This is a genomic window from Shewanella sp. SR1 (assembly GCF_020447145.1).
Classification (GTDB): domain Bacteria; phylum Pseudomonadota; class Gammaproteobacteria; order Enterobacterales; family Shewanellaceae; genus Shewanella; species Shewanella baltica.
On record NZ_JAJAEF010000006.1, the window covers coordinates 1 to 115,343 of the forward strand.

At 43.2% G+C, this 115,343-nt stretch carries 107 protein-coding genes, 1 tRNA gene and 1 riboswitch; of the genes, 21 read left to right on the forward strand and 87 right to left on the reverse strand.

The features are described 5' to 3' along the window. Nucleotides 1-163 precede the first annotated feature (163 nt). The 3 genes from KV201_RS06950 to KV201_RS06960 all read right to left on the reverse strand — a co-directional run bounded on the left by KV201_RS06950 (nt 164) and on the right by KV201_RS06960 (nt 3,780). Nucleotides 164-1,732: a Na+/H+ antiporter NhaC family protein gene (locus tag KV201_RS06950; protein ID WP_011847247.1), complete on the reverse strand. Its 1,569-nt coding sequence runs from the start codon at nt 1,730-1,732 to the stop codon at nt 164-166. A gap of 79 nt (nt 1,733-1,811) precedes the next feature. Beyond that, nucleotides 1,812-2,008: riboswitch (Lysine riboswitch) on the reverse strand. 95 nt (nt 2,009-2,103) lie between these two features. Continuing rightward, the gene (locus KV201_RS06955) at nt 2,104-3,030 is read right to left on the reverse strand and encodes an electron transfer flavoprotein subunit alpha/FixB family protein (RefSeq protein WP_012089654.1); all 927 of its coding nucleotides are present in this window, start codon (nt 3,028-3,030) and stop codon (nt 2,104-2,106) included. Beyond that, nucleotides 3,031-3,780 (reverse strand): electron transfer flavoprotein subunit beta/FixA family protein, encoded by a 750-nt coding sequence (locus KV201_RS06960; protein ID WP_006082338.1) that lies wholly within the window; start codon nt 3,778-3,780, stop codon nt 3,031-3,033. Nucleotides 3,781-4,090: 310 nt separating this feature from the next. On the opposite strand from KV201_RS06960, the gene KV201_RS06965 reads away from it, so the two are divergent. From KV201_RS06965 to KV201_RS06995, 7 genes are all read left to right on the forward strand, one after another. Further along, on the forward strand, nt 4,091-4,483 hold the full coding sequence (locus KV201_RS06965; RefSeq protein ID WP_006082339.1) for an H-NS family nucleoid-associated regulatory protein: 393 nt from the start codon (nt 4,091-4,093) through the stop codon (nt 4,481-4,483). Between the two features lie 215 nt (nt 4,484-4,698). Beyond that, entirely contained in the window at nt 4,699-7,788 is a 3,090-nt protein-coding gene (locus KV201_RS06970; RefSeq protein WP_226058899.1) for an amidohydrolase family protein, read from the forward strand. Next, entirely contained in the window at nt 7,788-9,134 is a 1,347-nt protein-coding gene (locus KV201_RS06975) for an amidohydrolase family protein (RefSeq protein WP_226058900.1), read from the forward strand. The genes KV201_RS06970 and KV201_RS06975 overlap by 1 nt, the downstream gene beginning before the upstream one ends. Nucleotides 9,135-9,212: 78 nt before the next feature. Further along, nucleotides 9,213-9,593, forward strand: coding sequence for an Rcs stress response system protein RcsF (gene rcsF / locus KV201_RS06980; RefSeq protein ID WP_006082342.1), 381 nt, complete (start codon nt 9,213-9,215; stop codon nt 9,591-9,593). A gap of 168 nt (nt 9,594-9,761) precedes the next feature. Further along, the gene (gene tsaA / locus KV201_RS06985; protein ID WP_006085548.1) at nt 9,762-10,496 is read left to right on the forward strand and encodes a tRNA (N6-threonylcarbamoyladenosine(37)-N6)-methyltransferase TrmO; all 735 of its coding nucleotides are present in this window, start codon (nt 9,762-9,764) and stop codon (nt 10,494-10,496) included. After that, nucleotides 10,497-11,141: a DapH/DapD/GlmU-related protein gene (locus KV201_RS06990; protein WP_226058901.1), complete on the forward strand. Its 645-nt coding sequence runs from the start codon at nt 10,497-10,499 to the stop codon at nt 11,139-11,141. A gap of 166 nt (nt 11,142-11,307) precedes the next feature. Continuing rightward, entirely contained in the window at nt 11,308-13,023 is a 1,716-nt protein-coding gene (locus tag KV201_RS06995; protein ID WP_226058902.1) for a proline--tRNA ligase, read from the forward strand. A 148-nt stretch (nt 13,024-13,171) separates the two neighbouring features. Here the strand turns inward: KV201_RS06995 and KV201_RS07000 are convergent, their stop codons facing one another. After that, on the reverse strand, nt 13,172-14,059 hold the full coding sequence (locus KV201_RS07000; RefSeq protein WP_319000209.1) for a helix-turn-helix transcriptional regulator: 888 nt from the start codon (nt 14,057-14,059) through the stop codon (nt 13,172-13,174). Between the two features lie 187 nt (nt 14,060-14,246). Here KV201_RS07000 and panB point away from each other — a divergent pair, with 187 nt between their 5' ends. Together panB and KV201_RS07010 are read left to right on the forward strand one after the other, a co-directional pair. Beyond that, nucleotides 14,247-15,089, forward strand: coding sequence for a 3-methyl-2-oxobutanoate hydroxymethyltransferase (panB, locus tag KV201_RS07005; protein WP_071939636.1), 843 nt, complete (start codon nt 14,247-14,249; stop codon nt 15,087-15,089). A gap of 136 nt (nt 15,090-15,225) precedes the next feature. Continuing rightward, on the forward strand, nt 15,226-16,365 hold the full coding sequence (locus tag KV201_RS07010; RefSeq protein WP_226058904.1) for a patatin-like phospholipase family protein: 1,140 nt from the start codon (nt 15,226-15,228) through the stop codon (nt 16,363-16,365). Between the two features lie 84 nt (nt 16,366-16,449). On the opposite strand, the gene KV201_RS07015 is transcribed toward KV201_RS07010, so the two are convergent. The 5 genes from KV201_RS07015 to KV201_RS07035 form a co-directional block, all read right to left on the reverse strand. Beyond that, nucleotides 16,450-17,544, reverse strand: coding sequence for an NADH:flavin oxidoreductase/NADH oxidase (locus tag KV201_RS07015; RefSeq protein WP_226058905.1), 1,095 nt, complete (start codon nt 17,542-17,544; stop codon nt 16,450-16,452). 33 nt (nt 17,545-17,577) lie between these two features. Further along, nucleotides 17,578-18,117, reverse strand: a complete 540-nt coding sequence (rfbC, locus tag KV201_RS07020; RefSeq protein ID WP_226058906.1) for a dTDP-4-dehydrorhamnose 3,5-epimerase — start codon at nt 18,115-18,117, stop codon at nt 17,578-17,580. Beyond that, nucleotides 18,107-18,994: a glucose-1-phosphate thymidylyltransferase RfbA gene (rfbA, locus tag KV201_RS07025; protein WP_226058907.1), complete on the reverse strand. Its 888-nt coding sequence runs from the start codon at nt 18,992-18,994 to the stop codon at nt 18,107-18,109. Before rfbA (KV201_RS07025) ends, rfbC (KV201_RS07020) begins: the two co-directional genes overlap by 11 nt. A 238-nt stretch (nt 18,995-19,232) precedes the next feature. Next, nucleotides 19,233-20,594: a GAF domain-containing sensor histidine kinase gene (locus tag KV201_RS07030; RefSeq protein ID WP_226058908.1), complete on the reverse strand. Its 1,362-nt coding sequence runs from the start codon at nt 20,592-20,594 to the stop codon at nt 19,233-19,235. Next, complete coding sequence (locus KV201_RS07035; protein WP_006085562.1) at nt 20,591-22,132, reverse strand: DUF3369 domain-containing protein; 1,542 nt, start codon at nt 22,130-22,132, stop codon at nt 20,591-20,593. Before KV201_RS07035 ends, KV201_RS07030 begins: the two co-directional genes overlap by 4 nt. 259 nt (nt 22,133-22,391) lie before the next feature. Between KV201_RS07035 and KV201_RS07040 the strand changes: the two genes are divergently transcribed. Together KV201_RS07040 and KV201_RS07045 are read left to right on the forward strand one after the other, a co-directional pair. Continuing rightward, nucleotides 22,392-22,841: a copper resistance protein NlpE gene (locus KV201_RS07040; RefSeq protein ID WP_226058909.1), complete on the forward strand. Its 450-nt coding sequence runs from the start codon at nt 22,392-22,394 to the stop codon at nt 22,839-22,841. A 165-nt stretch (nt 22,842-23,006) separates the two neighbouring features. Further along, nucleotides 23,007-23,720 carry a HutD family protein gene (locus KV201_RS07045; protein WP_226058910.1) on the forward strand — a complete coding sequence of 238 codons (714 nt, stop codon included), beginning with the start codon at nt 23,007-23,009 and terminating at the stop codon, nt 23,718-23,720. 198 nt (nt 23,721-23,918) lie between these two features. On the opposite strand, the gene rfbB (KV201_RS07050) is transcribed toward KV201_RS07045, so the two are convergent. From rfbB (KV201_RS07050) to rfaH, 22 genes are all read right to left on the reverse strand, one after another. Then, nucleotides 23,919-24,941: a dTDP-glucose 4,6-dehydratase gene (gene rfbB / locus KV201_RS07050; protein WP_226058911.1), complete on the reverse strand. Its 1,023-nt coding sequence runs from the start codon at nt 24,939-24,941 to the stop codon at nt 23,919-23,921. Nucleotides 24,942-25,072: 131 nt separating this feature from the next. Then, nucleotides 25,073-26,425, reverse strand: a complete 1,353-nt coding sequence (glmM, locus tag KV201_RS07055) for a phosphoglucosamine mutase (RefSeq protein WP_226058912.1) — start codon at nt 26,423-26,425, stop codon at nt 25,073-25,075. A gap of 83 nt (nt 26,426-26,508) precedes the next feature. Further along, nucleotides 26,509-27,549 (reverse strand): UDP-N-acetylglucosamine--undecaprenyl-phosphate N-acetylglucosaminephosphotransferase, encoded by a 1,041-nt coding sequence (gene wecA / locus KV201_RS07060; RefSeq protein WP_226058913.1) that lies wholly within the window; start codon nt 27,547-27,549, stop codon nt 26,509-26,511. 140 nt (nt 27,550-27,689) lie between these two features. Continuing rightward, nucleotides 27,690-28,763 carry a UDP-N-acetylglucosamine--undecaprenyl-phosphate N-acetylglucosaminephosphotransferase gene (wecA, locus tag KV201_RS07065; RefSeq protein ID WP_226058914.1) on the reverse strand — a complete coding sequence of 358 codons (1,074 nt, stop codon included), beginning with the start codon at nt 28,761-28,763 and terminating at the stop codon, nt 27,690-27,692. A gap of 181 nt (nt 28,764-28,944) precedes the next feature. Further along, nucleotides 28,945-29,709 (reverse strand): hypothetical protein, encoded by a 765-nt coding sequence (locus tag KV201_RS07070; protein WP_226058915.1) that lies wholly within the window; start codon nt 29,707-29,709, stop codon nt 28,945-28,947. Continuing rightward, nucleotides 29,696-30,448 carry a hypothetical protein gene (locus tag KV201_RS07075; RefSeq protein WP_226058916.1) on the reverse strand — a complete coding sequence of 251 codons (753 nt, stop codon included), beginning with the start codon at nt 30,446-30,448 and terminating at the stop codon, nt 29,696-29,698. Before KV201_RS07075 ends, KV201_RS07070 begins: the two co-directional genes overlap by 14 nt. Before the next feature lie 392 nt (nt 30,449-30,840). Continuing rightward, complete coding sequence (locus KV201_RS07080; RefSeq protein WP_226058917.1) at nt 30,841-31,692, reverse strand: glycosyltransferase family 2 protein; 852 nt, start codon at nt 31,690-31,692, stop codon at nt 30,841-30,843. After that, nucleotides 31,685-32,779 (reverse strand): hypothetical protein, encoded by a 1,095-nt coding sequence (locus tag KV201_RS07085; protein ID WP_226058918.1) that lies wholly within the window; start codon nt 32,777-32,779, stop codon nt 31,685-31,687. The genes KV201_RS07080 and KV201_RS07085 overlap by 8 nt, the downstream gene beginning before the upstream one ends. 512 nt (nt 32,780-33,291) lie before the next feature. Continuing rightward, on the reverse strand, nt 33,292-34,134 hold the full coding sequence (locus KV201_RS07090; RefSeq protein WP_226058919.1) for a glycosyltransferase family 2 protein: 843 nt from the start codon (nt 34,132-34,134) through the stop codon (nt 33,292-33,294). Between the two features lie 409 nt (nt 34,135-34,543). After that, nucleotides 34,544-35,230, reverse strand: a complete 687-nt coding sequence (locus tag KV201_RS22600) for a CatB-related O-acetyltransferase (protein ID WP_226058920.1) — start codon at nt 35,228-35,230, stop codon at nt 34,544-34,546. A gap of 36 nt (nt 35,231-35,266) precedes the next feature. Continuing rightward, a complete protein-coding gene (locus tag KV201_RS07100) occupies nt 35,267-36,508 on the reverse strand; it encodes a glycosyltransferase (protein WP_226058921.1) in 1,242 nt (413 codons plus the stop codon). Nucleotide 36,509: 1 nt separating this feature from the next. Continuing rightward, the gene (gene glf, locus KV201_RS07105) at nt 36,510-37,607 is read right to left on the reverse strand and encodes a UDP-galactopyranose mutase (protein ID WP_226058922.1); all 1,098 of its coding nucleotides are present in this window, start codon (nt 37,605-37,607) and stop codon (nt 36,510-36,512) included. Continuing rightward, nucleotides 37,597-38,856, reverse strand: coding sequence for a flippase (locus KV201_RS07110; RefSeq protein WP_226058923.1), 1,260 nt, complete (start codon nt 38,854-38,856; stop codon nt 37,597-37,599). Before KV201_RS07110 ends, glf begins: the two co-directional genes overlap by 11 nt. A 2-nt stretch (nt 38,857-38,858) precedes the next feature. Continuing rightward, the gene (gene rfbC / locus KV201_RS07115; protein ID WP_226058924.1) at nt 38,859-39,410 is read right to left on the reverse strand and encodes a dTDP-4-dehydrorhamnose 3,5-epimerase; all 552 of its coding nucleotides are present in this window, start codon (nt 39,408-39,410) and stop codon (nt 38,859-38,861) included. Nucleotides 39,411-39,524: 114 nt separating this feature from the next. Next, entirely contained in the window at nt 39,525-40,400 is an 876-nt protein-coding gene (rfbD, locus tag KV201_RS07120) for a dTDP-4-dehydrorhamnose reductase (protein WP_226058925.1), read from the reverse strand. 87 nt (nt 40,401-40,487) lie between these two features. Continuing rightward, on the reverse strand, nt 40,488-41,348 hold the full coding sequence (gene rfbA / locus KV201_RS07125; RefSeq protein WP_226058926.1) for a glucose-1-phosphate thymidylyltransferase RfbA: 861 nt from the start codon (nt 41,346-41,348) through the stop codon (nt 40,488-40,490). A 75-nt stretch (nt 41,349-41,423) separates the two neighbouring features. Then, nucleotides 41,424-42,527: a dTDP-glucose 4,6-dehydratase gene (gene rfbB, locus KV201_RS07130; RefSeq protein WP_226058927.1), complete on the reverse strand. Its 1,104-nt coding sequence runs from the start codon at nt 42,525-42,527 to the stop codon at nt 41,424-41,426. Then, a complete protein-coding gene (gene wecB, locus KV201_RS07135; protein ID WP_226058928.1) occupies nt 42,524-43,648 on the reverse strand; it encodes a non-hydrolyzing UDP-N-acetylglucosamine 2-epimerase in 1,125 nt (374 codons plus the stop codon). The genes rfbB (KV201_RS07130) and wecB overlap by 4 nt, the downstream gene beginning before the upstream one ends. Before the next feature lie 181 nt (nt 43,649-43,829). Then, complete coding sequence (locus KV201_RS07140; RefSeq protein ID WP_226058929.1) at nt 43,830-45,086, reverse strand: hypothetical protein; 1,257 nt, start codon at nt 45,084-45,086, stop codon at nt 43,830-43,832. Nucleotides 45,087-45,557: 471 nt separating this feature from the next. Next, nucleotides 45,558-46,526: a Wzz/FepE/Etk N-terminal domain-containing protein gene (locus KV201_RS07145; RefSeq protein ID WP_226058930.1), complete on the reverse strand. Its 969-nt coding sequence runs from the start codon at nt 46,524-46,526 to the stop codon at nt 45,558-45,560. 203 nt (nt 46,527-46,729) lie between these two features. Next, nucleotides 46,730-49,498, reverse strand: a complete 2,769-nt coding sequence (locus tag KV201_RS07150) for an SLBB domain-containing protein (protein WP_226058931.1) — start codon at nt 49,496-49,498, stop codon at nt 46,730-46,732. A gap of 797 nt (nt 49,499-50,295) precedes the next feature. Continuing rightward, complete coding sequence (gene rfaH / locus KV201_RS07155; RefSeq protein ID WP_226058932.1) at nt 50,296-50,802, reverse strand: transcription/translation regulatory transformer protein RfaH; 507 nt, start codon at nt 50,800-50,802, stop codon at nt 50,296-50,298. Nucleotides 50,803-51,276: 474 nt separating this feature from the next. Here rfaH and KV201_RS07160 point away from each other — a divergent pair, with 474 nt between their 5' ends. After that, nucleotides 51,277-52,782, forward strand: coding sequence for a peptide MFS transporter (locus KV201_RS07160; protein WP_012587236.1), 1,506 nt, complete (start codon nt 51,277-51,279; stop codon nt 52,780-52,782). 109 nt (nt 52,783-52,891) lie between these two features. On the opposite strand, the gene KV201_RS07165 is transcribed toward KV201_RS07160, so the two are convergent. Continuing rightward, the gene (locus KV201_RS07165) at nt 52,892-53,995 is read right to left on the reverse strand and encodes a response regulator (protein WP_012089690.1); all 1,104 of its coding nucleotides are present in this window, start codon (nt 53,993-53,995) and stop codon (nt 52,892-52,894) included. Between the two features lie 121 nt (nt 53,996-54,116). Continuing rightward, the gene (locus KV201_RS07170; RefSeq protein WP_226058933.1) at nt 54,117-54,902 is read right to left on the reverse strand and encodes a VacJ family lipoprotein; all 786 of its coding nucleotides are present in this window, start codon (nt 54,900-54,902) and stop codon (nt 54,117-54,119) included. A gap of 219 nt (nt 54,903-55,121) precedes the next feature. Between KV201_RS07170 and KV201_RS07175 the strand changes: the two genes are divergently transcribed. After that, a complete protein-coding gene (locus KV201_RS07175) occupies nt 55,122-57,053 on the forward strand; it encodes a hypothetical protein (RefSeq protein WP_226058934.1) in 1,932 nt (643 codons plus the stop codon). 57 nt (nt 57,054-57,110) lie between these two features. Then, nucleotides 57,111-57,419 (forward strand): EscU/YscU/HrcU family type III secretion system export apparatus switch protein, encoded by a 309-nt coding sequence (locus tag KV201_RS07180; RefSeq protein WP_006082378.1) that lies wholly within the window; start codon nt 57,111-57,113, stop codon nt 57,417-57,419. Between the two features lie 68 nt (nt 57,420-57,487). Here KV201_RS07180 and KV201_RS07185 read toward each other — a convergent pair whose 3' ends face one another. The 50 genes from KV201_RS07185 to KV201_RS07430 all read right to left on the reverse strand — a co-directional run bounded on the left by KV201_RS07185 (nt 57,488) and on the right by KV201_RS07430 (nt 107,473). Beyond that, complete coding sequence (locus KV201_RS07185; protein WP_006082379.1) at nt 57,488-57,886, reverse strand: DUF2802 domain-containing protein; 399 nt, start codon at nt 57,884-57,886, stop codon at nt 57,488-57,490. Between the two features lie 228 nt (nt 57,887-58,114). Further along, entirely contained in the window at nt 58,115-58,609 is a 495-nt protein-coding gene (locus KV201_RS07190; RefSeq protein ID WP_006082380.1) for a chemotaxis protein CheW, read from the reverse strand. A 7-nt stretch (nt 58,610-58,616) separates the two neighbouring features. After that, nucleotides 58,617-59,627, reverse strand: coding sequence for a chemotaxis protein CheW (locus KV201_RS07195; RefSeq protein WP_226058935.1), 1,011 nt, complete (start codon nt 59,625-59,627; stop codon nt 58,617-58,619). Continuing rightward, a complete protein-coding gene (locus KV201_RS07200; protein ID WP_006082382.1) occupies nt 59,611-60,402 on the reverse strand; it encodes a ParA family protein in 792 nt (263 codons plus the stop codon). Before KV201_RS07200 ends, KV201_RS07195 begins: the two co-directional genes overlap by 17 nt. Nucleotides 60,403-60,470: 68 nt before the next feature. Continuing rightward, complete coding sequence (locus KV201_RS07205; protein ID WP_226058936.1) at nt 60,471-60,995, reverse strand: membrane anchored protein in chemotaxis locus; 525 nt, start codon at nt 60,993-60,995, stop codon at nt 60,471-60,473. A gap of 13 nt (nt 60,996-61,008) precedes the next feature. Beyond that, on the reverse strand, nt 61,009-62,136 hold the full coding sequence (locus tag KV201_RS07210) for a chemotaxis response regulator protein-glutamate methylesterase (protein WP_006082384.1): 1,128 nt from the start codon (nt 62,134-62,136) through the stop codon (nt 61,009-61,011). Between the two features lie 20 nt (nt 62,137-62,156). Continuing rightward, nucleotides 62,157-64,400: a chemotaxis protein CheA gene (locus KV201_RS07215; RefSeq protein ID WP_226058937.1), complete on the reverse strand. Its 2,244-nt coding sequence runs from the start codon at nt 64,398-64,400 to the stop codon at nt 62,157-62,159. A gap of 15 nt (nt 64,401-64,415) precedes the next feature. Beyond that, nucleotides 64,416-65,153: a protein phosphatase CheZ gene (locus KV201_RS07220; protein ID WP_071939670.1), complete on the reverse strand. Its 738-nt coding sequence runs from the start codon at nt 65,151-65,153 to the stop codon at nt 64,416-64,418. A gap of 13 nt (nt 65,154-65,166) precedes the next feature. Beyond that, nucleotides 65,167-65,550, reverse strand: coding sequence for a chemotaxis response regulator CheY (gene cheY, locus KV201_RS07225; protein WP_007649667.1), 384 nt, complete (start codon nt 65,548-65,550; stop codon nt 65,167-65,169). 47 nt (nt 65,551-65,597) lie between these two features. Next, nucleotides 65,598-66,311 carry an RNA polymerase sigma factor FliA gene (locus tag KV201_RS07230; protein ID WP_006082388.1) on the reverse strand — a complete coding sequence of 238 codons (714 nt, stop codon included), beginning with the start codon at nt 66,309-66,311 and terminating at the stop codon, nt 65,598-65,600. Beyond that, a complete protein-coding gene (locus tag KV201_RS07235; protein WP_006082389.1) occupies nt 66,304-67,185 on the reverse strand; it encodes a MinD/ParA family protein in 882 nt (293 codons plus the stop codon). The genes KV201_RS07230 and KV201_RS07235 overlap by 8 nt, the downstream gene beginning before the upstream one ends. A gap of 4 nt (nt 67,186-67,189) precedes the next feature. Beyond that, nucleotides 67,190-68,572 (reverse strand): flagellar biosynthesis protein FlhF, encoded by a 1,383-nt coding sequence (flhF, locus tag KV201_RS07240; RefSeq protein ID WP_126491522.1) that lies wholly within the window; start codon nt 68,570-68,572, stop codon nt 67,190-67,192. A gap of 11 nt (nt 68,573-68,583) precedes the next feature. Next, the gene (gene flhA, locus KV201_RS07245; protein ID WP_226058938.1) at nt 68,584-70,683 is read right to left on the reverse strand and encodes a flagellar biosynthesis protein FlhA; all 2,100 of its coding nucleotides are present in this window, start codon (nt 70,681-70,683) and stop codon (nt 68,584-68,586) included. A gap of 108 nt (nt 70,684-70,791) precedes the next feature. After that, a complete protein-coding gene (flhB, locus tag KV201_RS07250; protein WP_226058939.1) occupies nt 70,792-71,922 on the reverse strand; it encodes a flagellar biosynthesis protein FlhB in 1,131 nt (376 codons plus the stop codon). An 18-nt stretch (nt 71,923-71,940) separates the two neighbouring features. Then, nucleotides 71,941-72,738, reverse strand: coding sequence for a flagellar biosynthetic protein FliR (gene fliR, locus KV201_RS07255; protein WP_107404156.1), 798 nt, complete (start codon nt 72,736-72,738; stop codon nt 71,941-71,943). A 4-nt stretch (nt 72,739-72,742) separates the two neighbouring features. Next, nucleotides 72,743-73,012 (reverse strand): flagellar biosynthesis protein FliQ, encoded by a 270-nt coding sequence (gene fliQ / locus KV201_RS07260; RefSeq protein ID WP_107404155.1) that lies wholly within the window; start codon nt 73,010-73,012, stop codon nt 72,743-72,745. Nucleotides 73,013-73,030: 18 nt separating this feature from the next. Next, on the reverse strand, nt 73,031-73,777 hold the full coding sequence (gene fliP, locus KV201_RS07265; protein ID WP_226058940.1) for a flagellar type III secretion system pore protein FliP: 747 nt from the start codon (nt 73,775-73,777) through the stop codon (nt 73,031-73,033). Further along, nucleotides 73,774-74,199 (reverse strand): flagellar biosynthetic protein FliO, encoded by a 426-nt coding sequence (gene fliO / locus KV201_RS07270; protein WP_011847300.1) that lies wholly within the window; start codon nt 74,197-74,199, stop codon nt 73,774-73,776. The genes fliP and fliO overlap by 4 nt, the downstream gene beginning before the upstream one ends. Nucleotides 74,200-74,229: 30 nt before the next feature. Continuing rightward, nucleotides 74,230-74,610: a flagellar motor switch protein FliN gene (gene fliN, locus KV201_RS07275; protein WP_006082397.1), complete on the reverse strand. Its 381-nt coding sequence runs from the start codon at nt 74,608-74,610 to the stop codon at nt 74,230-74,232. An 11-nt stretch (nt 74,611-74,621) separates the two neighbouring features. After that, complete coding sequence (gene fliM / locus KV201_RS07280) at nt 74,622-75,650, reverse strand: flagellar motor switch protein FliM (protein ID WP_006082398.1); 1,029 nt, start codon at nt 75,648-75,650, stop codon at nt 74,622-74,624. Nucleotides 75,651-75,689: 39 nt separating this feature from the next. After that, nucleotides 75,690-76,217: a flagellar basal body-associated protein FliL gene (gene fliL / locus KV201_RS07285; protein ID WP_011847301.1), complete on the reverse strand. Its 528-nt coding sequence runs from the start codon at nt 76,215-76,217 to the stop codon at nt 75,690-75,692. 87 nt (nt 76,218-76,304) lie between these two features. Further along, complete coding sequence (locus KV201_RS07290; protein WP_226058941.1) at nt 76,305-77,855, reverse strand: flagellar hook-length control protein FliK; 1,551 nt, start codon at nt 77,853-77,855, stop codon at nt 76,305-76,307. A 259-nt stretch (nt 77,856-78,114) separates the two neighbouring features. Then, complete coding sequence (gene fliJ / locus KV201_RS07295; protein WP_006082402.1) at nt 78,115-78,561, reverse strand: flagellar export protein FliJ; 447 nt, start codon at nt 78,559-78,561, stop codon at nt 78,115-78,117. A 29-nt stretch (nt 78,562-78,590) separates the two neighbouring features. After that, a complete protein-coding gene (gene fliI, locus KV201_RS07300; protein ID WP_012089703.1) occupies nt 78,591-79,928 on the reverse strand; it encodes a flagellar protein export ATPase FliI in 1,338 nt (445 codons plus the stop codon). Further along, nucleotides 79,897-80,913, reverse strand: coding sequence for a flagellar assembly protein FliH (gene fliH, locus KV201_RS07305; RefSeq protein WP_115336099.1), 1,017 nt, complete (start codon nt 80,911-80,913; stop codon nt 79,897-79,899). Before fliH ends, fliI begins: the two co-directional genes overlap by 32 nt. Continuing rightward, nucleotides 80,900-81,952 (reverse strand): flagellar motor switch protein FliG, encoded by a 1,053-nt coding sequence (fliG, locus tag KV201_RS07310; RefSeq protein WP_226058942.1) that lies wholly within the window; start codon nt 81,950-81,952, stop codon nt 80,900-80,902. Before fliG ends, fliH begins: the two co-directional genes overlap by 14 nt. Beyond that, nucleotides 81,945-83,627, reverse strand: coding sequence for a flagellar basal-body MS-ring/collar protein FliF (gene fliF, locus KV201_RS07315; RefSeq protein WP_006085615.1), 1,683 nt, complete (start codon nt 83,625-83,627; stop codon nt 81,945-81,947). Before fliF ends, fliG begins: the two co-directional genes overlap by 8 nt. Before the next feature lie 45 nt (nt 83,628-83,672). Further along, entirely contained in the window at nt 83,673-84,008 is a 336-nt protein-coding gene (gene fliE, locus KV201_RS07320; protein ID WP_011847306.1) for a flagellar hook-basal body complex protein FliE, read from the reverse strand. Between the two features lie 229 nt (nt 84,009-84,237). Then, nucleotides 84,238-85,581: a sigma-54 dependent transcriptional regulator gene (locus KV201_RS07325; protein WP_226058943.1), complete on the reverse strand. Its 1,344-nt coding sequence runs from the start codon at nt 85,579-85,581 to the stop codon at nt 84,238-84,240. Continuing rightward, a complete protein-coding gene (locus KV201_RS07330) occupies nt 85,574-86,656 on the reverse strand; it encodes a PAS domain-containing sensor histidine kinase (protein WP_220777217.1) in 1,083 nt (360 codons plus the stop codon). The genes KV201_RS07325 and KV201_RS07330 overlap by 8 nt, the downstream gene beginning before the upstream one ends. A 109-nt stretch (nt 86,657-86,765) precedes the next feature. After that, complete coding sequence (locus tag KV201_RS07335) at nt 86,766-88,199, reverse strand: sigma-54 dependent transcriptional regulator (RefSeq protein WP_006082410.1); 1,434 nt, start codon at nt 88,197-88,199, stop codon at nt 86,766-86,768. A gap of 296 nt (nt 88,200-88,495) precedes the next feature. After that, complete coding sequence (fliS, locus tag KV201_RS07340) at nt 88,496-88,900, reverse strand: flagellar export chaperone FliS (RefSeq protein WP_106651079.1); 405 nt, start codon at nt 88,898-88,900, stop codon at nt 88,496-88,498. Nucleotides 88,901-88,906: 6 nt separating this feature from the next. After that, nucleotides 88,907-89,239, reverse strand: coding sequence for a hypothetical protein (locus tag KV201_RS07345; RefSeq protein WP_226058944.1), 333 nt, complete (start codon nt 89,237-89,239; stop codon nt 88,907-88,909). A 55-nt stretch (nt 89,240-89,294) separates the two neighbouring features. Then, nucleotides 89,295-90,662: a flagellar filament capping protein FliD gene (gene fliD / locus KV201_RS07350; RefSeq protein ID WP_226058945.1), complete on the reverse strand. Its 1,368-nt coding sequence runs from the start codon at nt 90,660-90,662 to the stop codon at nt 89,295-89,297. 75 nt (nt 90,663-90,737) lie between these two features. Continuing rightward, a complete protein-coding gene (locus KV201_RS07355) occupies nt 90,738-91,133 on the reverse strand; it encodes a flagellar protein FlaG (protein WP_226058946.1) in 396 nt (131 codons plus the stop codon). A gap of 139 nt (nt 91,134-91,272) precedes the next feature. Further along, nucleotides 91,273-92,706, reverse strand: a complete 1,434-nt coding sequence (locus KV201_RS07360; protein ID WP_226058947.1) for a flagellin — start codon at nt 92,704-92,706, stop codon at nt 91,273-91,275. Between the two features lie 207 nt (nt 92,707-92,913). Next, nucleotides 92,914-94,350, reverse strand: coding sequence for a flagellin (locus KV201_RS07365; RefSeq protein ID WP_226058948.1), 1,437 nt, complete (start codon nt 94,348-94,350; stop codon nt 92,914-92,916). A 192-nt stretch (nt 94,351-94,542) separates the two neighbouring features. Beyond that, on the reverse strand, nt 94,543-95,751 hold the full coding sequence (flgL, locus tag KV201_RS07370) for a flagellar hook-associated protein FlgL (protein ID WP_226058949.1): 1,209 nt from the start codon (nt 95,749-95,751) through the stop codon (nt 94,543-94,545). Between the two features lie 11 nt (nt 95,752-95,762). Next, on the reverse strand, nt 95,763-97,682 hold the full coding sequence (flgK, locus tag KV201_RS07375) for a flagellar hook-associated protein FlgK (RefSeq protein ID WP_220777184.1): 1,920 nt from the start codon (nt 97,680-97,682) through the stop codon (nt 95,763-95,765). A gap of 40 nt (nt 97,683-97,722) precedes the next feature. Further along, the gene (gene flgJ, locus KV201_RS07380; RefSeq protein ID WP_006082419.1) at nt 97,723-98,865 is read right to left on the reverse strand and encodes a flagellar assembly peptidoglycan hydrolase FlgJ; all 1,143 of its coding nucleotides are present in this window, start codon (nt 98,863-98,865) and stop codon (nt 97,723-97,725) included. Between the two features lie 17 nt (nt 98,866-98,882). After that, nucleotides 98,883-99,974 carry a flagellar basal body P-ring protein FlgI gene (locus KV201_RS07385; RefSeq protein WP_006082420.1) on the reverse strand — a complete coding sequence of 364 codons (1,092 nt, stop codon included), beginning with the start codon at nt 99,972-99,974 and terminating at the stop codon, nt 98,883-98,885. Nucleotides 99,975-99,985: 11 nt separating this feature from the next. Beyond that, nucleotides 99,986-100,660, reverse strand: coding sequence for a flagellar basal body L-ring protein FlgH (gene flgH / locus KV201_RS07390; protein ID WP_012089711.1), 675 nt, complete (start codon nt 100,658-100,660; stop codon nt 99,986-99,988). An 11-nt stretch (nt 100,661-100,671) separates the two neighbouring features. Next, nucleotides 100,672-101,460 carry a flagellar basal-body rod protein FlgG gene (flgG, locus tag KV201_RS07395; RefSeq protein ID WP_006085642.1) on the reverse strand — a complete coding sequence of 263 codons (789 nt, stop codon included), beginning with the start codon at nt 101,458-101,460 and terminating at the stop codon, nt 100,672-100,674. Between the two features lie 10 nt (nt 101,461-101,470). Next, on the reverse strand, nt 101,471-102,214 hold the full coding sequence (gene flgF / locus KV201_RS07400) for a flagellar basal-body rod protein FlgF (RefSeq protein ID WP_006085643.1): 744 nt from the start codon (nt 102,212-102,214) through the stop codon (nt 101,471-101,473). Between the two features lie 172 nt (nt 102,215-102,386). Then, a complete protein-coding gene (flgE, locus tag KV201_RS07405; protein WP_226058950.1) occupies nt 102,387-103,769 on the reverse strand; it encodes a flagellar hook protein FlgE in 1,383 nt (460 codons plus the stop codon). An 82-nt stretch (nt 103,770-103,851) separates the two neighbouring features. Further along, nucleotides 103,852-104,622, reverse strand: a complete 771-nt coding sequence (gene flgD / locus KV201_RS07410; protein ID WP_220777182.1) for a flagellar hook assembly protein FlgD — start codon at nt 104,620-104,622, stop codon at nt 103,852-103,854. A 24-nt stretch (nt 104,623-104,646) separates the two neighbouring features. Further along, nucleotides 104,647-105,063, reverse strand: a complete 417-nt coding sequence (gene flgC, locus KV201_RS07415) for a flagellar basal body rod protein FlgC (protein WP_006085646.1) — start codon at nt 105,061-105,063, stop codon at nt 104,647-104,649. A gap of 2 nt (nt 105,064-105,065) precedes the next feature. Next, the gene (gene flgB / locus KV201_RS07420) at nt 105,066-105,470 is read right to left on the reverse strand and encodes a flagellar basal body rod protein FlgB (RefSeq protein ID WP_011847319.1); all 405 of its coding nucleotides are present in this window, start codon (nt 105,468-105,470) and stop codon (nt 105,066-105,068) included. Between the two features lie 143 nt (nt 105,471-105,613). Beyond that, nucleotides 105,614-106,453: a protein-glutamate O-methyltransferase CheR gene (locus KV201_RS07425; protein WP_006082430.1), complete on the reverse strand. Its 840-nt coding sequence runs from the start codon at nt 106,451-106,453 to the stop codon at nt 105,614-105,616. A 99-nt stretch (nt 106,454-106,552) separates the two neighbouring features. Continuing rightward, entirely contained in the window at nt 106,553-107,473 is a 921-nt protein-coding gene (locus KV201_RS07430; protein WP_006082431.1) for a chemotaxis protein CheV, read from the reverse strand. A 205-nt stretch (nt 107,474-107,678) separates the two neighbouring features. On the opposite strand from KV201_RS07430, the gene flgA reads away from it, so the two are divergent. The 3 genes from flgA (at nt 107,679) to KV201_RS07445 (ending at nt 109,213) form a co-directional block, all read left to right on the forward strand. After that, complete coding sequence (flgA, locus tag KV201_RS07435; RefSeq protein WP_226058951.1) at nt 107,679-108,386, forward strand: flagellar basal body P-ring formation chaperone FlgA; 708 nt, start codon at nt 107,679-107,681, stop codon at nt 108,384-108,386. A 75-nt stretch (nt 108,387-108,461) separates the two neighbouring features. Continuing rightward, the gene (gene flgM / locus KV201_RS07440) at nt 108,462-108,785 is read left to right on the forward strand and encodes a flagellar biosynthesis anti-sigma factor FlgM (RefSeq protein ID WP_006082433.1); all 324 of its coding nucleotides are present in this window, start codon (nt 108,462-108,464) and stop codon (nt 108,783-108,785) included. Nucleotides 108,786-108,787: 2 nt separating this feature from the next. After that, entirely contained in the window at nt 108,788-109,213 is a 426-nt protein-coding gene (locus KV201_RS07445; RefSeq protein ID WP_011847321.1) for a flagella synthesis protein FlgN, read from the forward strand. A 142-nt stretch (nt 109,214-109,355) separates the two neighbouring features. Here KV201_RS07445 and KV201_RS07450 read toward each other — a convergent pair whose 3' ends face one another. Further along, nucleotides 109,356-109,805 (reverse strand): LPP20 family lipoprotein, encoded by a 450-nt coding sequence (locus KV201_RS07450; RefSeq protein WP_006085649.1) that lies wholly within the window; start codon nt 109,803-109,805, stop codon nt 109,356-109,358. After that, nucleotides 109,802-110,434: a FlgO family outer membrane protein gene (locus KV201_RS07455; protein WP_006085650.1), complete on the reverse strand. Its 633-nt coding sequence runs from the start codon at nt 110,432-110,434 to the stop codon at nt 109,802-109,804. The genes KV201_RS07450 and KV201_RS07455 overlap by 4 nt, the downstream gene beginning before the upstream one ends. Before the next feature lie 279 nt (nt 110,435-110,713). Between KV201_RS07455 and KV201_RS07460 the strand changes: the two genes are divergently transcribed. The 4 genes from KV201_RS07460 to KV201_RS07475 all read left to right on the forward strand — a co-directional run bounded on the left by KV201_RS07460 (nt 110,714) and on the right by KV201_RS07475 (nt 113,580). Then, nucleotides 110,714-111,880, forward strand: a complete 1,167-nt coding sequence (locus tag KV201_RS07460; protein ID WP_226058952.1) for a flagellar assembly protein FlgT — start codon at nt 110,714-110,716, stop codon at nt 111,878-111,880. Between the two features lie 55 nt (nt 111,881-111,935). Beyond that, nucleotides 111,936-112,011: transfer RNA gene (locus tag KV201_RS07465), tRNA-Arg, on the forward strand. A 241-nt stretch (nt 112,012-112,252) separates the two neighbouring features. Continuing rightward, the gene (locus tag KV201_RS07470) at nt 112,253-112,732 is read left to right on the forward strand and encodes a DUF2947 domain-containing protein (RefSeq protein WP_226058953.1); all 480 of its coding nucleotides are present in this window, start codon (nt 112,253-112,255) and stop codon (nt 112,730-112,732) included. Nucleotides 112,733-113,019: 287 nt separating this feature from the next. Further along, nucleotides 113,020-113,580 (forward strand): chalcone isomerase family protein, encoded by a 561-nt coding sequence (locus tag KV201_RS07475; RefSeq protein WP_226058954.1) that lies wholly within the window; start codon nt 113,020-113,022, stop codon nt 113,578-113,580. A 12-nt stretch (nt 113,581-113,592) separates the two neighbouring features. Here the strand turns inward: KV201_RS07475 and KV201_RS07480 are convergent, their stop codons facing one another. Both KV201_RS07480 and KV201_RS07485 read right to left on the reverse strand, forming a co-directional pair. Continuing rightward, nucleotides 113,593-114,537 (reverse strand): DUF6268 family outer membrane beta-barrel protein, encoded by a 945-nt coding sequence (locus KV201_RS07480; protein WP_226058955.1) that lies wholly within the window; start codon nt 114,535-114,537, stop codon nt 113,593-113,595. 123 nt (nt 114,538-114,660) lie between these two features. Beyond that, nucleotides 114,661-115,287: a TetR/AcrR family transcriptional regulator gene (locus KV201_RS07485; RefSeq protein ID WP_006082464.1), complete on the reverse strand. Its 627-nt coding sequence runs from the start codon at nt 115,285-115,287 to the stop codon at nt 114,661-114,663. Nucleotides 115,288-115,343 lie beyond the last annotated feature (56 nt).

Here is a 115,343-nt window from a genome sequence, read left to right on the forward strand (position 1 = left end):
AGTTGGATGGTAAACGGGAAAGGGCTTATCCAAGAGTCCTTAAAATGAGCAAAAACAAGTTTCCGGTTAGACCAAATAAAAATGCCGTTCACTCTTAAGTGAACGGCATTAAGCATAATGCTGGCTGATTTATTTGTAGCAGTGGAAAGGCTTCAATTAAGGTTTAGCTAATTGCGCCTTTAGATTTGATTTTTAGCACTATGATGCTAACCACAAACACCACACTACAGGCCACTAAACCAGCCACAACTGACTCAGTAAATCCAAGTACGACATAACCCGTTAAGCTAATAAACGCCGCAATTAATGCATACGGTAGCTGAGTGACGACATGGTCGATATGGTGACAACTCGCGCCCGTAGACGACAAAATCGTAGTATCGGAAATCGGTGAACAGTGATCGCCAAATACCGCGCCCGCCAGCACAGAAGCAAGCATAGGTAGCATCATGCCAGTGTGACTTCCCATCGCCATATCCGCAGCAATCGGCAACATGATACCGAACGTGCCCCAGCTAGTACCGGTTGAGAACGCAGTAATACCCGCTAACACAAACATTAGGGCAGGCAAAAAGGCGAACGGAATATTGCCCGTCGCGAGACTTGCCATAAACTTGCCGGTTTCGAGTTGGCCAATCACGCCTGCGATAGTCCAAGCAAATAACAGGATATAAATCGCTGGCAGCATAGAGCGAGCGCCCTGCACTATGCCTTTGACTATCATTGATTTCTCAACGCCTTGGACTAAATTCAATATCAGCGAAATCGCTAAACCGATTAATGCACCAAAGAAAAGGGATGAACTGACATCGGTTTTCTCAAATGCTGAAATAATATTAAATTCAATCCCTTCAGCGGCAAGTACTTGAGCGCCACTGTTGACCATAAAATACAGGGTCGCAAATACCAATACAGTAATAGGCAAGAATAACCCTAAGATCTTACCGGTTTCGGCCTCAGGTAAATCCGCATTGGCTCCAGGCGGTAATCCTTTTGACTCATCGTATAAATTACCACGTTGGGCATTGAGTTCATGCTCGCGCATTGGCCCAACATCTAATCCCATAAAGACAACGAAAAGTAATAATAACAAGGAGAAAATTGCATAGAAGTTCATTGGGATCATTTGAATAAAAATACTCAAATGGCCCGTATCAGCAAAACCATGGGCCGTTAATATTCCACCAATAAGTGCAATAATATACGCGCCCCAACTTGATACTGGAGAAATAACGCACACAGGTGCCGCAGTAGAATCTAATAAATAAGCTAACTTAGCGCGGGAAATATAATAACGGTCGGTAACAGGTCTAGCGACCGAACCTACGACTAAGCTATTGAAATAGTCGTCAATAAAAACCACACACCCTAAAAACATGGTTAATAATTTAGCGTCACGTTTATTACGTATATGTAAACGAGCCCAATCGGCAAAAGCCCGCGCGCTGCCACTTACGGTAATTAACGCTGTGATCATTCCCAGTACAATTAAGAAACCGAGAATATATAAGTTCCACGAATTAAGGCCTTCGCCCGTCCAAAAAAGTCCTTTAACGCCATTAAATACAAATTCACCCGTCGCTACAGGTGAAAATTGATTGAGCAATAAAGCACCAATTAAAATACCTAACCCCAAAGAAAGCAGTACACGGCGAGTTAAGATCGCCAACACAATAGCCACCGCAGGCGGCAGCAAGGAAAGCGCCGAATCGGCATAATTCATAACAGTCATTGATTATTATCTTCGTTAAATACGAATGGAGGGCGACTGAACTGGTGGGGAAAGGCAATAGATACCCAAGGTCACCTGTCCTATCAGTAGCGCTCCATAGTAACTATTTCCAATATCCATATCGGAAAATACTATGGCAGTGTTGCACCTATTAGGTACAACCCCAGCAGTTGATCGTGATAAATCGAACCACTTCGGCACCAAATCCTTTCGCAATCGATCAACGGAATCACCCTACTGATCACTACTAATATTTGGCGCGCCTCTACTTCTAAGAACGCCCGTACCCGAGCGTGAGGCACATAAAAACATAAGCGGCTTAGCAGATGCTACCGCAAAGCCACTTAATGTGACCTAGATCACAGTTTAAATCAACCGAGACTTGTGATCAGCTCAGGAACCGCCTCAAATAAGTCCGCAACTAAGCCATAATCGGCAACTTGGAAAATTGGCGCTTCAGGATCTTTGTTAATAGCAACGATTACTTTCGCGTCTTTCATGCCCGCTAAATGTTGAATCGCGCCAGAAATTCCCACAGCAATATATAAGTTAGGCGCAACGATTTTACCGGTTTGACCCACTTGTAAATCGTTAGGCACGAAGCCAGCATCAACTGCCGCGCGTGATGCGCCAACCGCAGCACCGAGCTTGTCAGCAAGCTGCTCTAACATGCCGAAGTTTTCACCACTGCCCATACCACGGCCGCCAGAAACAATAATGCCAGCATTACCTAACTCTGGACGGGCTGATACCGTCAAAGATTGAGAAACAAACTGAGTTCTCGCTTCAAACACTTTATCGAGTGTCGTCACAGCCGCGCTGTTACCTTCTGGCGCAGCATCAAACGCACTGGCGCGTACTGTCATCACTTTGATGGCATCATGGCTTTGCACTGTCGCTAAGGCGTTACCCGCATACACAGGGCGCACAAAAGTGTCCGCACTGACGACGGTAATGACTTCAGAGATTTGCGCAACATCTAATAATGCTGCCACACGCGGAAGCGTGTCCTTACCTAAGCTCGAAGCAGAAGCCAGAATGTGGCCATAGTTTGGCGCTAAGTCCACCAGCAATTTGGCAAAATTTTCCGCTAAATGCGCTTCATACACGCTGGCATCGGCAACGAGCACTTGGCTAACGCCTTGTAGTGCTTGCGCAGCTTGGACAACCGCGCCACATTGGTGACCCGCAACCAGTACATGCACTTCATCGCCAATGGCGCGGGCGGCAGTGACGATTTTTGCCGTATCGAGTTTCAGTGCGGCATTATCATGTTCAGCTAATACTAAAATGGCCATTTAGATCACCTTCGCTTCATTTTTTAACTTTTCAACTAGCTCAGCAACCGACGCTACCATGATGCCTGCTTTACGCTCTGCTGGCGGAGTGACCTTCACAACCGTTTGGTGACTCTTTAACGTCACGCCCAAGTCAGCCACTGTAAAGACTTCTAATGGCTTACGCTTGGCTTTCATAATGTTAGGCAGTGAAGCATAACGAGGTTCGTTCAAACGTAGATCGGCAGTCACGACTGCAGGTAGCGGCATAAGTAAGGTTTGCATACCACCGTCAACTTCGCGAGCGACTTGCACAGATTGACCTTCCAATTTGATTTCAGAAGCAAAGGTCGCCTGTGGCATATCCATCAGCGCCGCGAACATTTGACCAGTTTGGTTGTTATCGCCATCGATAGATTGCTTACCAAAAATCACCAGTTCGGCTTGTTCTTTGTCTTGTACCGCTTTGAGCAATTTGGCGATAGATACTGGCACCAGTTCTTCTTCAGTATCGATATGAATCGCACGGTCTGCGCCTAATGCGAGCGCGGTACGTAATTGTTCTTGCACGGCTTTATTACCAATACTGACAACAACCACTTCAGTAGCGCTACCCGCTTCTTTTAAACGAACCGCTTCTTCTACTGCGATTTCACAAAAAGGGTTCAACGCCATTTTTAGGTTTGCAGTGTCAACACTTGTATTGTCAGCTTTGACCCTGACCTTCACATTGGCATCAACAACGCGCTTAACGGGCACCAATACTTTCATAGGGTTTCCTTCCTACACTTTCATGTACATGGACAAAACATTGGTTAATACCAATGCAGGATAGAGCAACTTTACGTCCTGTTAACGTTAACGTCAACCAAAGTCAAACGCCTGTTTGCATTTTTTAATCCGCGCAACGGCTACTTTTTTGGACACTTATTTGAGTAAATAAGAAAAGTTCAAAATATAAATAATATTTAATTTACTTAAAACGCATAATTTTATTTGATTCGAGCTATATTAGTTTCTATCATTTAGGTGTTGTTCACCATTATCCTGTATTAAAAATTAGAGTGGGACGAAAATAGATATGAGCGAATTTTTAGAGATATTAACTCACGGCCGTCGTTTTAAAGCAGCAGTTAAAGAACTTAGCGTTGAAGAGTTACGTGATTTAGCCGACAAATTAGATAAAATTTTAGTAGAACGCGAGTCTATGGCTGAGGAAGAAGAACAAGCCATGGCAGCTCGTAATGCTAAGATTGAAGAAATCCGTCAACAAATGGAAGCCGTTGGTTTATCAATTGATGACTTAGGTGGCGTAGCTGTTAAAGCAACCGCGAAAAAACGCGCTCCTCGTCCAGCTAAATACCAAATCGAAGTTGACGGTGAAATGGTTCAATGGACTGGCCAAGGCCGTATGCCAACCGTATTTAAGAACGAGATCAATAAAGGTCGTTCTATGGAAGATTTCTTAATCTAATCCAATTCGGTGTGGCGGTTCGAGTAACCAACACACATTTGCATAAAAGCTCGCATTCATTGCGGGCTTTTTTATATCCATTATTGGCTGCAATCTAAAACGACAAGCGTAAATCCCACGCCTCATTCCCGCTCAAATTGCGTTACAATTCAACCTTAGTATTTACATCTGCTTTCAGTTACTCTTTATTCACCCTCATTCGATTGAATAAAATAATGCAGATAAACAATAAGATAATTATAAGCTGCAGCATAATCGCTAGCTTAGTCTCACAGACCACATATGCCCAAATCAAGACAGGGACAACCTCCAATAAACTCACGGCTTTTACCCATGCTGAATTAATGATTGAGCCGGGTAAGCGTTTAAGCGATGCCACTTTATTGGTTGAAAATAATCGAATTAAAGCCATTATTGAGCACGGTGACATTCCCGCTGGCGCATTTAAAGTCGATTTGAGTGGTTATACTATTTACCCTGGATTTATCGATCCTTTCACCGATTATGGGATTGAGTTCGAATATCCAAAACTTGGGCTCACTCGCCCTGTCTATGATATTAAACGTATCGGCGGCAATGCAGACAATGGCGCAATTCATTCTGAAAAAGAATGGTTTAATTACGTTTATCCCAATAAAGAACGCGCGAAAGAGTGGATCAATAATGGCTTTACGAGTGTGCAAAGTAGCAAACTCGACGGAATCTTCCGAGGGACGGGTGTTAGCCTGTCATTAGCAGACAAAACCGCCAACGAAGTGATTTATCGTGCCCGCAGTCAACCTTTTATGGCATTCGATAAAGGCTCATCTGAACAAGATTATCCGTCATCATTAATGGGCAGTATTGCACTTATTAGACAAACCTTTGCCGACGCCAATTGGTATAACCAAAATAAAAACAAACAAGGCAATGGCGCAATAAACAATCAAGTCGAATTTAATATCGCCTTTGAACGCTTAGATAATTTAACCGATAAGCAAATTATCTTTGAAACCAAAAACCTCAACGATCAATTGCGTGCAGCCCATTTGCTCAAAGAACATAAACTGTCAGCCAATCTACTCGGTAATGGTCAAGAATACTCGCGCATCAATGAGTTAAAGGCGCTGAACTACCCGTTAATCTTGCCTTTAAACTATCCGCAAGCACCTGATGTCGGGACAGATGATACCGATCGCGAAGTGTCACTGGCGGATTTAAGACAGTGGGAACGTGCGCCAACCAATCCAGCAGAAGTTGCAAAAGCAGGTATTCCCTTCGCGCTAACGCAGTTTGGTATTAAGACCGATGCTTTTTGGCCGCGACTGCGCCAAGCCATTACTCAAGGTTTAACTGAAGAGCAAGCCTTAGCCGCACTGACCACCCAAGCCGCCGAGATGACAGGCACCGCCGATTTTACCGGCAAACTCGCACCCGGTTACATGGCAGACTTTGTAGTCACTAAGGGCAATATTTTTAAAGAGGGCCAGATCTACAGTGTTTGGTTGCAAGGTCAGGAGCAAAGTCTTCGCTCACTGCCCCAAGCACGATTACTGGGCGATTATCAATTAAGCCTCAATAACCTCACGCTGGATTTATCGCTGCAAGATGTGAGTAAAGGTGATAAACCCAAAATCCAAGGCAGCTTAAGCAGTGGCGAACAAAGCATCGCGCTCACTCAACTTAAGTTAGATGACGACGGTCGATTAAGCTTTACTGCCGATTTGAGCGCCGCAGGCATCAATGGCCTTAGCCGCTTTACCCTGTGGATGGCCGATGACGGTATTCAGGGCCGCATGGTCGATGCCAAGAGTCGCACCACAAATGTTGCCGGTATTGCGATAGCGCAAACTGCAGCGGTTAATAGTGCCACTCAAGAAGACAATCAAACGCCCAAGGATAAAGCCAACACAAGTCTAGTGAGTCACCTCACCTACCCTAACGTCGCTTACGGACTGAGAGAAGCCCCTAATGTTGAGAAGCTGCACATCAAGAATGCCACCCTGTGGACATCGGATAAACAAGGTATTCTCGAACATGCTGATCTCTTGATGGCCAATGGCCGCATCGAAAAAATTGGCCAACAATTAAGTACGCCATCAGGTTATCAAGTCCTCGATGCAACAGGTAAACACCTCACCGCTGGCATAGTCGATGAACACTCGCATATCGCCATTAATGGCGGTACTAACGAAGGAACAGACGCAGTTACCTCTGAAGTACGCATTGGTGATGTGATTAATCCCGACGATATTTCAATCTATCGCGCCTTAGCAGGCGGTGTCACCAGCGCACAAATACTCCACGGCAGCGCCAATCCTATCGGCGGCCAATCGCAACTGATCAAAATGAAATGGGGCGAAACGGCAGAGCAACTTAAATTTGCTAACGCGCCCGCCAGTATCAAGTTCGCGCTAGGTGAAAACGTTAAGCAGAGCAACTGGGGAGAGAAATTTGTACAACGTTTCCCACAAACCCGCATGGGAGTCAAAGCGTTATTTGAAGAAACCTTCGATGCCGCCATCGCCTATGAGAATGCGTTAAAAGCCTATGATGACCTGCGCTCCAGCGATAAGAAAAAAACCGTCGCACCGCGCCCAAGTTATCGCCTGCAGGCGGTGGCCGAAGTATTAAATCAGCAACGTGATGTGCACATTCATTCTTACGTGCAGTCAGAAATTCTGATGTTTATCCGCCTAGCCGAGGCCTATCACTTTAAAGTGCAAACCTTTACCCATGTGCTCGAAGGTTACAAAGTGGCGAGTGAACTGGCCGCCCATGGCGCTGGCGCCTCGACCTTTGCCGATTGGTGGGCCTATAAGTTTGAGGTGTACGACGCGATTCCGCAAAACGCTTGCCTGATGCAAAAAAAAGGCGTGACCACCAGCATAAACTCAGACGACTATGAAATGCAGCGCAGACTCAACCAAGAAGCAGCTAAATCTATGATGTATTGCAATATGTCGAAGGAAGATGCTTGGAACATGGTCACTATCAATCCAGCCAAACAATTAAGAGTCGATGAATTTGTGGGTTCACTCACCCCGGGAAAAATGGCCGATGTCGTGCTGTGGAACGCAGAGCCACTGTCGATTTACGCCAAAGTGACGCAGGCATGGGTTGAAGGAAAACGCTACTTTGACCGCGACCAAGACCAAGTCGCCCAGCTCGCCGTAGTCAACGAGCGCGCCGCACTTATCCAAAAAATTCTCAGCAGTGATGATCAAGCCAAAGCGGGTGAAAAAGTCACGCCACTTAACGAGCCACAGTGGCACTGCGACACCCACTATCAGGCATGGGGCCACACTCATGAGGGAGCCAAATAATGCAACATTCATCTAAACCCGTTTTGTTTGCGGCGCTACTGGGCGCGATTTGCACCACGCTGGCCCCAGCGATGGCCAGCGATATCGTGCCAACACCTAAACAAAGTCGCAGCGTACTGATTAAAAACGCCACTGTGCACACAGTCAGTCAAGGCGTGCTCAGCAACACTGATGTCTTGATTGAAAATGGCAAGATCACGGCCGTTGGGCCTCAACTCACCAGCCAAACCAACAGTGCAACCGCAGAAACCAGTGACACTCAAGTCGTCGATGCCAGCGGTAAACACTTGTATCCGGGCTTAATCGCCCTAGACACCAGCTTAGGTTTGGTCGAAATTGAAATGAGCCGCCCCACGGTTGATAACGCCGAGGTGGGTTATATCAACCCGCAGATCAGCACAGCGACGGCTTACAATCCAGATTCTGAGCTCATCCCGACCATACGTTTCAACGGCATTACCCACGCACAAATCGTCCCGAGCGGCGATGGTATTGCTGGGCAATCGGTACTGGTGAATCTTGATGCGTGGACGATTGAGGATGCGCTGACCCCCAGTGCTGGGCAGTTCCATGTCTACTGGCCGCAAATCAAACGCATGCCTGAAGATGAAAAAGAGAAAGCCAAGGCTATCGAGAAAAATCAGCAGGCGATCGACCAGCTCAATATCGCCTTTGAGGATGGCTATCGCTATTTCTTAAGTGATAAAGCCAAGGGCAAAGATAACAACAAGGATGAAGATCCACAGTCCGCGACCAACAACCTTCGCTGGCAGGCCATGTTGCCGCTATACCAAGGTAAAGCGACACTGTTTGCCCATGCCGACAGTGTTGGCCAAATTGAGCAAGTGATTGCCCTGACGAAAAAATACCAATTCAAATTGGTGATTGTCGGCGGATACGATGCATGGCGCTTGGCCTCAAGCCTGAGGGAAGTTAAGGCTGGGGTCATTTATCCTCATACTTTGAGTCTGCCTAAGCGTAAAGATGAACCAGTAGATTTGCCCTTTAAAATCCCCTCCTTGCTCGCTAATGCAGGAATTCCCTTTGCCCTTGGGTTCTCATCGGACTGGAACAGCCGTAACTTACCCTATGCAGCAGGTTATAGCGCCGCCTATGGTTTAACGCCTGAGCAAGCGCTTAAGTCCATCACCTTAGATGCAGCAAAACTGTTAGGTGTCGAGGATTTAGGGGCCATTGCCGTGGGATACCAAGGCAGTGTTGTACTGTCCGATGGGGACATTCTCGACCCTATGACCAATAAGATAGAGGCTATCTGGATTGAAGGACGGCAGATAGATCTGAATAATCGCCATCAGCAGCTTTATCAAAAGTACCTTAAGCGGTAGAATTTACTCAGATAATAATATCGCATCGGCGCAGCCTACCAAGGCTGCGCAGTTTTCCCCTCAATCTCAGGTCAAACCATGAAAATTATCCTCTCAAGTGCATTAGTGCTACTGCTCAGTGCCTGTGCAAGCGACTACAGTTTTAACAGTAATTTGGACGGTGAGGCGATCAATGACTATTTCAAGGCATCCGATGTCACCCTTTATGAAGGCGATACCTTGCCAAAAGGTCATTACGAATTAAAAGGTTTGGTCCAAGGGGAATCCTGTCAGGCCGATGTCAACAGCGTACCTGCGTCATTAGCCGATGCCAGAACCGAAGCCCGCCGTAATGCCGCAGATAAAGGCGCTAACGGCATTATCATCAAACAATGTGTGATGTTAGATGAAGCCGCCCAAGGTTGTATCAGCCGCGCCCTGTGCGTCGGCCAAGCAGTCAAAACGGCTACTGCAGAGTAAGCCCCACGCGAGCAAGCGTAAAGTTCGCGATTCGATGATCTGAGATTGCCCGTATCAACCGCTTAATGGCTAACGCTGCATAATTAGCGCTCAAAGATTGGCCTTATGATGAGCTTAGAATGATGAGTTTAGGCGGTTGTTATATTTATCTTTTTAGGTAATTTTTGCATGACATTTACCAACCAAATTGTCGCAGTAGCGACATGCCGCACGCCGTATAAACAAAAGTTTGGCATTCCAAGACAACCCGGACTCGTTGAGGCTCGCGGCTATGTTGAACTAGAGCCCCATGTAAATCATATCGATGCGGTGCGTGGCATAGAACAATATTCCCATCTCTGGTTGCTATTTTGCTTCCATGAGAATCTTGCCCAAGGTTGGAAAACCACAGTACGGCCACCGCGATTGGGCGGCAATGAAAAACTCGGCGTGTTCGCCACTCGCTCCACTTTTCGCCCTAATGGCATAGGTCAATCTGTGGTGAAACTGCACGGCGTAGTACAACGCAAGGGCAAAGTGTGCCTCGAAATTTCCGGTATGGATCTGGTCGATGGCACGCCGATTATCGATATTAAGCCTTACATTCCATTCTCGGATTCGATTACCGATGCTGTGGGCGGCATTGCTCAAGACGCCCCTAAACTGATTTCAGTGGTGTATTCCGATAATGCCAAGGCACAAATTGAGCGTTATGCCCAGCAGGAAACCTACACAGATTTAGCCGTACTTATCCGCGGAGTCTTGGGGCAAGATCCGCGCCCCGCCTACAAAAAAGCCAAAGACGATCCTAAGTTATATCAAGTCGCCCTCTATGATTTAGATGTGTTCTGGCAAATGGCGGCCGATGATAATGACCAAGAATACATCTTGGTATTAGAACTCAAACCGGGGAAATGTGGCTAAATGTCTGCGCCAACGCCTAGATCAGAGCCGGCATCTTTGCCTGATTACCAAAGCCAGCATAAAAAGCGTCTCTCTTGGATGCCGTGGCTGTATTTTTCTTTAAAAGAGAAACATTTAGTCTGGGCAAAACCTTGGCAGGATGAGATCCAAGCAACGCTTTGCGCCCTCGAAACGGTCAACATCGGCGAGCACTGTTTTATTGCCCCCGACGCGCAGTTATTCGCCGAACCCAATCGTGATATCCGCATGGGTAATCGCTGCATGATCGCCGCCGACTGTTTTTTACACGGGCCCATCACGCTAGGGGATGAAGTGGCGATTAATCATGGTTGCTCCTTCGATGGCGGCAGGGTCGGTATTCAGATTGGTAACCAGACCCGCATCGCCAATAATGTCACCCTTTACGCCTTCAACCATGGCATGGCGCCAGATACGCCCATCTATCAACAAGCTGCCAACTCCAAAGGTATTGTTATAGGTAAAGATGTGTGGATTGGCGCTCAGGCCGGCATAGTCGATGGTGTGACCATTGGCGATCACGCTGTGGTGGGTATGGGTAGCATAGTGACGAAAGATGTGCCCGACTGGGCGATAGTGGCTGGCAACCCTGCCAAAGTGATTGGCGATAGGCGTGATAAAAGCTAAATCGGCTGGTACAAATCGCCGATAAAATCGCTTTCCTTTGCCTCAGTAATCTTCTCAAAAATGCTATTTGTCTCCCAGCTAGTTGAATTTAACCTAAATACGTAGGTGACATCATCAAAGCAGGTGATAAAATGGCGACCATTCAACTCAAATTTGGACATCGGTAATGCGCGTCAGCAAGTACCTGCTATCAACACAGAAAGAAACTCCTGCCAACGCAGAAGTCATTAGTCATCAATTAATGTTACGTGCGGGCATGATCCGTCGAAATGCGTCGGGCCTTTATAGCTATCTCCCCACGGGCTTACGCGTACTGCGTAAAGTCGAAGCCATTGTTCGCGAAGAAATGAACAAAGCCGGTGCAATTGAAATTCTGATGCCTATGGTGCAACCGGCAGACTTGTGGGTAGAAACAGGTCGTTGGGAAAAGTTTGGTCCCGAGCTGCTGCGCTTTAAAGATCGTCACAATCGCGACTTCGTACTGGGCCCAACCCACGAAGAAGTGATCACCGATCTCATTCGTAAAGAAGTCAGCTCATACAAGCAATTACCGCTGAACCTTTACCAAATCCAAACCAAATTCCGTGACGAAGTTCGCCCACGTTTTGGCATGATGCGCTCACGCGAATTCTTGATGAAAGACGCCTACTCTTTCCACCTTGACGTCGATACTATGAATGAAACCTATGAGGCCATGTACAACGCCTATAGCAACATTCTGACGCGCATGGGCTTAGCCTTCCGTCCAGTATTAGCTGACACAGGTTCTATCGGTGGCAGCATGTCACACGAGTTCCACGTTCTGGCGCAAAGCGGTGAAGATTTAATTGCTTACTCAACGGGCAGCGATTACGCGGCTAACATTGAGAAAGCCGAATCACCAGTACCCACTGAGCCTCGCGGCGCAGCCACTGAAGAATTGCGTTTAGTCGATACCCCAAATGCGAAGACCATTGCTGAATTGGTTGAGCAGTTTGATCTGGATATCACTAAAACCGTCAAAACCTTGATCGTCGTCGGCGCATCAGAAGCGACGCCGTTAGTGGCACTGATTGTTCGCGGTGACCATGAACTCAATGAAGTCAAAGCCGACAAGTTAGACTTAGTGGCATCACCAGTAGAAATGGCATCAGAAGCGCTGATCCGTGACGCCATTGGCGCAGGTCCTGGTTCACTTGGCCCTATCGGTCTTAACATCCCTATCGTTATCGACCACAGCGTTAGCGTGATGAGCGATTTTGCTGCTGGTGCGAATGTGGATGACAAACATTATTTTGGTATCAACTGGGAACGCGATCTGCCAACAGCACAAGTTGCCGACATCCGTAACGTAGTCGAAGGCGAGCCAACACCAGATGGTTCAGGCACTTATGCTATGGCACGCGGTATTGAAGTGGGACATATTTTCCAACTGGGTACTAACTACTCTAAATCGATGAACGCTACTGTACTTGACGAAAACGGCAAGTCACAGGTGCTATTGATGGGTTGTTACGGCGTCGGCGTAAGCCGTATTGTGGCCGCAGCCATCGAGCAAAACTTCGATGACCGTGGCATCATTTGGCCAGAGGCGATTGCGCCATTTAGCGTGGGCATTCTGCCAATGAACATGCACAAGTCGCACCGCGTAACCGATATCGCCGAGCAGTTATACAAAGACTTAAACGAAGCGGGTATTGACGTATTACTGGACGATCGTAAAGAGCGTCCAGGCGTTATGTTTGCCGATATGGAACTGATTGGTATCCCACACACAGTGGTGATTGGCGATCGCAATATCGATGCTGGCGTATTTGAATACAAAAACCGCCGCACTGGTGAAAAGCAAGATATTCCATTTGATCAACTGCTCGACTTCCTAAAAAACGCAGTGAAAGGCTAAGCCTCCACGCGCAATATAGAAAAGCTTAACGATCAAAAACGAAACGCACTTAAGGCCAGCTTAAGTGCTTTTTTTATTGGCTTTTTATTGACCTTCTTCGATCACATTGACTCGCGACAATACTTTTTATCTGTGGCTGTTTATCTTTTTATTTTTGGCACTGTACTTTTGGCAAGGTACTTTGCGCTAACAGGTACTGACTCGGAGCGACGCCCATCAACTGCCTAAACATATATCCAAAGGCTGAACCCGAGGCATAACCTAAAGATAACGCTGTAGTGAGCACAGATTCACCTCGACTGAGCATTTGAATCGCCACCTGCAATCTAAGCCTTTGCAGCCATTGGCTATAACTCAGCCCTGTTTGCTGTTTAAATAATCTCGCTAACGTGCGAGCCGAGGCGCCGACCTCCCGCTGCCAATCCACCAAAGTACGTTGCTCGCTCGGATCCGCAAGCAAAGCCTCGGTAATGCGCAGTAATTTTTTATCCTTAGGATAAGGTAAATCTAAGGCGACCTTAGGTGCGAGCACCATAAAGTCACGGATCACCATCAAGAGCCGTATAGCGCTATCCTTAAAATCGGGCTCAATCAGCCCAGCCTCACTCCTCATCAAGGCATTAGCCTCTTGCAGTAGCAACTGCAAAACAGGCTTCACATTCAGACAAGTACAGCTGGGTGGAAAACCGCCTATCTGGGTGTCATCCAAATACAGACTGCTCAATTGCACCTGACTTAGCGCGATAACCTCATGATCGACAAAGGGAGGCACCCACACCGCTTGTTCAGGCGGCACTATGTAACGCCCCGCAGGCGTAATCACACTCAACACACCTTGGCTGGCATAAATGACCTGTCCCCAAGAATGACGATGGCGCTGCACATGTTCAAACGGCTTGAGTGTTCGCTTAAGCAACATGATGGATGCGCTTAGCCCTGCGGCGGCTAAACGTGATGGCGCCACCTGAGTGTGCTGAGTGATGTGCTGCTGGGATAAAGGAGTGTCAGTGACTTGATTCAAGGTGTTATCGCCCAAGGTGATTTTTATATCGAAGCTTCTTTTCGTATTATCGAGCCTCTTCCGTATATAAAGCGCCTCTTCGTATAAAGCACTTTTATGTATAGAAGTGTCTTTTTATCTAGACATTAAGTCAATCTATCGAGCTAACACCAAAGCGGCAAGCGCTAACATGCCCTCTCAGATTTAACAAATTGGAGATGACATGAGCATCCACATGAATAAAAATCGGGTTACGCCCGTCACCTTACAGAAAATGAAAGGTAAAACGCCAATAGTCGCCCTCACCGCCTATGAAAAACCGATGGCGGAACTTATCGATCCCCATGTGGATATGATTATCGTCGGCGACTCCGTCGGTATGGTGGTTTATGGGCAAGACTCTACACTCGGAGTTACCTTAGAAATGATGATTAATCATGGTCTTGCTGTCACTCGCGGCGCAGCACATGCCTGCGTGATTATCGATATGCCCTTTGGGAGTTATCAAGAATCGCCTCAGCAAGCCTTTAGACATGCCAGCCAAGTATTGATTCGCACAGGCGCGCAAGCGGTAAAACTCGAAGGGGGCGCAGAGATGCTCGACACCACTCGCTTTTTAACCCAGCGAGGGATCCCTGTGATGCCACATATAGGATTAATGCCACAACACGTCAATCAATTGGGTGGATTTAAAACCCAAGCAAGGGATGCAACAGCAATCGAAGCCCTCGTTCGTTTAGCAAAAGACTTTGAGCAGGCTGGCGCTTTTAGCATACTGATTGAAGGCACATCCGAACTCGCGGCGCGCACAGTAACAGCAGAAGTCTCAATCCCCGTAATCGGCATTGGCGCCTCACCCGCCTGCGATGGTCAAGTGCTCGTAACTGAGGACATTTTAGGCTTATTTTCTGACTACACGCCTAAATTTGCCAAACGCTATATCGACCTAAGCTCCTTAATCACTCACGCCTGCGCCGAATACGCCAGAGAAGTGAGAAGCGCTGAATTTCCAACAACAGAGCATTGTTTTGGCCTCAGCCAAACTATCAAGATTACAGCGGATTAATTGCCTAAAGCGAAATATTGCAGCAATCGAATAAACTATAAATCGAAATTTGCAACTAATTGAGTCTACCGACTTGCTTTTTATAGGGGGGCGTTGCTTTAATAAAACTATTAAAACAATAAATTGAGTCTGAAGATTGCCTACATCAACTGCATTAGTCTTAGGTGGCGGCGGCGCAAGAGCCGCCTATCAAGTCGGCGTGCTAAAAGCACTGGTTCAGCTTTATCCGCGTAATCATGGCATTCCCTTTAAAATCATTTGTGGCACCTCGGCAGGTGCCATTAATGGCACTTCCATTGCCACCCATGCTTCCTGTTTTCATCTTGGCGTCAAAAAGCTCGAATGGGTATGGCGCCATTTTGAGACTCGCAAAGTGTATCGCGCATCCATCACTGGCGTGCTTGGCCACCTTGGTAAAATGGCTCTCAAAGGCATGCAGGACGATAAGGTTAATACCGACGCCGGCAGTCTGCTCGATAACGATCCACTCCGAAAACTGCTCAATGAATTAATCGATTTTAAACGTATCGACCGTAATATTCGCAGCGGCGCACTCACCGCACTCAGCGTCGATGCCTCTTGCTACAACAACTCACGCTCAGTAAGTTTTTTCCAAGCATCACGGGATATCGAAAACTGGACCCGCGCTAGACGCAGCGGCGAACGTATGATGCTCAACACTGAGCACCTACTCGCCAGTTCGGCTATTCCTATGGTGTTCCCCTCGATTAAACTCAACCAAGCCTATTATGGCGATGGCTCGGTCCACCAGCTGGCTCCGCTCTCAAGCCCTATCCATTTAGGCGCTGAAAAACTCTTAGTCATTAACTTAGAGAGTCCACACAAACACTTCCCAATGGAACTGGAATATCACCCGAAAACGGCATCCATAGCGGGCCACCTGCTCGATACGATCTTTTCCGACACTTTAAACAGCGACCTTGAGCGACTTGAAAGGATCAATAACACCTTAAGCCTCATTCCCGAGTCAAGCCGTAACAAACTCGCCTTACATCCTATTAAAACCTTAGTCATCAAACCCAGCGAAGACCTCAGCAAAATTGCCGCCCGCTTCTACGATGACATGCCATGGGCAGTAAAAACCTTACTCGGTTTTATTGGTATAGATAGACAATCAGATTCTAGTATCGTGTCCTACCTATTATTTGAAAAAACCTACACCAGCGCGTTGATCGACCTAGGCTACAAAGATGCCATGGAGCAAATCGACGAACTTAAAGCCTTTTTTGGTTTAGACCAAAATCCATCATCTTAAGGACATAACTGAAATTCCCAATGGGTATTTGGTACCTTAACATTCTAAAATCATGCTAAGTCACCCTAAGTAATACCCGGCGCTCTACTCTATTGGTGACTTGATCCCATGGGGCGATGAGCGTAAATACTGTGGCGGCGCTTTAACAGTTGCACCTAATGTTGCAGCGGCATGCCAAGGCCAATGGGGGTCATAGAGCATAGTGCGAGCAAGCGCGATAGCATCGGCCTGCCCTTGTGCCAAAATCGTTTCCGCTTTATTAGCGTCTGTAATTAATCCCACGGCAATCACAGGTGTGTTTACCTCACCTTTAATGGCTTCGGCAAAAGGCACTTGAAAGTGCTCAGCGACAGGAATTTGTTGCAGCGGACTTAACCCACCAGTACTCACATGAATAAAATCGCAACATCTGCTCTCTAATGCTTTTGCCAACACTAGGCTTTGGGCTAAATCCCAACCACCCTCGACCCAATCGGTTGCCGAAATTCGCACACCGAGTGCCATTTTAGGCGATATCACAGCCTTAATGGCGTCAAACACGGCCAACAACAAGCTCAGTCGATTCTCTAAACTGCCACCATATTTATCGGTACGTTGATTCGATAACGGAGATAAAAATTGGTGTAACAAATAACCGTGGGCAGCATGAATTTCAATCGCATCAAGCCCTAATCGTTCGGCTCTTTGCGCCGAACTGACAAATGCCAAGATAAGCTCATCAATTTCATCAAAGGTCATCGCACTCGGTAATGCAGTGCCTTCATTAAAGGCCTGCGCGGAAGGCGCTATCGTCTGCCAACCGTTATGTTCGTCGGGTGCAATAGCGCCGCCACCTTCCCAAGGTTTTCGAGTTGATGCTTTACGCCCCGCATGGGCAAGCTGTATCGCCATCGGCATATTTGAGTATTTACGGATAGACTTGAGGGTTTTATCTAAGGCGGCTTCCGTTTTGTCATCCCATAGGCCTAAATCTGCATAGGAAATTCGGCCATTGGGCAGAACGGCGGTAGCCTCTAAAATGAGCATTCCCGCGCCCGATAACGCCATGCTCCCTAAATGAATCGTATGCCAATCGGTTGCTTGGCCGTTTTCAGCCGAATACTGACACATGGGCGCGATAATAATGCGGTTCGCTAACTCAAGTTGACCTAAGGTTAAAGGCGAAAATAATAAACTCATTGTCATTCCTTTTAATACAAACCGTGATTGGCTTTATGATGGTGAACTGGCGATGCTATCTCGCGTGGATAAAATCGGTGCAGTAATTAATGGCCAATCAATGGCAAACTCAGCACTGTTCCAAGCGACAACGCTTTCATCTTCAGGATCATAGTATTGGGTACATTGATAAATAACCTCAGCATAATCACTGAGAACATAAAAACCGTGAGCAAAGCCCGGTGGGATCCACATTTGCAGATGATTCTCTGCAGATAGCACTCGCCCAACCCATTTCCCATAGGTGGCCGAGTCGGGCCTTATATCGACGGCCACATCAAAAATGCTCCCTGCACAGACCCGCACTAACTTACCCTGCGGTTTACGCCGTTGAAAATGCAAGCCTCGCAGGACATTACGTTGCGAACGGCTGTGATTCTCCTGCACGAACACACATGACTCGAATCCCCGCTGTGCAAAGCAGGCATCAAAATAGGATTGCCTAAACGTCTCCATAAAGAAACCGCGTTCATCCCCAAAGACTTGCGGTTCAAACACTAGCACTTCGGCTAACTCAGTTGTGCTACATTTCATCAAAAACCTGCTTATCGAGTAAGCCGAGCAAATACTCACCATAACCACTTTTGAGTAAAGGCTGAGCTAATTCAACTAATTGCTGCGCATTGATCCAACCGCTGCGAAATGCAGTCTCTTCTGGGCAATTGATCTTTAGACCTTGTCGTTTCTCAATGGCAGCAACAAATTGTGTCGCCTCGGCCATCGCATCCGGCGTGCCAGTATCTAACCAAGCTGTCCCCCGCCCTAGAATATCGACGCGCAATTCTCCCAAGGCTAAGTAACGAGTGATAACATCGACAATCTCTAACTCGCCCCTTGCCGAAGGTAAAACCGTTTTTGCAAATGCGGCCGCGCGGCCGTCAAAAAAGTACAACCCAGGCATAGCGTAACGAGAGCGTGGATGATGAGGTTTTTCTTCAATAGAAAGCACCTTACCTGCACCATCAAACTCAACGACACCGTAAGCGTTAGGATTCGCCACATGGTAACCAAAAACGGTCGCCCCAGCTTGGGCTTGCCAAGCATATTGCAAATTTGCCGCTAAGTGCTGACCATAGAATAGATTATCCCCAAGAATAAGCGCACAGGCCTCACCCGCTAGAAATGGCTCAGCAATGATGAGCGCTTGCGCCAATCCCTTCGGAGAGGCTTGCTCGGCATATTGCAGCTTAAGTCCCCAATGACTGCCATCGCCGAGTAATCCATGGAATAGCGGCAAATCGTGGGGAGTGCAAATAATCAAGATATCCCGAATATCAGCCTGCATCAGGGTGACAAGTGGATAATAAATCATAGGTTTATCGTAAATGGGCAGTAATTGCTTACAAACAACCTGCGTCATAGGATAAAGACGCGAGCCAGTACCGCCCGCCAGTAAAATGCCTTTTCTCATTGAAATATTTAAGATTGATAAGCTAGGTGAAGTGTCCAGATTGTAGCATATAAAAGACGACGAGCCGGAAGAACGGATGACAGGAGATGAGTCAGTCGATTAACAAAAATAATGGCGCAATAGCCGTTTGTATTCCAAGCACTAAAAGCCATTTAGCTTCTATTAAGATGAATGAATCCTCTGTTCCATAAAGATAAGCGCATTTGCTGAACCTAGCGATCACCAACCTACACCCTTGCTACTGCTCGGGGATAAATATCTCAATACGTAACCCCTGATTCGGCGCTGAGAAGAGAGAAACATTACCATTGAGCTTTTGAGTGACCAGATTATAAATAATCGACATCCCCAAACCTGTGCCACCACTTTGGCGCGCAGTGGTGAAAAATGGCTCGAATGCTTTGGCTTTCACTTCATCGGACATGCCGATGCCATTGTCTTGATAAGTCATCTTGATCTGTGCACCCTCCTTTTCAACCATAATGACAATTTGTTTATCTCCGACAAAATCATCAGGGAAAGCGTGGCGAAAACTGTTAGCGACTAAATTGGTAAAAATCTGAGCGATGGCGCCGGGGTAGGAATCAATGAAAATATTGTCATCGAGTTCGACTCTTAAAGTGATGTTTTTCTTACGCATTAAGGGCTTTAATGAACTAAATATTTGGAAAATATAATTCTTTAAATTAAAGCGCTCACGTTCCAATATCGATTGATCTGCGGCAGTGCGTTTAAAGTTATGAACAAGTTCTGCGGCGCGGGAAAGATTACGTTCAATTAAACATAAACCGTCCTGCATTGTATTGATAAAACTGACAAACTTATCTTCATCGAGGTCGTTTTGCTCGAATGACCCTTTTAGTAGCGATAACTCATCCAAACAATGGGTCACGGATGTTACCGCGATACCCAGTGGCGTATTCACCTCGTGAGCAACACCGGCAACTAAGCTACCTAAGGCGGCCATTTTTTCATTTTCAATTAAGTGCTTTTGGGTCGATTTTAAGGTCGATAGTGCCGTCTCAAGTTCTGTTGTTCGCAGTTCAACTTGATGCTCCAAATCGGTATTGATGAGTTTGAGCTGTTGTTGGTATTCGAGGATCTCTTTGGCACTCATGGCTCGACCAAAGAGATCGGCCAGTGCCGAAGCAAACGCCTTTTCATCCCGCGTCCATTCCCTCGCCTCACCTTGATGCTCAGAACAAATAATCCCCACCATTTTGCCGTGGTGACGAATGGGACTATCCAGCATAGAGGTGATCTGATTCGGTTTCAGGTAAGTGTCGACAAACTCTTTGGTGGCAGGATCCGTTTGCGCCTTGTTAGCGACAATGGTGCGCTCATTGTCGAGTAAGCTGAAATAATGGGGAAACTGCGCGCGAGTGAGCACTAACGCTTCTTGCGGCTGTTGGTGGTCGAGTAAATAATAACAAGCAATAGTCTGATTATCCTGACCAAACAACCAAATGCCCGCCCGCGTGATCTGTAATCCCTTACAGATTGAACTCACAATAAGTTGTGATGCTTGAATGAGATCGCCCTCATCAATAACCTGAGACTTACTGACATCAAATAGGATTCGATCAAGCATTCGGGTCATAGCGGTTCGTCCGGAATATGGATATGTAGGGAGGCAAACGCATCTAACAGTTTTAAACTCGCTTCACACAATACGGGGTCAAACTGCTTACCCGATTGCGCCAAAATATACTCTCGTACCGCATCGACTGACCACGCCTCTTTATAACTGCGCTTGGAAAGCAACGCATCAATCACATCGACAATCGCCATGAGTCGGCCTTCAATGGGGATTTCTTCCTTAGCAATTCCACGGGGATAACCTTGCCCATCCCAACGCTCATGGTGGGTATAAGCAATTCGGGCACCCATTTTGGCAATAATACGATTTGATCCCGCGAGCAAATTATAGCCTTTCTCAGCATGGGTTTGCATGATCGCCCATTCCTCGGCATCAAGCTTGCCCGGCTTATGCAAAATACTCTCAGGGATACCTATTTTACCCACATCGTGCAGCGGCGCAGCATATCGAATCGTTTCGATAAAGTCCGCGTGCATGCCGATGGCAATCGCGAGCATTTCAGTCATGCGCGCAACCCGACGTACATGGGCTCCGGTCTCTTTACTGCGCTGCTCAATGGCATCGCCTATGATTAAAATCAGCTCCCTTTGCGTCTGCTGCACATTTTCACGGCCCGACAAATTCTCAAAGGTTAAGCTCACATTCGCCGCAAATAGCTCAAGAATACTGACTTGAAAATCCGTTAATTTAGTGTTGTGCTGCAAGTATAAAATACTGGTGACATGACCACTTAGCTCATAGAACCCAACGTAAATATTGTCACGAACGAGCGAGGTTTTTAGCGCGATAGCCTCGATAATATACTCACGTACATCCCCAGGTAGCGTCTCAACGCTGCCACCTTCACAGTAACTGATCATCTCACCCGTGGCGGCCAGAAGATTCATTTGGGTATCGAGGTAAAGGTCTTGATGATAGCTGGTGAGATAAAGGGCTGAGCTTTCAAGATTGAGTAACTGCAAAGTCTGTTCGAGCACCGCACTGCCAAAATTATGTAATGTATGACTTTTAAGTACCGAGGTGGAGGCAGCAATAACTTTCTCCATCCCCTTCTGGCTTTGCTCGATGATTTTAATATCGCGATAGGAACGCAGTGAAGTGTAGACACAAGACTTAAGCCGAGCCGCGGTAAGCTCTGTTTTGGCCTTGTAATCATTGATATCAAAGTCCCGAATCACTTGATCTTCAGGCGCCTGTCCCGGCTGGCCTGTGCGTAAAATGATGCGGGTGCTGTGATTATTTAATTCAGTACGGATTTTTTGAACTAGCTCTAATCCGGCATGGTCGGTTTCCATGACCACATCAATAAAAGCCAATGCAATATCCGTTTCGGTTTGAAGTAATGCTAAACCTTCAGCGGCGCTGTAACAGGAATAGAACTGTAATACCCGATTATCTAAGGTCAGATTTTTTAGAGCAAATCGAGTCACCTCATGGATCCCAGGCTCATCATCAATAATGGCAACTTTCCAAATGCCTTGTTTAGGCTTATGGGATTTATCCTCGATAACATCAGCACTTTTCTTAAATAACGCCACAGAACCACCGTCTACGATGAATAGTTAAGCTTTAGTATAGATTCAATCTCGAAAGTGACTAGTTTCAAAGGATAAATTATCATCTTATTGGTCACAGACTTTAGGCTAATAACTAACACTCACGCCACTTAGAACAAACACAAGTACAACTTAAGCTATTGTTATAAAATAGAAATAGCCAAAGTTAGGCTAAGCCAGCCTTGACGGGTATGATGAGTGCACTTAACCCGTAACACCCCGAAATTCTATTGGAGCCACTATGAACAAATCACTATGTTGCATCGCACTTCTGGCCTTATTTACCACGGCTTGCTCTGAAGCCCCAAAAGAAGACACCGCAGTCGATACAACCCAAGTACAAACAGACGCCGCTAAAACGGTCCCTGTTGGTGATACTAGCCAAAATTCACTCGATTGGGCAGGCAGCTATGAAGGTGTGTTGCCTTGCGCCAGTTGCGAAGGTATTCAAACCCTAATCACATTACAATCTGATAATAGCTTTGTTCAAGAAACGGTTTATTTGGGTAAAGATGAGAAGATTTTAAAACTGATGGGTAAAGCGGCGTGGGATGAGAAAGGCCAAAAAATCACTTTGGAAGATGGCACACAGTATCTGGTCGGTGAAAATCAGCTGATCATGTTAAATACTGAAGGCCAAAGAATTACCGGCGATCTGGCCGCTAATTATGTATTGAAAAAGAAACAGTAACAGAGTGTTTGTTTGAAGAGAGGAATATAGCTATTCGATTCTAAAATCGTGCAGTAACCCTCTAAAGATCAAATGTACTCTGCTCAATCACGGAACGAATAGAAGGCTCAAGGATGAGCAAGCAAATAATTACTGAATCACAGGGTAAAATACAGAGACAAAGGAATGACTTTAGATAAACAAGCGCAACTGATCCGCTATCAAGATTGCCCATCAACGCCATGGAAAAATGGCGGTGGGAGCACAAAACAGCTACTTATTTCGCCCGCCAATGCCGATCTTACTGAATTCGATTATCGGCTCAGCATAGCAAGCATTAGCAGTAACGGACCCTTTTCATTATTTAATGGCATAGACAGACAACTGGTTATCCTAGAAGGTGATGGTGTTGAACTCAGCATCGATAGCCACGAAGGGGAAATACAGATAAATGATCTTGGAGCAGAAGAAAAGATACAGGGAAACACAGATACAACTGAGTATAAACGACTCACGCCCATAAACAGTCCCTTCCGCTTTGCAGGTGAAACCTCAATAACAAGCCAACTATTAGGCAGTAATGTTATTGATTTCAATGTGATGACCAAACGCGGTGCATTTAAAGCACATACTCAAAGGCTTAACTTTGATAGCATATTTATAGAAGAACATGCTGCAATTACACACAACAATAAAAGTGAACACCACAAGACTGAAGCTGACGCAACTATCATCCAACTACTCTGCTGCTTAGATACAATGACATGGGAGCACAATGGCAAGTTCATCAAGATCATGCCCTATGACATGCTTATTATTAGACTAGGCGAAGATATAAAGTTAGTAACGACAATGCCAAGTCGATTACTTAGAGTCACTATTACGGCCTGTAAACCATAAAAGCTATCCTTGCTTCTCAGATTGATCATATTTAGGAACAGTTAAATTTAGCTATAAACATAGTTGTAGAAATTGCCTCGATAATTAACTAAACAAAATGTCTTAGCTTCTACTGCACTGAATAAGTAGCTTCAAATAATATGTAACCTCAAATTTCCCCATGCTCGCTAGCGGTACAAATCTGCAATATTAATCAATTTACGATTTATGATACCGAGCCACTATCCACTCGACCGTTTTACTAAGGCCTGAATCAAAGGATTCTAATTGTTGCCAACCAAGCTCTCGCTGGATCTTGCTAGCATCAATAGCATACCGAACGTCATGCCCTGCTCTGTCAGTAACATGTTCTATCAAACTGCGAAAACCAACACCATCAGCCGCAAGTGCTTGTGCATGAGTGGGTACTAACTCCTCAAGTAAATCGCATATTTGATGTACGACTTCAAGATTACTCCGCTCATTAGTACCACCAATATTATAAGTCTCCCCCACCTTACCCTGGGTCACCACGAGAAACAACGCCCGTACATGGTCATCAACATACAACCAATCACGAACTTGTTGACCATTGCCATATACAGGTAACTGCTTGCCAGCTAATGCATTCAACACCATTAACGGGATCAATTTCTCAGGATATTGAAAAGGCCCATAATTGTTAGAGCAGTTAGTGATGACTATCGGTAAACCATAGGTGCGATGCCAAGCTCTAACAAGATGGTCCGCCGATGCCTTGCTCGCCGAATAAGGAGAGCTGGGAGCATAAGCTGTCGTCTCAGAAAAGAGCCCCGTATCACCAAGTGAACCGTAGACCTCATCGGTAGAAATATGATGGAATCGAAACACTTTTTGCTTGTCGTCAGTCAAGCCTTGAAAGTAACAACGACTAGCCTCAAGCAGTATATAAGTGCCAAAAATATTGGTTTGAATAAATTCGGCAGGACCATTAATTGAGCGATCAACATGGCTTTCGGCCGCCAAATGCATCACCACATCTGGCAGATAATCCTGAAATACTTGATCTAATTTCGCTCTATCGCAGATATCAGCCTGAGTAAAATGATAGCGATCACTATCGGCAATAGATGCTAAGGACTCGAGATCACTGGCATAGGTCAACTTATCGAAATTGATCACAACACACGTCGTTTGCTCAATCAGCATCCGGACCAAAGCAGAACCGATAAAGCCTGCACCATCGGTAACGAGCACTCGCATATCGCCTACCCCAAAAATAAAAAGCATTAAAATAAAAAAGCCAGAAAGTATACAACTTTCTGGCTTGAAAAAATCAGCATAATAATATTCGAAAGGACATTTAGCGCCGTTAGGCTTCACAGAGTCCTGAGTTAAGCTGCTCGAACCACATCTGCAATATATTCTGCTTGAGTCTGCGTCATTATAGTATCAGTCGATTCGACCATTACCCGAATAAGCGGCTCTGTACCCGATTTGCGCAGCAACACACGCCCTTGGTCACCTAAAATCCCTTCGGCTTTAATCACAGCTTGCTGAACGCTACTTGTCGCTAAAATGCTATCAGCATCAGCTGTGGCTAAACGTACATTTATCAACACTTGCGGAAGTTTAGTCATGCCAGCTTTAATCTCAGACAAACTTTTTTGAGACTCTAATACAGCTTTAAGTACCTGTAAGGATGCAACAATACCATCACCCGTTGAAGCATGCTGCAAACTCAATATATGACCTGACCCCTCACCGCCGAGTTGCCAACCAGTTGCTTTAAGCTGTTCAACCACATAACGGTCGCCCACCTTTGCACGCACAAAGGGAATATCCATTTGCTTAAGCGCCAGCTCTAAACCTAGATTTGACATTAAGGTACCAACCACGCCACCCGTCATTTCACCTTTGCTGTAGGCAGCCTGGGCAAGAATAAATAAAATCTCATCACCATCAACCACATGTCCATTGTGATCGACAAATATGACACGGTCAGCATCACCATCAAGCGCAATACCTAAATCAGCTTCATGTACCATAACCGCAGTTTGCAAACTGTCTAAATACGTCGCCCCACAGTGATCATTAATATTCACGCCGTTAGGTTTATCATTGATACTAATCACTTCAGCACCAAGTTCACGGTAAACATTGGGCGCGATATGGTATGCGGCGCCATGGGCGCTATCGACGACAATCTTCAATCCCGCTAAAGACAAATGATTTGGAAAAGTGCCTTTGCAGAACTCAATATAACGACCGGCAGCATCATCAATACGGCGCACTTTGCCCAGCTTTTCAGAAGAAACACACTGCATTGCATTCTGGTTAAGCGCCTTGTCTAACAAGGCTTCGATTTCAAGTTCTTGGGCATCATTTAACTTAGTGCCGGTATTAGAAAAAAACTTAATACCATTATCATAAAATGGATTGTGCGATGCGCTGATCACTACGCCTGCGTCAGCACGAAATGTAGAGGCTAAATACGCCACCGCGGGTGTCGGCATAGGGCCAATAAGCGCAACATTCACGCCCGCAGCAGAAAACCCTGCTTCCATTGCCGACTCAAGCATATAACCACTACTACGGGTATCTTTACCGATAAGTACTTCTTTCGTTCCGCTAGACGCCAGCACAGTACCCGCAGCCCAACCTAACTTCATCGCAAAATCAGGCGTAATTGGAAACTCACCGACCTTACCACGCACACCGTCAGTACCAAAATACTTCCTAGACATGAAAAATCCTTTAACGAATGATAAAAAGCAAAATGCCAATTCAAATGAATTGGCATTTAAAAACAAACTATTTATAAAAGCTATTATCTACGAAACCAAGTCAACAGTTGCCATACATTAGATAAGGCCCAATTATACGCAGCAAAAATAGCTAAAAAAGCAATAAACATAATCGATTCAGGAATATGCGCTATATCAGCGGCGACACCTATAACAGCAAGCAATAATGATGCTAGAGAGATACGGATCAATGTCTGCTTACGATTGTAGCCAGCACGTTCGAATATATGATGCAAATGGTCTCTATCTGGCTTGAATGGCGACATACCTTTTTTTACACGTCTATACATAATTGCAGTCATATCCATGAGTGGAATGGCAATTAAATATAACGCTGTTACAGGGCTAAACACACTCCTATCAGGTTGAGTACCAACAACAAGCATCCAGACAACAGTCAAACCAATGAGCATACTTCCGGCGTCACCCATGAAGATTTTTTCGAAAGAAGGAAATGGCCATTTCAAATTAAAAAGTAAGTAACCAACAATCGCGCCAATAAACAGCAGAGGTAACATAAACCAGCTGTTACCAGCCCAATAAAACAAAAAAGCTAAAGATGAAAAGGTCACTAAACTCAGCATACCCGCCAAACCATCAATACCATCAACCATGTTAAAAGCATTGATTGCACCAATGACTGCTAAAACTGTAACGACAATGCCTACATAGCCTAATTTAAATTCAAAAAAATGCAGAATGTGGCCAAATGATGTTAAATACAGTCCTGCACCAAAGATCAATATGGATGCAGTAATCACCTGAGCAGCAATTCTCACCCGAACAGAAAGATCATATCTATCGTCAAGGACACCGAGAAAAAGGATTAAAGCTGCTGAAATCAGATATAGGTTAAAAACTTGACTCTGCTCAATCACAATACTAGAAACAAGTAACACACTACAGTAGATAGAAATGCCACCTATCAAGGGGATAGCCCCTACATGTAACTTACGCTCATTCGGTAAATCAACTAAACCGACACGTTGAGCAATTGGGTTAAACACTTTAATCGCAACACAGGTTAAGCAAAACACAGTAACAAGCGGTATGAGGCATTCCATAATCTCTTCCTTAAGCCAAATACATCATAAAAATGACTTTAAAAACATTTTTTTACAAAAAATGACACGCGATTATAGCAGTAATATATGAAACAGATAAGCCGTAAGAAATAGAAAAATTTATTGTTCGAGTTAAGTCATTAAATGGACTTAGTAAATTTAAAGTCTCTACGCAAAAATGTAGTGATGCGCCATATACTATTCAAAAAGATAAAATACAAACTAAAAGTGACTAAGAACGCAAAAAACATAATATTTTCATTTACTTTAGCAAGCTCAGACCAAATACCGATTGCAGCCATAACGGCTGCTGCAGTACAAATAACTAATAAAGACATGTTGGAGGATAAACCCAAACGTTGACAAATATGATGTAAATGCTCTCGGTCTGGCTTAAACGGCGATTGTCCTTTGCGAATACGGCGGATCATAATGCACACCATATCCATAAGAGGTAAAGCAATTAACCAAAGTGCGGTAACAGGCCGGATAGCAATAGTTTGCTCACCTTGACTTGCCACAATCAGTAACCAAATGACGGTAAATCCTATAAAAATACTGCCCGCATCACCCATAAACACTTTATAGCGTTTACCAAACGGAAACCCTAAATTTAACATGATGTATGGCAGCATAGCGGTCACAAGCAGTGCACAAAAAGTAGCAAAACTATACATACCATTAAAATAAAACAGAATGCCTAAGCCACCAAAAGTCACAGATGCTAATCCACCCAATAAACCATCAATACCATCGACCATATTAAAAGCGTTGATTGCACCAATCACTCCAACCACAGTTAACACATAACTAGCAACTTCAGGGATACGTATCGCATCGCTACCCATTAAATAGCCAAGGTTATGCAAACTACGCTCACCGAGCACAATCATCAGCATCGAAACCGCAGCTTGGACAACAAGGCGAAACTTAAAGCTAATATCATAGCGGTCATCAACCGCACCGACAATCACGAGGATAAAAGCACATCCGGCATACAATTGCGGAGCCAGCAATAATTCAGAATTCAGGAACAAAGCCAAAATCATGGTACAAAAGACCGAAATTCCTCCCACTAACGGAATCTGACCCGTATGATGCTTTCGCTCATTGGGCTTATCCACTAAACCAATACGTTGGGCTATTTTGCGAAAGACAAATAAACTGATAAACGAAACGAAAAACACAAATAAAAAAGCGGTGTTTGTTGACATAAAACAACTCTAGAAGTTATTACTGAAATTGATAACAAGCAATTAGAACATATAGGTAATCAAACTAAAATGTAAACTACAGCAGCAATTAAAACAAGGTTAATTACGCATAAATTAAAAAACAGGCATTGAAATATAGATATGAAAGAATTAAGCGATAACGCATTTAAGCATGGACAAACTAATCTGGTTTATTTATAGGCGAGCAAAATAAAATATTTTTTATTTTATAGTAACGCCAAACTAAATTCGAGTAAATTGCCTTTGACAAATATTTACCTTTAGAATCACCGCCCAAATGATGAACCAAAGTAACTTCTTCATCATAAAGAACCACGTACCTATTACAAAGTAATCTATGATAAAAGTCCACATCTTCACAATAAAGCGGATATGCTTCATTAAATCCACCAACACTTAAGAAATCTACCTTCCTTAGAATAATTGCTGCAGCAAAAAACCAATCTTTATTGCGAGGATAACTAAAGCCATCATGATTTAACTTAAACATCAATAAACGCTTTAGCTGACCTATTATATTGGGCCACTCATTATAATGAACTTGATCCGAAAAATCAGAATTTAATAATTTTGGATAAACTATAGCCTGAAGATCTAAACTAATATATTTATCAAAAACGGAACTATTAAAAAACTCAACATCAGGATTTATTATGAATATTTTTTCATATTTTGCATTGGCAACCGCTAAATTATTGTTTTCACTAAAAGATTTTAACTTATGATTCCTAATCAAATTAATAGTTAAAAAATCATTTTCACATAAAAAATCGAAATCAGAAAGAACAAACTCATTTTTATTATCGACTATTATTAACTCACATGTATTCAACCAATACTTGTCGATACTTATGACTAATTTTTTTATATCCTCAAAGTGACCATGAGAAACTGTTATAAAACTAAAAAAATTATACTTTTCCATTTTTCCCCTTAGTTAATATCCCTAGCATTAAAAACAGAAGTAAATTGATAAATGTAGAAAAACCTATAGGAATAATTAAGCAGGCAACAAGATACCCGACAAAAATAATAAAAACATTTTTATTCAAACTATAGACATACGAACTAAACACAATTAAAAATAACAAATATTGTACTGTTCCAAGTTCTATCATATTTGCGAGCAAAGATCCCTCTGAATAGTGATAATATTTTAAATTAAAATCATAACCAGCCCAACCAGATGCACCTAGACCTAAGCCAAAAGGGTATTCAAACAAATACATTATAGTTTCGAATGCATTTGAATGATGTGTCGAAGATGAACCATCACTGATAAAATATTTATCGACAAAAGAAAAATTGAAAGACAAAAGAAAAACTGCTAAAAATAAAAATAAAAACACTAACAAAGACTTTTTGCATAGCTTATTCAAACTTTTCATGTCAGATAAATAAAACATAAAAAATGTTAAAACAGTAACAATCCACATAGTTCTTGATAAAGTTAAAATCATCATTAAGAAAGAAACTGCAATATAAAAATTTATTACTTTAGTTCTCGAACTCTCAATATAAGAAAAATAAAATAAAAGATAAAATGATAACGCTCCAAACTCTAAAGGTGAAATAAAAAAGGAAATATTCCTTACAAAAATCCCAAATGAATAAAAATAACCATACTCACTTATTTCTAAATAATTCATGGTTTCTTTTATCATTTGACTTTCAAAAAAAATGAATGAACAAGTACCAATTAAAGATATCCAAAAAACAATAACCATCAACTTTGAATACTGTTTTAAATTAAAAAATAAATACCCAGAAATAAAAAACAAGAGAAATTTCAAATAATACAAAAATTGCTTAATCGAAATTAATAAATTATCATTGACGAAAAAACCTATAACTAAAAAAACACACAAATAAGAAAACAAAAAAAACAAACAATAAAAAACCGTGTTATTTAATCTAGCATTACAAATCAAAGTAAAAAAAACACAAAGAAGAAGAAAAATAAAGCTAAAATCTAACGTCTTAAAACCTATCATTAAATAGATAGGAAAGAACAAGAAAAAGGAAATAACAACATAATAAGGTATAGATTTCATATTCAGAATATAGCCTTAAATATAATACGACCTACCTTAATAGAAAATACGCAAAAATAAATAGAGGCAAATTGTAAACAGTTAAAAGGCATTATAGACTTGAGCATTTTCCAAATCAAAAAAGGTTTGTATACATGCTTTTTAAAGTTTGAAACATGAAAAAAAACACTTTTATCATTAATACCGACTGAGTTATTGGCATGCTGCCTATAGAGTACCAATGGTGTTTTAACGTAATTAATGGTGCCAAAAACTAAAGCATTAATAACGATCCACCAATCGTGCATTATTATTTTCTCAGGCATTAAGCCTATCAGATCAACTAACGGTTTATTGATAATTAGAGAACAGCCCGGTATTATGTTATCGACAGATAAAAATTTAGCATTTGAATATTGCTCATTTACAACAGATACTTTTGTAATAAATGAAGAATCTATTTCTTTTAAGTCACCATCAACAACAATTAAGTCTGAAAATAATAAAATTGGATAATTTGAATTGGGCCCCGCAGCATTAATGAGACTAGTTAATTTATTTTCTAACCAGATATCATCCTGATCGCAAAATGCTAAAAAATCATATTCCAAGTTATAGTCAAGCAACTCATTATACGCTAATCTGAAACTCTCAGATGCAGAGCCCGATGATTTGTAACGTTTAATCACATTAAATTTATTTGGATTTTTATCCTGGTATTCTCTACATATTTCAAAAGTTCGATCTTTAGATAGATCATCAAAGATATAACAAAACCAATTAGTGTGAGTTTGATTTAAAAGCGAATCCAATTGCTCACTAATGTATTCTGCACCATTGTATGTAGCTAAAATTATTATTACTTTGTTACACATTATCTAATAGCTCGTTAAGAGCGCCCCCTCTGGAAGACCAAGTTGAACCGACCAAAAAGTCATGCGCTGAATCAAAGTCGTATAAAGTAAGCCTACTGCAAATTAAATCATTTAATATACCATTGAAGCTGTGTTGATCAGTGTAAAAATGAACAAATTCTGAAAAGCGTGATATTTCATTATAATAACAACAAATTATTGGTTTATTGAATGAGATATACTCATAAAGTTTAACAGGGTCAACAGACTCAATTAATTTATTTACAATGAACGGCATAATTAAAGCATCACTTGACAACGCTACACTTTTTATCTGATCGTGCTCTAAGATACCTTTATATATAATATTACCTGAAAAGTGTGAGCTATTTACTTCTTTTGGTCCATATACATGAAACTCAACTTTATCAGATGCTTGAGATAACATTGAAAAATCAAACCAATCAGCAATAGTACCTATATAAGATACTATAAGTTTAGGCTTTGGCTTAGATTTAAGGTTATTCATTTTCACTTTTGCAGATAAATGATTTGATACGAAGCTATCTTTAACGCCATTTCGGATTATGGTGATATTTTTTTGAGTGTATTTACTTAGTTTTTTCTCTAAAGAATGACTTGATGCAAGAATATGAACATTTTCCGCTTCACATAATTTTTTTTCATAAAAATCATATAAAGAAGCTCGAGAATCATTTTTTCCAAAGAAAGAAGAATGATCATCCATACAATCATATATAACTTTGTTTATCAAATCCTTTATAAGAGGATAGAATTCTGGATGGGTAATATAAATAAAATCATAATTCTCTTTTTGGATCAATTTTTTGATAAAAATTTTTTGATAAAAATTATTTATTACAAATAAGATTTTATACCTATTCTTTAATGGGATTTTTTTTAACTTTTTAATATTCATAGATAAAGCTACTTCAGTAGCTTTGTAATTTTTTTGTAGATTATGCTTACGAAAAGAAGGTTGATAAAACACATCAACATGATGCTTTTTAGCTAGTTCTTCAGCTAGAAACTGTGGCCTTTGTTTTATCCATAACCAATCGATATGGCACAAATATAGTATTTTCATTATTGCATCATCTCATAAAAGGTACTAAAAAAATTTTCCCAAGATTTCACTTTTTCATTTTGCAATTGTTCTTCTGAAAAACTTTCTTCAATTACAAATTCATCCAGGCAAAAGATCTAAAAAGTAAATAGTTTTATAGTAATAGCTAATTGCTGTTTTAGGAGTTAAGTTAGCTGAGTCATACATTACTGATTGTTTTAATGGCTGTTACAGGCAAGCATTACTTATAAATATATAGTCTGGCATGATGTCAAAAATCGAGAATTTGAACAGGAATTCTCAGTATTGAGGTTGCACAGCATCTTGAGTGAAACAAACAGCAGCAGCTAAATCATGGACTAAGGATCCTCTTAGAAGGCATCTGTTCAAGCACTAGATAATGCAATAACCCTTATTACTAGCCAATAAACTTAATAAACTCCATTAATTAACGATGCGTCAGTCATAGCTTGTAGAAAACACAGCTAATATTTTTCATCTTTATACTGAATTCTATCCTAAATGACAGTAAGCTAGCGATTAAATTTCAAACCATCTATAAAACCTTTAAAAACATTTATCAAAGGTTGAACTAATCTTGACTTTAACGAAATTTTTAAACCTAAAATGAACATTTTAAAAAGATAAATAATAATATCATACTTTTTGAAGCGTTTCGGAAACTTAAATTTCAACAAGAAAGAGTTTCTTGACAAATAATATAGCGCGTTTATTGTTCTTGATAAACTGTTAGTCTCCCTTAAAATTGATATAGAAGGAAGTGAATATAACTCATAACCTGCATCTTTAATTCTAAAGGATAAATCAACTTCCTCCCAATATAAGAAATATCTTTCATCAAAAAGCCCTATTTTATCTAAAACCTCTCTGGAAATAAGAAATAAAGATCCTGCAACATAGTCAGTTTTACAAAAATCTGATTCTAGATCACACTTCCACTTTTGGCTAAATCCTGACATCATTATATAACGATATAAAACAGTCCCATTTTCATTATGTGCAGCGGTCATTGCAGCGCCAAACTTTTCCAATCCTCTAGCACCAAGCAAACTATGAATAACTTTTGCTGAAAGTGAAACATCTGGATTAGCGATGATAACATCTCCATCTAAATTGTTTTTTTTCAAATACTCATAACCAGCATTGTTGCCACCAGCGTAACCTAAATTACAACCATTATTGACCACATGTAATTCATGATAATTACAAATACATATCATGTCTATTGCTTGCAAGCTTCTACTGTCATTGTTAATGACGATAATACGGAGAACTTCTTTAATCTCGTTAATTTCTTGCAATCTTTTTTTTATACTATTAAAACTTTGCCAGTTCAATAGAAATATATTAACCATTTAAAATGCCTTTTTAACCGCTAACCCAGACAAAGTTAGTTTTGAAAAAAAATATGCATGAAATTATAGCTAACAAACTAGCAAAATCACCTGCAACAAATCCAAATACTGGACTCTAATAGCCAAAATTTCAAAAAAGAAATAACAGGGTCAGGTCTTTCATTTTGACTAAGCCATTTAGGTCTATACGCAAGCGCTGATTACTAACTCGCGGCAACAATACGACTCAACAATGAGTAATATACAAAAGTAATAAGCTCAGGATTAATTATCTCAGCAAACACACGGTTGTATTGCCGCATGCCTGGGTTTAAATTAGCAACAGGGGTTAGGGATTAGCCAACAAAAATACCCCAAAGTTGTTAAGTAAAAAATTATCTTTCAAATGAGACATTCAAAATATGACCAATTAATTTAAATTACAATTATTTTTTAGAAATTGTTCCAAGGACTTGAACTGCGCCTGTTGCATTTCTATTTTAGAAATATCCCAATTCCACCACTGTATACTTTCCAATGCTTTAATTTCAGCATCACTGAACCTGAACTTAATATGCTTACTAGGTATACCACCAACAATACTATATGATTTAACATCTTTAGTCACAACAGCACCAGCAGCAACAACGGCACCATTTCCTATCGTAATGCCAGGCATAATTTTCACGCTTTCACCAATCCAAACATCTGAACCAATGACAACCTGAAAAGAATCTCTAATTAAAGTTGTTTCAGGATAAATGCAGTCAAGATTAAAAGAGAGCTGCAATGCCTTCATCAAAGGTGCATCGCCCCTATGAAAGGCCGGATGAGTTGAAACGTATTGTGACGTTGGATGATTATTAGTCACAATCCTAACGTCATTTGCAATTGATGTAAATCTTCCGATATCTGCATTTTGCAAGTTACAGTTATCACCAATATATGTAGCAAAACCAATCTTGCTATTAACTATATTCGTTCTCTTCCCCACAGAATTAGACCCTTCAAACTTCGTGTTCTCACTAAAGTTAACAAAAGGAGTCAGATGAATTAGGTGACGCTTAAAGAAAGCATATAACCTAACAAAGAGAAAAAGCCTTTTTAAAAAATTCACTAAACCTCCCAAAAGCTCTCACTATTTAAATTATAATCAACCGATATTTTGGTAAAGACTCATAATTTCTTTGTTATGTGCACTAATAGTCTTAGTAGACTTAACGTTGGAAGTAAGTTTCTGTAATTTTTCTCCGAAATTGTCAGAGTTCATAACAGAAACAATTTTTTCAAAATTAGAAAAATCTTTATCAATAACAAGTCCATTGAGATCATTTTCTACAAAATCTGGAATTCCTCCCATTTCAGTACATAAAACAGGAATGCCATTATTCAAAAATTCAAATACAACTTGTGGTGCATTATCTTCCCATATGGGTAATACCAAACCTAAGTCAACTTTTTCTAATATACTTGCTAGTTCATCTTGTTTATATTTCCCTTTATATGTAATTACATCAATTGTTTCTATTGTAGGGATATAAACATCATCAATTAAGCCATAAAGTTCAATTTTGTATTTTGATTTATCTAAAAATTGAGCTAGCTTTAAAATAACTTCAGCCCCTTTATACTTACTAAAACTTCCAATAAAACCTAATACAATTCTCCCACCGGGTATAAACTTCTTTTTTAACGGAGTATTTGCGGTAACATTCCCAATATGATTGACAATAAAATTGTCATTATCAATTCCATTACTTAAGTATATTTCTTTTACTCTATTTGATACGGAAATCAACAAGTCTACTGATGCCAATCTATCTCGAATATAATCAAAATCTTTCTCATTTTTGCTATGAGTAAAAAATTTAACAATTCCGTTTTTTACTCGTTGATTTAGCTTACCCAATAGATGCCTTGTATAAATATTTGTTTCTAACTTTGAGATGCAAGAGTTGCAATTCTTACCAAAGTTAGAGTTAAGACACAATTCATCCTTATTATTCATCATTGTAATTCTTTTGCAGATATATGAATAATCATGAAGACTCACAACAACCTTACACTTTCTCCTTGCCAACTCCAATATTGACCATGGCAGGTCAATCATCATATGAACATGAATAATATCTGGATTAATATCATCTAGGATGATTTCTAACTTTTCATAGTCAGAATTATCTAAACATGAATTTAAATGAAATGGCTTTAACCTATTATAAGTTCTAATAACATTGAAATTAAAACACTCCAACTCTTCAACTTTACTTGATGAGTCAATAACATAAACATCATGACCATACTCAGCTAACTCACTAGATAATGCTCTAACATAATTTGTTATCCCACCATTATGTGAAATCTTATAGCCACTGCAGATTTGAACTATCTTCATATCACTCATGCACCTCAACACAATTAAGAGCAGACCGAATCACTTGATGCATATCGTAATATTTATATTCAGCCAAACGACCACCAAATATTATGTTATGTTCTTGTTTTGCGAGTTGACGATATTGCTTGAAAAGTGTCATATTTTTATCATCATTAACTGGATAGTATGGCTCATCACCTAACTTCCACTCCATAGGATACTCTTTAGTAACTACGGTGTGGTCAGCCTCAACAGGATCAAAATGTTTATGTTCAATGATACGAGTGAATGGCACTTCAGCTTCTGTATAGTTAACTACAGCGTTACCTTGATAACTGTCAACATCAATTCGTTCATGTTCAAAACGCAAAGAACGATATTCAAGCTGCCCGTAACAATAATTAAAGTACTCATCTATGGGACCAGTATAGATAATATCTTCAGCCAAAGAACGATAATAATCGCGCTGAGCTAAATAGTCCACACCCAACTTAACCTCGATTCCAGCAAGCAATTTTTCAATTAACTTTGTATATCCGCCAATTGGAATACCCTGATATTTATCTGAAAAATAATTGTTATCAAAGGTAAATCGCACGGGTAAACGTCGGATAATAAAGGCTGGTAATTCTGTTGCCTTACGTCCCCATTGTTTTTCAGTGTAGCCCTTAATCAGCTTTTCATAAATATCTCGGCCCACTAAAGAGATAGCCTGCTCTTCAAGGTTAGTTGGTTCTTTACCTGACATTTCAGCTTTTTGTTCATCAATCTTGGCCATTGCCTCTGCTGGCGTCTTCACCCCCCAAAGCTGATAAAAGGTGTTCATGTTAAATGGCAAATTATATAACTTGCCATCATGCATAGCCAAGGGGGAGTTGGTAAAGCGATTAAATTCGACAAATGAATTCACATAATCCCAGATATCTTTATCATTGGTATGAAATATATGTGCGCCATATTTGTGTACCTGAATGCCATCTTGATCTTCGGTATATACATTACCACCGATATGATCACGCTTTTCAAGCACTAAAACACGTTTACCTTTTTTATGCAGCTCATGGGCACATACTGCGCCAAACAAACCCGCACCTACGATTACATAATCATACTTCATTCAAATTACCTTTAAATAGAGGGATTTTTTTCTTGATGATCACCACTATCATTATAGTGGTAACAATAATCTCTGTTAGCAACACCGATGTTGCCGCACCAACTTCCGCATAAAAATACGTCAATGGTAAGATCAAAATGACGTTAATTATGCCTGCCGTCATTAATATTTTGCTAAAAATTGCTTTATACCCTAATACCAGCAGTGTTTGCATTCCGAATACATTGCTTAACCCAATAACAAATGGCAGCCATGCCATTAGCATTAACACAGGGACTGCTGCATCATATTGCTCACCATAAGCGAGAGAAATCAACAATGGTGCGGTCATAAACATTACAAGACTCAAAACGAAGGTAAATATTCCCTGCCATTTCAAAATTTCACGAATAAGCAAAAAACCTTCTCGTTTACTTTTTGCCATAGTCGCATTGACTCGTGGATACAATGCTTGAAAAAATGGAGTGATTAATCCAAGCATAGCCAGGCGCAACTTATCTGCTGCGACAAAATAACCGACGGCAATTGGACCGCTGATAAAACCTAAGATAACCGTTGTGCTGGTTGTATATAAACTAATTGCCGCAGTGGATATAAATATATGCCAACCATCACGCAACATTTCGGCTAAATCTGTTAATGTTGGTTTATACCAGACCACCCATCTTTGCAGCCAAACAAAATAGAGGCTAATGCAACCGGCTAAAATTGTCGTCAAACTGGTAATAAGTGCAGCCACATATGCGTGCTCAGGTTTATTGACAAATATAAAAATCAATGGAATCGCTAATAAACGGGCTGTGATATTGGATATGGCAATCCAGCCCATTTTTTCTTTACCTTGAAAAAGCCAAGTTGGGAATAATACGTTACCCAAAACCATTAATAAGCCAGAGTAAATTATTATCGATACATCATTGAGCTTTGGCACCCAATAAATGGCCGCACTCACTACTAGCAGACTAAACAATGCCATACCCGCTTTGCAACCAAGTACATTCCAGAATAATTTGCTAACTTTCTGCTTGTCACCACGATGAACGGCTATTTGCTGCGTTGCTGACAAGTTAAAGCCATAATCGGTTAGCATGCAGCAATATTGCACAATGGCCAAAGCAAAACCCAACGAACCATAACCAATAGGGTCGAGCACACGCACCAAATAAGGCAAGGTAATCAATGGGATAAGGTAATTCACTCCTTGAATACCAAATAACGATGCAATATTTTTAAACAGCGTTTTATCCAATTTTATGCAACACCTTTATTGATATAATCGGATAATGCCAAGCCTTGCTGATCTTTGCCAGAAAGCAACACATCCTTAGTAGGCCAAGCAATATTAACTTCGGTATCATTCCATGCTAAACAGCCCTCATTCTGCGGCGCATAGTAGTTAGTGGTCTTATACAAAAACTCTGCAGTCTCGCTTAAGGTGATAAAGCCATGCGCAAATCCCTCTGGAATCCAAAATTGGCGCTTATTTTCTGCAGAAAGATGAACTCCCACCCACTGACCAAAGGTTGGCGAGCTTTTACGGATATCCACAGCCACATCGAACACCTCACCCACCACACAGCGCACTAATTTACCTTGTGCATAAGGCGGCAGTTGATAATGCAGGCCGCGCAAGACTCCTTTGCTCGATTTTGAATGATTATCTTGGACAAAATTGACTGGATAGCCGACTGCAGCTTCAAATAACTGTTGGTTAAAACTCTCAAAAAAGAAACCGCGTTCATCGCCAAAAACTTTGGGTTCAATAATTTTTACGTCAGGGATCTTAGTGTCAATGATGTTCATGTTTTTCTCGAGATTTATGAGTGTTAAGTTACGGAGTAATAAGTACTGAGTGTTGAATGATGGGGTTTAATTATGAGCTTTAAACTGTTGCCAACAAACATTACGCACAATCTCTCATAAATAACCATTCAAATTATTCAATGCAGCTCGCCAATCACTCGCTTGAATACCAAAGTGTTGTAGAATCTTATTGCAATCCAATTTCGAGTTTTCCGGACGCTTCGCAGGTGTTGGGTACTGTTCACTAGTAATAGCTTTAACATGTATTTCTTTATCGAGTAAAGCTTGTGACTTGGCTTGCTTGAAAATCTCACAAGCAAATTGACACCAGTTTACATGGGACAGGCCTGAGTAATGATAAATACCAAAAGCTTGATTGCCATTGCTTATAGCTTTAGCCATGACGATTAAGGCATTAGCAATATCACCGGCATAGGTGGGACCACCGAACTGGTCGACGACTACGCCAAGCTCATCACGGGTGTGCGCTAAACGCAGCATGGTTTTTACAAAGTTATTGCCTGTTTCGCAAAACACCCAGGCTGTACGCAGGATGATATGTCGCGGGCACGCTGCAGCAACAGCAAGTTCGCCAGCGAGTTTGCTTTTACCATATATTCCTTGCGGTGCAACATCATCAGTTTCAACATACTCACCAACTTTATCGCCTGCAAATACATAGTCAGTTGAAATATGTAGTATGGTTGCACCAACACTATTAGCAGCTTGGGCTAAAAATTGTGGACCATCACGGTTAATGGCATATGAAAGTTCGACTTCTTGCTCTGCTTTATCAACTGCGGTATACGCCGCCGCATTGATTATTGCATCGGGTTTAAAGTCATTGACTAACTTGGCGACAGCTGCACCGTCGGTTATATCTAATTGAGCACGATCAACCGCCAGAAATTCAATCTCTGGGATCAGACTTAATTGCTTAACAAGGCAGCTACCAACTTGACCATTGCTTCCGGTTATAAGGAATTTCATAAGTATTCGATATTAGTTATTAGTTATTAGTTATTGGTTATTGGTTATTGGCGCTTCACTCATCATCAACAATTCACAACTAACCACTCACACTAGTCGTGCCAAATACTGTCCATACTCATTTTTCAGCATCGGCTTAGCAAGTTCATGTAAATCATCACTGGTTAACCAACCATTTCGGTAAGCAATTTCTTCTAAACATGCCACCTTTAATCCTTGGACATGTTCAATTGTTTGCACAAAAGATGAAGCTTCATGCAAACTCTCATGAGTACCTGTATCTAACCAAGCAAAACCACGACCGAGCAGCTCGACATTTAACTCACCAGCTTTGAGATACATCTCATTTAGAGTGGTGATCTCAAGCTCACCACGGTGTGAAGGCTTAACCTGCTTCGCTAATTCCACCACTTTATTGTCGTAAAAATACAGTCCGGTAACCGCATAGTTTGACTTAGGTTTGGTAGGCTTTTCTTCAATAGAAATCGCCTTCATATCTGCATCAAACTCCACGACACCAAAACGTTCAGGGTCTTTCACTTGATATCCAAAAACAGTAGCACCTGTCGGGCGGGTAGCTGCATTTTTAAGAGTCTTGGAAAAAGATTGTCCATAAAAAATATTATCACCAAGCACTAAGCAAACATTTGAATCACCAATAAATTTTTCACCGATGATAAAAGCCTGTGCTAAGCCATCGGGACTGAGTTGTACCGCATATTGCAAGCGAATACCAAAATCAGAACCATCACCTAATAGGCGTTTAAAGCTATCGTTATCTTCAGGAGTGGTAATAATTAATATATCCCGAATGCCAGCTAACATAAGCGTGGATAAAGGATAGTAAATCATCGGCTTATCATAAATTGGCAACAGTTGCTTAGAAACACCACGGGTTAGTGGATATAAACGCGTACCAGAACCGCCGGCTAAAATAATTCCTTTCATTTGAAAATACATTCCTAGATCAATAAGGCTTGAGGTTTGAATAAATAAAAGCAGTTAATAAAGTGATATATGTGATTAGATACCTAAACGCTCTCGCTGATAAGTACCATCTTGGACATGCTTACACCATTCTTGGTTAACTAAATACCACTCAACGGTTTTACGCAGACCGGTTTCAAAGGTTTCTTGTGGCTGCCAATCAAGCTCAGCACTCATTTTGCTCGCATCAATTGCATAACGTCGATCATGGCCAGGTCTATCAGTTACATAGGTAATTTGATCTGCATAAGGAGTAGCTTTAGGGACTAATGAGTCCAATATGCTACAAATGGTTTGAACCACTTCTAAGTTCTGCTTTTCGTTATGGCCACCAATATTGTAAGTTTCACTAATTTTTCCCTCGGTAACTACTTTATAGAGTGCGCGAGCATGGTCTTCGACATATAGCCAATCGCGGATCTGATCGCCTTTACCATAAATAGGTAATGGCTTACCTTCGAGTGCATTGAGAATTACCAATGGGATCAACTTTTCAGGAAAGTGATAAGGACCATAGTTGTTGGAGCAGTTGGTCACAATCGTCGGAAAACCATAGGTACGTAGCCATGCACGTACTAAATGATCGCTTGATGCTTTAGAAGCAGAATAAGGGCTACTAGGCGCATAAGGCGTGCTTTCAGTAAACAGCGGCAAGTGCATCTTACTTGTTATTGGTGAATCGTGATTAGTGTCCACCATGATTTCATCTGGGTGTGGCAAATCACCATATACTTCATCGGTTGAGATATGGTGGAAACGAAAAGCAGACTTTCGCACAGCATCAAGTTGCATCCAGTAGTTGCGAGCCGCTTCGAGTAGCGTGTAAGTACCAACAATATTGGTTTGAATAAAATCTGCAGGGCCGGTAATTGAACGGTCAACATGGGACTCTGCAGCCAAATGCATGACTGCATCTGGTTGGTGTTGTGAAAATACTCTATCCAGTTGCGCGCGGTCACAAATATCGACTTGCTCAAATGCGTAACGTTCACTTGCCACCACGCTTACTAGTGATTCTAAATTGCCTGCATAAGTCAGTTTATCAACGTTAATTACACTATCTTGAGTGTTATTGATGATATGACGAACGACTGCGGAGCCAATAAAACCGGCGCCGCCAGTGACTAGAATTGTCTTCATTTTACTAATATCTCTAAGATTTTTTTACAGGAGTTACCATCCCCATAGGGATTATGGGCAAAACTCATTTCTTTATAGGCATCAACATCATTGAGTAACACAGTAAGCGCTGATACGATTTTATCTACATCTGTTCCCACTAATTTTACCGTTCCTGCTGCTACCGCTTCAGGTCGCTCAGTTCTATCACGCATAACCAATACAGGTTTACCGAGTGATGGAGCCTCTTCTTGAATACCACCTGAGTCTGTCAAGATAATATAGCTGCGCATCATAAGATAAATAAACGACAGGTATTCCTGTGGCTCGATTAAGATGATGTTTTCAATGCCACCTAATATGCGGTTTACCGGCTCACGCACATTAGGGTTTAAGTGCATTGGGTAAAGAATTTGTACCTCGGGATTAGCTTTAGCGGTAATAGCTAAGGCGTCACAAATTCGCTCAAAACCGCCGCCAAAGCTTTCACGGCGATGACCAGTTACTAAAATAAGTTTTTTATTCTCGTCCAAAAAAGGAAACTGTGCTGCAAGGCTATCCTTAAGATCATTATTTTGTTCAATTTTAGCTTTAACCATTAATAATGCATCTATTACAGTATTACCTGTAACGACTACATTTGCTTCAGCATAGTTTTCTTTTAGCAAGTTACCTTTAGAAGTTTCTGTCGGTGCAAAATGATATGTTGCTAAAGCGCCCGTTAATTTTCTATTCGCTTCTTCTGGCCAAGGAGAATAAATATTACCCGTACGTAAACCAGCTTCAACATGACCTACTGCTATTTGTTCGTAATAAGCGGCGAGACTTGAAGCAAAAGTTGTGGCGGTATCACCATGAACGAGGACGACATCAGGTTTAAATTCTTGCAGAACCGGTTTTAACTCAAGCAGAATACGCGAGGTTATATCGTTAAGCGTTTGACCAGCTTTCATTAGATTCAAATCATAATCAGGAGTGATTTCGAATAATGACAAAACTTGATCTAACATTTCACGATGCTGAGCAGTTACGCAGACCTTAGCTTCAAAGCGATCATCTGCGGCTAATGCATGAACAAGAGGAGCCATCTTAATCGCTTCAGGTCTTGTACCAAAAATTGTCAGCACTTTTTTTACTTTCATTATTTTATGCCCTTATCTAAATATAACAATAAAATCATTATTTTTTGGATATACTTAATATTTTTCAATCCCTAGCCTAAATCCCAAACCATAATCCAGACAGGGCAATATCGGCTACAAACAACTACAGGCAACCCATATAAGGCTCGAAAAACCATAAAGTTGAATTTCCATAAAAAAGTTAATTCTGAATAAAATCATATGTGAAAATAAAGGGAACATTACTGTTTTCGGTGAGCCTACTCCATCGTTCATATTCATCGACATCACCAACACCAACATCATGCATATGATTTGTTATATTATCTAGTTCATCCAATTTATTGTAACCCAATATAGCTCTAATTTTACTTACATCTTCACCGTATAAAGTAGAACTAAACACACTATAAATCTGCGATGGTTCCCTTGGTAAGTACATACTGTATTCGATATTATCAAACTGGTAAACATAAGTACCCTGACCTAATACTTGCCAAATTTCATATGGAAAACTTAAGAAATAGGAAATACTTTTTGAGTTATCAGCTATCCAATCATTAACAGCGACTTCGCGCGGATGCCCCTTGAATACAACATTATATTTATCCAAATTAGAGATGCTTTCAATTTTATCTAGTATATTAATTTGATTTACATATGAAACTTTGGGCTCGTCCCTCGTGTAACTTCCAAATAGTACGACCGTATCTTTATCTTCACTATAAGTTATGCTTTTTTCGAAGATCTGCTTACCTACAATAGATTTGCTTATGGCTCCTGTATATATAGCTGCAGATATAAGTCCTCCATCCACTCCCAAAATATCTATCTTCTCTTTCATTTCATTAAAACTCACAAAGTGAAAGCCTATACCTGCTTCAGCCAGTAAGCCTATCCCGCCCTCTTTCATTAGAAGATCTTCTTTTATAGAGTCCCAAACTACATACTCAACTGATTTCACACCATTTTTAATTGCTTGTTGGTAGAAAGTTTTAGCGCTGTCCAATAACTCACCTGAACTTCCTAATGAGGCAGTACCTTCAATAACCACATATATTTCATCAACAATAGAAAACGCTTCATCTGATAATAAACTGTTACGTTCAACATCCATCGAACTAATAAAGAGATTAAACTTTTTGTCATCTGATGAGTTTTCAACAATTAACTGACTAAGTTGTGAGAAATCACTATGCAAATTAGGAACTACTTTTATTTCAGCACCAGATTTCGATGTATAAGTAAATTCTTCTTCATCAGTTCCTATCGCCAATATAGAAACTGCATCATTTGATGAAAATGCGTTAGCTAACATATACGCTCTATCAAAATTACTCTTTGAACCAGAATATATGCTTATAGTCTGATTCAACTCTGTTGTTAATCTTACTTCATCTTTATTGTTACACCCTAAAAGGGTACCTACTGCAATAAAAACACAAATTAACTTTTTCATTTAAAACAACCTCAAGTGATAACTCTACTTAAATTGTAGAGTTTTTAATTTCTCAACTTTCCGCGGGAATCTAAAACCGTACATTACATTATTCAATAGCTGATTTATGGTTCCTAGTGGAGTGCTGTTACCTAATAACTCACACAATAAAGAAATTTAGTCCAATTCCTATTGTTTGGTGATTTATTGTTGTTATTTCAGATTCTCCATCACACTGAGACACTTTTATCCATTTTGAGACAGCTGCATTTCGGAGTTGAATTCGGGTCTAAGTAAGCGCCATCCCTTGTAAACCCTAGGTTTTACTGTTTATCTACTTTTTATTTAAATGTAGAAGTCCCAATAGGCCCTTAAAAAAGGTGCTAAAGTCTAGGACGCTTCGCGGCTAGAGCGGGCTGCGCCCTGCTAGAAAAAGCAGAGTGTCGCTCAATAGCGGCTCCTTCTAGATTCTAGAGCTAGCCTGCGAGCGTCCTATAGCGAAGCGTCCTTTCTCATAAAATGCCTTACGAGCACCAGCATTACCCCTAACATACCGCCAAGCAGTGTACCTAATACGCAAATTAGAGCGCGTTTAGGTTTTGCCTTTTCTTCAGGTATTAATGCAGGGTCAATAGTTTTAAAGACATACTCATCACGCACTTCGGCAAACATGATGGTTTTCGCTTGTTCTTCTACTAGCTTATACAAAATGGTTCGAATATCTGCCACATTAGTTAAAGCAATTTGTTTATTTAAAAACTCACTGCTGCGGTTTGCTTCTGCAACATCACGCTCCTTCATCACTTTATTAATATCTTGTATTAACCAAGCAACCCATTGTTGAGCAACTGATGGTGACAAATGCTCAACTGAAATAGTGACCATTCCAGTTTCTTTGGCTTTATTAACGGCAATAATTTTGCTGAATGCTTTAAATGCCTCCTGCATTGAAGGCTCTGGTTTAAATGGCGCTTTAGCTTCACGTACCCAAGTACTGGTTTTTTCATTGTAAAGTTCAGGATCATAAATTAATTTATCAGCATCCATGTCCCATTTTTCGGCGGCCATTAAATCGGCGAGGATATTGTGTCTCTGAATAAAATCACTGGTAAATTGGCGGGATTTCAATACTTGGATGGCGAGCTCTGTTTTATCCGTACCGCCCTTAGCACCTAAATTTACCCCAGCTAAGCTGGCTAAGCCGCCAAACTGCGATGCTAATCCACTTAAACCACCGCCTTGCTCTTCAGATGCAGGGGCTAATAAAGCTTCGGATTTATAGATATTAGGTTGTTTTATAGCAAAAATAACCGCACCAATTGCGAATACAACTGTAATCGCAATAATTAACCATTTCCCCTGCCAAATAACAGAAAAAAGCTCACGCAAATCAATTTCATCATTAGCAACGGAGACGTGTGAGAAAGTTGCATCTGTTTTGTATTCTGAAATAGTGGACATTAACGAATTGTCTCTCTATGCAAAGTGTAGATGATTAATTACGACTGAATAGATACTTAGGGAAAACGCTTCACCGACGTAAGCCATTTAAGAAGTTGGCATATACTCAAACAAGCCTACTATTTAGCTTCAGGTATTACGTCAGTAAAGCGTTTATTTATCCCACACAAAGCTTAAACCCATTAACTAATACAGATTTAAGCTTACATATTAGATATCGCAGATAATGCGACAGCGGTGTTGTAGATGATCCCTGTAATTTGACTCCATAGACTTAAGCTGTCTTTGTATTCTGTATCCAATGGGACGATTATAGTGTCTCCGGCTTGAAGCTGATCTTCACTGCTAAACCAACTCGAATGACTTGGAATGTATACTGAACCATTAGCTTTAATAACATAAGTTCGTCCTTCATCAGCTCGTTTACGCTCACCACCAGACATAGCCACATATTGTTCTACCGTTAAGCCATCTTTAAAGCGATGAGTAGCAGGATTTTGCACTTCTCCCATAACTGCAAGGGTTTGCTTAGTCGATGGAACATAGAGAATATCAGCATCTTCAAGCTGAAGATCTGCTTGTTCAATACCTAATGAAATCGCAGATAAATCAACAACTAAACGACCAACCGCTTTAATATTTTCTAAATCAGCCAACATCAATTGTGCATCGGCATAATTTACAACAGTCCCATCCTTTGACACTCCTCGCGTAGCGAGGTCTCGACGAAGTTGATCTGCTAGCTTTTTAATTTCAATTTGCTCTTGCTTACGAACTGATTCGCGCACAAATACTGCAGAAGGCAAATAGGCATATTCAGTAAATCCTCCCACTCTGGTGAGCAAGTCATTTAAAGTTTCACCACGGCGAATGTTATAACGTCCAGGGAATTTCACTTCGCCTCTGATTTCTACAACCTTGGTTTCTTGCCAATCCGGTGTTGTCATCACAGTTAACATGTCACGGCCAGTTAACCGAACATTGGCATCATCAATACCCTGCATTGCCTGAGTTAAATCAATATTATGATGTTCAATGCTTGAACCTTTGATATCAGTAAAGGTAGTTGTGAGCTCAGCTCTTGCGGTATAGGCACCTTCTTTTAATCCACCAGCAGCGATTACAAGATCATTTACACGAGCACCTACCGTCAGCGGGTAGACACCAGGCTCTCGTACTTGCCCATCAATCGCAACGATTTGAATACCTGAGCCAGCTCGCCCTTGGCTATTCAATTTAACCATCACAGGGTAGAGTAATTCTTGGCGCCCCATTTGATTACTGAGTTTAAGAAGATCTGTATCTTCAAAAAGATTAGCCAACATTTTATTGACTACGCCTTTTACTACTTCAGCTTCTTCAGCCTCTTCTTTATCCGCGATTACTACACCAGCAAGTTCAGAACGTTGCGTTAAGTTAGACTTATCAAGCTGGACGAATCCAGCTTTGAACAAATCAGAACCTAATAGGTTATTCGTGTTTAAAGACGTAACTTTTTCAACTCGCTCCTTCACAAGCTTATTCAATTCATAACGATTTTGTATATCATCAGAGAAGCTAAAAATAAGAATTTTATCACGAGCATTTAGGCTTAAATTTTGACTAGGTTCTTTTGCTACTATCGCTTTTCCTGGCGAAAATTGATGTACTTCAATATCGCCATACTGATTTACTTCACGAATGACAATAGCGTAATCAAGATCTGCAGAAACCGCTAAGTCGCCCCAAAGTGAAGGCAATACATCACTAATTTTTTGCCCAGCAAACCATTGATATTTTCCAGGTCTAACAACGGCGCCTGCGACTGTAATTGCACTTTCATACTGTTCGGTTGCACTTTTAACTCGAACAACGTCCCCCGCTTTCGCCAAAGTATTTTTGCCTTGCTCAGTCGTCAAATCCACATTAACAATTGTTTTCAATGATTTACTGTTGTAACGTTCTATGGAACTGCTTCTCGGATATGCACCCGCATTCAGCCCAGCAGCCATAGCGATAACATCAGCCATGCTTTCATTATGTTTAAGCTCGTAGATAGCAGGACGTCTTACTTCGCCAGTAACACTGACAAGACCACCAATTGAAGGGATAAATACAACATCACCAGAATGGAGTCGCAAATCACCAGAAGCATCGCCGCGCATTAGCAAATCGTAAAGATCTAAAGTACCAATAAGTTTACCGTTACGCTTTAGTTGAACGTTGCGTAAAGAACCAATCTCATTCACACCACCGGCGACAAACAGAGCCTGTGTTATTGTTGATAAACTAGAAACCGTATATGAACCTGGTTTATAGGCATCGCCAGCAACAAAAATGCGGATAGAACGCAACTCACCCATAGTAATATTAGATTCAATACCTATCATTTGTTGCTTAATTCTTTGCGACAAAGAGTCTCGAAGCTCAGAAAAACTGAGTCCCATTACAGGGATAGGACCTAACTCAGGGAACTGAATAACACCTTCTCGGTTAATAACAAGATCATATTCCTTGTTATCTTTACCATACAGCTGAACTTTGATGTTGTCCCCTGGACCAACAAGATATTCGCCTGGAACTGGAACATCTGATACTGGAGCAAAGGTCGATGGCTCACCAGCAAACATCTCATAACCGAAACGGCGTAATTGACCTTTACTGGAATCTTCAGAGAAATCTAATTCTGATTTAGCAGTTTTTTTACGGTTATCGGTACCTCGCCCATCTTCATCTCTGGCATTATTATCTCTAGCGTTAATATCTCTAGTGCCTACCACTTCAGGATTAGAAAGCTGATTTTGGGCCTGAGTCCCCGTCAGTAGACTCGGATCAATACCATACTGCTTAGCAAGCCTTGCCTGTTCAGATTTTGGTAATTGCTTAAACTGCTCAATCATTTGTGGAGATGGCGTAACGGCATGAGCCTGAACGCCCATCAATATCGTGGCAATAAGGCCTACTATGATGAATTGTTTGATTTGTTGTAACACCAGATATCTCCGATTGGTTGAAAACAAGGCGTCGCAGTGCGACTAAAAACAAAGTACGTCGTTTACACAATATTTCACTTACAAAACGCTTCGATCGCTGGAAAACAAGTTCCAGAAAATCATTCCGCAGCAACAAAGCTCGTCAACTTTAACTGCGGAGCAATACGACTAAGAACCACTGGGGCATTTCAGCCTCTCGTTCGGCCACTAAACCTGCAGCTATTCACGTTTTAGACACACTACCGATCCGCGTGGCGGCCAGAGGCCTTCGGCGTTCGCTTAACGCATGAAACTATTCATTCGATGCCTTTCAGACACGCTACCGCCCATAGATTGCGGCTTCTATATTGCCCTTCGCGATGCGAAATTCTTATTTTTACATACAATTAAAGCTTTACATGTCTACGCTAAATCTATCAAAAGGCTTAAGTGCATAAGACACGCTCGCTATACCAACTCAAACTGACCAACGCTACTGCAGCACTTTGAAGCTTGGTGCACAATTAAAATAAAACCTATTATAGGTCTCATTTTCGAATTCGAGATTTTACTCTAAATATCAAGTTTCAATAGAACACTTAATACTCAAACCGAATACTGCCAAAGAACATTTTAGTCCGTTAAGTTAAAAAATAGGGAAACATCACCCCCATAATTTTAACCACTTGATTTTAAGTGGTTTTAAAGTCAGCTATACGAGCAATATCGCTAATATGAAAATTTCACAGGCTTTTAGAATGGCTAATATCTTACAAAACCATTAGAGCTATTCTTACAAATATGCTTGTATTGGACAATTAAACGCGGACTCGTTTGATGCTTTCCTCAGGTACAGTAACAGTTTTCACTTGACCCATTATGTTAAATAATATGTGACAACGCTTGTTTGGGCATTTTTCTTGAAAAATACCTTCTAGATCAACAAACGGTCCATCTGTAAAACGAATTTTTTCCCCAGTTTTTAGCTCTAATGCTTCGGCTAATACCGTTTGGGCAGGCGTTAATTCTTTCATGCGAATGGCATGGATAACTCTGTCGTCAATGGGCGTCATTTTTTCTTGACAATTAACGATTCGATTTACACCACGAGTAGAGTGGACCTGCCTAACGCTCGTCTGGCTTGGGTCAAAATTGATGAATAAATAGTTAGGAAATAATGGAACACGACTGATCTGTTTACGTCCGCGTTGAGATTTCTCTTCAGAGACCATTGGCAAATACGTCTCTAAATTTTGAAGTGCTAAGTTCTGTTGTGCTCTCGCTTCACTACGAGGCTTACAATACAAAAGGTACCATGCCTTCATACGCTAATCTCACTACCCTATTATAAGTGACGTCCGTTCACGGGCCGCAATCATAGCAAAGATGCTTAAGTCGATGGAAGTAGTTTTTCGCCTATTCCAGCCTCTCGCTCGGTATACATACAATGCCCATATACATTAGTGAAAGCACATCTAAAAACACGGCAACACTATATTGCTGATAATGTCACCACTTAGCTTACCAAAATTGACTTTGGTTGCTTTTAAGGGGTATATAAGGTGGGTTTTAGCGAAAATACTCATTTTACAGCTAAAAACATTACTTTTATTATAAGAACGTAACAATAACCCATACGTAACTAGCAGTTATTCAACAATTAAAGAATGCATTCGTGTTAATTGATTGCTGATTAAACCTGCAGGCGATATTGGGACGAGCAACAACCATTTTTCTGTGGTGACATCATCCTGTTTCAGGGGCCCACAGGCAATCACGAGCTTAAGGTGGAAGACTTCATGAGCGTAGCAAAACCACAAGGAACGATGCTTGGGCATCCTAAGGGATTGTTCCTGCTGTTTACAACAGAACTTTGGGAACGTTTTAGTTATTATGCAATGCGCGCCATTTTGGTACTTTATCTAGTCGATAAAGTGCAGAGTGATGGCGGGCATGGTCTAGGTTGGACTCAAGCAGAAGCATTATCGCTTTACGGTACCTTCACAGGGTTAGTCTACTTAACGCCACTTATCGGCGGATGGTTAGCCGATAACGTACTGGGTCAACGTAAAGCCATTTATTTTGGTGGTGCATTAATGGCTGCGGGTCAATTCTTACTTGCCGCGCCGCACAGTTGGATCCCAGGTTTAGAGACAACTGTATTCTATATTGGTCTGGGTACTCTCATTCTGGGTAACGGTTTATTCAAGCCAAACATCTCCACTATGGTGGGTGATCTCTACGAAGAAGGCGATCACCGTCGTGATGGTGCATTTACCATTTTCTACATGGGCATCAACTTAGGTGCTGCGCTGTCAGGCTTTATTGTGGCTTGGGCTTATACAAGCTTCGGACACGCTACTATCGTTGACGGACAAGAAGTGTTTGTTAACAACTGGCAAGCAGGTTTCTTCTGTGCCGGTGTTGGTATGATTTTCTCTTTAATCATCCAATTTTTGTTCGCGCAGAAGTATTTAGGCGATATCGGAAGAGTGCCAGCCGCTAAGCTTGAAAAGCAAAAAGCTGAAGAGAAAGGCGAAGTACGTAAAGAACCTCTGACCAAAGTTGAACGTGACCGTATTAAAGTCATCATGGTAATGGGTTTGTTCACAATTATATTCTGGGCTGGTTTCGAACAAGCTGGCGGTTTAATGAACTTGTTCACTAACGAGTTCACCGATCGCATGGTCGGTAGCTTTGAAGTCCCAACAACATGGTTCCAATCATTAAACGCTATCTTTATCGTATTATTTGCACCAGTGATTGCTTCTATCTGGATCCGTTTAGGTAAGAATGAACCTAACTCTCCAGTTAAATTTGCGCTTGGTCTGTTCTTACTCGCGATCGGTTTCCTATTCATGATAGGTGCTGTAATGCAAATGGGCGGTGATGCATCGGTTAAATCGAGCATGTGGTGGTTAGTGGGCGCTTATTTCTTCCACACTATGGGTGAGCTTTGCTTATCACCTATCGGTCTGTCTATGGTGACTAAACTGGCTCCACTGCGTATCGCATCTTTGATGATGGGCGCTTGGTTCCTATTCGTTGCTGCCGCCAACAAGATTGGCGGTGTGGTTGGCTCATTCATCGGCCATGGCGGTGCAAAAGAAGAACAACTGGCAAATGCAATGGCGATCTTCTCTGGCATTGCCATCACAGCAGCTCTTTCAGGCATTATCCTGTATTTTATGGCTGATAAATTAGTGGACTGGATGCATGGCGCTGAAAGCAAGCACCAGACTGAAGCTGAAATATTAGAAAGTGAAATTGCTGTAACTGCTGAGCATGAAGCAATAAAACGCTAATTAGCTATTCGACTGTAAAAACAAAAACGCCTTACTAGCAATAGTAAGGCGTTTTTCGTTGTGTCGTGTTTAAACTGAATACTGACTTCATAATTACGTTAGCGACGAACTAAAGACTCAACTGTAGGAAACCACCTTCGGGCATTGCTGCATCGTAAACCAATCCCTTAAACTTATTCTCAAGCAAAGCTTGTTTATGTTCCGGCTCACTGGTCGCAATACATAACTGCTCTTGCGGTAAAAGACTGCGGAACTGAATACTCGGCTTACCCCAATCTAATACACCCAACTGAAGGCTCTCTGAGAGTGCTAGCGGGCTTAATCCCTCGTCATTACGCAAATAGCAACGCAGCCCCTTCCCAGCTTGCGCGATAGCAGCACGGTACTTTGTCAGCTCAATAGAGACATAAATCATATCCGCTTTGATATCGAGACCCGACTTGACTAAACGTTCATTCAAGTAGCTCATCATATTGAATGGTTCAATAATGCTTTGACTCTGGCCATTTCGAAAATCTTTAAGTTTCTGATTAACAAAACTTCTCAGTAGAACGCAAGCAAAAGCCGCACGATTATCTTCAGGATATAAATGCGCCATGTACATGATCAAGTGATCAGTGCCGACCATAGTTGAATCAATAAAGTAACTGCTAATGTCACTATTTTTATACAGACTGTAGTCAACCTTAGCCGCCGGATAGCTTATGTTTGAAGCGGGGAATAATTGTTGCTGCACTTGCTTTGCGGCAGCAACACTCTGTTCGAGCAAAGCGAGATTATCGCTTAACTCTTGATGGGATAGGGCTTCAAAATCGGCAGCTTGAGTATCATCAATGTAGGAACTATGGAGGCTTTGTTTAATCGCTTGTTCAATGATGAATAAATCGGATACTGGTTTAACGAGATAATCACTGGCGCCAATCCGTAATGCCTCAACAACGTCAGCCATGACATTATTACCCGAGATCACAACAGAAGGGACTAGCGGCGCTAACCTTGTCATTTCCTTAAGCATGTCAAGCCCGCCAAGCTTAGGCATGCTTAAGTCTGCAAGAACAACATCAAAGTGCTGCGATTTAAAAAGTGATAATCCTTCTTCACCGTCACAGGCTTGCGTGACTTGCGCGCCTCTAGTATCAAGAAAGCTTGCGACAATCTGCCGAAACACCGGATCATCTTCAACTAAAAGAACCGCAACACCATTTAACGCCATAAAAGTTCCCGCATAGAGTTCATCGCTTAACCATTACTCAAGTGAACATGCCGATAACGTTTTTCGATAAGGCTAACACTTGAATACTAACGACAAATGCTGTCAAGTACGGCCTAGAGAGTTACTCAAGCTCCTGCATATACTGATCGAGTAACTCATCATCATCTTGTTTTTGAGGAACATTACCATCATAGACTTTATAGTCCATGTGTTGTAAATACGCATCTTTGACAAAGGCATAAGGATCGAGTGCATTATCAACGAGTCGTTCTTGATCGATCGCAGACGCTCTGGAATGAAGATTTTTAAGTCCCCATTTAACAATGGTTTGCCACATTGTTAACTCAGACAAGGGAAAGTATAGACCATCAACCCAATCAGACGCGAGTTCTCGCACGACGTAAGGACCCGCAAACGGCGCCATGAAGTATGGTCCATTAGGCACGCCATAATAACCAAGTACTTCGTTAAACTCATCTTGCTTACGGCTCATACCCATCATATCTGCGACGTCAATGACACCTAATAAACCGACTGTAGAGTTGATGGTAAAGCGTCCACCGGCATTCGCCGCCCAGACCCACTTTCCCTGCAGCACATTGTTTACCAAGCTGCTAGGTTCTTCTAAATTCTGCACAAAATTATTGACGCCTGTTTTAGCAGGCATAGGTATGTAATCGTTATAACCATGGGCAACAGGACGATATAAATATCTATCTAAAAAGAGATAGTTAAAATCCCACATCGCACGGTTAAACCCTTCGAACGGGTCGCGGGGATCATCATAGGTGATTTGTACCTTAGCAGGTGCTTCCTGCGGAATGGTATCTGATACGGGCACTTCAGCCGCTTGCACTTTAGGCAACAGCATTAACCCCAAAGATAACCCCATCCATTTTAACTTCATATCGCTCTCTTAATATAAATGTACAGCTTAGGCATCAAGTTTTCGCTAAAGTGACAATACAAAAATGACGATATAAAGATAATTCGTCTTAGTGGCATACTATCCAGTATGACAGTTCCGTTGTCACAAGGCGCATAAGCATACTTGGCAAAAAAAATTGGTCAATTGTTAATTTTACTAAACGAATATATCGCCAGATAAACTATATAAGGTCACTAAATGGAGTCGATTCCACTTGTTAGCAGTCAAAATCCGCAGTTACACACTGCGACAGCCCAAGCTGATGCTCTCAGTGCTACTCCGCGTGCCATTCCTGCTCAGGTGCAAACCTCCCCTGAGGGAGATAGTATTATTCTAAACGGTACAGAATATAATTTAAAGCTTGTTAACGCTCAGCAGCGGCAAATATTATTGACGGCTAATGCTTTTCTAGTCACGCCCAATAAGCAAAATACTCCACCGACAGCTGCAGCGACTCAAGATACCACCAGCCAATTGCTTGCCTTAGCCACGCCTATTGCGCTGAAAGTCCCTGAGGCTGTTATTAATTTGGCGCAACAAAATGGCATATCTCAGGCACAGCTTTCAGCTCTTGCGGCTCGTACTCAAGGCTATCCATTACCAAACGTCACCATTATTAACAAAGCGTTTCAATTTGCTAATGGCACCGTTGTAGCACAAGATCCTGGACCTCAGCTGAATCAAGGAGAATTCTTAGCAAAAATAACCTTTCAGCAAGGGCGCCCTATTTTATTACTCACCCCAATACAGAGCAAACTCGAAATCGTTATTGGGGCGCAAGTAAATGAAACTCAGGTTCCCACAAATAAATCGTCTTCTGACATTGTGATCGCCAAAGTCGAACCGGTTCAGATCATCGCCTCCTTTTTAAAAAAACTTGAAACTATCGTTTCTTTACCTGAGCCGACAAAACAAACCATCGCGCCCAAAGTCGATACCATACAAGCTCAAGTTAAAATCGATGCTCCTCATACTTCTAATTCAGCCAGTTCTCCCAATACTTTCAATGCGCAAGCCATAACGCCAATACCTAAAGGTTTAGAACAAGGCCTTCCAGTCAGTGCTCAAAACTCAGAGAATGTAAATCGGCTTGCAAGTCAATCTCTGCCATCACCAATCAGTACCGAAACAAATAGTAAGAGTGCATTGTCGCAAGACATTGCGGCTGCAGTAGGCAAAACGCCTCAAGAAACTCTTGGGGCAAATCCAGCAGACGTAAACAAGCTTAGTCATATTTTAGGTTCCAGTGGTCAAAAGAATGAACAACAAGCGAGTGACGCTAAAACTGACAGCACTATGAAGGTTGCTGATGTTTTGCAAAAAGCATTCAATAAAGCGGGAGCACTTCCTGTTGAACTATCTCGTTCTAATAACAGCTCAAATTTAGCATCAGAGTTGTTAAAGCACTTACCGCATATAGGATTACCACCACTGAGCCAGCTAAATGATTTAGATGAGCTTAAAGCCAATATTCTCGGACTAGCAAGTCTTAACCTTGCCGCACCTCAGTCAAATCAAGCCTCAATGTTTATGAATGCGAGTGCGATTACCTCACTATTTCAACTGCTACTAGGCTTTAAAGCTAATAATAGTTCGAATTCAATGAGTAAGAAGCTCGCAGATTATCTTGATCAACTGCAAGCCAAAGTTGGCTTTTCCACTAAACAACTTGGCCAACTGAGCAAAGCTGGCGGCCTTGATAGCATGGGACAACTAGCCTCTAACTTGCATTTATACCAACAGGCAAGCAATGAGAGCGCGGGCAATTTAGTGTGGTTCTTTGCCCTGCCCTATGGCATTAACCAACGTCATGAGCAACTGGAAGGGAAATTTGAGCAAGAAGCGGATCCTGATGATCCAGAGAAAAAAGCCGGATGGCGTTTACAGCTCAAATTTAATCTAGCACAAGGTCCGCTACTGATTGCAGCGCAACAGCACAATCAACAATTGGATATCCAGTTTAAAGGCAATAGCCAAATGCTACTTAATAAGGTCAATAACTTTTTAACGCCCTTAAGCCAAAAACTGTCACAGCTAGGGTTTACGCCTGGTGAGCTCTCAACGCAAATAGCGCAAGTGCCAGCAACCTTATTACCCGGAGATCATTTCCTCGTAAAGACAAAAGCTTAGCTAGAAAAAATACCTAAGCGGACATCGAATTCATCATCTAATTTTAGGAAGAATCAAATGAGCGAAGAGAGTGAACCGAAACAAGCTGTCGCGCTGAGCTACGATGGTCGTAACGCGCCTAAAATTGTGGCGACTGGTGAAGGGCTTATCGCAGAAGAGATTATTGCGTTAGCCAAGGCTAACGGCGTGTATATCCATCAAGATCCCCATCTAAGCCATTTTCTACAGTTGTTAGAGTTAGGAGAGGAAATTCCTAAGGAGCTTTATCTGCTTATTGCCGAACTGATCGCATTTGTGTATATGCTCGACGGTAAGTTTCCCGAGCAATGGAATAATATGCATCAAAAAATTGTTGAGAAGGCATAAAATAAAAAGCTAATTTTGGCAAATTAGCTTTGAGGGTTAAACAAAGTATCACTATCAATTCTATGCGATCATTTGCGATGAAGTCGGATCAATAGCTCAGCTTCCGCTTTGGGTAGTTCGCATTCTTTAATCAACTCATCCACACCAGCGCCAAGCGCCACCATTTTCATGGCTCGAGTATAAAGCTTTGCCTGTGGATCCTGCTGAGTCGTCTCTTCAATCCGTTCCGACTGCTGAAGTAGGCGTTTTTCTAACTCAATCACACGCCGACCGACTCCGATAGTGCCACTGCGCAACTCTTGCAACTCACGCTTAAACGACTCTCGCTGACGATCACCTTCTTTGACTAAAACGGTTAATGCTTCAACCTTGCTTCTTAGTTTGCTCAATTGTTTTTGTAAAAAGAGTACTAATCCTAAGCATGCGATGACATAGACTAACGCTGCGATCAAAAATTCATCGCCCATTAAAAATCCTTATACTCACTCATAGCCATAAATTAGCAGGCATTCCAACTGAGTTATCTATTCCAAAGTGCTGTACTTAAATGACTCAATATCATTAGCCATTGTTCAAACCGCGATAAAATACTTTGTCTATCCATAAATCATAAAGACTTAGAATCATCGATTTATTCGCAAATACACAAAATAGCTGAATGAATTGATATCATTCAGCCTTATCTCGCTAATTGATTAAATCTGAGTCAATTCGGCCCATTCTTCATCGGATAATAACTTGTCGAGATCGACTAAGATGAGTAATTCATTGTCGCGATTACTCACACCTTGAATGAATTTAGCACTCTCTTCCGTTCCGACATTTGGTGCATTGTCGATTTCTGAGCGGCGTAAATAAACCACTTCGGCAACACTATCCACTAAGATGCCAATGACTTGCTTTTCAGCTTCGATGATAACGATTCGAGTTGAGTCATCAACTTCGGCAGACTGCAATCCAAAGCGTGAACGGGTATCAATAACTGTAACAACGTTACCACGTAAGTTAATGATGCCTAATACGTAATAAGGCGCACCGGGCACGGGAGCGATTTCAGTGTAACGCAATACTTCCTGCACTTGCATTACATTGATACCGTAAGTTTCATGGTCTAACTTAAAGGTAACCCATTGTAATACTGCATCATCTTTACTTGCAGCAACTGCTGCTACATTTCTTGTATCTTTCATGTTTACCTCAACCAATTGAGTCCTGACAACCTAAACCCGCATTAAGCATTTCAACTAAGGCTTGTACGTGCAAAATGCCACACATCTGCTCTTTCACTACACCCGCTAACCAAGGGCGCTTGCCTGCTTGACTACGCCAGTTGACTTGCGATTTATTAATTTTTACCGCATTGACCAAGGACTCACAAGTTAATCCCCAGTTACTACCTTCTAATAATACAAGATATTGATAATTTACCGATTGCGCCAGTTTATCTGAGTATTTTTCTGGCATAACCCACGCACAAGTGTCAACAATGTTCAATTGCTCCTCCCTATGCGTCTGTACACCGAGAAACCATGCGGGTCGGCCAAAGATGTGGTTTATCCGCTCAATTTTAACTATTCCGCCTAAACTGACCAAAGGCACCGCCAATGTCAGCCCTGCTACTTTAAAGAATAGTACCTGAAACTCATCATCGAGCACTTCTTGCAAATCTTTTGTCACGCTAGGAGGCGTAATGCCGACTTGTGTTTCGGGCACAACCACTGCCTCAACGACTTTTTCAGCAATTATATCATCAACAACCGCTTCATCATTAACAGGCTTGGCTTGCGGTACTTCCACCACAACGGGTTGAACATCAACTGCAGGCGTAACTTCAACAAGAGGTGGCGTCGGTGCTAATGTTTGAGTCTTAAGTACAGGCGCCAACAATTTTTCTAGCGCTTGCTTGTTCACTTGAGAAGCAATCTTACTCACTGGAGCAACAAACTCATGTTGTCTTGGCGTTGCTTTTGGCTGCAACTGTACCGCCGGCGTTATCGTCCTATCTAGAGCTTGTGATGCGGTCGTACGACCATTTTCAGCCAAGATTGCGGCATCAAGTAATGCAGCCTCCGTTTGATTAACGGCCACATTTTGATTTGAGTCTGCTGTTACAATGCTTTGAGAGGAAACAACCTGACTTGGAGTGTCGTCTTCCTGCAGCAATAATGCGAAAAAATCAAAAACAGTTTCATCAACCGATTTTGACATGGCCAAACTCCCCAACTAATAAGAAATCTAATAATCTTTCATAGGCTTTGACGCCACGACAACCACTCGCATAATGCGATGCTGGTAAATGTGCCAAACTGGCATCTCTAAACTTAGTGTCGACAGGAATAACGTCCTTCCACAGGGTCTCACTGTATTCTGCGCCAAGCACTTGCAAAGCGGCGGGTGATGCCTTGGTACGTTTATCGTACATAGTGGGCACGACGGTGTAGCTGTAACGCGTCTTCTTCGATCGCCCCATCAACTCCATCGTTTTAATCATCCGCTCTAGCCCTTTAATGGCAAGAAACTCAGTCTGCACGGGAATAATAATATGCTGACTTGCCGCAAGGGCATTTACCATTAAAACGCCAAGTACGGGGGGGCAATCAACGATAGCCACATCATAATCATCAGCAACTAGCGCTAATAAATTACGCAGTACTAATCCCATCCCCTCTTGATGACCTAAGGCTCTGTCCAACGTTGCAAGTGCCATAGTGGCAGGCAATAAATCGAGACCATCGACCAAGGTTGGTACTACATGGGATAAAACGAGTTCTTTGGAAAGGCTTTTATGGGCCAGAAACACATCAAATAAAGAGCCAGGAACCTCTTCAGAATCAATGCCTAAGTAATAACCTAGCGAAGCGTGTGGATCGGTGTCTATCATAAGCACACGCTTGCCGCGCTTAGCCAATGTTCCCGCTAAACTCGCTACCGTTGTGGTTTTACCTACGCCACCTTTTTGATTCGCTATGGTCCAGACTTTCAAGAAGTGACCCCCATATTAATTGATTAAATGCTAATGAATGAGAATATTGAGCCCACACATTCCAAAGGTTACTGCTCTTTTCTCGTCGTTACTCGAATACCACCATTCGGTAAACTAATCACTTTAACACCATCGGCATTTTCAGAAATCACCACAGGTAGCATCTGTGCATTTTTCGGTTCCATTGGCGAAGTAGCAGCCTTAACTTCTGCTTCTGGCGTCTGCAGCAGTGTCGGCGGGACTAAAGGTTGCTGATTAGCGTTATCCTTCGCCGTATCCATCGCTGCACTTTGCTTACCCAACAAAGGCGGAATGCCAATCTGCGTAGGTTCAGGACCTATCGCAACAGCCTTTTGCTCACCAGGAGCAGCGAATTGCAGCATAGCTTTAGTCTGATCAGGGTGAGACGCTAACCAGGTTGCAATAGCCTCAGCTTGTTCATCAGGGACCATTAACAGCACCTGAGTCGATTCCAAACGCTTTATGTCTTCTCGCAACAAACTATTTTTGTGCCGATAATCGAGACTCAAGGCGCCAAGACACAAAATGGCAATAGCCATCAGCAAGATGATGAGCACACTATTTGTGCTCATCGGATTTTGACTCTTAGACACGAACAGACTCTTTTAAAATGCATTCAGCCATGTTGTCTAAGGCAATGGACTGAGTTGCAATACCCGCGCTGGCAACAGCCTGTGGCATACCATAAACCACACAACTGGCTTCATCCTGTGCCCAAATGGTCGCACCGACCGCTTTCAACATGCGGGCACCTTCTCTGCCATCCGCGCCCATACCGGTTAACACAACGGCAAGTACGTCACCGCTAAAGGCTTTAGAGGCAGAAGCAAAGGTGATATCAACACAAGGCTTATAGTTCATGTCCGCACTACCAGCGATGACCTTTAATCGACCACTGCCTCCAGTGCGTTCAACCATCATTTGCATACCGCCAGGCGCTAAATACGCACAACCCGGTTTAAGAAGATCGCCATTAGCAGCCTCTTTTACTTCAATTTTACATAAGCCATTCAAACGACTTGCAAATGCTGGCGTAAAAGCTGCGGGCATATGCTGAATTAATAAAATCGGATGCGGATAGTTTGCCGGGAATTGGGTAAGAATTTTTTGCAAGGCAACTGGACCACCAGTAGATGTGCCGATCAGCAGTAACTTATACTGCTTACCACTTGCACGAATCGACGCTGCAGTTGAGGTCCTCACAGGAGCAGTGGCTGAAGTATGCGACGCTATACTCGTTGTCCCTAAAACGCTACTTGTTGGACGCACGCTAGGTGTTGAAGCTACGACAGGACGTGCAATAGGACGAAACATTCTGCGGCGTCCCAATGCCTTAACTCTCTGCTGCAACAATAAAATAGCATCATCTTTATTGGTAGCAATGTCTTCAAAACGTTTAGGTAGAAAATCTAACGCACCAGCATCTAAAGCGTCTAACGTTGCTTTAGCGCCATCATGGGTTAAAGAAGAAAACATCAAGATCGGAGTCGGACATTTAGCCATGATTTCACGGACGGCAGTAATGCCATCCATCACGGGCATCTCAATATCCATAGTGATAACTTGAGGATTAAGCTCAGCAGCCATCTTCACCGCTTCGGCCCCATTTGAGGCCGTCGCGATAACTTCCAGTTCAGGATCTTGATTGACTATTTCACTAACACGTCGTCTGAAAAAACTTGAGTCATCAACGACTAATACTTTAATGGCCATTCCATTCCTTAGCTTGGAAACTAATTCTTACTTTTCGCATAATGCTTTAACAATCCAGGGACATCTAAGATCAGTGCGATACCACCATCCGATGTAATTGTCGCGCCAGCCATCCCAGGAGTGCCGTGTAACATAGCGCCAAGAGGTTTTATCACCACCTCTTCTTGGCCTATTAGGGCATCGACCACAAAACCAATTTGCATCATACCTAATTGTACAATCACTACATGACCATGCTTTTTATCGCCATGTTTAAAGGTGGTTTTATTTCTATGCAGCCAATGCTCCAAATAGAACAAAGGCACAGCCTTGTTACGCACTATGACGGTGAGTTGTCCGTCGACGATATTGGTCTTAGTGAGATCGAGATGGAATATCTCGTTCACACTAGACAGAGGTAATGCAAACACTTGTTTAGCGACATCAACCATTAAGGTTGGCATAATCGCCAGCGTTAACGGTACTTTAATCTCAAGTATCGTGCCCTTACCTTTCATAGAATCAATATGCACTGTGCCGTTAAGCTGAGTGATACGGGTTTTTACCACGTCCATCCCAACGCCACGACCAGAAATATCTGAAATCTCGACCTTAGTTGAAAAACCGGGCGCAAAAATCAAATTATACGCTTCGCTGTCAGTCATCCGCGAAGCTGAATCTTCATCGAGTACACCACGCGTTATCGCGATTTTTTTCAGTTTCTCAGGGTCCATACCTGCGCCATCGTCTTCGATTTTCAGCAGTATATGGTCACCTTCCTGACTTGCAGATAAGGTAATCGTACCCGTTCTCGGCTTGCCGTTGGCTTCACGCTCACTTGGCATTTCAATACCGTGATCCACCGAGTTACGCACTAAGTGGACGAGTGGATCGGCAAGCGCTTCAACTAAGTTTTTATCTAGATCGGTTTCTTCACCGACCATGATCAAATCAATTTCTTTATTGAGTGTACGCGCAAGATCACGTACTACTCGAGGGAAACGACCAAACACTTTCTTGATCGGTTGCATACGGGTTTTCATCACCGCGCCTTGCAAATCGGCAGTCACGAGATCTAAGTTCGCAAGGGCCTTAGACATTTCCTCATCATCACGACTGATACCTAAGCTCACTAATCGATTACGCACTAACACTAACTCGCCCACCATATTCATGATTTGGTCGAGTCGTGCAGTATCAACACGTACTGTCGTTTCACCTTGAGGCACATTTGCTGAACTTGCTTTAGCTGGCGCTTTATCTACAACTGCAATGTCCACTTTCGGTTTTGCGGCAACAACGGGAGCTGGAGCAGGCGCAGCAGCTTTTACGGGTGTGGGAGTCGCAGCGGCTTTAGGTGCAGCAGTCGAAGCAGGCGTTACTGGTGCAGTAGGCGCTTTTACTTCTGCTTTTGCAGGGGCCGCATTTTTACCATGGAGTTCATCGAGTAATCTTTCAAACTCATCATCAGTAATTTCATCGGCATCCACTATCGGTTGAGGCGTGGGAGCCGAAGCGACCTTTGGTTTAGCTGGCACTTCTTCCTCTGCTTTAAACTTGCCTGAACCATGCAGTTCATCAAGCAATGCCTCAAACTCATCATCAGTGATGTCATCACCCGATGCTGAAGGCGCTTTAACTGGCGCAGCTGGCTTAGCGACCACAGGTTCAGACGCCACAGCGGTAGCAGCCGCAGGGCCTTTTCCTGAGCCATGAAGCGCATCTAACAAAGCTTCAAATTCAGCATCGTTGATATCATCAATACTTGAAGATGAGCTATTACTTATCTCTGCGGGAATGTCTTGTCGGACGGGAGTTTCAACAATGGCTTCAACGACAGGCTCTGGTTCGACAACTTCTATCACCTCTGCAGACGCAACTTCAGATGGCAATGGCGCACCTGAACTCAGCATTTTAAGTCTAGCCAACAGGCCTGACTCAGCAGGATCTTGTTGTTCGCCCTGCTGCGTTTGAGCGAACATAGTATTAATAGCATCAACAGCCTGCAAAATAATATCCATCAGCTCTGCGTTTACGCTGCGTTTGCCTGTGCGCAATAGATCGAAGGTATTTTCAGCCTCATGACACACATCGACCATGGGAGTTAAGCTAAGAAAGCCTGCGCCACCTTTAACGGTATGAAACCCTCGGAAAATGGCGTTTAGCAAGTTTGTGTCATCAGGATTATTTTCAAGCGCAACGAGTTGCTCTTGCAGAAGCTCTAAAATTTCACCGGCTTCGATTAAAAAGTCCTGGAGTATCTCTTCATCTACATCAAAGGCCATCAAATTGACTCCCAGTTAGAAACCCAGACTCGATAGAAGATCATCCACTTCGTCTTGACCCGTTACTACATCTTGACGAAGTTCGGCATTCATTATCGGCCCTTCCGCTTCAATATTATTTTTCTGAGCAATCTGACTTTCAATCATAGGCTGCTCACCAAATACCGTCAGCATAGAAACCAGATTACTTTCAACTTCCATTACCAGATCAATAACACGGCGTATCATTTGCCCTGTTAAGTCTTGAAAATCTTGCGCCATCAATATTTGATTCAGCAATTCACGTAATCGAATCGAGTCGTCTGAACTACGGGACATAAGATCTTGGACATCGTGACAAAGAACCTTAAATTCACTTAAGACTATCTCGCGTCGCATTAATTTGTCCCAAGATGGCATGACTTTTTGAATATTAACCGTTACGGCATTGGCCAGAGGTAAACATTCTTCAACCGCATCCATGGTTTTATTTGCCGCTTGTTCAGTCATGTCAATAACGTAATTTAAACGTTGCTTGGCATCGGGAATTTCTGTATTGGCTAATTCAGAAAGACGATTATCAACTTGAAAATCCATCAGCGCACTATGAAGTTGCCGAGTTAATTTCCCTACCTCTTCGAATAATTCTCGTTGCAGTGGAGCTGCTAGCTCCCGAAATAAATCATCTGCCTGACTTTGCTCACCTGCACTCAATAATTCAACAAAGTGCTGAGCTTGCTCGAGCGTGATGAGCCCTGATGTTTGTGACTTCATAGCTCATCCTTGCTCAAGCGAGTCGTTCGAATATTTTATCTAACTTCTCTTTCAGCGTTGCTGCGGTAAAAGGCTTAACCACATATCCATTCACTCCCGCTTGAGCGGCAGCAATAATCTGTTCACGTTTTGCTTCAGCAGTTACCATTAATACGGGTAAATGCTTTAGCGAATCATCTGCGCGAATTGCTTTTAACAGATCGATCCCTTGCATGCCGGGCATATTCCAATCTGTAACAACAAAATCAAAATCCCCCTTTTGCAACATCGGCAGGGCTGTTGAGCCATCGTCTGCTTCTTGGGTGTTGTTAAACCCCAAGTCTCGCAACAAGTTCTTGATGATACGCCTCATTGTCGAAAAATCGTCAACAATGAGAATCTTCATATTCTTGTCCAAGGTTTCCTCCGGTGAGCTGACATTCTGTGCTCGATTAATAATTATACTTATGTCCAGTGCTTGAGTTTAGCTTTCAATCGCAACATTGCCTGACTTAATATCTGGCTAACCCGCGATTCACTGACTTCAAGAATGGCGCCAATCTCTTTTAAATTCAATGCTTCATCGTAGTACAGGGATAACACTAATGCATCTCTTTCAGGCAATAATTTAATTGCCTCAACCAGAGCAGAATGAAATTGGTTCTCAGCTAATGCTTCAAATGAATCATCATCGGACCGATCACTCACTGTAAGTATATCCTGAGATACGCCTAAGTCTTCTATCCCTATGATTTTTCCGACAGAAACATCGTTAAGAATATGATGGTACTCATCGAGCGTCATATCAAGTTTTTCTGCAATTTCTGTGTCGCGTGCATCACGACCCAGCGCTTGCTCTAACTCATCTATAGCGTGTGCAACCTTACGGTTGTTACGATGAACGGAACGAGGGACCCAATCGCCGCGGCGAATTTCATCTAACATGGCCCCACGTATGCGTATGCCGGCGAAGGTTTCAAATTTCGCACCCTTGCCACCATCAAACTTGGATGATGCTTCTAATAACCCCATCATCCCAGCTTGGAGTAAATCATCTAACTGCACTGAGGCAGGTAGTCTGGCGAGTAAATGATGCGCAATTCTTTTAACCAACGGAGCATACTGTTCAACGATCGACGATTTATTGTCTAAACAAGTATACGCAGCGGCTTTATTCACTCGTTTTTTCCTCTTGAAAATCTGGTCGTTGTACTAAACGCTCAACGAAAAACTCCAAATGCCCACCAGGTTGCTGCGGTACAGGCCAGCTTAGAATTTTATTTGCCAACCCTTGATACGCAATCGCTGCTGGTGATTTAGGATACGCTTCAACCACCAATTTTTGTTTACGAACTGATTTACGTAAGTTTTCGTCAAATGGGATTGTTGCAACCAATTCAAGGGCGACATCCAAAAATCTGTCGGTCACTTTACTGAGTTTAGCAAATAATTCCATACCTTCGCGTAAACTACGCACCATATTGGCAACTATTTTAAAACGGAACACGCCATGCTCACGGCTGAGGATTTTTATCAGGGCATAGGCATCGGTAATTGATGTCGGTTCATCACAAACAACGACCAGCACATCCTGTGATGCACGTGAGAAACTGAGCACCATATCTGAAATCCCAGCAGCAGTATCTACGACTAGAATATCAAACTGAGTCCGCATCTCACTAAATGCACGAATTAACCCTGCATGTTGCGCTGGGCTTAATTCCACCATCCCTTGTGTTCCTGAAGTGGCTGGCACTATGCCAATCCCTTTAGGGCCACGAACGATAATATCGTCAAGCTCTGCATCACCAGAGAGAACATGGGAGAGGTTACGCTCGGCACGAATACCCAGCATGACATCGACGTTTGCTAAGCCAAGGTCAGCATCAAGTACCAAGACACGCTTGCCTTTTTCGGCTAATGCCACAGCTGTATTAATTGAGACGCTGGTTTTACCAACGCCACCTTTACCACCTGTGACCGCGATTACTTTCACTTTTTCGTTATAGGGTTGATTCATCATACGTAAACCACTTGCTTGATCCAGGGTCATAAATCTACTCAAATGCACAGGCCATATTATCTGACCACGCTGTGTCTTGTAATGATTGTTGTTCTGTACTATCTAACGCTGCGAGTGCCTGCTGGGCTAAATCTAAGGTATCCGCAACTTTCATATCTTCAGGAACTCTTTGTCCATCAGTAACATAACTTAATGGTAATCCGTTTTGGATCAACACACTTAATGCCCCTGCTAACGACACAGATTCATCGAGTTTTGTGAGAACGACACCAGATAGGGGAATGCGTTTAAAATGATTGACTGCATCTTGCAGCACACGGCGCTGTCCTGTCGCAGACAGTACCAGATAACTGCGGATAGGTATCCTGCTATTTGCAGTTAAATTATCAAGTTGCTGGTAAAGACGCATATCTCGCTGTCCCATGCCAGCCGTATCTATCAATACTAGCTTGCGATTCCTAAACTGATAGAGAATTTGCTCTAATTCATTCAGATCATGAGCTTGCTTTACTGGGCAGCCCATTATTTTCCCATAAGTTGCTAATTGCTCATAGGCTCCGATGCGATAATGATCTGTCGTTATAAGAGCAACATGCTCAGCACCGTGATGGGCAGCAAAACGGGCTGCTAGTTTCGCTAACGACGTGGTTTTACCCACACCCGTTGGCCCCACCAATGCCACCACGCCGCCCTGTTTAACAATATCATCACCTTGATTATCAAGCATATTAGCTAAACTTTGAGGTAAGGCTCTGACTAATTCTGCAGGCGTATAATGTTGGCTCAGCGCCGCTAATTTATTCGCAACCGCAGGAGAGAATTCAGCCTCAAGTAACTTGGCCTCGAGCATAGCACCGACGGGGTCGATGCGTTTTTTATGTTCTGTCATCAAAGAGGACACTTGGTGTGTCAATAAATTACGCAATGAGGCTAACTCATCACGCATTGCCTCAATATCAGCGCTTTGTTTCTGTGATGTTTGTGGCTTCTTATCAAACGTAGCAGGCGCTTCGCGACGCTCCACTTTTGCCGCTGCCGGCGCTTGTAACCCCTGTGCCCATGCGGGTAACGCGGCATCAACTTGCTGATGCGACATTTGTTGATTCAAACGGCTTTGTTGCTTCTCTAGCAAGGCTTGTAATGAGTCAGCAGGTGCCGCTGGCTTAGCACGGGTTTCTACTCGTACTGGCTGCTTAGCACCCAAGGACACAAGGTCGTCACTCACGTCCATAAAGGTTGGCGCTGGCGCAGTAGCTGCGGTTTTCGCTTTAGGTTCGTCATAGTCAACGGCGGCGACAATTTCGATGCCCCCATTCACTTTCTTATTTGACATAATGACGGCATCTGAGCCGAGTGTTTCTTTCACTTGGGCCAGTGCGGCGCGCATGTCTTTGGCAAAAAATCGTTTAATCTTCACTTATGCGTCCTCTACTGGCCGACTGCAGATACGATACGTATTTGCTTCTCATCAGGTATTTCTTGATATGAAATGACTCTGAGATTAGGAATAGTATGTTTAACAAAGCGTGACAGCGTCGCGCGTAACATACCTGACGTCAACAATATGGCGGGTTGTCCGACCATTTCTTGCTTCTGAGCCGCATCGGCAAGGGACTGCTGCATGCGTTCTGCAAGACCGGGTTCAATGTTAGGACCATCACCACCGGTTGCTTGCATTGACTGATGCAACATCTGTTCCAACTCTGGCGCCAAAGTTATGACGGGGATTTCGAGCTCTGGGCCTGAGATTTCCTGAACGATCATACGTTTCAACGCGATACGCACTGCAGCGGTCAAGACTTCAGTGTCATTACTCTTAGTGCCGTATTCTAACAAAGTTTGCACTATAGTACGCAAGTCTCTGACTGAAACCCCTTCATTTAATAGGTTCTGCATCACTTTTACGACATGTCCTAGTGGCATTACATCAGGAATAAAGCCATCCACCAGCTTAGGCGAGTGTTTCGCAAGCATATCCATCAGTTGTTGCACTTCTTCGTATCCTAACAACTTAGCAGCATTATTGGTCAGCAATTGACTAATATGGGTTGCCACAACCGTAGCTGCATCGACAACCGTATACCCTAATGTTTGGGCATGCTCACGTAATTCAGGGGCAATCCATACTGCTTCAAGACCAAAAGCTGGATCGCGCGTTTCGATACCATCGAGCTTGCCATAGACTTGGCCAGGATTAATCGCCAATTCGCAGTCGTGACGTATATCCGCCTCACCAACGACTACGCCCATTAGTGAAATGCGATAGGCATTAGGTGACAAATCTAAGTTATCCCGAATATGCACCGCTGGCACTAAGAAGCCCAACTCTTGCGATAACTTTTTACGGACTCCTTTGATACGGCTTAATAACTCGCCACCTTGGCCCTTATCGACCAGTGGGATCAAGCGATATCCAACCTCAAGCCCAATAGTATCAACATGATGGACATCGTCCCACCCCAGTTCTTTAGGCTCTTTATCTTGTCTCTCTACAGGGCCTGATTTAACAAGTTCTAAGGCTTTAATGCGTTTTGATTCATTACGCTTATAGACAAAATAGGCAGCACCCGCAGTAATAAAGGCGAAGCTTAAGAACGCCATATGCGGCATGCCAGGGACAATACCCATGACAAACAACACTCCAGCGGCGATACCCAATGATTTATGACTGTCAAACATCTGACTCATCATCATTTGGCCCATGTCGCCCGATTCATTTTGACGGGTCACCATCAAGGCAGCAGCGATTGACAACAACAAACCTGGGATCTGCGCCACCAGACCATCACCAATGGTCAGCAAGGTATAAATTTCAACCGCTTCAGAGAAACTTAAGCCATGTTGAACAATACCTATGATGAAACCACCTAAGATGTTAATCACTAAAATCATGATACCCGCAATTGCATCACCTTTTACGAATTTTGAAGCACCATCCATCGCGCCATAAAAATCAGCTTCACGGGTCACTTCGGCGCGACGTAATCTTGCTTGATCTTGATTCAAAGTTCCGGCATTTAAGTCGGCATCAATAGCCATTTGCTTACCAGGCATAGCGTCCAAGGTAAAGCGGGCGCTCACTTCTGCTATACGACCGGCACCTTTAGTAACCACAGCAAAGTTGATGATAATCAAAATGATAAAGACAACTAAACCAACGGCATAGTTACCGCCAATCACCACAGAACCGAAGGCTTCAATGACCTTACCAGCCGCATCACCACCATTATGCCCCTCGAGTAACACTACACGAGTAGAAGCGACGTTTAGCGCAAGGCGTAATAACGTCGCCACTAGCAGAACACTTGGGAAAGCGGCAAAATCCAACGGTCTATCAGTATAAATTGCGACTAATAATACGATGAGCGCTAAGGCTATGTTGAATGAAAAAAGTATGTCTAGTAAGAATGGAGGGATAGGTAAAACTATCATGGCCAATGCTGCGAGTACGAGTATAGGAGTGCCTATACCTTTAAACGTGCTCAAGCGCATTTGTTTTACTTGACCTAAGGTCGCTCTAACATCCATTCATATTTACCTAAACTTTGACGTATGACAGCATGAAAGCAAAAAGTACGCCAATAGCGTATTGGCGCACAATAATATCACGACTTCAAAGAATTTTTAGCTTAGATCTTAATATTTTAACTCATCGGGAATGGGTTGATTAAGTGGGATTGGAATAGGCTTGCGACCTCGGCCTTTTTGGTACTGGCGCAACTGGAATACATAGGCCAAAATCTGCGCCACTGCGGTAAACAATCCTTCAGGAATTTGTTGATCTAACTTAGTCGTATGGTATATAGCTCTTGCTAATGGCGGGGCTGAGACGATTGTCACGTTATGGGCCCTTGCTATCTCACGAATTTTAAATGCGACATCATCGACACCTTTGGCAACAACAAAAGGCGCGACTGAACGCTGCACGTCATATTTAATCGCTACAGCAAAATGCTCAGGGTTAACGACGATGACATCGGCATTGGGTACTTCGGCCATCATTCGACGCTGAGCCAACTCGCGTTGCATCTGCCGTACTCGCCCTTTGACTTCAGGCTTCCCTTCAGTATCTTTATACTCATCTTTAACTTCTTGTTTGGTCATCTTAAGTTGTTTGTTGTGATTCCAAAGTTGAAATGGCACATCGATGACGACAATTAACAAAATAGAGCAGCATAACAGGATAAACATCCACACGAGCAAATCTAATGCATGGTAAACATTGCCAGGAAGATGGTCGCTAGACAACAACAGAATTTCATTAAAATAAAAGCTCAGTAGCAAATATGCAGAAAATGCCACCACAGAAAACTTGGCAATCCCCTTTGTCAGCTCAACTACTGCTTGCACGCCAAACATGCGCTTTAGACCTGCTGCAGGGCCCATTTTACTGGCCTTAGGCATCATAGCTTGGGTCGAGAAATTCATCCCACCTAAGGCAACGTTACCAATAAAAGCAACGACTACGATCAACAGCATAATTTTTGCCATGGGCCAGGCGATTTCGCTCGCAACAACGCCCCAGACATTGAACATTTCTTCAGTATCAAAGATTTGCGCCCTGTCCATGGTAAAAACCGTCTCAAACACCCGAGTTAAACTCGTGGCAAGACTCGGACCGAGCATATAAAAACCACATGCTGCCGAAATTAATACTGCTGCTGTACCAAGTTCTTTCGAACGCGCAATCTGCCCTTTTTCCCGCGCCTGTTCTAGACGCCTCCCTGTGGGTTCCTCACTGCGTTCACCGCTTGATTCTTCAGCCATGGGCTGCTCCTAATACCGTCATATCAAGCCATCTGCGTTACATTGAAGCGCTAACATATCGCAAAGCAGCACTTGAGCCGCGGCCCACACTTCATCAAAATGCTCCATGACAGGTGTTAAGGTTAACCAAAGAATAAACAGCCCGCCAATCATAGTGATCGGAAAACCTATAGAGAAAATGTTTAACTGCGGCGCGGCGCGGGTCATCACCCCGAAGGACAAATTGACTAACAACAGGGCGATAATCGCGGATATCGACATAGTTAATGCCGCACCAAACATATACGAACCCCAATCTGCTAGAGCACGGTAGCTAGTGAGTGTTAATCCTTGATTAGAAATGGGTAGGGTCTCAAAGCTCGCCACCAGCATACGGATCATCAACAGATGGCCATCTACAGCTAAGAAGATCAATGTCGCCAACAATAGGAAAAAGTTACCAATAACCGGAGTTTGCTGACCAGAACCGGGATCCACCATAGAGGCAAAACCGAGACTGGTTTGCATACCAATAATCTGTCCGGTTAATACAAAAACTTGCATCACCATTTGAGTCACAAACCCCATGGCAACACCAATAATGATTTGCTGCGCTGTGATAAATACTGCGCTGAGTGAAAATAAATCGGCATTTTGAACGGGAGGAAGCACTGGTGCTATAGCAAAGGTAATCGCCATAGCCAATAATAAGCGTACGCGGCTCGGTGTTGTTGCCGCCCCAAATACCACCATTACCATCAGCATACTGGTGACACGAAACAGCGGCCACATATAAGCGGCAATGGTCTGCATTAAGGTATCGAGCAGAAGCTCCATTGGGTTAGCCTATTACTTGCGGGATGCGATTAACCATCTCGACAAAAAAGTCCATTAGGGTTTCTACTAACCAATGTCCCATGAACATCAAACCGAAAAGTGTCACTAATAATCGCGGAAGAAAGCTTAATGTCTGTTCGTTGATCGAAGTCGCGGCTTGAAACACAGCAACAATCAAACCGATACCTAGCCCAGGTAGTACAATGGCAGACACCATCATGACAATAACGGATAGAGCCTCACGAAAAATATCAATTAGCGCCTCTGGACTCATGTGCGGACTCTCCCTTGGCTACCCGAAACTATTCGCTAATGTCCCAATGACTAAGCTCCAACCATCGACGAGCACAAACAGCATGATCTTAAACGGTAGCGACACTATCATAGGGGATAACATCATCATACCCATGGCCATTAAGATACTGGCCACCACAAGATCTAACACTAAAAATGGCACAAACAACATAAAGCCAATTTGAAAAGCTGTTTTCAACTCGCTGGTAATAAAGGCGGGGATCAGCACACTCATCGGAGCTTCTTCGGGCGACTTAATGTTCTTATAGCCTGAAATTTCGATAAAAGTTTTTAAGTCAGTGGTCCTGACTTGCCCCAACATAAAACCTTTGAGTGGCTCTTTGCCTTTTTCAAACGCTTGCTGCAAGGTTAACTGCTCTTCTATGTAAGGCTTAACCCCTTCGTCATAAATCCGGTCAAACACTGGCGCCATAATAAAGAAGGTCATGAATAAACTCATACCAATTAAGACTTGATTAGACGGCGTCTGTTGTAACCCAATGGCTTGACGTAATATTGACAGAACGATGATGATCCGCGTGAAAGAAGTCAACATAATGAGCATCGCAGGTAAAAAACTCAGCGATGTCATCAACAGTAAAATCTGCATTGTGACCGAGTATTCTGTTGAACCGTCAGGTCCTGTTGTTACGGTAACCGCAGGCAAAACACCATCGGCAGCCCATGCCGACGGCATGCATAACAGAATAACTAAGCCAACTAACGCGAGGATACGTGTTGTCATTGTTTTAATTTCGCCTGACGTAGCCGACTCGCAAAGGAATCAGACTCTATATGGATAGGTTCAGCTAACTTATCAATCAAACTCACCTGCTGCGAGCTAACTCCAAGTAAATATTGCTGTTCCCCCACCTGTACCAAGACTAAACGCTCTTTTTGTCCTAGGGAAGTCACGGCTATCGTTTTTAGAACACCGTTGGTCGTCGGTACTAAATTGAACCGCCTCAGTAGATAAGCTAACGCAAAAATTAAGAGTAAAACCAGAATTAAACCGCCTAACATACTCGCTAAGGTTGCGACTTGAGAAGGTTCAGCCATTTTTGCAGCTGTAGGAACGACTGGAGTGATGTTCGCTGCGCCTTCCCCGAGGCTATCGGCGCTCGTTTGAACCGCTGCCACTAAACTGTGTATTACCGATGTGCTCATTTAAAGTTCCAACTACTTATACAGCTCGTATTATTTAAGCTTTTTAATTCGCTCGGTTTGACTGATCACATCGGTTAAACGAATACCGAATTTATCGTTTACTACCACAACCTCACCATGCGCAATCAGCGTACCGTTAACCATCACATCTAAGGGTTCACCTGCAACTCTGTCTAGCTCAACCACAGAACCTTGGTTTAACTGCAACAGGTTACGAATACTAATGTAGCTACGGCCCACTTCCATAGAGATAGTGACGGGGATATCTAAAATAGTATCTAATTTTGCCGCTTCTGCCTTAGTGATAGGTCTTGAATCATCAACTAATTCATCGAGTTCAATCGCGTTAGCTTCCTCTAGGGCTTGTTCTGCCATTGCTGCAGCCCAATCATCCGTATCGTCTGTGCTCATCTTACTTCACCTTATAATTCTGATATATCGCGAGATTTACCCTTGCGCGTCACTAATTGTAGCTCGGATTTAACTGTCTCTGGCCGAGGGATCTTTTCATATATTTTAAGCGCTAGGTTATCTCTAGAACGGCCCATTTTACAACGATATGTCGGTAAATCCTCGATTTTCATCATAATATATTCCGGCAGCTCAATCGGAATAATATCGCCCGCTTTAAAATTCATCACATCTTTGAGCGTTAACTCATGTTCCACAATATTGGCATCGAACCCAACCTTCACATCCATGATTTCATCATGCAATGCCTGAGACCAACGCATGTCAGTATCTTGCTTATCACTTTGTACACCGGCATCGAGCAACTCGCGAATAGGCTCAATCATGGAATAAGGCATAGTGATATGGAAATCACCGCCACCGCCATCGACTTCAATATGGAATGAGTTAATCACGACAACTTCGGTAGGGCTGACAATGTTGGCCATGGCCGGATTGACTTCAGAGTCCAAATAATCAAACTCCACATCCATTACAGGTGCCCAAGCATCTTTATAATCTTCAAAAATTATTTTGAGCAACAGTTGTACAATACGTCTTTCTGTTGGCGTAAATTCACGCCCTTCAATCTTGGCATGGAAACGCCCATCACCACCAAAGAAGTTATCCACTAGGATGAACACCAATCGAGCTTCCATGGTGATCAATGCAGTACCTTTGAGCGGACTAAAACGCACCATATTCAAGCTAGTAGGAACGAATAGCGTATGTACATACTCGCCAAACTTGAGCATCTGTACACCGTTAATCGACACTTCGGCAGCACGGCGCATCATATTGAACATGCTGATACGCAAATGGCGTGCAAAACGCTCATTCACGATTTCCAACGTCGGCATACGCCCACGAACTATTCGATCTTGGGAAGAGAAGTCGTAAGAGCGAGCATCTTCTCCGACAGCGTCAATTTCATCATCATCGACGTCATCAACCCCGTGCAGTAGCGCATCAATTTCGTCTTGGCTTAATAAATCACTCACTATATTGCCTTCGCCTCTTTTGGTGCTGAAATTAAAGGGTTATTGCATCACAAAACCAGTAAACAGCACTTTCTCGACAACTTTACGGCCAGTAACCGACTGCAAAGTATTTTGCACACTCAAGAGTGCTAACTGACGTAACTCATCTTTCCCAGCCTGCGTACTGAGTTTTTGCACATCAGCGCCGCTAAAGGTCGTTAACAGCGCATCTTCAATCAGGGGGATGTGTTTTTGTGTCAGCACATCATCGTCTGTACCACGCACCATAAGTTGTACTTTGATCTCAACTAAACGCGCTCTATCAGGCCCAGGTAAGTTGAATAAGAAAGGGCGTGGCATAGGCACATATGAAGCAGTGGCTAAATCTCCAGTGGCAGGGGCTTCAGCCTGAACAGTTCCATCAGCGGCAGCGACTGGTACTTCCTCGGAGCTGCTCCCCATAAAAAACCATACGCCGCCACCGATTAAAAGAGCGACTAGAACACCTACTCCAGCGAAAATAAACAGTTTTTTCTTACTTTTAGGCTCTTCGGTACTTTCAAGTTCTAACGATTCTTCCTTAGCCATCACTATTCTCTTTAATTTAGGCGGAACAAATGACGATTCTGGTTTACCGAAACGTCATTATGTTAGTCATTGCTATAGGTTACCTACTTAAGCGTAATAATCTATACCTGAATTTACACTAGTGGCTTGATTTAAACCTAAATGTAGCTCTTCTGCTGAGATTTCATCCACATCAGCCCCATTTGAACCGCCACCATCACCAAAACCACCCTCTCGACGTTCACCTTGGCCACCTTGAGACACATGACTATCAGCCAATTGCATCCCTTGCTCTTGCAGTAACTCGCGCAATCTCGGCATAGCTTGTTCAACCAGATCACGCGTTTGTGTCTGAGTGACATGGAACTGTACTTGGGTTTGATCGCCATGCACTTGGATTTTTACCAGCATATGCCCAAGCTCAGGGGGATCAAGCCTAATTTCAGCATGTTGAATACCTTGACTCACCATAGTGATCAACTGTTGCTTCATCACGGGTGAAAACCGTTGGATCATCTCTTGCATTTGGTTCTGCTGCTCAACACCTTGGCGTAATGATAGCTGAACTTGCATTGTTTCTTGGCGATTTACTTGTGACATCGAGAGTGTATGGATTGATGATGTAGACTTAATATCTGAGAAGGTACTACCATCATCAATAAAATTTTCATCTCGGGGAATATCCATCGCAACGGTCAATTTTGCATCTTTAAGTAATAGGTTAGCAGCCAGATCTGGATTAAGACTCCCATCAAGATCACTTTCTGTTACAGACGGAGTAGACGATGATTCAGAAGAAACAGCAGAACCTAAAGTATTAAGTTCAAAGGTATTTGCTGAGGTCGTAACGTTACCTTTATTGAGACTGTCCAATATCGGAGCACTCGCGGCACTAGCTGATGACTTTGGCGAAGTGCTCATCGTCGATTTTGTCGTTGAACTAATCGTAAAACCAGCTTGATTAACCACAGCGTTAAGTGTGGCTTCATTCTCGACTAAAGGCTCATCTATGCTAACGCCCACATGAGTTGTAGCGACAAGCTCTGTGTCTTCTATATGTAATTCAGCAGCATCATCGATCAAATTGGGGTCAATAACAGTATCGGTATCCACTGGCGCTGCAATTATATTTGGATCTATGGGAAGAATCTGAACGAGTGGCTTATCAGTCAAAGGGGCTGGCTTAACATCATTATCAGATACAGCCACTGGCGCATCTGATGCAGTAGATACTAGCTTTTGTAATTCAGCAGAGAAACCCACTTCATCAATCATTGCATCTGATGCCTGATAAACATTTTCTTCGCCCGTTATGTCAGTGGTATCTTCAGCATTTAAAAATACTAGCGGCAAACTCTCTCCCTCTGATACCGTTTTCTTCATGTCATTTGCCATGCTGATCTGGGCGAAGATGAGATTTACGTCAGCGTCATCCGTTGATATGTCTTTATCTTTTACTTTATCAGTAGAGGCGATCTGCACTTTATCGTCAGTATTCGCTGTAGCCTTTTTAGGCGCGGAAATAGAAAATGAGCTAGCGGAGACAGACGCAAGTGTAGATGAAAAGTCTTCATTATTAGACTCTTGGGAAGATGTCTTAGCGGAATTGGCCGCAGAGTTGCCTGTTTTACTCAACAGGATATTGGTCATTTGTTGCATAAGTGCTCCCAAACATCACCCAGCAGAAAAAGAAAATGGCTGGGTAGAAACGTCAATTAAACACTGCGGTTGCAGGGTCATGGACTAAATCAAAGCAAATAAGATGCCAAAACTTCAGTTTTTAATGCGGCATATTGAAAAGAATAAAACTCAGGGAAAGAAGTCGAACAAATGTTCTGCACCATAAGCGGCAACAGAAAACTGAACTCATAGAGGTTAGTTAATGGAAAAGATACCGATCATTTAACGCACCATTACACTAACGCTGATGACGGCGATAAAACTGCTGAGAAGCAAATTCATCGGTCATTTTCTGCTCTCTTTTTTGTTCAACAACTTGGCGCTTCTTCTCTTTACTCGCTAACAGTAATTCCACTGCCTTACGTTTTTTCTGTTTTTCCAACCAATGCTGTTGTCGATATTCTTTTTGTTTTTCACCGTCGGCCACAACGCGATTTTGCTGAGTAATAGCGTCATCAATCTGACGAATAAAGCGATGAAACTGGTGATAGTGACTGGCACTAATGGCTTGGCCTTGCTGGGATTGCATTTGCTTCATGTATTCTAAGCGATAGTTATTGAGTGCACTGAGTTGATTCAGCCGTTTTTGACACTCTAACTGCGCCGACTTTAACAATAACGCCGCTTGTTCTTCGGCATCATTGGCGAGCTTTAACACTAACAACAAGGGATCGGCGTTAGCCATACTAGACCTCGATTAATTCGATGACGCCATTATTTGCACTGTGCGGCAAGTTGCCCGAGCATGACTTGGCTATCGGCAAAACTGAATGCATCACGCATGGTTTGGCGTAAAAAAGCATTCATCGCCGGCTGTAATCGTATCGCATTATCGATTCGAGGATCGCTGCCTTGTGCGTAGGCACCAATGGAAATCAAATCCCGATTTTGCTGATACAAGGAATAAGTTTGTTTCACGCGGCGCATCGCTTCCAAATGTTCATTGGAGATCACCATAGGCGCGACTCGGCTAATAGAAGCTTCAATATCAATCGCAGGATAGTGCCCAGAGTCCGCAAGCGAACGTGACAAGACTATATGACCATCAAGAATCGCCCGCGATGCATCGGCAATGGGATCCTGTTGATCGTCCCCTTCCGTCAACACAGTATAAAATGCCGTAATTGAACCTTGACCTGGGCCACCGTTGCCGGCGCGCTCAACTAAACGCGGCAGCTTTGCAAACACTGAAGGCGGATAGCCTTTGGTGGCAGGCGGCTCACCCACAGCCAAAGCTATTTCCCGTTGAGCTTGGGCATAACGCGTCAAACTATCCATTAATAACAAGACGTTATAGCCCAAATCGCGAAAGTATTCGGCAATACGAGTCGAGGTTTCACAGGCGCGAAGGCGCATCAGCGGCGAGGTATCTGCAGGCGCGGCAACAACAACAGAACGCGCTCGACCTTTATCCCCAAGAATCTCTTCAATAAACTCTTTGACTTCACGGCCACGCTCGCCCACCAGCCCAACCACAATAATGTCGGCAGTGGTACCGCGGGTCATCATGCCTAAGAGCACACTCTTACCCACACCAGAACCAGCAAACAAGCCCATACGTTGGCCTTTACCCACAGTCAGCATGGCATTAATGGCGCGAACGCCAACGTCCAGCGGCTCGGTAATAGCACGGCGGGATAAGGGATTAATGGCAGCGCTATGTCTTGGCGCTTGTTGATCTGTCTGCAACGCACCTAAACCATCTAAAGGCACGCCGTTACCATCGAGCACGCGTCCTAACAACGACAAGCCGACATTGAGTCCAGTTTGTTCCCCTAAAGGAACCACCCGGGCACCGGGTAATACCCCACGTAATTCTTCGATAGGCATTAAATAAAGGAGTTCGCCATCAAAGCCGACAACTTCGGCAATTAACTCGCCCGCCATGGTTTCGATGGAACATAAGCTGCCCACAGGCGCGCGGCAACCGCTCGCCTCTAAGGTTAAGCCAACAACACGAACCAGCTGACCACTTGCCACAGCACGAAATGGCGGCACTTTATCCTGATGATGATTCAGCCTATTCAGCAGTTGGTGTTGGCGATTTTGCATCTGTTCCGGCATCCGATTGGGTATCTAAGTGCTCACCTGTGTTTGAGGTAGATTGCATGTCCTCAGTGTCTTGGTTAACCGTATCGACAGCTTGGTCATCCGCCGTTTGATTATCAAGCTCAGACTCAAGCGCCACAGCCACTTGTTTGGCAGTATCTTCAGCTTCAATCGTCTCTTGCAGTTGATGCTGTTTATCACTCAAATGCGCATGTTGATTTCGTAATGACTCAAACACGGTATCAATACGCGATGAAAGCGTTAAATCCACTAAAGAGCGATGACTGCTCAGAATACAATCGCCTGCACTTAACGTCGGATCGACTTCAAGCTCCCATTTACTGCGGGTCAGTTGGGCGGTGGAATAAAGTTGTTCGACAAGGATCACATCGTCAGGATGCAGCCGAATAGTCACCGCTTGCTCCTTAATGGGTAGCGACTCTATGCCTAAGCGTAATGCCGAAAGTACTTGTTCTGGATGGGTTTTTAATTCGTGACCTATGACAGATTTAGCTAATGTCATACTCAAGTTCAGTAGGGAGAGCTCAATATCACCATCGAGTAATTGCAATGGCTTTTCAAATTGAGTTAATAAGGCTTCAAACCGCGAAAGTAAAACTTTGGCTTGAGCTAAACCGGTTTCTAATCCTTGCTCATGCCCTTGGGCGAGCCCTTCAGTATGGCCTTGCTCTAAGCCTTCTAAGCGACCTTTTTCTAGCCCTTGCTCGTAACCTTGTTGTTTACCTTCGGCAAACCCTTCTTCTTCAGCTTGGGCGCGAATGTCTTCAATCTCGGCCATCGTCGGCGGAGAAACACTCTCAACTGTCGTAGGCTTAGCGGCTTGATGATTCGAATGGCCGAACAAATTCGAGATAGAATCGTCATCGGCTTCAGTCACATCTGGCAGTGCCCAGTGACTAAACTCAATATCTCCGTCGCTCAAGACCTTATTTGACGGTTTATTGTCACTCGGATTAGAGGAACTCATCGCCACCACCGCCGCCTAACATGATTTCGCCACTGTCGCTTAAGCGACGGGCAATAGACAGGATTTCTTTTTGGGCGACTTCAACTTCACTGATACGGATTGGGCCCATGGCCTCAAGATCGTCACGCAGCAATTCAGCGGCACGTTTTGACATGTTGCCCAAGATTTTTTCTTTCAGCTGATCATCAGTGCCTTTGAGCGCCTTCATCAGTACATCTTGCTGTACTTCACGCAACAAGGCTTGAATACCACGGTCATCAACGTCGATTAAGTTTTCAAATACGAACATCAAGCCTTGGATTTGCTGCGCCATTTCTTCGTCAGACTCGCGCATGGTTTCCATCAACTGACTTTCGATACCCGTATCTAAATAGTTCATGATGTTGGCAGCCGCTTTTAAGCCACCCATTTTCGCGGCCTGTGCGCCACCTTGACCAGCAAACTGTTTTTCCATGATGTCGTTCAGCTCTTGCAGTGCAGCGGGCTGTACTTCTTCAAGATTCGCAATCCGCATCATCAAGTCTAAGCGAGTATTTTCAGGGAATTGACCAAAAATTTCCGCCGCCTGATCGGGTTCTAAATAGGACAACACGATCGTTTGGATCTGAGGATGTTCGTTTTGAATAATGGTCGCTACTTGGCGTGCATCCATCCATTTCAACGAATCCAAACCTTTAGCACCGCTGCCCATGATAATCTGTTCAATCAGATTACCCGCTTTATCTTCACCCAGCGCGGCGGTTAAGGCTTTACGAACGAACTCTTCGCTGTTGAAACCAATAGAAGAATACTTTTGTATGTCATCGAGAAACAGCTTATGTACCCCGATGACTTTTTCTTGACCAAACTCATCCATTGCCGCCATCGCCATACCCACTTTTTGCACTTGCTTCGGCTCTAAGTGTTTTAAAATGGATGCAGCATCGGCCTCACTCAAACTGAGGAGTAAGATCGCGGTCTTTTCGACACCGCTAATATCCTTAATGTTAAAGGCAGGTGGGGCCGCTGCAGCCACTTCTTTCGTTTTATTCTCAGCCATTGTCTTGTAACCAGTTTTTCACGACTTGAGTAGAGAGCTCAGGCTCATTCGCCACGAGCGCACGGATAGCTTTAATCATATCATCATCTTTGTGCAAATTAGGGATATGAATTGAACCATCATCGGCATAACTGTATTCCGCCTCTTGGGTATTGAGCATCCCTAGCGTATCTGCCGCGTACTGGTCCTCAATTTCGGCCAATTCGTTACCTAATCTGCCATCCTCAGGCATATTCACACTGTCAGGATAGATTAAGCGTTTCAGCATAGGACGTACCACAGCTAAAATCAGTACCAGAATCACTAGTGCACCAATACCGAGCTTAATCGCACGCCAGAACCAAGGTTGTTCCCACAGTTCTAGTGCTGGCAAGTCTTCAACCAATTGATCCATAAAGGGAACCGTTACAACTTCTAACACATCACCCCGTTGCGAGCTAAAACCTACGGCACCTTCGAGTAAACGACGGATATTGGTCAGCTCTTGTTCAGTACGGGCAACACGCGCCACTTGACCATTTTCTCCGGCTGCACCGGGTTTAAAGTCCACCGCAACCGACACACTAATGCGGCGAACGGCGCCAACTTGCTGACGGGTGTGGCTAATCGTAGTATCTAACTCAAAATTACGGGTCGCTTCACGGTGCGAATTACCTGCGGTGACAGACTCAGTCGCTTTAGTCGCATCTTGCGGAATGTTCGATTCCATTGGCGGTTGATTCGATAGCGCGCCAGGGATCCCACCCGAAGAGCCGCCAGTGGTATTATTTTCAACGGTCATTTCGCTGCGTAAAGACGGTAAATCTGGGTTATAACGCTTAGAGGTTTGCTCGACCGCAGTAAAGTCCATGCTGACATCGACTTGAGAGGTGAAATTATCAGGACCTAAGATTGGTACCAAAATCGATTCAATCTTAGTGCGATACTCGGCTTCTTTTTGCTGTACTAATTCAAGCTCGCGACGGGCTGTCGCAGACGCGCCATCTTGGCTGCCTGAGTTTAATAAACGGCCGTTAGAGTCGGTCACAGTCACCCGTGATGGTTCTAAACCTTGTACTGCAGAAGCAACGATATCAACGATAGCGTCGACTTCACCTTGGCCTAAACCGCCACGACGGGTATTGATAACCACAGTCGCACTTGGTTTTGAGGCATTGCGGGCAAAGACGTTTTCTTTAGGTAACGCGAGGATCACTTTTGCGCGGCTAACACTTTGTAGTTGCTCAATTGCACGGGCAAGGTTTTCTTCTTGGCTGTGCTTAAGACGGGCTTGCTCCATACGTTGGCTGACACCAAAGCCGCTGTCTTGATTCAAGAAATCTTGACTGGCCGCAGGGCTATCGACGCCTGCGCGGCTCAGCATCATTTTGACTTCTTGATATTTATCTTCGGGGACTTTAATCACGTCTACATCGATTTGATACTTAACTTTATTTTTATCAAGCACATCTAATACTTGAACCATTTCCTGAGTTTCCATTTTACCCAATGGACGATACTCAGGCTCCTGTGCCCACAGCATGACAAATACGGCTAAGGCCAAACAAATCGCCAAGGCTAAAATCATAGTTACTTGACGCATCATATCGACACCGCCAAGGTTTCCCATCATTCCTGACTTATGTTCTTGCTGGACACCTTGGTCAGCTAAGTCGGAATTGGATCCGACAATCATTTCTGTGCTCACGATTCGTACCTGCTAATTGGGTTATTCACTGGCCTAGACAGGCATGCTCATTATTTCTTTATAGGCTTCGACAAGCTTATTACGTACTTGTACCGTTGCCTCGAAGGCGACGCTGGCTTTCTCACGGGCGATAACAGTATCTGACAACGAGACCGTAGTATCTCCCATTTCTAAGCGCGTCGCGAGGTTTGATGATGTCGACTGTAAACCGCTGACATTGCCGACGGCTTGCGAGAGTAACTGACCGAAGTCCGCACCACTGGTGTTATTAACTTGCTGCATGATATTTGGCTGAACGCCAAAAGACGGCGTAATTTCGCCTTGGAGTTTCTGCATTTCTTGCAGGAATGAATTTGCGCCTATTTGCATGCTGAGCTCCCAGTCGTCGAGTTCTTGACGATCAAAATACCTATAACGGGACAATGCAAAATAACGGCCAAGTTTTCAAATGGTCGTGATTGATAATAAATTGACGGGATAAGAAGAAGTTAAAACTAAGGATTCTGGATAAAATAGGCCACTTTTGCGGTAGTATATTTTAATAAATGCAGCCTCACACTCATGTGGAGGCTACAAGATTATCACTTGAATTTAAAGACTAATTTGGCAGTTGAATGCCCATATCACGCATTCTTGCCATCTTGTATCTTAAGGTTCGGGCGCTTATCCCCAGTTTTTCAGCAACCAGTTTGCGGCTTCCTTGGCATTGATTAAGGGTTTCTAAAATAATCACATGCTCCTGCGCTTTAAGCTCTTCGCCTAAACCGTCTGGCTCGGCAACAAATTGATCTAGGTCATCAGCGCCTAAAATCACATCCTGCGCATCGATAATAATGTCATTGGCGGTGATCACTTGACCGGCTCTTAATATCAAAGCCCGCTGTATAACATTATCGAGTTCACGTACGTTCCCCGGCCAGCGATGACTCAATAAACGTCGACGTGCATTTTCATCCAACTCAGGCACATCGGCGACATTCAATGCCTTGGCATGCTTAACCAGTAAATGGCGCGCAAGGGGCAGAATATCCGCAGGACGTTGACTTAATGCGGGCCAAGCTAAGGGGAACACGTTGATTCGATAGTAGAGATCTTCCCTAAAGCCACCTGCCGCCACCACGGCTTTTAAGTCACGATTGGATGTGGCAAGCACGCGTACATCCAGCTTAATGGTTTTACGGCCGCCTAAACGCTCAACTTCACGCTCTTGTAATACCCGCAATAACTTAGCTTGTAAGCCTAAATCCATCTCAGAGATTTCATCTAGCAGCAAAGTGCCACCTTGAGCCTGCTCAAATTTCCCCGGACACGCTTGATAGGCGCCAGTAAATGCGCCTTTTTCATAACCAAAAAGGGTGGCTTCGAGCATATTCTCAGGAATGGCTGCACAGTTAATGGCCACAAAAGCTTGATCCGCACGGCCACTGTGTTGATGAATATAACGGGCTAAGACTTCTTTACCCGAGCCGCTTGGACCTAAGATCATAACCGATGCATCAGAAGCCGCAACCCGCTGAGCAAGTGCTAATAAAGCTAAACTCTTCTCATCGGCAACAACTGGCTGATCCACATTTTGTTTTAACGGCAAATAGCGGGAAACTTGATTGAGCAAGACTTCTGGCGCAAAAGGTTTGGCTAAGTAATCGACAGCGCCCAATTTAATGGCATCCACCGCACTACTAATCGTGGCATAAGCTGTCATCAGCAACACTGGCAACTTAGGATGATGTTGCTGTAGGAAATTTAATAATCCTAAACCACCAATACCTTGCATTTGCACATCGCTAATGACTAAATCAAATTGATGTTGTTTCAAGGCTAGAATAGCGTCTTCACCCGAGGCAACATCAACACACTCATACTGAGCCAACATTAAAGTATCCAACAAGGCTTCACGCAATGAAGCATCATCTTCAACGAGCAATAACTTTGCTTCAGACATGAGTAATCTCCAAAGGTAATATCACCGCAGATTTAGCCCGAGGGAAGACTAAAGACACAGTACAACCTTTATTCGGTAAGCAACTTAATTGCAGTTGTCCTCCATGATTGCGCACCACAGATTGCACAACCGCTAACCCGAGCCCAGTTCCCTGCGATTTTGTCGTAAAGAAAGGTTCAAGCACCTTCTGCTGCATATTGGCATCTAGGCCTTTGCCATTGTCGATGACATTCAGTAGTAACTGATCGCCCTCTTCTTTCGCCTGAATACGAATCTCAGTGGCGCCAGCTTCAATACTGTTCATGACTAAATTATTAATCGCCGAGCTTAACGCATTGGAATTAGCTAACATTAAACTGCTTGATGTATCATCAAATGACAAGTCACAGCATTGCTTTGCCGCTATTGGCTCACAATTTGCCAAAACATTGTCGATAACCTCAGCAAGCGTAATCAAATCTCCGAGTTCATCCTGTCGGCCTTTCGCCATCAATAGCATGTCGTTAACCTGCCGCTCGAGTTCATTGAGTCTATCAACAAGTTTTTGCTGGAATTTCGCTTTAGCGGCATCGGATAACTTAGGACTCGCAAGATTAGAGGCATATAGCAAAGCGGCGGATAAAGGCGTGCGCACTTGATGCGCCAAAGTTGCGACCATTTTACCCAGGGCCGATAAGCGTTGTAGATGGGAGATATTTTTCTGTAATAATCGAGTTTCAGTTAAATCAGTTAACACAATTAATTGACCAGGCTCTGGCGTGAGTGGCGTAATGGCTAATTTAACGCGGCGGCCATTACGCAGTGACACTTCGTGACCATCATCGTCCTGTGGCGCAAAGGCACTGTGGATTACATCAATCCAGCGAACGCCACACAAGGAGCGCTCTAGTAATTCAACTGCAACCGGATTGGCATCCGTGACTATACCGTCGCCATTGATAATCACCACGCCGGATGGCATAGCCTGTAAAATATGCTCCATTCGATTGGACATATTCGCGGCCTCACGCAGTTGGTTCCATTGTTTGCTAGTGTGCTTGAATGACTCAATTTGCGCTAGTGGGTTGGCTGACATAGTCACTCCGTCAAAAAATTGCTTATGACGGAGTGACTGCAGTATCTATGCCAAATTGGAAATTAAACTTTAGAGGTTAAAAAGACTTATATAACAATAAAATAGAAAACTAATCTTTTGTCATTCCGTACTTACGCATTTTTTCTACAAGCGTTGTACGACGTATTCCGAGCATCTCAGCCGCGCGAGCAACAACGTTATCTTGCAGCTCTAGCGCCTGACGTATCATGTCGATTTCCAGTTCTGCTAATAAATCCTTAAGGTTAACGCCTTCAGGCGGTAGCTCACTTGGGAAACGTGTCTCAGGGATTTCAACCGGCTCTTCATCACTAAAGATAGAAGCCAAAGCATCACGTTCCTGTTGCTCTTCGCTCATCTCTACACAATATTCGGGCACATCAATATGGCGATACTTAACGGGTAAGTCGTTCACATCAACCAGTCCACCCGGATATAAAATGGTGAGGCGTTCGACTAAATTAGACAGCTCACGCACGTTACCCGACCAAGCATGTTCTTTTAACGACTCTATCGCACGCTGCGTAAAACGCACCTTGCCACGGCCTTCGTTATAGACTCGGCTCACCAACTCTTGTAATAGCAAAGGCACATCGTCCTTGCGATCACATAGCGCAGGCATTTCAATCGGGAATACGTTTAGGCGGTAATAGAGATCCTCGCGGAACTCATTCACGCTGATCATGGTTTCTAAATCTCTATGTGTCGCTGCTACAACGCGCACATCGGCATTGATGGTCTTAGTGCCGCCAACACGCTCAAATACCCGTTCTTGCAGTACACGAAGCAATTTAACTTGCATCTGCAATGGCATATCACCAATTTCATCGAGAAATAGCGTGCCACCTTCGGCCAATTCAAAACGGCCCTTACGAGAACAAATTGCCCCAGTAAATGATCCCTTCTCATGACCAAAAAGTTCACTCTCTAACAACTCTGGCGGTATAGCACCACAGTTAACAGGAATAAAAGGGCCATCACGACGCTCAGACAAATAATGGATATTACGAGCGACCACTTCTTTACCTGTACCCGATTGGCCCAGTACTAGTACAGTCGCCTCAGATGTCGCCACTTGATTAATCAAGTGTCTTACATTGGCAATACCATCACTGCGCCCAACCAAGCTTCGGAATAACTTAGTTTGATTTGCACTTGTGGGGACTTGAGGGCGCTTAACTTGGCCAAATACTTGGCAGAAGTGTAATAATTCGGTGAGTTGAGGATAGGTTAAAGGTTCCTCAATGTTTCCAAGAATGTTAGACACTTGCAGATCGTCAACGTTGCCAAGCAACAGCATAGGTTGCCATGGATGTTGACCCGCGATGTTTTTAAGTGCATCAGCATCCATAACATCAGTTAGGATAACTAAAGCTCGAAAACGAGTATCTTGGAGGCTAGCACTTAATTTTTCGGCGTCAATTTGTGCAATTTGCTCACCTAAAAAATCAAAAATGCAACACAGGCGATTTAATCGCTCTGATGAGGGGCCGATAAGTAAAATTCGTTGATCTGTTTGCATCATTCAGTAGGCCGTAAAGCTCTAATATGTATTAATTCGCATTAATTATTTATGATTAGTTGCTGTAAAAGCTTAACAAATTCAATGTAACAATCTGTGCCACCATCACTACTTGTGATGAATATTGTATTATCAGCAGACGAGAAGCAAGCCTCAGATGAGGTTTATGCCAAACTGAATTGATTTTAGTTCATTTATGCCATGATTCTAGTTAAAAACGTCAAACATTTGACTTTAAGCCAAAAAAAAGACGCAACCAGTGCGTCTCTAATGCATTCTTTCTAGAACAGAATTTAAGTCTATTCGGGATAAGATGACAAATTATGTTTGTCAGTGGGAATAGCATCCCATCCTTCTTTAATTGTTTTAAGAATGACGACAACCTCATCAATCGCTTGAGCATCATTATTGATATTAGCTTCTGACATTCTTCGTAACATGAAATCATATAATCTTGTTAGATTACTTGCAACATCACCTTCAGCATCCATATTTAAACTGCCATTCAAACCGGAGACAATACCAATAGCTTTCCCCATGAATAGGCCACGCTTAGCAATATCACCTTGCTCTATCGCGCATTTGGCTTGGGCTAGACGCTCTAATGCGCCCGCAAATAACATTTGAATGACACGATGCGGAGAAGCCACGCTCAGATCACTTTCCACAGAGATTTTTCGATATGATTGCATTGATCCGCGCATAAATACCTACCTATTTGATTCTATTGCTTTATAAGCTTTAATATGGCGCTTAGCATTATTATCTACCTGCGCGAGTGCTCGACAATCCTCCATCACTTTCGTTGACCGTAAAATTAAAGTTTGACTCAAATTAAACTGGTCTACTAAGCACTGTCGATCGATAAACTCGCTATTAGACACTAAGGTTTTCAAACATACTTCGCGCTGCTCAATAAGGCTCTGCAATTCTAATACCAAAACATAAAAAATTTCATCAGCAGGGTTAGAGTTATCAATTTTTCCCAGCTTTAACAATATGTTGATGTTAACATCTGTTAGCTGCTGAATGATCTTATCCAAATTACCCTCGTTAACATATCTAGAAATAGCGACTATGCCAAAATTTCGACTCTATTTACTTACTTTGTCTAACAACACCAGGAAGAGAATCGATTCTTGATAATAGCGAGCTTGATTGGGAATTTAGGTTAGCAACCATTAAATCCATAGCATTATACTGCTTATATAAACGATCACTATACGCTGTCATACGAGTATTCAATTGCACACGACTGTCGGCAATACGAGATAATTGCTCATCGAGTGAGCTATCACGGCCATCAATTGCACCACCAGATTTAATATAGGTATCAACCAAACTCGACATTTTTGACGCAAGGCCTGTGTCTTCTGTTGCAAACAGCTCTGCAATAGTTCCTTTGTCGTTTTTAATAGCTTCAGTTAATTTAGTCGAGTCAACTTCTAATAAGCCCTCGCGGGTAGTTTTTACACCTAAGTTTGCCAGCATTTGAGTGCCATCTGAGGTGTCAAATCCACTCGATAACATGCCGCGCAACTGGCTTTGAATGCTGCGAGGCAGGGCATCACCCTGCAATATTCCCGCCTGTTTAGTATCAGGATTATATCCAGTTAGATCTTTTATGGTTTTCATCAAACTATTGTAGGATTCGACAAAGCCTTCAATGGCTGTTTTAGATGTCGCAGTATCTTTACTCACTGTAAGAGTCGTCGTTTTGTCTATATCGGCAGCAGTAAGCGTTAAAGATACCCCAGTAATGGCTTCCTTTAGGCTATTTGATTGAGCTACCACTTTTACCCCATCGATATGCACTATTGCATTCTTCGCAGGTGTCAGTTCACTCATGGTAAATGTATCCGATAAGCCAGTACCGGCACCAGTATTCGTTGCAGTAACGGATATTAGGTTATCTTCACCCGTTTTTTTAGACCCTAACACAAGCTGAGGGCCCAATTCACCGTTGATAACCGTTGCAGTAACATCGGTATTATCATCAGCATTATTAATTTTATTCATAATATCGGTAAGCGAGTCAGTGGCGCTAACATCAATATTAAACGCAGTGCCGCTGCCCACACCGATAGATAACGAACCTTCACCTATAGGTGAGGTTGCGTCTTCAGCAACAGCAGAACCTACCTTTTGACTTTGGGCAAGTTGATCCACTTTAACTTGATAACTACCAGCAACAGCGGTTTTATCAACGGTGGCGGAAAGGTAATCTTTAGTAGACATAGCAACTTTTTGGCTGCCAAAGGTTTCTGATTTAGTTAATGTTTTCAACTTATCATTAAATTCAGACATGGCGCTTTTTAATGCGCCAACACCGGATATCTGGGCATTAAGCTTGCCTTCATTGGCATCAAACTTGGCGATTTTACCGGCACTTTCTGCATTCACTAATGCAGTTACAATGCCACCGATGTCCATTCCAGAACCAATACCAACCGATGTTAAGCCCATATTAACCTCTACTAAACGACAAACCCAATCAACACAGTATCACGCAACAATGTGAGATACATACTCACCAAAATATTAAACTTCTGTTTTCATCAATAAACCAGCGACTTCACTTAACTTTTTCGCAATATCCAAGGCTTCTTCATTCGGTATTTGCCGAATCAAATCGCCTGTTTGTTCGTCGATCACTTTTACAACCTGCACACCAGAATCTTCATCGATATTAAAGGCTAAGCCTTTTTGCATCAAATTCATACTGGCGGCAATCTCTTTTACCGCTTTTTGCAGCGCCTCGGCATCCACCTGCGCCGTTTTACTAACCTGTTCGACACTGCGTACCGACTCATCAGTCGTTGGCACACCCTTACTAGGCAAGTTCTTCTCGACAACACTGGTTTTATTATCGGTTAGCGCTGCCATATTGTCTTTTCTAGCCGATGGTATTGAAGTATTGATAACATTAACGTCCATGACACACCTCAACTTACTTTCTATCGTAATTTAATAAGCAATTCACATACCAAAAAGAGAATGCTATTGCTTAAAGCAAAAAGGAGAGTCCTTACAGACTCTCCTTATCATCTCAACTCATTTTATGCTGTACCACTGATTATAGAAGTGATAGCGCGGTTTGTGGTAACTGATTAGCCTGTGCCAGCATTGCAGAAGAGGTTTGCGATAGAATTTGCTGTTTGGTTAACTGGGCAGTTTCTGAGGCAAAATCCACATCTTGAATACGGCTACGGGCATCGGATACGTTAGACTGAATATTACTTAAATTATTGATAGTAAAATTCAGCCGGTTTTGGACCGCACCCAAATCCGCACGTTGGCTATCAATCCCTGCAATAGCAGCATCAATAATGGATAATGCATTCTGTGCACCATCAGCGGTACCAATATCAATAGAGTCAACGTTGGTCAATTTTGATTGGCCAGCTGCCTCGCTAAATACATCAGCATTTGCGGCAACTAACGAAAAACTCTTACCACTACCATTTAATTCAATACTACCCACAGCAATTTGGTTTTCATCATCAGCCAATGTCGCTGTTTTACCTGCGTGATTGGTTATTGATGCCTCGGCATCACCATCTGTATTAGCAATGGAAATCGCAATATCATCATCCGATGTTAACACTAATTCACCATTATCATTTAGTGACGCTGTCACCCCAATGTCTGGTGTTTGATTAATCACATCTACCATTTTGGCGCTACTTAAATTCTCAACAGAAACAGCTTTACCGTTTACTGTCAATGCAGCACCCTCATCGTTAGATAAACTCGAAATGGTTAATTTATTAGTTACTACCGCCTTAACTCCTAACCCCTCTGCATCGACAGCGGTATTTATTGCTGTTGCAATCGTTTTAGAGCTAGCATTAACTGCATAACTTATCGCAGCCGTTGAACCTTCCGCAGTTGATAGACGTAAATTCGCTTCAACTGTGACACCATTATCAGTAGCATGGGTAACAAACTTTCCTGTAGCAGTACCATCTTTAGCAAAATCCTTATTGTAATCATTGGAGCCTAACGTTGCTGCAGAGGTATTTTTTAAAGAAACTGAAATCGTTTCATTAGCATTTGAACCCACTTGGAATTTTTGTGTTCCATAATTGCCATCAAGCAACTTTTGACCACCAAAAGAAGTGGTTTCCGCTATACGCGTTAATTCTGTTTGCAAAGAGCTAATTTCTTTCTGCATAGAGGCGCGATCTTCAGCAGAATTTGAACCATTCGCAGACTGTAAAGATAAGTCACGCATCCGCTGCAGAATATTGGTTGATTCTTGCATTGCGCCTTCAGCGGTTTGGGCAATCGAAATACCATCGTTGGCATTACGCATGGCCACCCCGATACCATTCACTTGGCTGGTCATACGGTTAGAGATTTGTAGACCTGCGGCATCATCTTTAGCACTGTTGATTCGCAGACCAGAGGATAAACGCTCCATCGAAGTGGATAGTTTTGAATTGGCACCATTTAATTGGTTTTGTGCACGCATTGAGGTGACGTTGGTGTTTACTGAAATAGCCATGGTTATTGCCCTCTACCTAACTTGAATAGTGCCTGTCAGTACTGTCAGGCAAAGTTTATTTTCTACAAACACTTTAACGGCGAGGGAGTTTAAACCTTTAGCAAATAATTTAAAAATTTAACTCAAAAAGTAAAAACATAATGAAATCAAATAAAAACAGACCAGCAAGGTCTGTTTTTATGATAGGAGATAACTAACCGTTCAATCCTAGCCTAATAAGGATAATGCGGTTTGTGGTAGCTGATTAGCCTGAGCCAGCATTGCAGAAGAGGTTTGCGATAGAATTTGCTGTTTGGTTAACTGGGCAGTTTCTGAGGCAAAATCCACATCTTGAATACGGCTACGGGCATCGGATACGTTAGACTGAATATTACTTAAATTATTGATAGTAAAATTCAGCCGGTTTTGGACCGCACCCAAATCCGCACGTTGGCTATCAATCCCTGCAATAGCAGCATCAATAATGGATAATGCATTCTGTGCACCATCAGCGGTACCAATATCAATAGAGTCAACGTTGGTCAATTTTGATTGGCCAGCTGCCTCGCTAAATACATCAGCATTTGCGGCAACTAACGAAAAACTCTTACCACTACCATTTAATTCAATACTACCCACAGCAATTTGGTTTTCATCATCAGCCAATGTCGCTGTTTTACCTGCGTGATTGGTTATTGATGCCTCGGCATCACCATCTGTATTAGCAATGGAAATCGCAATATCATCATCCGATGTTAACACTAATTCACCATTATCATTTAGTGACGCTGTCACCCCAATGTCTGGTGTTTGATTAATCACATCTACCATTTTGGCGCTACTTAAATTCTCAACAGAAACAGCTTTACCGTTTACTGTCAATGCAGCACCCTCATCGTTAGATAAACTCGAAATGGTTAATTTATTAGTTACTACCGCCTTAACTCCTAACCCCTCTGCATCGACAGCGGTATTTATTGCTGTTGCAATCGTTTTAGAGCTAGCATTAACTGCATAACTTATCGCAGCCGTTGAACCTTCCGCAGTTGATAGACGTAAATTCGCTTCAACTGTGACACCATTATCAGTAGCATGGGTAACAAACTTTCCTGTAGCAGTACCATCTTTAGCAAAATCCTTATTGTAATCATTGGAGCCTAACGTTGCTGCAGAGGTATTTTTTAAAGAAACTGAAATCGTTTCATTAGCATTTGAACCCACTTGGAATTTTTGTGTTCCATAATTGCCATCAAGCAACTTTTGACCACCAAAAGAAGTGGTTTCCGCTATACGCGTTAGTTCTGTTTGTAATGCTGATAATTCTTTTTGCATTGCAGCGCGGTCATCTGCTGAGTTAGAACCGTTTGCAGATTGTAAAGATAAATCACGCATCCGCTGCAGAATATTAGTCGATTCCTGCATCGCGCCTTCGGCGGTTTGGGCAATGGAGATACCATCGTTGGCATTACGCATGGCCACCCCGATACCACTAATTTGGCTGGTCATACGGTTAGAAATTTGTAAACCAGCCGCATCGTCTTTGGCGCTGTTAATGCGCATGCCCGATGATAAACGCTCCATCGAGGTGGATAATTTTGAATTAGCGCCGTTTAATTGGTTTTGCGCCTTCATCGATGTGACGTTGGTATTTACTGAAATAGCCATGTTACGTTCCTCTTCTAAGTTGGGTGCCAAGACGTGGAAGCCTGGCTAAATCTTGTTGCCATCAATTGCTGCAACTTTACTTAACGTGCTTAACTCTATTTGCTTAATTTAATTACTTAACCTTTAGACCTTGATGCCTTCATCATTGAAAACCGTCTTGTTTTAGCGCTTTCGGTTCAGAAGGCATTCGATCTAGATGTAATCAAACAGCGATACGGAACCCACTTTACTAAACACACTGGATACGGCATTGAGTGCGAGTTGTTGCTTCTCAAATTCAGTTATCGCAGTGGCATAATCAAGATCTTCCAATTTGGATAATGCCGAGGTGTTAATCAATTTCTCATCAGTGTGCTTATCAGTATATTTTTCCAGTATCTTTAAACTGTTACCTGATAAGCCTTGCTGCTGACTCATTTGTTTGACACCACTCACAACGTTATTCAATAACTGTGCCAACTCAGACTGCCCAGCAGGCGTCTGCACTTGGTCAGCATTTTCAAAAAGAGCAATCGCCTTATTTAAGGTATTGAAAATGCTAACCTCTGGTTCTTGATGAAGGGTAAAGCTGTCACCTATTTTCGGCTCGCCAGCAATTTTTAGTTCAACACCGTCAAAAGTGACTGGCACAGCGGGATCGAACGCCGCTGCGGGGGAGATGATATTGGCGGGAATCGCGTTGTCGGTAACTTCGACATTAATGCCACCAGCACCATCATCTAGAAATGAAACAGTGTAATCAGAGAGAGAAGGTGTCGCGTTAGCTAGCTTAGCGCTAGATACACTAAAATCACCTTGTTGGGACGGCAAATAATTGACGCTATAATCGCCCATTGCATTGGGTGACTTCATAAAAGCGGTATCTCCAGCCACATTAGTATTAAGCTGAATACCTGTAGCAATCATGCTATTACGAACGCCTGAGTCGCCTGAGTAAATAATTTGACCATTGTTATCGAATTCGAACGGTTTCGTGTCCGTTTTATTACCTGCAAAGAGATAGTTTCCCGATTCATCTTTGGTATTCGCAATCGTCAGTAATTGATCCAGACTTTTACGCAGATCATCGGCAATTGTTTGCCGCTCTGGCTCAGTCATACTGCCGTTAGACCCCCTTAGCATCATATCTTTCATGCTCGATACTAATGTATCCGCTTGGCCAAGTTGACTTTCGGTCTGTTGTAAGTGATTCGTTGCATAATCAATGTTCTTAATGAACTGATCGACGAGTGCATTTTTCTGATTCAGATTATCAATACCCTGTGACGCCACAGGATCATCACCCGCAGTATTGACTTTCTTACCGCTGCTCAGTTGTTCAAGAATTTTGCTGGTCGCAGTTTGCTTTTGCAGCACACTGGTAATGCTTTGATTAAAGATCTGCGCGGATGATAATCGCATAGTTAAATCTCCTAACGCACTGAGGATAATAAAGTGTCAAAAATCTGCTGTGCGGTCGTCATGATCCGCGCAGAGGCTTGATAAGCTTGCTGAAAACGCATTAAATTTGCGGCTTCTTCATCTAAATTCACGCCCGACTCACTCTCTACTCGCGCATAAGCTTGTTGATACACGGCCTCAGCCGAACCAGTACGCACTTCGGCCGCTTTCGTTTTACTGCCAATGTCGAGCTTAGTGTTCTCGAACACATCCGCTAAGGTCGATTTACCATTATTCATCACTTTACTTTCGCTCAATTTAGCCATAGCAACAGCATTGGAGTTATCGCCCTCGGCAAAGGATAAATCGAAGGTAAATCTGTCATTGCCCGCTGCAGCTGTACTATCTACTTCGAAGGTAAAACCAAAGGCGCTGATACTCGGTGGGGTATAAGTTGTAGCAGCCCCAAGTGATGTTCCTGCGGCATCGAATGCTTCATAGGTGGGTGGCGCGACAGTGGTGTCGAGTTTGATCGTCAATTCACTGCCCGTCACAGGAAAATTTGCGGCATTTCGATTGCCAATTTGAGTCAACTTAACTTGGGTATTGCCCGAGTTAGCGGCATCAGCGGTAATCTTTGGGGATGCGGCGGCAATGCCTTTAGGGTCTTTCATAACAACTTCAATGCCATTTGAAGCACCCGCTGTCGGGCGAATGGCAAAACGATCCCCCGACGCCATAGCGCCCGCTTTTATGTCAATTGAAAATCCAAAAGTCGAGCCTGATAAAGTCAGCGGTGTTATCACCCCCGTTTCCGTATCTCTCAACTCATAAGAAGCTGGCGCAGTACTGACACATGACAGCTCGTAGGCACCGCCAGTTAATAAATTAGTGTCATCGATGGTGACGCCTAACGTTGCATTGCCCGTATTACCAGAAAAACCTGCTACACGACCCAAGGACATCATAGGATCGTTGATATCTTTGAAGATATTGGCGCCGACTTGACCATTGAGGTCAATGCCTTGCGCTTGCATTTTGTTAAAGTTATCAGCCACGCCCAAAGCTAATTGGTCAAGCTCATGACCCGCGGGAATTAACGTCTGGTCACGAAAGTCAAACATAGCTCCTAGCTGACCGCCAAGTTTACTTGGGTCAACTGTGACGCTTTGCGAACCAATACTTGAATTAAGCTGTAACTCTTTGGGAAATGGGTTACCCGCTTGAGTGCCCATACTCATGGCAATCTCACCGGAAACTAGCATCACAGAGCCACCGAGCATGATACTCTTGGCGCCATTTTCTTGCGGGATGACATTCACTTGGGCGTACTGGCTTAATTCTTGAACGAGTGCATCTTGCTTATCGAGTAACTGCGCATCTTGATTCGGTGACTTCATCAGCTCTAGGTTTAAGTTGGCAAGTTCTGTACTGATCTCATTAATACGCTTAGTCATGCCGGTTATCTGGTCATTGGTTTGATCGAGCTGACCATTCAAATAAGACTGCATCTGATTCAGGCTACTCGCGACTTGCTGCGCATTCGTTAAGGTCGAGCTGCGGATGCCCAGGTCTGTGGGTAAGTCTGCCACGCTATTCATACCTGAAAACAGGTCATTTAAGCTTTGTGGCACAACGTTGCCTATCTTAGAAAATAGCTGATCGAGTTCACTCAATTTACCGTAGCTGGCTTCGGCGGCACTGAGCGTTGTTTGGCCAATGCGCAACTCTCTTGCGGCATAGTCATTGTAGATACGCTTAACGTCATTAACGTAAGTTCCAGTGCCATAAAAGCTATTGCCTAAACGCTGTGATTCTAGAGTCGACTGAGTTGCCACTTGTCTGTGGTAACCCGCGGTATTTGCGTTAGCAATGTTATTACTGGTGACACCCAGTTGCGACTGGGAGGCAAGCACTCCAGTTCGCGCAATATTCAGCAGATCAACGGCCATTAGTTGACACTCCTATGAACAAACAGGGTTGTAAGGTTCATCATTTGTCTTCTCCTGGCAGAATTGATTTCAGCTCTTCGCTGATGGACTGCATCACTTTAATGACTTTTTCAGCATATCGAGGATCTGTGGCATAACCCGCATCCTGCAAAGCTCGAATAAACTGAGTTGGCGAAGCCGCCACTTTCTTCGCATCTTGATAACGATCGCCTTCGGCAATGAAGGACACAAAATCGTTGAAGCTATGCTCAAAGTCACTGTAAACACGGAAGTCGGCTTTTTGCTGCACTGCCACACCGTGTTCGAATTCTAAGGTGCTGACGTTCGCCTTATCGCCCTGCCAACGGCGATCAGCTTTAATATTGAATAGGTTATGACTTGGCGCGCCGTTATTACCGCGAACAATTTTTTGTCCCCAGCCGGTTTCAAGTGCCGATTGCGCCAACAATACTTCTGGTTGGGTACCTAATGCTTTTGCCGCTTTTTCGGCATGTGGGTATAAGGTCGCCAAAAACTCTTCTCGACTACCGAAACGGACTATCTTCTGGGTTTCCCTAAAGGCCGCCGTCGGCAAAACTTGGCCGCTAATCACAGGGTCGACGACAGAAAGTGACTGTTCGCTCCAGCTTGGCTTAGGTGTATCAATTGCCAGTAAACGATTTGGCGTATCAATGTCCATTGATGAGTTTGCATCCATGGCTCTATCAGGCTCAAATGCTGGTCGAGCAATGGCAGCGGGTACGCCATGATTAATAACTGTGGATTCAACCGCTGGCGCGACTGCACTCTGCATTGGCACGTTAAGCGCTTTAGCATCATGGAGCATTTTCATACCGCCATCGTCGCGTAATACCGATGCTGGCGTAAAATGACTGGTTTCAGGGGAGAGTTGCTGCACCATCATATCGGCAAGGCCCAATACCCCTTTGTCAGATAAATCGACCGATAACTGCTGATCGCGCATCTGCTCGTAAAACTTAGTGTATTGGCTATTGAGAGGACTATCAGACTGAAAAACCGCATTGGCATCGCGCATACTTTTCATCAGCATTTGCACGAAAATACCTTCAAATTGTTGGGCGACCTTTTTCAAGGCGCCCTTCTCATCCTTCTGTGCCTGGGCGCGGAGTGAATCTAAGCCGCCCAGGTCAAGAAAATGTGATGAACTTGAAAGCTTTTCCATGATTTTCCCGACAGAAATTAGATGATGATAAGTTCACCATGCAAAGCTCCTGCCACTTTTAACGCTTCCAGTATTGCTAACACATCTGAAGGGGCTGCACCGACCAAGTTAACCGCTCTAACCAGCTCATCCAGCGTAGTGCCAGGATTAAACATAAACATACGGCGGTCACTTTCTGTCGCTGTAATCGTACTATTGCTCGTGACGGTTGTTTGACCATTGGCCAAGGCGTTTGGCTGTGAAACCTGGGTTGCCTCAGCAATCGTGACTGTCATGCCGCCATGGGTAATCGCCGCTGGGAGTAAGCGCACGTTTTGCCCAACCACTATGGTTCCAGTGCGTGAGTTAACGATCACTTTGGCAGATTCTTCTGCGGGAATAACATCGAGGTTTTCAAGCGTAGCTAAAAAAGACACCCGTTGTGATACATCACGCGGAGCACTGACCTGCACAGATGTCGCGTCTAAAGGACGCGCCATATCAGGGCCTAATAGCTCATTAATCGCATCGGCCATCCGTTGTGCGGTAGAAAAATCAGAACGACGTAAGTTAAACGTCAAATAATCGCCGGTTGAAAATGGGGTCGCCACACTGCGCTCGACAATCGCGCCATTGGGTATACGGCCAACAGTTGGAGTATTTTGAATCACCTTTGAACCATCTAAACCATCGGCACTAAAACCACTCACCACTAAGCTGCCTTGGGCTATCGCATACACATTACCGTCAACGCCTTTCAAAAAGGTTTGCAATAAGGTGCCACCGCGTAAACTTTTTGCTTCGCCTAAGCTAGATACGGTGACGTCAAGATCTTGACCCGGTTTTATAAAGGCAGGCATGTCCGCATGTACGGCAACCACAGCGACGTTTTTAATCTTTGGTTTGACGTTGTCAGGAAGATTAATGCCGAAATTTTTCAGCATAGTCATAAAGGTCTGCTCGGTATAACTGGTTTTCTCACCCGTTCCCGGCAAACCAACCACTAAGCCATAACCGATCAACTGGTTACTGCGTACGCCCTGCACATTGGCAATATCTTTAATTCGTTCAGCCTGACTAGGTAGAGAAAACACTAGCACGGCAACGGCTAACACCAGTTTATATTTCATGATACGACTCCTTAGAAGGGCCACCAGTCGCTCATAAAGAACTGGCTTAACCAGCCCACTTTTTGAGCATCTGCGAAAGTACCTGTGCCACTGTATTGAATACGGGCATTGGCCATTCGCGTTGAATCGATAGTGTTATCGGGTTTAATGTCCTGCGAGCGAACCAGACCTGTGACGCGAATAAACTCATCACCGTTGTTGATTGAGATCCATTTTTCGCCGCGGATCACTAAGCTGCCGTTGTTCAGCACTTGCATCACGTTTGCCGAGATGCTGCCATCTAAACTATTGCTCTGATCCGCATCCGATTCACGCTTAGTGTTCATGCTATCTTTATAACGTAAATCAATTGGCACTCCGCCAACGGAGATATTACTACCACCGGCGAAGATAGGATCTAAGCTCATGTCAGAGCCTTTTTTGATCTGATTGCCTGCACTCTTCTTAGCTTGAGTCGACTCTTTCAAAACGATAGTGATAATGTCGCCAACTTTGTGAGCACGTATATCCGAATACAAGCTAGATGCTTGACTGTCTTGATAAATAGAACCAGTCGCAGCAATTTTTGTCGGCGGTGCCTCTGGATATACCGGCGCATAAAAGGGATCATCCGCAAGGGGTTTCTTTTGCGTCGAGCTACAAGCTGCAAGCAATAACGCGACGGCCAACACAAGATATCTAGCCATGATGTTTGCCTCTATAAATTCTGAGTCACGTAAGACAGCATCTGATCTACCGCTGAAATCACTTTGGAGTTCATCTCGTAAATGCGCTGACTTTCGATAAGGTTCACAAGTTCTTCGGTCACGTTAACGTTAGAGGTTTCTAAGGCGCCTTGGCGAATCGCTCCCATGCCATCTAACGAAGCAGTACCTTGAATTGGCGTGCCACTCGCACCGGTTTCCGTGTATAGGTTTTGTCCCATAGGATCCAGACCCGATGGATTAATAAAATCCGTCATAGTCAACTGACCCACAACTTGGTTCTCTGCTGTACCTGGGGTTTTCACTGAAACTTCACCCTCAGCGGAAACGGTAATACTGGTCGCATTGTCAGGAATCGTGATCGCGGGTTGCAGCAAGTAGCCAGAACCTGGCGTCACAATCTGGCCCGTATCGTCTAAGGTAAACTGACCATTTCGGGTATAGGCCGCAGTACCATCGGGTAGCTGGATTTCAAAAAAGCCGGGGCCTTCAATCATCAGATCCAATGAGTTATCCGTAGTCAGCATGTTGCCTTGGGTAAACATTTTCTGTGTAGCGACGACTTTGGTACCCGCACCTATGTTTAATCCATTAGGTAACTTAGTGTTAGAAGCGCTGACACCGCCCGCTTGGTTAACTGTTTGGTAAAGCAAATCTTCAAATACTGCGCGACTTTTCTTGTAGCCCACAGTGCTGGCGTTCGCCACGTTGTTCGAGATCACCGCAATGTCAGTTTGCTGTGCGTCTAAGCCAGTTTTACTAATCCATAACGCCGGATGCATAATCTATCTCCTAACTAATACGCATTAATGAAGATGAAGCGCGATCATTTTCTTCCGCGGTTTTCATCATCTTGACTTGCAATTCAAACTGACGCTGAAGGTCAATCAAAGACACCATTTCATCGACAGGGTTTACGTTACTGCCTTCCACTGCGCCACTTTCAACCCCTACGCTAGGATCGGCAGGAGCGATATTCCCTGACACAAGCCGGAACAATCCATCCTCACCGCGCATCATCTCGGCATTACCTGGATTAACGAGTTTCAAGCGACCAACTTCTTCCACCACTTCAGCGGTAGCGCCCTGAGGTCGAACAGAAATAATGCCATCCTGAGAAATTGAAACTTTCTCGATAGGGAGCGGCAACACTATGGGACCGGCATCCCCCATAACAGGATTTCCCCTGTCATTGTGTAGTAAACCCGTAGAGTCGAAACTTAAACTACCAGCGCGGGTATAGGCTTCACTGCCATCTTTTGCCTGCACGGCAAACCAGCCGTCGCCTTTAATGGCAACATCGAGATCTCGTCCGGTCGTTTTTATTGGACCTGAGCGAAAATTTGCTGACGGAGACTCTGTCATCGCAAACACCCTTGTAGGCAATCCTTCACCGAAGGCCTGCATCGAGCGAGCTTGCGCCATATCGGATTTAAAACCGTCGGTATTAGCATTGGCTAGGTTGTTCGCACGGAGCGCCAGCTCATTCATATTTTGCTTGGCGCCACTCATGGCGACATAAAGGAATTTGTCCACAGACTGCTCCGTCAAATTTTCTACATGACAATAGCAAAGCAAGCATCGTGCCAATAAAGTTGACGTTTAATTTACTGATAGAATTGAAGAATAAGGAAATGAAGTGAATTGATAGCAGGATAAAGGCTAAGTGTTGCCACTGGCGGCAACACTTAGTTAAACAAAGTAATGATTAGCGGATTTGTAATACGGTTTGTTGCAGCGTGTTATTCACTTCAAGGGTACGAGAGTTCGCTTGGAAGTTACGCTGCGCCGAAATTAAATCGACCAGTTCAGTCGTTAAATCGATGTTCGATTGCTCTAACGCCGATGAACTGAGACTACCAAAAGTTCCACTATTGGGCTCACCCGCTAACGCAGGACCTGAAGCTAAACTGGCTTTCCACGACGTATTCCCCACTTGCGTTAAACCTTGTTCGTTAGCAAAACGAACTAAAGCAACCCGTGCTAAAGCAACGTTCGAACCGTTAGAATAGCTTGCTGTAATTAGGCCATCAGCACCAATTTCAACGTTAGTTAAACGACCAACCGTCGTACCATCTTGTTTCAATTCAGTCGCCGCAAAAGGATCTGCATATTGCGTTGGCGCATTGAACTTCACTGTTAATGCTTGAGTGCCATCCGCTCCAGCACCTAATACACCAGCTGGTTTATTACCAAGTGGCGCCGTAGTAATAACTGCAGGATTACTGTCAATATAGGCTCCAACTGAGTTAAACTTCAGCACCGCCCCCGTCCAGCCACCAGCAGTTTGCGCTGAAACACCACCACCGCCCGCAACAGGTGGCACATCTGGACTACCGTCACCATCAGTATCCACATCGTATTTACCTGCAGGGCCATTTAAATTTACAGGTTTATTATCAATAGCATAATAAGCCACCCAATTACTCTCACCATTATATGCACCGTCTTTAGGCTTCACAAAGTACGTGGTCATGATGTGGCCCTCACCGAGTGAGTCATAAATAGTCATTGAAGTGACATTGTTATAAGTTTTTGGATCGGTGTGGTCAAATAAAGCAGGATCTAGGGCTTCAGCTTTAGCATTTAAGTTCATTTGTAAAGTAACATTCTCAGTCTTTACTGAACTACCTGCAGTATCGGGAATTTGTACAGGCTTAGCCGTGGTTAAACTCACAGATGTTGAGTTGCCGTCTTTATCCACAGGGAAAGTCTGTAAATAATTACCAGCCGAATCCACCATGTAATTATTAGAATCTACTTTAAAAGCGCCTGCACGGGTGAATGCGTGATCTAATGTTCCTAATTCAGAGGACGTTACAAAGAAACCACCACCTTTGATTGCCAAGTCGAGGGAGTTATTCGTCAGTTGTAAGCTGCCTTGATGGAATTGCTGTGCCACTTGACTCGTTGCAACACCACCACCAACAGCAGTTTTAGCATTTGAAAAAATAGAATTAGCGTACACATCCGCAAATTCAGCACGGGACTCTTTAAAGCCAATGGTGTTCGCATTAGCAATGTTATTCGCCGTAGTGTTTAAATCTTTCTGCGCGGCAGCAATGCCACTCAATGCAATGTTAAACGACATAATTCACCTCTACACTTGACTCAATTCATTGATGAGCGACTTACGCCCAATTCGGATGCTGCAAAAATTCTTTTAGGCAAACTTAGGTTTCAGATACAGCTAATACATCGGTTAACTTGATGCCCATACCGCCTCTCAAGTTAAGAATGGCACCAGTACTGGCCGTACCAAGAGAGACACTGGTCACATGAGCATAGGTCGAGACTGGCAATTCTTGGGATTTCCCATCCACTAACCCACTCGCCTTGATCGAATAGTTACCTGCGGTTACAGGTTTTCCATCTTTATCGAGGCCATCCCAGTTGACATCGACATTGCCCCCCTTGCTGCCATCAACTTTAAAGGTGGTCACAACTTGGCCTTTATCATCCTCAACACGTACAGTAACTTCAGGAATTTTAGCTGGCGTGCTAATCACACCTTTTATTGTTGGGCTTTCAGCTGAAATGTTACCTGTATCGGTTGGGATCAATACCTTGCGACCAACAAGTCCTGATGCCTGCAATGCTTGGCTCGACGTCATAACACCGTTTAAATTAACGATTTCATTATTCAACTTAGTAATACCATCAACCGTCGAGAATGATGCCATCTGCGCAATCATTTGGTCGTTGTCGACGGGCTTAAAAGGGTCCTGCATCGATAACTGTTGGCTTAATAACGAGAAAAAGTCATCTTGAGTTAACTGTTGGCTTTTCGCTTCCGGTACTATCGAATCTTTTGGCAGTCGTATGCCATCAAGAAACGGATTACCCGTTGAGCTGGTTGATGAATTGGTCGTCACAGCATTTGATTGACTCTTATTTTGAGCCGTCTGCGCCGATGCTTGGTTAATTTGATTAATGAGGCTCACAGCTTACCTCCTAAGTAACACATGTTATTTACCCATCCCAAGTGTTTGTTGCAGCATAGACTTAGCTGCTTCAGCGACCTGAACATTCATTTGATATGAGCGCGAAGCAGAAATCATATCTGCCATTTCTTCCATGACATTAACATTCGGTTTATAAATAAAGCCGTCCGCATCCGCCATCGGATGATCGGGCGAGTATTCTTTTAGTAGTGGTTTATCACTTTCAACAATGCCTTTTACCGCAACACCTTGAGAGGCTTGTTGCTGACTTTGCGCTTTGGCCATTTCAGCTTCAAAAATAGGATGACGGGAACGATAGGTCTTATCTACGCTACTCGAGACGGAATCAGCGTTAGCTATGTTACTCGCCGTGGTGTTCAACCTGACCGATTGAGCCGACATTCCCGAGCCAGCAACATCAAATATGCTAAATAAACTCATGATTAATCCCCTCTCAGCGCTTTCTTCATGCCACTAAACTTACTGTCTAAAAAACCAAGCGACATTTGATATTCAAGGGCATTTTGCATAAATGCCGATTGTTCCTGTTGGATATCAACAGTATTACCATCACCGGTATCGGGTTGATTTGGCACGCGGAACTTAACAAATTGACCAGTCAACTCAGCAAGACCAAAATGCTTGTCTGTCTCTTGCATTTCAAGACTATTACGCTGCTGTTGTTGGCCACGGGCGGCCTGCATTGCCGCAGAAAAATCTACATCACGGGCTTTATAATGTGGCGTATCGGCGTTAGCGATATTGCTCGAAATGACTTCAGCTCGCTGCGCTCTAATACCGAGAGTGTACTGATGCACACCCAGTGCATTATCAAAATTGATCGCCATAAAATTGCCTCCTCGTGTTACTCACGGAAATAAAGCAATTCATGTGCCAACATAGGAGAATAATGAGAATAACAATAGGGATGAGCAAGTGATGGGTAAAAAATTACCGACAAATGTCGGTAATTTTCTTTAAAGCAGCAGACTTAAGTCTTTTTCTGGTAATAAATCCCAGGGTTACAACGGACCATGTCAAACTCATCCGTTAAACCAGCAATAGATTCAGAAGCACCGAGAAATAGAATCCCTTTTGGATTAAGAGCGGCAGCGAATTGCCGCAAAATTTTTGCCTTTGCCTCAGGCGCAAAATAAATCAGCACATTGCGGCAAAAAATAATGTCGAACTTACCAAGTAAGCTATAACTCTCAAGCAGATTATGTGCCCTAAAGTTCACTAAACGCTTAACATTATCCTTTAACTTCATATTGCCTGAAGGCAAAGCATCAAAAAACTGACGCTTACGCTCCTCGGATAAACCGCGCGCTAATGCCAAACTATCGTACTCAGCATTTTTGCAACGTTCCAACATGGAAGGCGATAAATCCGTGGCTTGAATTGACGCACTACCCGCAAGCGCACCAGGCTTCTTTTGTTGATACTCAAGAATCGTCATCGCCAGTGAATAGGGTTCTTGCCCAGACGAACACGCGGCCGACCAAATCTTAAGTGGACGACCTAAACGACTGTACTCAGGTAACAAAACGTTATGCAATAACTCAAATGGATAACGATCACGAAACCAAAGGGTTTCATTGGTCGTCATAGCATCGATCACTTCAGCCCGAAGCGCACGCTCCGTTGGCTTCATCGAATGCTTAACCACATCGGATAAGGATGGCAGGTTATATTTCCCCATCAGAGGAGCAAGACGACTGCGCACCAGATATTGCTTATTTTCACCCAGTACGATGCCGCTGTGTTGCTCTAAGAACAACCTAAATTGATTATATTCAGCTTCAGCGAGTGATTTATTTGGCACATTCACATCCTAAATCCTATAGCAAGCACCAAAATCAGTGCGAAACCATCATGTTATAAAGTCGAGATTATAGCGTAAAGCGTATCTAGGTACTAACTACTGCACTTACAAACTTAAGTGTTTATTCACGGCAGCAGCCAGTTCGTCGGGATTAAACTTAGCGATAAAGTCATTGGCCCCCACTTTTTGAACCATTGCCTGATTGAATACACCACTTAACGACGTGTGCAGTACCACTTTAATATGCTTGAGCTTAGGATCATCTCGGATCTCAGCGGTCAGGGTATAACCATCCATTTCAGGCATCTCAATGTCTGAGATAATGAGAGGGATTTCATCGGCAACATTGTCCATTTCTTTGGCGATTTCTTTAAGCTTATCTAATGCTTCTCGACCATCTTTAGCGGTATCAATTTGTAAGTTCAATGACTCGAGTGAACGAATAATTTGCTTACGCGCCACGGCAGAATCATCGATAACCATAATATGGTAATGCTGGGTTCTGTCGAGGGTCAGCTTTTCATTGGCTTCTTCACTGATAGCGGTTTTAACCGGTGAAATCTCATCTAAGATTTTTTCTACGTCGAGAATTTCAACCAATTCACCTTCAATCTCAGTCACTGCAGTCAGATAAGAATAACGACCGGCACCTTGCGGCGGAGGCATAATCGCTTCCCAATTCATGTTGATAATCCGCTCAACAGAACTGACCAAGAAACCTTGAACACTGCGGTTATATTCAGAAATAATGATGAAACAGTTTTCTGTACTCGCTAAAGGTCTACCACCTGTTGCCGCACTCAGATCAATAACTGAAATAGTCGTACCGCGAATGTGCGCGACACCTTTAACATAAGGATTAAGTTTAGGCAAAGTTGTCAGTGGCGGGCACTGCAGTACTTCTTTCACCTTAAACACGTTAATCCCAAACCGTTGACGACCGTTTAATTTAAAAAGCAGCAATTCTAAACGGTTTTGACCAACGAGCTGGGTTCGTTTGTTGACTGAATCAAGAATACTCGACATAACTCTGCCTTGTTGTTCTGTTTATGTACGGCCCTATGACTCGTTTGAGTATAGGCATATTAATTGCTTACGTGTTATCTATCGATAAACATAGTCGAAACTGAGTCAATCTTCTGACAGTGATGCAAATTATTATTACAGTGGTCAGCTTCGAACTTGATAAAAGTATAGGTGCATTCTGGCGTTACAAGCTAGTCTCTTCATTATGAAAGTAAATTTAGTCTGTTTTTTTAGTGTTTTCGCCCTCTTCATGCCCGCTTTTGCGAGTGCAGAGCCTATTGTTCCCACCGTATCGGCCATCTCAGAATTAGCTAAAGCGCTTATTTCAGAAAAGATATCCGTGCCCGCTAATGCCAAAGTCGATATTTCGCCGCAAATAGTTGACGCAAGAATGCTGTCGTCACAATGTTCGTCGCCGATTAAGGTTGAATTGGCTAGTGACAGGGAAATTAGCCGTAATAACACCCTAAAAGTCAGCTGCGATACGCAAGAGCTTGCTTACCCTTGGCAGATTTATATCTCGGTTAGAGTGGATATTTTATTCCCCGTTGTTGTCACAACTGAAACCTTAGCGCCTGGCGAACTCATCTCCCCTAGCCAAGTTGAAATCCGTTACATTGAGCAAAATAGTTTACGGGGCGCTGAATTTGATGACCCAAGTAAATTAGCTGGTGTGCGAGTCAAACGACGCGTCTCGAAGGATAATCCTATATTGAGCAATAACTTATGCTTCGTGTGTAAAAACGACTCGGTATCTATTTATGTTCGTTCTAACTCATTCGAACTTAAAACTGCGGGCGAAGCCCTACAAGATGGCAATAAAGGCGATCGGATCAGAGTCAAAAATAGCAGTTCAAACAAAGAACTAGATGCTATAGTCACGGGCATTGGCGAAGTTGAAGTAAGAATGTAAAATAATCTAAAGCTTTTTTATAAGCTGCCGATACCCCAGTTAAGAAATCCCGTACACACGACGCTGGAGCCGAAAATGGCAATTGATATTAGCAAACTCAACACTGCAACGACCACACAAGTTCGTTCAGGTGCAACTAAAACTAGCAGCGATCAATCTGCTCAAGTTGCCACAAAATCGACAACACCACAAAGAAGCGACTCAGTGGTGATTACAGCGCAAGCGCAACAACTTCAAGGAGCTCAGACTAAAATGGCGAGCCTTCCTGAAGTTGATCAAAAGAAAGTGGCCGAAATTAAACAGGCTATCGCCGAAGGCCGCTATAAAATTGACCCTGAAAAGTTGGCTGCCAATATTGCAAGTTTTGAAGCCGAACTTAATGACTTGAATAAAGAGTAACTATGACTGAAATAGCTAAACTGGTAGATCTACAACACGCCCATTTGGCTGTTCTTAAGCAAATCATACTCAAGGAAAAAGGCGCTTTGGTTGACCAAAACGCCGATTTACTGCTTTCTCTTGCTAACGAAAAATCACAATGTCTGAAAGAACTCAAGACTAATGACGATATTCTGGCAAACCACACTGATAAGTCTCAACTCACTCAGCAAACCGAACTCGTGCATAAAATGGCCGTTGTCAAAGACGCATTAACTGAATGCAAAGAACTGAACGATCAAAATGCCAGTTTAATTGAGATGAATTTAGCCAGTCTCAATCGCTTCGCTCAAGCTTTACAAGCCAGTAGAAACGCCTCCAGCCTTACGTATAACGATAAAGGCAAGACCTCAACTATCTCAAGTTTAGGCAATGATTTAAAGGCCTAACAGGCGCATCAATTCCTACTCTGTATTTCCCGCTTCTAAGCTCTGCTCTGATTAAAGATTAGACTTTGATACTTGTGCAGAAAAAGAAAAGCCGCATAACTACTCGCATAGTACGCGGCTCAATAGAGTCATGTAGAAATGACTAGAAATACGTGACTTCTTTCACTCGCTGTGGACGACTCTGTTGTTGATACAGCGCCCATACCTGTGAAAAATCCAGTTCTAACTCAGTGACATAATGATCGCCAGCCGGATAACTCTTAACGACCCGCGCCCCACGGATCACGCCAGAAACCGACGCTTTAACATTATCGTCCGTCAACATCCAATCACTGACACTGCTGTTTGCCGTTATTTTCTGCCCATAAACTTGTTCTGCTAATTCACGATAGGCCACAATTTTTGATGCTTGCATGGCCATCAACACTCTTTGTGATTGTTCTTTAGCCGGTTGAGTAGCTAAGGGCGCATATCCTATGGCCGTTAACTTAGGAAAACTCGGCGGCGGCACATCTTCCCATTGCACATATCTATCTTTAGCAGCGCAGCCAGTTAGCATTAGCGCCGCAATAACTAAAAGGTAGCGTTTCATTTTCCATCTCCTAAAACACGGACTTCATTCATGCCTGGACTCGCCTGACGATATAAGATGCCATTTTGTGACACAATTTGCTCCGAAGGCTGCATGTAGTTTGCCAACTCTTTTTGAGTCACAAAAGTTTGAGAGGCCGATACCACACGATTGTTACTTATGTTCACAATCCGAGTATTGATCGCCATACCATTGGTAACTGGGCTCATAGTCGATACAACAAGATGCTCAACGGGAAGATTTTTCGACAATTGTTGCCAATCTCGCGTCAAAATAAAATCCCCATTAGCCGTCACTCTCAAGCCATCAGCTAAATTTAAATCCACTACATTAAACTGAAAGCTATGGAGCGACGTCATTAATCCTTGCTGTAACTGCTGCGCCAACGCATTTGTGCCATTCATGTCACCCACTAATACTGGGGTGGCGACGACAATTGGTTGATCAGAACGCAGAGCATCATTTTGCTTAACGAGCTCTGTCACAATTCGCTGTGCTAAATGGTTGATCACTGCCGTTGGCGGCAACCCATTGCCATCCACTAAACTCGGCTTGGGCGGTGTAACCGATTTAGCCACACATCCACCTAACATCAGTAATGTTAAGGGAATAATCACACGCTTTAGCATTGGATTTACCTCATCTGTGGGTGTACTGGCAATTAAATAACTCACACTCTATGCGTCTCATTTTTGTGAGTAACAAAAGCCAGCAATCTTCGGACCAAAATTGCTCCAGCCCGACAATATTATGCTCATACGCTGTATATCGACTGCGCCAATGGAAACTTTATCGAAAACTCTCGTTAGTCAGGCATGAAATTTGCTTTGTCGGTATATTAGGTTAAGTGTCAGGAAACTGGCTCGATTAGCAAGCTCGCCAATAGCTTAGCGATAAGGATTGTATTGATGCACATACCACGTTCAGCTTCGCTCATCATTTTGAGCCTTGCACTGCTGTCTTTACCTATTCGAGCCGAATGGATGGAAGCCAGTGGTGAAGCGACTATTATCAATGGTAATACTGCTCAAGCAAGGGAAGAAGCGATTAATCAAGCCGTTAGCTATGCTACATTAAGCACGGGCATTCAAATATCCAGTGAACAACAAACCTCTAACGGAAACCTTACACAGAATAACTTCGCGATAAATCGCAACGCCCAAGCCATCAGCATCCAACTCGTTAGCGAACGAATCCAGGGAAACAAAATTTATGTGTCCCTACGACTCGATCTAAATGATGATCCTACGCAGCAGTGTCCAAATGGACAATTAAAGGCTGCGATTTTAATTCCTCAAGCACAAATCAAAGATCGTACTCAGCTCAGATATGGGCAGCTTTCCGGTTTTGAAGAAGTTATTTCCGAAAAACTAGGCAGTGTTATAGAAGATTACTCTTCCACAGGTTTTAGCCACACTCACGCTAAAGAGCTGCTCGATATTAAACAAGATCTAGTGGATATTCGCAGTTATCGACTCCCAAGCTGGCTCAGTGAAATTACCGACAGCCAATATATCCTCCAACCACAAATTATGGATATCTCAATGGAACCAGTGCAGCCAACCTTCCTAGGAATTTGGGATGAAGCTCCACTCAGGCAATTCCAGTTCAAACTTAGCCTTTATCATGGGATCAGTGGCGAAGAAGTCTGGAGTAAAAGCTACAGCACATCAGCGCCATGGGAATTTGAAGAACAAGCCATTATTGCCCCGAATACGGACAGATTCTGGCGATCATCCTATGGCAAAAATATTACCAAGTTAATGCAACAGGCTACCCATGATTTAGACAGTACTCTCAATTGCAGACCCTTACTCGGCCAAGTCGTGAGCCGCCAAGCGGACAGGATCATTTTAAATCTCGGCCGTAAACATGGCATTCGTGTCGGGGATAAATTCCAAGTCGTATTACAGCAAAATCTACCCGATCGACTCAATGAAATGCGCGCCGTCGCAACCAAAAGTCGAGCCACGGTAAAAATCGAACAAGTGAGTGAAGAAAGCTCTACAGCAGTACTTTTAGACCAAAATGCAGCTTACAATGTGCAGATAAACGACATAGCGCTTAAGATTTAAGCAACTAAATCATAAGCCTTTTAATCAGAGATAAAACCAGTATAATCACTGTCGTCTCTTCATAGCTCAACAGGATAGAGCAGCCGCCTCCTAAGCGGCCGATCGGGGTTCGAGTCCCTGTGGGGAGACCAGATAGTGCTTATGTGATTTCAACTTCACTTGAAGAGTTTTCTGATAAGCATGATTTCCAGAAACACAATTTACAGCTTCCTCTGTCTATCCCCCTTAAAAAACAGCTCTCTTAATCGTTACTATAAAATCCAATACTAGGATATAGCCACATTGCGCCATTTCCCTAAACTTGGCTAAGTCAGTATAATCCGACACATTGATGTTTGATGAGCCTTCAGGGCTCAACCTAGGAGAGCTTGCTTGGCCAACACTTATATCCCGCTAGAACAATACCGCCGTAAGTGGATTTTCAACCACAAAGACTTGCCTGTAACTGACGAAGACAAGGCGCATATCCTGCCGTTAACAGATAAAAGTGCGATGGAAATCTGGAATCAATGGATCAGCAACAAGAGTAGTCGTGCGGAGCAATTTACTAAGGGAGACTGGGCGGCGAAGGCTGATGCTTGGGTGGATACAGATCATTGGCAGAGTGCTTGGGATAGTGAAGAGAGCAGTTTACCCGACATGTTAGCCGAGTTCATTCAATGGCCAGATGAAACAACTGTCTATTTTTGCTATGAAAAATATCAGATTATTGAAACTCGTTGGGATGTGTTCGTCCGTAATTGGAAGTGTTTTCTCTTCTTTGACGACGGTCCAATTTTGATCTCACCAAAACAGAAACAAGCTGTGATGTTCGAACAGAGTGGTCAGTACAAGCTAGGCACTCGCGGATAATTTTCACGCAGAAAGTCTAACGCTGATGATTTGCCGCCGATAATTTTATATCAATAGTTTAACGCGATGAGTCATCTTGTAGGCATGCTCATACTTAATGATGAGTATGCCATATTTAACCATTTTCGAATGATGCTTAGGCACAATTAGCCTATCTCTCCCCTCTTCTTTAGATTAACATCCATTTTCGGTGCCGAGTATTTGAGAAGTTGGGGTCAACTTTCTGCTGTAAATACTCATAAAATCTGCTTTAAACCCAATAATTAAAATAGAAAATGAGGTGTATTATGAAGTTACTCTCCACTCTTACCCTAGCAAGCGCGCTGTTATTACCCCACACATTAATGGCCAAAGAAGTATCAGGTGTGCAAGTCGCTGATACAGTGACGTTAGATAGCCAAGCATTACAGCTTAATGGCGCGGGCGTTCGCAGTAAGTTCTTTATGGATTTATATGTGGGCAGTCTGTATTTGCCAGCAGCCTTGAGTAGCACAGCAGCGGTTATCGATGCTCCGATTGCGGCAATCCGCCTTAATATTACCTCTGGCATGATCACCTCAGAAAAAATGCGCGATGCGATCACCGAAGGTTTTGAGCACGCGACGGCAGATAATACCGCCGATATTCAACCGCAAATCGATGCTTTTATGGCGCTGTTTAACGAAGAAATTAAAGAAGGTGATCAATTTACCTTAGTCGCCAATAAAGCCCGCGGCGTGACGGCCTATAAAAATGGTCAGGAACAAGCCACCATCGAAGGTGAAATGTTCCGTCAAGCACTGTTAAAAATTTGGCTAGGTGATAAGCCTGCCCAAAAAAGCCTCAAAGAGGCCATGCTAGGCAAATAACTAACATTAACGTTAGAATTTGAATTCGATATCCAAGGCCGCAGCGCCTTGGCTATCCATATCAAGCGCGGCTTGGTCGGTCACTTCTAGCTCACCATCAAAGTAATATCCGGCGTAAAGATTCACTGTTATTGCAGACGTTGCTCGCCAACCACCGCGCAGATAACTCACCCATTCGTTCGTTTCCACTACAGTGTCATCGTCTTCGATCAGGAATCGCTCAGTACGACGCGAACTACCAAAGCCAATATTCCAATCAGGATTGAATTGATAACTGAGCTCTAATCCTGCTGGACCACTAAACCCGGCTTGGAAAGGATTAGCGAGCGCCCAATGTTCATCTATCTGCCAGCGCATTGCGAGATAAGGCACAGTGCGAACTTCATCGATATCATTAAGATACGCGACGCCAAAGCCAATCATATTCCCCGAATCAAATGCATACATGGCAGACGCCACAATACCGTAACTCTGGGCTTCGCTGGCCGATGCAGTGTCGGCGTAGGCATATTGGATCTGCGGCGCTAAAAAGAAGGTCCAATGTTTATCCATGCGATAATTTAACGACACTCCGGCACGGTAACGATTGATATGATCCCAATTCTGCCCGTCGGTACCAAAAAGCGGTGCGACATTGTTAGCACCAGTGAGCGTGATATTGCGCCAATCATAATCCAGCCTGTCGTAACCCACACGAAAGCCCAAAGACCATTGCTGATTTAACGGAACATTCATCCCTGCACTCAGTAATAAACTGTCCCTTTGTAGCTCAGTATTACCATTGGCAACCTCGGCACTCTGGGTGCTGATCTGCGCGACACTTAATCTAAAAGGCTTATATTCCTGCGAAGGTTTATCCACTGCAATAGCAGCACAGCTCATTAACGGCAACAGTAATACAGCGCTTTTCAGCAGGCGCAGTTTTGCGCTCGATGGTGAGAGTTCTCGATTAGCCACGTCAGCTCCTTGCATTTAAAATGATTAACAGATTTTTTGCGCATAATACGCGCTATCAAGCTAAAAGGTTCATGCTTTCAATATTGAGATACAAAATGATACTTTTATATTGTGCAAGTTTTATTAAACCCGATGCGCCTTCAGGAACATGTCTGCACAACCCAAAATATACTCATTTCTATCGCCAACGAGTTCATCGGCCGCCAAGCCCAATTCTAATTTGAGTTTTAGCTCACCAAACAACATTAAACATAAACGCACCGCACTATGGTGCGCATTACCGAAGCGATATTGCCCTAGGGCCTCTACTGTCACTAAATAATCCGCCAATAATCCCACTATATGTTTCGGGCCCGCGTCGAAGAACAACTGCGACACTTCAGGATGGCTTTCGGATTGCGCCACACAGGCTTTGAATACCGTAATAGCTTCAGGGCTGACAATCATCTCTCCAAATTGCAGGGCAAACTGAGTCAATGCCGATTCAGGCTTAGTGGGATCGCTTAACAAATCATCATTAAGATTATGGCCGACACACTTAGATTCGATTGCCGCAACAAATAATTCATCTTTGCTGCCGTAATGGGAATAGACGGTTTGTTTCGACACGCCCGCAAGCTTGGCAACCTCATCCATACTGGTATGGGGAAACCCTTGACGACAAAATAAATCAATAGCAGCCACAAGCACTTGCTGACGTTTTTGTTCGCTACGGCTCAGAGGTAACTGCATCTCAGAGGAATGCGTCATATCGACTCTCGAATAGATAGACATAATAAATTGGCATTAGTTAAGCACAAAATAGA

Bases quoted from the DNA above. Each gene is read 5' to 3' on its own strand.
- KV201_RS06950 (WP_011847247.1), bottom strand. From the start codon at position 1,732: ATGACTGTTATGAATTATGCCGATTCGGCGCTTTCCTTGCTGCCGCCT.
- KV201_RS06955 (WP_012089654.1), bottom strand. From the start codon at position 3,030: ATGGCCATTTTAGTATTAGCTGAACATGATAATGCCGCACTGAAACTC.
- KV201_RS06960 (WP_006082338.1), bottom strand. From the start codon at position 3,780: ATGAAAGTATTGGTGCCCGTTAAGCGCGTTGTTGATGCCAATGTGAAG.
- KV201_RS06965 (WP_006082339.1), top strand. From the start codon at position 4,091: ATGAGCGAATTTTTAGAGATATTAACTCACGGCCGTCGTTTTAAAGCA.
- KV201_RS06970 (WP_226058899.1), top strand. From the start codon at position 4,699: ATGCAGATAAACAATAAGATAATTATAAGCTGCAGCATAATCGCTAGC.
- KV201_RS06975 (WP_226058900.1), top strand. From the start codon at position 7,788: ATGCAACATTCATCTAAACCCGTTTTGTTTGCGGCGCTACTGGGCGCG.
- rcsF (WP_006082342.1), top strand. From the start codon at position 9,213: ATGAAAATTATCCTCTCAAGTGCATTAGTGCTACTGCTCAGTGCCTGT.
- tsaA (WP_006085548.1), top strand. From the start codon at position 9,762: ATGACATTTACCAACCAAATTGTCGCAGTAGCGACATGCCGCACGCCG.
- KV201_RS06990 (WP_226058901.1), top strand. From the start codon at position 10,497: ATGTCTGCGCCAACGCCTAGATCAGAGCCGGCATCTTTGCCTGATTAC.
- KV201_RS06995 (WP_226058902.1), top strand. From the start codon at position 11,308: ATGCGCGTCAGCAAGTACCTGCTATCAACACAGAAAGAAACTCCTGCC.
- panB (WP_071939636.1), top strand. From the start codon at position 14,247: ATGAGCATCCACATGAATAAAAATCGGGTTACGCCCGTCACCTTACAG.
- KV201_RS07015 (WP_226058905.1), bottom strand. From the start codon at position 17,544: ATGAGTTTATTATTTTCGCCTTTAACCTTAGGTCAACTTGAGTTAGCG.
- rfbC (WP_226058906.1), bottom strand. From the start codon at position 18,117: ATGAAATGTAGCACAACTGAGTTAGCCGAAGTGCTAGTGTTTGAACCG.
- rfbA (WP_226058907.1), bottom strand. From the start codon at position 18,994: ATGAGAAAAGGCATTTTACTGGCGGGCGGTACTGGCTCGCGTCTTTAT.
- KV201_RS07030 (WP_226058908.1), bottom strand. From the start codon at position 20,594: ATGACCCGAATGCTTGATCGAATCCTATTTGATGTCAGTAAGTCTCAG.
- KV201_RS07040 (WP_226058909.1), top strand. From the start codon at position 22,392: ATGAACAAATCACTATGTTGCATCGCACTTCTGGCCTTATTTACCACG.
- KV201_RS07045 (WP_226058910.1), top strand. From the start codon at position 23,007: ATGACTTTAGATAAACAAGCGCAACTGATCCGCTATCAAGATTGCCCA.
- rfbB (WP_226058911.1), bottom strand. From the start codon at position 24,941: ATGCGAGTGCTCGTTACCGATGGTGCAGGCTTTATCGGTTCTGCTTTG.
- glmM (WP_226058912.1), bottom strand. From the start codon at position 26,425: ATGTCTAGGAAGTATTTTGGTACTGACGGTGTGCGTGGTAAGGTCGGT.
- wecA (WP_226058913.1), bottom strand. From the start codon at position 27,549: ATGGAATGCCTCATACCGCTTGTTACTGTGTTTTGCTTAACCTGTGTT.
- wecA (WP_226058914.1), bottom strand. From the start codon at position 28,763: ATGTCAACAAACACCGCTTTTTTATTTGTGTTTTTCGTTTCGTTTATC.
- KV201_RS07070 (WP_226058915.1), bottom strand. From the start codon at position 29,709: ATGGAAAAGTATAATTTTTTTAGTTTTATAACAGTTTCTCATGGTCAC.
- KV201_RS07075 (WP_226058916.1), bottom strand. From the start codon at position 30,448: ATGATAAAAGAAACCATGAATTATTTAGAAATAAGTGAGTATGGTTAT.
- KV201_RS07080 (WP_226058917.1), bottom strand. From the start codon at position 31,692: ATGTGTAACAAAGTAATAATAATTTTAGCTACATACAATGGTGCAGAA.
- KV201_RS07085 (WP_226058918.1), bottom strand. From the start codon at position 32,779: ATGAAAATACTATATTTGTGCCATATCGATTGGTTATGGATAAAACAA.
- KV201_RS07090 (WP_226058919.1), bottom strand. From the start codon at position 34,134: ATGGTTAATATATTTCTATTGAACTGGCAAAGTTTTAATAGTATAAAA.
- KV201_RS07100 (WP_226058921.1), bottom strand. From the start codon at position 36,508: ATGAAGATAGTTCAAATCTGCAGTGGCTATAAGATTTCACATAATGGT.
- glf (WP_226058922.1), bottom strand. From the start codon at position 37,607: ATGAAGTATGATTATGTAATCGTAGGTGCGGGTTTGTTTGGCGCAGTA.
- rfbC (WP_226058924.1), bottom strand. From the start codon at position 39,410: ATGAACATCATTGACACTAAGATCCCTGACGTAAAAATTATTGAACCC.
- rfbD (WP_226058925.1), bottom strand. From the start codon at position 40,400: ATGAAATTCCTTATAACCGGAAGCAATGGTCAAGTTGGTAGCTGCCTT.
- rfbA (WP_226058926.1), bottom strand. From the start codon at position 41,348: ATGAAAGGAATTATTTTAGCCGGCGGTTCTGGTACGCGTTTATATCCA.
- rfbB (WP_226058927.1), bottom strand. From the start codon at position 42,527: ATGAAGACAATTCTAGTCACTGGCGGCGCCGGTTTTATTGGCTCCGCA.
- wecB (WP_226058928.1), bottom strand. From the start codon at position 43,648: ATGAAAGTAAAAAAAGTGCTGACAATTTTTGGTACAAGACCTGAAGCG.
- KV201_RS07140 (WP_226058929.1), bottom strand. From the start codon at position 45,086: ATGAAAAAGTTAATTTGTGTTTTTATTGCAGTAGGTACCCTTTTAGGG.
- KV201_RS07145 (WP_226058930.1), bottom strand. From the start codon at position 46,526: ATGTCCACTATTTCAGAATACAAAACAGATGCAACTTTCTCACACGTC.
- rfaH (WP_226058932.1), bottom strand. From the start codon at position 50,802: ATGAAGGCATGGTACCTTTTGTATTGTAAGCCTCGTAGTGAAGCGAGA.
- KV201_RS07160 (WP_012587236.1), top strand. From the start codon at position 51,277: ATGAGCGTAGCAAAACCACAAGGAACGATGCTTGGGCATCCTAAGGGA.
- KV201_RS07165 (WP_012089690.1), bottom strand. From the start codon at position 53,995: ATGGCGTTAAATGGTGTTGCGGTTCTTTTAGTTGAAGATGATCCGGTG.
- KV201_RS07170 (WP_226058933.1), bottom strand. From the start codon at position 54,902: ATGAAGTTAAAATGGATGGGGTTATCTTTGGGGTTAATGCTGTTGCCT.
- KV201_RS07175 (WP_226058934.1), top strand. From the start codon at position 55,122: ATGGAGTCGATTCCACTTGTTAGCAGTCAAAATCCGCAGTTACACACT.
- KV201_RS07180 (WP_006082378.1), top strand. From the start codon at position 57,111: ATGAGCGAAGAGAGTGAACCGAAACAAGCTGTCGCGCTGAGCTACGAT.
- KV201_RS07185 (WP_006082379.1), bottom strand. From the start codon at position 57,886: ATGGGCGATGAATTTTTGATCGCAGCGTTAGTCTATGTCATCGCATGC.
- KV201_RS07190 (WP_006082380.1), bottom strand. From the start codon at position 58,609: ATGAAAGATACAAGAAATGTAGCAGCAGTTGCTGCAAGTAAAGATGAT.
- KV201_RS07195 (WP_226058935.1), bottom strand. From the start codon at position 59,627: ATGTCAAAATCGGTTGATGAAACTGTTTTTGATTTTTTCGCATTATTG.
- KV201_RS07205 (WP_226058936.1), bottom strand. From the start codon at position 60,995: ATGAGCACAAATAGTGTGCTCATCATCTTGCTGATGGCTATTGCCATT.
- KV201_RS07210 (WP_006082384.1), bottom strand. From the start codon at position 62,136: ATGGCCATTAAAGTATTAGTCGTTGATGACTCAAGTTTTTTCAGACGA.
- KV201_RS07215 (WP_226058937.1), bottom strand. From the start codon at position 64,400: ATGGCCTTTGATGTAGATGAAGAGATACTCCAGGACTTTTTAATCGAA.
- KV201_RS07220 (WP_071939670.1), bottom strand. From the start codon at position 65,153: ATGAAGTCACAAACATCAGGGCTCATCACGCTCGAGCAAGCTCAGCAC.
- KV201_RS07235 (WP_006082389.1), bottom strand. From the start codon at position 67,185: ATGACCCTGGATCAAGCAAGTGGTTTACGTATGATGAATCAACCCTAT.
- flhA (WP_226058938.1), bottom strand. From the start codon at position 70,683: ATGGATGTTAGAGCGACCTTAGGTCAAGTAAAACAAATGCGCTTGAGC.
- flhB (WP_226058939.1), bottom strand. From the start codon at position 71,922: ATGGCTGAAGAATCAAGCGGTGAACGCAGTGAGGAACCCACAGGGAGG.
- fliR (WP_107404156.1), bottom strand. From the start codon at position 72,738: ATGGAGCTTCTGCTCGATACCTTAATGCAGACCATTGCCGCTTATATG.
- fliQ (WP_107404155.1), bottom strand. From the start codon at position 73,012: ATGAGTCCAGAGGCGCTAATTGATATTTTTCGTGAGGCTCTATCCGTT.
- fliP (WP_226058940.1), bottom strand. From the start codon at position 73,777: ATGACAACACGTATCCTCGCGTTAGTTGGCTTAGTTATTCTGTTATGC.
- fliO (WP_011847300.1), bottom strand. From the start codon at position 74,199: ATGAGCACATCGGTAATACACAGTTTAGTGGCAGCGGTTCAAACGAGC.
- fliN (WP_006082397.1), bottom strand. From the start codon at position 74,610: ATGAGCACAGACGATACGGATGATTGGGCTGCAGCAATGGCAGAACAA.
- fliL (WP_011847301.1), bottom strand. From the start codon at position 76,217: ATGGCTAAGGAAGAATCGTTAGAACTTGAAAGTACCGAAGAGCCTAAA.
- KV201_RS07290 (WP_226058941.1), bottom strand. From the start codon at position 77,855: ATGCAACAAATGACCAATATCCTGTTGAGTAAAACAGGCAACTCTGCG.
- fliJ (WP_006082402.1), bottom strand. From the start codon at position 78,561: ATGGCTAACGCCGATCCCTTGTTGTTAGTGTTAAAGCTCGCCAATGAT.
- fliI (WP_012089703.1), bottom strand. From the start codon at position 79,928: ATGCAAAATCGCCAACACCAACTGCTGAATAGGCTGAATCATCATCAG.
- fliH (WP_115336099.1), bottom strand. From the start codon at position 80,913: ATGAGTTCCTCTAATCCGAGTGACAATAAACCGTCAAATAAGGTCTTG.
- fliG (WP_226058942.1), bottom strand. From the start codon at position 81,952: ATGGCTGAGAATAAAACGAAAGAAGTGGCTGCAGCGGCCCCACCTGCC.
- fliF (WP_006085615.1), bottom strand. From the start codon at position 83,627: ATGATTGTCGGATCCAATTCCGACTTAGCTGACCAAGGTGTCCAGCAA.
- fliE (WP_011847306.1), bottom strand. From the start codon at position 84,008: ATGCAAATAGGCGCAAATTCATTCCTGCAAGAAATGCAGAAACTCCAA.
- KV201_RS07325 (WP_226058943.1), bottom strand. From the start codon at position 85,581: ATGTCTGAAGCAAAGTTATTGCTCGTTGAAGATGATGCTTCATTGCGT.
- KV201_RS07330 (WP_220777217.1), bottom strand. From the start codon at position 86,656: ATGTCAGCCAACCCACTAGCGCAAATTGAGTCATTCAAGCACACTAGC.
- KV201_RS07335 (WP_006082410.1), bottom strand. From the start codon at position 88,199: ATGATGCAAACAGATCAACGAATTTTACTTATCGGCCCCTCATCAGAG.
- fliS (WP_106651079.1), bottom strand. From the start codon at position 88,900: ATGCGCGGATCAATGCAATCATATCGAAAAATCTCTGTGGAAAGTGAT.
- fliD (WP_226058945.1), bottom strand. From the start codon at position 90,662: ATGGGCTTAACATCGGTTGGTATTGGTTCTGGAATGGACATCGGTGGC.
- KV201_RS07355 (WP_226058946.1), bottom strand. From the start codon at position 91,133: ATGGACGTTAATGTTATCAATACTTCAATACCATCGGCTAGAAAAGAC.
- KV201_RS07360 (WP_226058947.1), bottom strand. From the start codon at position 92,706: ATGGCTATTTCAGTAAACACCAACGTCACCTCAATGCGTGCACAAAAC.
- KV201_RS07365 (WP_226058948.1), bottom strand. From the start codon at position 94,350: ATGGCTATTTCAGTAAATACCAACGTCACATCGATGAAGGCGCAAAAC.
- flgL (WP_226058949.1), bottom strand. From the start codon at position 95,751: ATGCGATTATCATCCGCGCAGATCTTTAATCAAAGCATTACCAGTGTG.
- flgK (WP_220777184.1), bottom strand. From the start codon at position 97,682: ATGGCCGTTGATCTGCTGAATATTGCGCGAACTGGAGTGCTTGCCTCC.
- flgJ (WP_006082419.1), bottom strand. From the start codon at position 98,865: ATGGAAAAGCTTTCAAGTTCATCACATTTTCTTGACCTGGGCGGCTTA.
- KV201_RS07385 (WP_006082420.1), bottom strand. From the start codon at position 99,974: ATGAAATATAAACTGGTGTTAGCCGTTGCCGTGCTAGTGTTTTCTCTA.
- flgH (WP_012089711.1), bottom strand. From the start codon at position 100,660: ATGGCTAGATATCTTGTGTTGGCCGTCGCGTTATTGCTTGCAGCTTGT.
- flgG (WP_006085642.1), bottom strand. From the start codon at position 101,460: ATGCATCCGGCGTTATGGATTAGTAAAACTGGCTTAGACGCACAGCAA.
- flgE (WP_226058950.1), bottom strand. From the start codon at position 103,769: ATGTCGTTTAACATTGCATTGAGTGGCATTGCTGCCGCGCAGAAAGAT.
- flgC (WP_006085646.1), bottom strand. From the start codon at position 105,063: ATGAGTTTATTTAGCATATTTGATGTTGCTGGCTCGGGAATGTCGGCT.
- flgB (WP_011847319.1), bottom strand. From the start codon at position 105,470: ATGGCGATCAATTTTGATAATGCACTGGGTGTGCATCAGTACACTCTC.
- KV201_RS07430 (WP_006082431.1), bottom strand. From the start codon at position 107,473: ATGTCGAGTATTCTTGATTCAGTCAACAAACGAACCCAGCTCGTTGGT.
- flgA (WP_226058951.1), top strand. From the start codon at position 107,679: ATGAAAGTAAATTTAGTCTGTTTTTTTAGTGTTTTCGCCCTCTTCATG.
- flgM (WP_006082433.1), top strand. From the start codon at position 108,462: ATGGCAATTGATATTAGCAAACTCAACACTGCAACGACCACACAAGTT.
- KV201_RS07445 (WP_011847321.1), top strand. From the start codon at position 108,788: ATGACTGAAATAGCTAAACTGGTAGATCTACAACACGCCCATTTGGCT.
- KV201_RS07450 (WP_006085649.1), bottom strand. From the start codon at position 109,805: ATGAAACGCTACCTTTTAGTTATTGCGGCGCTAATGCTAACTGGCTGC.
- KV201_RS07455 (WP_006085650.1), bottom strand. From the start codon at position 110,434: ATGCTAAAGCGTGTGATTATTCCCTTAACATTACTGATGTTAGGTGGA.
- KV201_RS07460 (WP_226058952.1), top strand. From the start codon at position 110,714: ATGCACATACCACGTTCAGCTTCGCTCATCATTTTGAGCCTTGCACTG.
- KV201_RS07475 (WP_226058954.1), top strand. From the start codon at position 113,020: ATGAAGTTACTCTCCACTCTTACCCTAGCAAGCGCGCTGTTATTACCC.
- KV201_RS07485 (WP_006082464.1), bottom strand. From the start codon at position 115,287: ATGACGCATTCCTCTGAGATGCAGTTACCTCTGAGCCGTAGCGAACAA.